Source organism: Bordetella genomosp. 10 (genome assembly GCF_002261225.1).
Classification (GTDB): Bacteria; Pseudomonadota; Gammaproteobacteria; order Burkholderiales; family Burkholderiaceae_B; genus Bordetella_C.
Window position 1 is genome coordinate 1,716,596 of record NZ_NEVM01000005.1, and the last position, 115,343, is coordinate 1,831,938.

The window sequence follows — 115,343 nt, forward strand, 5'->3', positions numbered from 1 at the left end:
GAAACGCCGCCTGGTTTCCCAGCTCATCGGGCTCGGCCTGCCGGTCGCCTCGAAGGTTTCCGAAGACCCCGAGCACGGGCTTGCGTACGATTTCCTCCGCAGCGAGCCCGGCAAGCCCCGCGTCATGACCGGCCATGCCAACGGGATCATCACCATCAACCTGGAAGAAGCGGATGACGCCGTGCGCGAGCGCACACGTGTCGAGATGGGCGAACCCTATCGCACGCTGCTTGGCCACTTCCGCCACGAAGTCGGACATTATTATTGGGAGAGGCTGGTCAAGGGCACGTCCTATGTGGAGCCGTACCGCGCCCTGTTCGGCGACGAGCGGGAAGACTACGCCGCGGCGCTCAAGAAAAACTATGAGGAAGGACCGCCGGCGGACTGGCCCATACGGTTCGTCAGCGCCTACGCCAGCGTCCATTCCTTCGAGGACTGGGCGGAAACCTGGGCGCATTATCTGCACCTGCGCGATACGCTCGATACGGCCGACAGCTACGGCATCGGCTTCGCGCCGGATGACGCGGAGGCGCCCTCCTTCGGGACCAGCGACTTGTGGCAGCCCGATGCGCCCAACGGGAAACCCTTCCTGGAAATGCTGGACCGGTGGATACGGGTCACCAGCGTGATGAATGAAATGTCGCGCGCGATGGGCTTGCCCGACTTCTATCCTTTCGTGCTGCCCCGCGCCGCGGTGGCGAAGCTGCACTTCATCCATTGCATCGTATCGGAATCGTCCAGCCCGGCGGTGGCGCCTGCATCGCAGCCAGGATGATGCGTTGACCCTGCGCTGACGCTGCCCGTCCCACGCGACCGCACGAGATTTCCATACAGGGCCCGCCGCCGGCGGCGCTGGGCCATGCCTTTCCCCGCCCAAACGACGCATCTGACCGCGCTTCTTTCAGCCACTTGACAGGTCTCGAAAATTGATGCTGATCAAGGCGCCATCGCGCCGGGCCTCCTAGCATCCGTCAATGACCGGTGACCTCAGTAACGCTTGAATGCCGACCGGCCGCAGTTGAATTCCAACATGGCCCGGGAAAGCAAGCAGCATGAAGAAAACCGCAATCGCAATCGGCCTGGTGTTTATCCTGGGCTGTGCAGGCTTCTGGATATTGACCGCCCCCTGGGCATGGACGCTGGTTCACCGCCCCTCGCGCGACATCCCCGACGAGGGTCCGGCGAACCTGGCCAATGGACATTTACTGTTCACGGCGGCCGCCTGTGCGATCTGTCATGCAACGCCCAACCAGCCCAACGAAAACCTGCTGGGCGGAGGCAAAACGCTGACCTCGGACTTCGGCGCCTTCCACATGCCGAATATTTCGCCCGACGTGGCGGACGGGATCGGGAGCTGGAGCACGGCGCAATTCATCCGCGCCATGCGCGAAGGCATCACGCCGCATGGGGAGAACGAATACCCGGCGTTTCCCTATCCCTCCTACCAGCGCATGACCGCCAATGACCTGCGGGATATCCTGGCCTACATCAAGACGCTGCCGCCGGTGCACGGAAAGGCGCCCGCGCACGACCTCAAGTTTCCCTTCACGATCCGGCGCGCGGTGGGCGCCTGGCGCATGCTCTTTCTGGACGGCAAGGCGCTTGCGCCGGGCACCCAACACGATGAGCGCTGGCTGCGCGGGCGCTACCTGGTCGAGGCCGTGGCCCACTGCGCGGAATGCCACTCCCCGCGCAATGCGCTCGGCGCGATACCGGCCGACCGGCGCTATGCCGGCGGGCCCAGTCCCGATGGCAGCGCCTATGTGCCGAATATCTCGCCCGACGAGACCGGCATCGGCTATTGGTCGGTCAACGAAATCGCGCGCTATCTCAAGGAAGGACTGACGCCGCTCAATATCCCCGCCGGCGGGGACATGCGTGAAATCGTCCACGCGACCGCCAAGCTGTCCGCCGACGACAGGCTGGCGATGGCCGCCTACCTGAAGACCCTGGCCCCGATAGACGCGCCGAACGCGGGCGTGCCGGAACCCAACCGTACCGCCGAAGTGAAGGTATTGCCCGCGCGCGCGAACGCCGGCGCCAGCCAACTGGCGACATTGGCCGCCAGCAGCCAGGCGCTGGAACGCGCCGACACCGCATACGTCGTCGTCACGCAGCCGTTCTATCTGTCCGCCGAGGACGCCGCGTCGGGCGCCAAGGCGCCCGATGGAAAATTCCTCGCGGCCAGTCCGCTCAAGATCGTGAGCCGCCGCAACGGCCTGCTCCAGGTCCGGCTGGACGGATGGCGGCAGCAAGGCTCGGACAATGCCATGTATGCCTTGCCGGGCCAGCGCATCCTCCAGTCCGTGCTCGCGCCTTCCGCGATTCCGATGGTCAGGACAGGGGAAAACCATAGCGACGTGGCCGGCCAGACATGGCGCGACGCCTCCCTGACCGCCTGGATCAAGCCCGCCGGATTGGCGACGGACATGAACGTCCTCTGGCAATACAACAGCAAGGTTTTCAATGCCACCTGTTCGGCGTGCCATGCCGTTCCCGAGACGCAGGGTTTCCTCGCGAACCAGTGGATAGGGACGTTGAAATCGATGAAGCTCTATACCAGCCTGTCGGACGACGAATACAGGCAGTTGCTGGTCTATCTCCAATTCCATGCCAAGGACACCCTTGCCGCCACGCAACGGAGCGCCCGGCAATGAGGGCCGGCGCCGCCCTGACGGACGCCGCGTTTCCGGCAGGAAACGGCCAGGCGGAACGCGACGCGGGTATTTTCGAGGCGTGCGCGCAATTGCTGACCTGGCTGGCGCGCTTCTTCCAGGGTCCCCCGCCGGCGCGCTTCATCGAAAGCCTGGGCGCGGCGCCGGGACGCAAGCTGGTCATGGATATCGCGTCGTCGATCGATGAGCCGGAAACAGGCGAGACGATGCTGGCGGCGTTGAGCGCCGAACACGCGGCCCTCGCCGCGGCGCGCGCCTACACGCAGCTTTTCGAAGGCGTCTCGGGACCGCGCGGTGTCTCCCTGTACGAAAGCGCCTATGTCGGAAGCGGCCGCCTGTTCGGCGAACCGTGCGCTGAAATGCAGCGCCTGCTCGGCGCGTGCGGGCGGTCGCTTGCCGCCGAATGCCGGGAACCGCCCGACCATCTCGGCGTGGAGATATTGCTCCTGGCCGATCGCCTGGCGCAGCGCGACTGGTCCGCCGCCGTGCAGCTTGCCGACCGATTGGCGCGTTGGGCGCCGGACGTGGCGCAAGCCTGCGCGCGGCGTGACGCCAGTCATCTATACGCGGCGGCCACCCGGCTGCTTCTCGGCGCCTTGCGGCATACGCGCGCGGCGCTCGAAATCTTCCTGAGGATCGAACATGAGCAAACACCATAACGGCGATCCGGCAAGCCGCTATACGCGGCGCGACTTCATCAAGGCTTCCATGGCGGCCGGCTTGCTCGCCAGCCCTGCCCCGGCATGGCTGAGTTCGGTCGCCATGGCCGCGGAAGAGCCGTCCCGCGAAGTCTTGACGGGATCGCACTGGGGCGTGTTCCGCGCGAGCGTCACGAACGGCCGGGCCGTCGCCATCAAGGCCTGGGAAAAAGATCCCCGGCCCTCCGCCCAGTTGCCCGGCGTCCTCGATTCCATTTATTCGCCGACCCGGATCAGGTATCCGATGGTGCGGCGCGCCTATCTCGAACAAGGTCCGGGCGCCGATCCCGCCGGCCGCGGCGAGGGGGATTTCGTCCGCATCGGTTGGGACCAGGCGCTGGACCTGGTCGCGCGGGAACTGCAGCGGGTACGGCAAGCGCACGGCCCTTCCGGCATCTACGCCGGCTCCTACGGCTGGCGCAGCCCGGGCAAGCTCCACAACTGCCTGACGCTGCTGCACCGCTTCATGAATCTCACCGGCGGCTATGTCGGTTATTCGGGCGACTACTCCGCCGGCGCGGCGCTCGTCATATTGCCCTACGTCGTGGGGTCCATCGAAGTCTACGAGCAATGCACCGCGTGGCCCGTCGTCGCCGAGCACACCCAGTTGATGGTGTTCTGGGGCTGCGACCCCATGAACAACAGCCAGATCGGCCACGTCGTGCCGGATCACGGCGCCTACCCGGGAATCGAAGGCCTGAAGGCGCGCGGGATCAAGACCCTGTGCATCGATCCCGCGAAGACACAGACCTGCGAATACCTGGGCGCCGAATGGATCGCGCCCAGGCCGCAAACCGACGTCGCCATGATGCTCGGCATCGCGCACACCTTGTATGCCGAGAAACTGCATGACCAGGCGTTCCTGGATCGCTACACGACCGGCTTCGACAAATTCCTGCCCTATCTTCTCGGGCAACAGGACGGCACGCCGAAAACCGCCGAGTGGGCGGCCGGCATCTGCGGCATCCCCGCCGACACCTTGCGCGACCTGGCAAGGCGTTTTTCCCGGCAGCGCACGATGCTGGCGCTGGGCTACTCGACACAGCGCCAGCACCACGGCGAACAGGTGCATTGGATGCTGATCACGCTCGCCAGCATGCTGGGCCAGATCGGCCTGCCGGGCGGCGGTTACGGGCTGAGTTACCACTACGCCAGCGGCGGCAGCCCCACCGCGGACAGTCCGTCCGTGCCGTCCATCGGCGATGCGGCCGACCGGCTTCCCGCCGACGCGTGGAAAGGCAAGCAGGCCATGCGGTCGATTCCGGTGTCGCGGATATCCGAGATGCTGCTGAACCCGGGCAAGACCTACGATTTCAACGGCACAAAAGGTATTTATCCCGACATCAAGCTGATCTACTGGGCGGGCGGCAATCCCTTCTCCCATCAACAGGACCGGAACGAGCTGGTGCGCGCATGGCGCAAACCCGAGACCATCATCGTCCAGGACTTCCAATGGACCGCTTCGGCGCGGCATGCGGACATCGTCCTGCCCGCCACCACATCCTATGAACGCAACGACATCGAGCAGGTCGGCGATTTCGGGCTGAATCACATCCTGGCGATGCACAAGGTCGTGGAGCCGGTCTTCGAGGCCCGTTCGGATTTCGACATTTTCTCCGCCCTGGCGCAGCGCCTGGGCCAGGGCGACGCCTTCACCGAGCAGAAATCGGAAATGGACTGGTTGCGCGCGTTCTATGAGGCGGCCCGCATCGGCGCGCGCGCGAAGGGGCTGGAAATGCCGATCTTCGACAGTTTCTGGAACAGCGCGCAGCCGCTTGCCTTTCCCCTCGGCAAGGGCAAGGACTTCGTCAGCCGGCAGGATTTCCGCGCCGATCCCCTGCTCAACGCATTGGGAACGCCGTCGGGCCGTATTGAAATCTATTCGGCGACCATCGAGAAAATGGGCTACGACGACTGCCCTCCCCATCCCACGTGGATGGAGCCCTTCGAACGTCTGGACGGCCCCACGGCCAAATATCCCCTACACGTCGATACGGTGCATCCGCGCTACCGGCTGCACTCCCAGCTATGCGGCACCGTGCTGCGGGAGAAATACGCCATCGCGGGGCGCGAGCCTTGCCTGATGCACCCCGAGGATGCCGCGCGGCGCGGCCTCAAGGACGGCGACGTCGTTCGGGTGTTCAACGACCGCGGCCAGATGCTGGCGGGGCTGGCGATTACCGATGCGATCCGGCCCGGGGTGGTCCGCATCAACGAAGGCGGCTGGTACGACCCCGTCGACCCGCGCACGCCCGGCAGCCTCTGCCGCTATGGCGACGTCAACACGCTCACCTCCGGCATTTCGACGTCGCGCCTCGCCCAGGCCAATTGCGGCCACAGCGTATTGGCGCAGGTCGAGAAATTCGAGGGCCCGATACCCGCCGTGCAGGTATTCGAATCGCCGCGCACCCACTGATACGGGGCGCGGCCGCAGGAACAGGCATGGCAATCCCTTCCCGTCGTTGTTCTTCACAGGAGCTGTAAATGTCAAAGTCCATTTCGTACGATCGGCGCTTCAACCCGGACGACGCCTGGCGCCAGGCGCTTGCAATCGGCGCCAGCGGCGGCCTGGCCGAAGTCGCGGTGGTGGCGCTGTACGGCGCGGCAACGGGCCATTCGGCGTCCGCGGTCGCGGCCGGCGTCAGCGAGGCGGTGGGCCTGCCCCATTCCGCCGTCGCCGGCTTCCTCGTGCACATGCTGCTCTCGTTCGGCCTGGGCGCGGTGCTGGCGCGCGTCCTGGCCCGGGTATTCAAGGGGGAAATGCGCCCCCTCGCCCTGTACGCCGGCCTGCCCGTCGTCCTGGCCGCCATCTGGGCGTTCAATTTCTTCGTATTGCTGCCTTGGCTGAGCCCGTCCTTCGTGCACATGCTGCCCTACGGCGTCAGCTTGTTCTCGAAGCTGATGTTCGGCCTGAGCGCCGCGATCGCCGTGCACCTCCAGTCCACCAGTGGGATGGGAACGGCTCGCCATCCGGGCCAGGCGCTTGCCTGAACGCGGCATGGACCGAAGGCCGCCGTCGTCGCGTCAATCGATGGCGGCGCCCGATTTCTTCACCAAGGGCACCCATTTGTCGATGTCGGCCTGGATGAACTCGCCGAACTGCGCGGGGGTGTCGTCCTGGAAGACCTCGTAGCCCTGGGCTTGCAGCTTTTGCCGCAACGCCGGATCCTTCATCACCGCGCGGGCGGCCTGGTTCAGGCGGGCGATTACGCCGTCCGGCGTGCCGGCCGGGGCCAGCAAGCCGAAATCGACCGAGATCACATAGCCCGGCACGCCCGCCTGGATCATCGTGGGCGCGTCCGGCAGCAGCGGCGAACGCGCCTCGCCGGTCGTCGCCAGGGCCTTGAGCCTGCCTTCCTTGACCAGGCCGGACACGCTGGGCGTGTTGTAGAAACCGAAATCCACCTCGCCCGCCATCACGGCGGTGACGCCCTGCGGCGCGCCGCGATACGGCACGTGCATGGCATGCGTGCCGGTCAGCGCCTTCAGGTACTCGGCCGACAGATGATGCGTGGTGCCGTTGCCGCCGGACGAGAAAGTGAGCCGGTTCGGCTGCGCCTTCAACGCCGCGACCAGCGACGCCAGGGTGTCGTACTTGCCGTCCGGCTTGACGATCAGCACGTTGGAGCCGCCGGCCAGGTAGGCGACCGGCTTGAAATCCTTCTGCGGATCGTAGGGCAGCGACTTGAACAGGCCCTTGTTGATGGCCCAGGTGGTGTTGGATCCCATGACCAGCGTATAGCCGTCCGGCGCCGACCGCTGCACGTACTGCATGGCGATCAGGCCGCTGCCGCCCGCCTTGTTTTCCACCACCACGCTCTGGCCCAGCAGCCTGGAAAGTTCCGGCTGTATGGCGCGCGCCAGGATATCGGCGGTGCTGCCCGCCGCCAGCGGCACTTCCAGCGTGATGGGATGAGATGGAAACGTATCGGCGTGGGCCGAGAACGCGCACCCGGCCAGCGCGGCCAGGCATACCCCTGATATTTTTTTCATGACGACTCCGACGGTCGATGCAAGTAACGATGCCTTGGCCGCGCCCGCGCTGGCCGGTTCGCCGCCGTGCAGCAGCGCGACAAGGCCATGCCAGCGTATCGGATGGCGCGCCCTGCCCCTAGGACATGCCCGCTATACCGTCATGACGTGACGTTATGCCCCCGGTGGTTATGCTCCCCGTGGTTATGTCCCCTGCGCCGCCCCGATCTCCCTGACCGTCGCGCGCACCACCGCCGCGAACGCCTGCGCCGCGGGCGACTGGGGATAGTTGGCCAGCCGCACGACGGATATCGGCCATTCCAGTTCCGGGTTGCACAAGGGAATTCCCTTGATGCCGCGCGGCATGTGGACGGCGGCGATACGCGGCATCATGGCCACGCCCATGCCGGCCTGGATCATCCCGACCGCCGTCGAGACCAGGATCACGCGCTGCTCCACCCTCGGGTAGATATTCGCGGCGATCAGCTTGCGGCTGATCGCCAGCCAGGCCGGCGCGTTGGGATTGAGCTGGATACAGGGAAGCTCCGCCAGCACGCGCGCGTCTATGCGGGCGCGCCGCGCCAGCGGATGGTCGTCGCGCATGAACAGGCAGACGCCGCAGTCCCACAGTTTCTCGATCAGGATCTTGGAATCGTCCGTGGCGGTCACCGCGCCCAGGCCGATGTCGGCCTCGTGCGAGAGCAGCTTGGCGCGGATCTGCTCGACCATGCAGTCGACCACGGTCAACTCGATCTCCGGATGCTTCTTCTGGAAGCGATGGAGGATCTGCGGCAGCAGCGTGGCGGCGCTGACATGGCCCACGGCGACGTTGACCGAGCCGGTCTTCAGCGACGTGTTGTCGCGGCATTCGCGCATGACGGCGTCTATCGCCAGGATGGCGCGGCGCGCCACGTCGGCGATGTTCCGGCCCTGGTCGGTCAGGCTGATCTCCCGGCCCCGCACCACCAGCGTCTGCCCGACCTCGGCCTCGAGACGGCGGATCAGGTGGCTGATCGAAGGCTGCGACATGCCCAGTTGCTCGGCGGCGCCGGTAAAACTGGCGCTGTCGGCCACGGAGACGAGGGCGCGCAATTGCCGCAGGGAAACGGCTTCGACGGGATCTTCCATAGCTTTACGTCATGGAGAAATAGCCTATATACCATAGGAACATGGGCCTGGCGCCGCTAGGATGAAGCGTCCCTACGCGTTTTTCCATCGTCCCGCGAGTCCGCCATGCCGCATTCCCAGTACGCACGCCACCAGATGGGCTCCGCCACCATCGATCCCGCCGGCGAGTTCGAGGCCGGCAGTTTCGGCTGTTTCACGCTGACCTATACCGCCGGCTACTTCGGCATCGACGACACCGGTTCGCTGAAGATCGTGCACCGCTTCGCCAGCGATATGGGCAAGCCGCAGTTCGACGATCCCCAGGGCTGGAACTACACCACGGTGGAAGCCAGCAACGGCGCGGTCCTGCAGGTCGAATACGACGGCAAGCGCAACATCCGGCCGTGGGACAAGACGCTGTTCATCCGCGTGGTGCGCGGCTACCTGGAGGAAGGCGACCGCATCGTCGTGCGCTTCGGCGACACCCGCCAGGGCTCGCCCGGCATGCGCGTGCAGACCTTCCATGAGCCCACCTTCGAGTTCCGCGTGCTGGTCGACGCCTTCGCCACCTACAACTACGTCGAACTGGAAAACTCGCCGACCATCTCCGTGATCGCCGGGCCGCCGGCCGGCTACAAGGCGGTGCTGCCCAGCCTGGCCGTATGCGGCGAGCCCCTGCGCCTGGGCTTCAAGGGCGAGGACAAATGGGGCAATCCGTCGCACCGCATGGGCGGCGCCTACGCCCTGCGCGCCAACCTGCCGCTGGCGGGACTGCCGGCCGGCTTCACGGTCGCGGCGGGCGACTACGCCACCGTCATCGGCGACCTGGTGCCCGAGCAGGCCGGCGACCTGGAAATCGAGGTCCTGCGCGACGGGCAGGTGCTGGCGCGCAGCAATCCCTGCCGCGTGGTGGCGCGCGCCGGGCGGCGCCATTTCTGGGGCGACCTGCACGGCCAGTCGGAAGAGACCATAGGCACCAATTCGGCCGAGGAACTGATCGTCTTCGCGCGCGACCGGGCCTTTCTGGACGTGATGAGCCACCAGGGCAACGATTTCCAGATCACCACGGACTTCTGGGAGCATCTCAACACCCTGACGGCCAAATACAACGAGGACGGCCGCTTCATCATCTTCCCCGGCTACGAGTGGTCGGGCAACACCGGCCTGGGCGGCGACCGCAACGTCATGTACCTGCGTGAAGGCCGGCCCATACACCGGTCTTCGCACGCGCTGGTCGACGACCTGTCCGATCTGGACAGCGACTGCAACAGCGCGGACCAATTGTTCGACGCCCTGAAGGACGAGGACGTCGTGGTCTTCGCCCACATCGGCGGGCGCTATGCCGACATCACGCTATCGCACGACGCGCGCATCGAGCGGTCCATAGAGATCCATTCCGACTGGGGCACCTTCGAGTGGCTGCTCGAGGACGCCTTCAAGCTGGGCTACCGCGTGGGCATCCTGGCCAACAGCGACGGCCACAAGGGCCGCCATGGCGCCAGCCATCCGGGCGCGTCGCTGTTCGGCGCCTATGGCGGCCTCAGTTGCCTGATCGCCGACGAACTGACCCGTCCCGCCATCGCCGAATGCCTGCGCCAGCGCCGCCACTACGCCACCACGGGCTGCCGCGCCTACCTGGACGTGCGCGCGCATTTCGCGCGGCCGGCCCGGCGCTGGTCCGACGATCCCAAGCTGGGCCTGCCGGTCACGCAAAGCGCCGTCGACAGCGCCGACATGGGCGCGGTGGTGGCCTATGACGACGACTTCGTCGAATTCGAGTTCGACGTCGCCACGCACGGGCCGATCGAGCGCGTGGAAGTGCGCAACCGCATGGACGTGGTGCATGTCCTGCGGCCCTATGCCGAGGCGGACCTGGGCAGCCGCATCCGCCTGGTCTGGGAGGGATCGGGTTATCGCGGCCGCGGCCGCCAGACGGTCTGGGATGGCGAGGCCGTGCTGGAGGGCAACGCCTTCGCCGATCCCCGGCCCATCAATTTCTGGAACCTGGACAAGACGCTGGACGCCGTCGCGCCCGGACATCTGCGCTGGCAGTCGCTGACCACGGGGGGCTTCAGCGGCGTCGACGTCCGCCTGGCGGACCCGCGCGCGGGCACGCTGAAAGTGCGCACGCCGCTCATCGACGTCGACGTGCCGGTGGCGGACATCGGCCTCGAACCCATCGTGCGCGAGAACGGCGGGATCCAACGGCGCCTGCAGATCTTCCGCCTGCCCGACGAGAACAAGGCGACCCGCATGCGGCAGCGGGTGCGCGTGCCGCTGCACGCCGGCGAGGACAATGCCATCTATGTCCGGGTGACGACCGAGGACGGCTATTTCATCTATTCGAGTCCGGTCTATATCGAAAAAGCAGGCCGGTGAACAAGCGGGCGCGCATGGCCGCGGACGCCCGGCGTCATTGGATAGACGCGCCCGTGCGCACCACCACCGCATAGAGGTCGGCGATGGTCGCCAGCGCGCCCTCGTGCAGCGCCTCGGCCGTCACGTCCACCGCTTCCGTGCGGATCGGCCGGGTCGCGCAGGCGTCGGCGGCCACGGTGGGCTGGTTGCCGCGCAGGAAGGCGCCCTCGGCGGTGAAGGTCACGCACATGTGGGTCATGAAGCCGATGACGATGACCTGCTTGTTGCCGGCCGCATCCACGCGCTCGCCCAGGTCGGTGCCGACGAAGGCGTTGGGCGCCGTCTTGACGACGACGGGCTCGTCCGCCAGCGGCGCGACGGCGGGATGGATCTGGCCGATGTCGGCGCCGAGATCGTAAGGCGAGCCCTTGCCACCGTCGTGGACGACGTGGATGATCTTCGCCCCCGCGGCGCGCGCCCGCGCCAGCAGATCGGCCGCCGAGGCCAGGGCCGCCTGCCAGCCGGCCAACTCCATGACGCCGCGCGTGTAGGTGTTCTGGTAGTCCACCAGGATCAGGGTGGCGGCGGCCAGCGTGGCGGGCGTGGGGTCCAGTCCGTTGAGCTGGCGCAGGGTGGTCGGGGTCGGGGTCGGGGTCGGGGCGTTCATGGCTGTGCTTCCTTCGGAGAGGCGAAATTGACGTGATGAAGTCGGGCCATCGGAAATGACCGTCTTGCCATGCTAAGAACGCCATGGAATGTCCGCAATGTCGCATAACATGCAGATTCCGACATTCCGGGATTCGCCTCCATCGTGGCAACCATAGAACGCCTCATCGTCATCGTCCTGTTCGAACACGTCGACCTGCTGGACGTCAGCGGTCCGGCGGAAGTGTTTGCGCTGCTCCAGCGCGAAATGGACGAACCGACGGGCTACCGGGTGGTGCTGGCGGCCGAGACGCTTGCGCCGGTCACGACCTCGGCCGGCGTGCGCGTGCTGCCCCACGCCACGTTTGCGGACCTGGCCCGCCACGGGATCGACACCCTGGTGGTGCCCGGCGCGGTGGAGGTCGACGCGCAACGCGGCGTGCGCGCCGTGGTGGCGCCCGCGGTGGTGGCGTGGGTGAAGGCGCTTGCGGCCAACACGCGGCGCATCGCCTCCGTCTGCGTGGGCGCCCACGTGCTGGCCGCGGCGGGCCTGCTGGACGGCCGCCGCGCCACCACGCACTGGTCCACCGCGCGGCAGCTCGCCGACGAGCATCCTGAAGTGAAAGTCGATGCCGACCCGATCTTCATCCGCGACCGCGACGTCTGGACCGGCGCCGGGCTGACCGCCTGCCTGGACCTGGCGCTGGCCCTGGTCGCCGACGACTTCGGCGAGCGGCAGGCCCTGCGCGTCGCCCGCCAGCTCGTCATGTTCCTCAAGCGCCCGAGCGGACAAAGCCAGTTCAGCGCCTCGCTGGAGCCGGCCTCGAAGACCCGGCGCATGGATGCGCTGCGCCACTACATCATGCGCCGCATCGCCGAGCCCATCACCATCGCCGAGCTGGCCGCGCAGGCCCACGTCAGCGACCGCCAACTGACCCGTATCTTCAAGACCGAACTGAACACGACGCCGGCCGCCTACATCGAATCGGTGCGCGTGGAAATGGCGCGCAACCGCCTGGAAACCACGGACGAACCGCTGGACCACATCGCCGCGGCCTGCGGCTTCAACACGACCGACACGCTCAACCGCGCATTCCGCCGGAAGCTGGACACCACGCCGGCCGAATACCGCGGCAGGTTCAGGACGGTTCCCGCGGGAAATCCGCTATGCTAGGACCGTTTTTCCTCTGCTTGCGCTGCGCCAGCGCAAGCAGGCACGATCCAACGTCTAAAACCCCATGCGATCCAAGCCCTGCCCTCCGTCGACCCCGGCCTCGAAACCTCTCTCCCCGGTCAATAGGCCGACCCTGGCGGACGTAGCAAAGGTAGCGGGCGTATCGAAAATCACCGCATCCCGTGCGCTGGGCAATCCGACGATCGTTTCCGAAGCCACGCGCCTGAAGGTCCAGGAAGCCGTAGCGAAAACCGGCTATGTGCCGAATCTTCTCGCGGGCGGCCTGAAATCCGCGCGCAGCCGGCTGGTTGCATGCCTGGTGCCGACAATATCCTCGGGTTCCGCGTTCATACTGGCGGTCCAGTCATTGACCGAGACGCTGGCGGCCAGCGGCTACCAGGTCATGCTGGGACAACGGGGTTATGGCGAACAGGGAGAAGATGCCCTGCTCGACGCGGTCATCGGGCGGCGCGTCGACGGCATCGTGTTGATCGGCGCCATGCAGACGTCATCCCTGCGCCAACGCCTGCGCGATACCGGGATTCCGGTCATCGAAGCATGGGACATGACACGTACTCCCATCGACATGCTGGTCGGCTTTTCCCATGAAAAAATAGGCGCGGCGGTCGCGAACTACGTACACAGCAAGGGCTATCGCAAGCCAACGATGATCGTCGCCAGGGAGCCGCGCAGCACGGCGCGCGGTCATGGATTCCTGAAAGAGGCGCGTCGACTGGGCTACGGCGACGTACCCGCCACCCGGATCGACGCGCCCACACGCATGCGTCACGGCCGGCAAGGCGCCGCGGAACTGCTCCGGCAACATCCGGATCTGGATGTCATCTTCTGCGCGACCGACCTGGTCGCCCTGGGGGCGATAACGGAACTACACACGCAAGGCAAGCGCGTGCCGGATGACATTGGCATCGTCGGGTTCGGCGATCTGGATTTCGCGGTCGATGCCGAACCGCCGCTTACCACCGTCCAGATCGACAGCATCGAGATCGGCCGACGCGCGGCCCGCATGCTGGTGGAAAGAATAGAAGGCGGCCCGATCGCCGATCCCGTCGTGGATCTCGGCTTCACCGTCATGGAACGCGCCAGCGGTTAACCCGCGCCCTGATCAGTCGAGACTGATGTTGGCGCTCTTCACCACCTGCGCCCAGCGCCTGGTCTCCGCTTCCTGCCAGGCGTCGGCATCCTTCCACGGCGACGCGACGACCTCGAAGCCCTGCTTTTCCAGGATATCCCTGGATTTTGGATCGGTGAGCGCGGCGCGCAATTTTTCGGAAAGCCACTCGACAACCGCGGTCGGCGTCCGCTTCGGCACCGCGATGTTTTGCCAGGAATACACGACCATCCCGGATATGCCGGCTTCCTGCATTGTTGGCACGTCGGGCAAGCCTGGATCCCGCCGCTCGCCGGTGCACGCCACCGCAATGAGTTTCCCGGCCTTGACGTAGGGCAGCACCGCGCCGAGATTCATGAACATCACGTTGACCTGGCCGCTCAGCGTATCGGTAATGGCCGCGCCGCCGCCACGATATGGCACGTCCACCCCTTCCGTGTGCGTGCGCTGGCGAAAGAGCACCGCGGAAAGATGGTCTGAAGATCCGCTTCCCGAATTGGCGTACGACATCCGGTCAGGATGACGCTTTGCATATTCAAGCAGCTCGGGCAGCGTACGCACCTTCAGATTTGGATTTACCACCAGCACGTTGGGTGTTCGAACCGCCTGTGTCAAATAGCGGAAATCCGTGGTGGGGTCGTAATTCAGTTTCTTATAGACGGAAGGATTGATCGCGAATGTGCCGATCGAGCCTATCAGCATCGTGTAGCCATCGGGGGCGGCACGCTTCAACTCCACCGCGCCGATGCTGCCGTTGGCCCCGGGCTTGTTGTCGATAACCACGGTTTGCCCGAGCACGCGCGTCAAGGCCGGCTGGATGGCGCGCGCGGTGATGTCCGAAGACCCGCCGGGCACGAAAGGGACAATCATGGTCAATGGATGGTCCGGGAAATCCGCGGCCTCGCCGGTCATGCTCCAGCAAGCCAATGCCGCCACGGCGATAAGCCGGGCAAGTCTGAATTTCATGCCTGTCTCCGTTCTTGAATGGTGGTACAGCAGCGGACCGGGCCGGATCGGCCCATGCCAGGTCCTATTCGACAACAGGGGCGGCGGCTGAAAAGCTGTCCAGGCCCAGCCGGCGCGCGCAGGCGTCCAAACGGGACAACAATTCGGCGCTCAGGTCCAGCCCATCCCGCAGTTGCCGCGCCTGCGCGCGCAATGCGGCCTCTCCAGGCAGGCGTACGCCGGCGCCCCCCGGGATCGGGCGGCTCGCCTCGCATTGGTCCACCAGCGCCGACATGGCGCGCAGGAAGGCGGCCTTGCCGTCTCCGAATCGCCCTGGATCGACGATCAGCAAAAACACGCCTTGCGCGCCGCGCTCACGGGCCTGGTCGCGGCCAAAGCCGGAAAGCGCGAGCGCAAAGGCCTCCACCATCAATCCAAAGCCGAAGCCTTTGTAGCCAAATTCCAAGCCCCCCACGGGCAGCAAGGTCCCGGGAGGATCGGTGTTGACCGCCGCGGGGTCGTCCGTGGCGCGCCCCTGGTTGTCGAGCAACCACGGCCCCGGCAAGGCCTTGCCCGCCGCCAGGGCCGCTACCACGGCGCCGTTGCTCAACATGGATGTGCTCTGGTCTATCAGCAAGGGAGCACGCTCGGTGGGGATGCAGAGCGCGACGGGATTGGATGTGATGACGGGGTCGATTCCGCCCGGCGGCGCCACCGAGGCCACGCCGGGATCGGTAACCATGAGCAGGCCCAGCAGTTCGCGCGAAACCAGATCGGCCAGGTAGGCTTGCAGCGCGCCTATGTGGGAGCAGCCGGCCACGGTCGCCGTCACCACGGCATGGCGCGCCGCGCGAGTCACGGCTTGCGCCAGCATCCTGTCCATGACCCATGCCCCGGGCAGGCGGTCGACCCGCCAACTGAAGCTGCCACCTTGATCGGACAAAGTCTCTATGCGCCCTTCCCTCGCAATCCGGCCGTCGGCAAGCCGTTCGAGGTAAGTGGGCAGCATCGCAAGGCCATGGGTATGGCGTCCCAACAACTGCCCCTGCACCAGCCTGCGGGCGACCGCGCCGGCCATGTCGGCGCCGAGTCCGCCGCGTTGCAGCAGCACCGTTGCCGCCGCCACGGCATGATTCGCATGGATAAACGACATCGAAACTTCCTCCCGCTATTGAAGCTTGATACCGGCGTCCTGGATCAACTTTCCCCATCGGGAGGTTTCCGAGGCCAGGAACTCACGCAGCGCCTCGGGCCCACGCACATCCGGGTCGGCGCCCAGGTCCTCGAACGCTTTCCGCATTGCGGGCTCGCGCATGATCTCGCCGATGGCCTGCGACAGCCGGGCCGTGACCTGTGAGGACGTATTCGCGGGCGCGAACACGGCAAACCAGCCAACGACATCGAAACCAGGAAGCCCCGATTCGATCGCCGTAGGCACCCCCGGCAACAAGGCGGAGCGCTTTGGGCCGGTGACGGCGATGGGCCGCAGCGTTCGCGCGCGAACCTGCTGCGCCAGAACTGCCACGTTGTCGATCGCGGCTTGCAAGCGGCCGGCCAGCAGGTCCGGCGTGAGCGCCCCCGTGCCGGCATAGGGAACGTAGAGAAGATCGACCCCGTTCATGCGTTTGAACATCTCCCACGCCAGATGTTGGCCGCCTCCGGGCGCCGACGCCGCATAGTTGATCTCGCCCGGATGAGCTTTTGCGTAGGCAATCAACTCGCTCACGGAATGCACTGGAAGCGAAGGATGCACGACAAGGAGATAGGGCGTCGTCGCTACCAGGGAGACAGGTTCGAAATCCTTGCTGGCATCGAAGGGCGTCGTGGGATACAGCGCCCGATAGGTGGCCAGCGTGCTGCTGGAAAAGAGCAGCGTGTAGCCGTCCGGGCGCGCCTTCGCCACCTCATTGGCGCCGATCATGCCGCTTGCGCCGGGTTTGTTCTCGACGATGAACTGGCGCCCCAGTTTTTGGGACAGGCCGTTCGCGACCATTCGCGCCAATACGTCGGTCGAACCTCCCGGCGGAAAACCCACGATCAGCCGCACGGGCTTGTCGGGGTAATCCGGCGCGGCCACGGCGGACGCCGCATGGAGCATCGCCAGGCCAAGGACAGCCGCCACAGCCCGGGATGACAGCCGTCCCATAAGGGTGCGACGGGACCGATAGATCTTCGCGCGGGCCGTCATGATGCGCGCTCCACCCGAGACACGGACCCGTTTCCAGGCAGGGAAAGGCGGCGAAGCGGACCGACGATGAAGATATAGCTGAGGGCTCCGACGAGCGCATGCGCGCCCACGAAGTACATGACGCCGGTGAAGGAATGGGTGATGCCGAGGATATAGCCGATGGTGATCGGCGCGACGATGCCCGCGAGGTTGCCGGCCACGCCGAACAGGCCCGTCGCGAAGCCGACGATTTCCTGCGGCGACGTGTCCACCACCACCGCCAGCCCGACCTGTGCGAGTCCTTTCCCGAACAAAGCCAGGGACATCAGCCCGACGATGACGTACGTCGAATCGGTGAAGTTGCAAAGCACCAGCAGGCTCGCCAGCAGCATCCCGGTGACGAAGGGAATCTTGCGAGCCAGGGTGACGCCGCCGCCGCGCTTGACGACCGCGTCGGATATCGCCCCGCCCAGCACGCTACCGATGAAGCCGCTTATGGCCGGCGCGGTGGCGGCGAAACCGACATGCAGGATGTCCATTCCGCGCCCCTTGACCAGATAGATCGGGAACCAGGTCAGGAAGAAATACTGCAAGGCGGTAATACAGTACTGGCCAATATAGATTCCGGCCATCATCCGGTTGCCTAGCAGCAGCTTCAGCGAACCGGCAGGCGCGGGCGCCTTGCTGGTCTTGTTGGCCTCGATGTCGATCATCGCGCCGTTTTGACGGATATAGGCGAGTTCTTCGGGAGTCACCTTGGAATGCTTGTCCGGCGGCTGCATGACCTTCACCCAGATCCCCGCCAGCACCATGCCCAGCCCACCCATGACCCAGAATACCCAATGCCAGCTCAGTTCATGGCTGAGCAAGCCCATGATGGGCACGAACAGGACCACCGCTACGTACTGCGCGGAACTGAAGATCGACGTGGCAAGGCCACGTTCGCGCAGCGGGAACCAGGCGGAAATAATGTAGTTGTTCGCCGGGTAGATAGGCGCTTCGACCAAGCCGACCAGGAAGCGCAACGCGAACAACAGGAAGATGGCCACGGCCGGCTGGAACCAGCCCACGTAACCTTGCAGGAATGTGAAAAACGACCACAGGAACAAGGTGGTCGCGTAGACCTTTATCGAATTGAACCGGTCGAGTATCCAGCCTCCTGGCAATTGACCGATGACATAGGCCCATGCAAACGCCGAGAAGACATAACCCATCGCCACGCTGCCGAGCCCCAGCTCCGTGGACATGGGCGCGCCAGCAATGGACAGATTGGCGCGATCGGCGAGATTGACCGCCGTGACCAGCAGAACCAAGGCCAATACGTAGTAGCGGATGTGCTGATGGCGCGCGCGCACAGCGCTAAGAACCACCCATGTGGACATTTGAGTCTCCTGTTCCCTGGTGGGTCCGGCCTCGCCCTCGATTGGGCGACGCCGGCGACCTGCCATGTTGCGGCCACGTGTTGGTGGCTCTATGTGGGTACTGCGAACGAATGACGGGACTGGCGTCAGCGTTTGCCCAACTCGTAGACGTGATGCTGCCTCGCATTCTTCTTTATGAAATCCCAGTCGTAGCTCACGCCCAGCCCCGGACCGGACGGAACCGGAACCGTACCGTTGCGGTCGATGCAGTCGATCTGGTCCGTATAGCCGCAGGTATAGACGGGCGGGGTGACATTGGGACAATCCGGCCCGACCAGCGCGACCTCGTAGTAATTGGAGTTGCGCACCGCGCCCATAACGTGACGGTGCGCGGGACCGACGGCATGGATCTCCACGTCCAACCCGAAACCTTCCGCCAGGCGAGCGGTCTTGATGGCCCCCGTGATTCCCATGTCGTATTCCGGGTCGACGCGCACGAAATCCGTCCCGCCGGCCATGATGAAGTCGGCCTTCGGCTCCAGGCTGCGGACATGCTCACCGATAAGCAAGGGCGTCTTCAACATCTCGCGCAGTTTCTTGTGAGAGAACGCCGACAGGCCCGTGTCGCGATAGGGGTCCTCGAACCAGAAATAGTTCGCCTCGTCGCAAGCCTTGCCCACGTAAAGCGCATCGGCGAAGGTCTTCAGGTCGCAGGCGCCGTCATACATGAGATCCATCTTGTCGCCGACCGCCTTGCGGGCGGCCAGAATGGCGGCGGCTTCACCATACTTGTCGCCGTCGAACCATCCGTGGATCTTGTAGCCTCGATAGCCCATTTCCTGGCACTGGATGGCGAACTCGCCATACTTCTCGGGACTGTCCAGGCCACCGGCATGGTCGCCGTGGAAGGTGCTGGCGTAAGCCTTGAGGCGCGTACGATATCCTCCCAGGAGCCGCTGGATGGACGCATTCAGCCGCTTCCCCTCCAGGTCCCATAACGCGATGTCGAGTGGGCCATAGCCCATGTGGTCGAAGTGGTGCAGCAGGCGCTTGCAGTCGTCGTAGATGTCCTCGCGCATGGCGGGATCGCGGCCGAGAACGTTATTGGCGAGCATCATGCTCTGGGCCAAGGCCGGGCGCGTGCCGCCCCACTGGGTAACGTATTCGCCCCGGGAGCCATCGTCGGCCTCGATGATGACGGCGTATTTGGCCATCTGCATCGTGGCGCCCTTGCGATAGGCGACGTGGTTGTGGGTGTGCTCGGTGGCGGCGGCAAGATTCTTGACGTCGTAGGTGAAGTCGATGATTTCGATGCGCGATATCTTGGTCATGAAGTCGGATCCAGAGTCGGTAACGGATGAGGCGTGGCACGCGGGCCCACGGATCAGGCGCGCTCGGCGACGGCGCGCTGCACACGCGTCACGAGCAGGTCGATTTCCTTCAGGTCGTCGGCGGTCAGCGCCGGCCCGGGCTTGCGCATCGCCGCATGGCGGATCGCGCCGCGGCGGCGCAGTATCTCCTTGCGCACGGCGACACCCCACTGGCTCTGGTTCTCATAGCTCAGCAGGGGCAGGTAGCAATCGAATACGTCGTGCGCGGCCTGGACTTGCCCTTCACGATGCAGCCGATATACGGTCGACAGCATTTCGGGATGGGAGAATCCGGCCATCGGGCCGTCGATACCGCGCCCGAGCTCCAGGGGCAGGAACATCGCGTTGTTGCCGGTCAGGATGGCGATCCTGCGGTCCTGCTGGGCGCGCAAGCGCGTGATCTTCGTGATGCTGGGGATGTCCTCTTCCTTCAGGACCTGGATTTGCGGATGGCGGCGGACCAGTTCGAGGATGAAGGGCACCGACATCCACGTCCCGGTGGAGAAGGGAAAATCCTGGAGCACGGTGGGCACATTGCCGATTTCGTCGAACACCCGCGCGAAATAGCCGAACAGCTCCTCCTCCGTGCGCGAGCCCGATGGCGGCGCGATCATGACCCCCGACGCGCCGGCATCCATGACCTTGCCGGTAAGTTCCCGTAGCTGGGCAATGCTGGGATTGCTTACGCCCACGATGACGGGTTTGCCTTGTGCGCGGGCAATGAAGCGGCGAGCCACGCCCAGGGCCTCATCGGCCGTCAGCTTCGCCGCTTCGCCAGCGACGCCCAGCACCGTGAAGCCATCCGCGCCATGCCGAAGGTAGAAATCGACCAAGGTGTCGATGCTGGCGTGGTCCACCCCGCCGTCTCCGTCGAAGGGAGTCTGGGTGACGATGTACACCCCTCTTGCTTGATGAAGCATGAAGCTTGTCTCCTGTGTTGCGAGGCCGAAGGCAGGCGTCGGCCCAAAAATGATATCGATGTCATTTTGAGTTGATGATATCGATGTCATCCATTATTAGCAAGTACCTTGAGGGTTAGGCGGAAGAGCTGTCGTACGCTTGACCCGGCCCCTGGGGCCGGCCCCATGCTGGCTGCACCTGGGTAATCTCAAGGACGGTGGACTTATGTGTTCTTCCAATTCATGCGTGAACGCTTCGGAAGCGGCCAGGCGGCTGGGCGTATCGGCCAAGGCCTTGCGGCTATACGAGCAGCAGGGCTTGATCCGTCCCGGCCGCTCGGCGGCGGGATATCGGGTGTACGGGCCTGGCGACATGGTCCGCGCCGCCGAGGTCGTGGCGCTGCGCGCGCTGGGACTCAGCCTGGCTCAGGTTGCGCGGGTGCTGGACGGCGATCCTGAAAGCCTGAAAGCGGCTTTGTCCGCCCACGAAACGGCGCTCGACCATGGAATCCATGCGCTCGTCGGTAAACTGGACAAGCTACGAGGCATCCAGGCCGACCTTGCTCGCGGGCAGATGCCATCCGATGGCGCCTTGACGGGATTGCTCGACCGATCGGCGGACATCGGAGCGGCCTTCGCGCTCCCCTGGCCCTGGGGCGGCGAATGGTTCGAAGTTCGCGATGTTCGTCCTTTGAACTACATCATCGGTTCGCTGGGCAGCGGCAAGACCCGGCTGGCCCGCCGTCTCGCGCAGGCGCTGCCCAATGCAGCCTTCGTGGGCCTGGACCGGCTCGACCACGGATGCGCCGGGGCGACGCGTTTGCTGGAAACCGATCCTGCGCTGAGGTCGCGCGTCGACCGGGCGCGGCAATGGCTCGTCGACGAGGGCGCCACGGCATCCCTGGCCCTGACGACACTGCTCGTCGCCCTGGAAGCCGAGGGGCCCGCCGTCCTGGTCATCGACATGGTGGAGCAGGACCTGGACCGCTCCACCCAGGAAGCCTTGATGGTCCACCTTCGTCAACGCGCGCAGGCGGGAGGACGGCCGCTCTTCCTGATGACGCGCTCCTCGGCCATCCTGGACCTCGCCGCGGTCGGACCGGACGAGGCCATCCTGCTTTGCCCCGCCAACCACAGCCCGCCCAGCCGCGTGGCGCCCTATCCCGGCGCGCCGGGATACGAAGCCGTCGCGACCTGCCTGGCCTCGCCCGAGGTGCGCGCGCGCATCGCGCGACGTCCATCGCTAACGGGCGGTTAGCCCCGGCTCGCAAGGCCGAAGGGTATAAATCTCTTCGATATCCGGTTCGAAAAACTGTATTTCATTTTATACGGGGGCATCGCTACGCTAGTTCGCTCTGGATGACGGAGGCGACAATATGCGGATATACAAGAAAATCGGCTTGACACTCTTCGGTTTGCTGGGCGGTCTGATGCTCGGCCCACTCTCGATGGCCGCGCAGCCATTTCCGGCGCAGTCGATCCGCTTGATCGTCCCGTTTCCGCCCGGCGGAAACATCGATGAGACAGCTCGCATCGTAGCGCCCGCGCTGACCGCCACGCTTCACCAAAGCATTGTGGTCGTCAACATGCCGGGAGCGAGCGGGCTGCTTGGCGCCAGCTACGTAGCCAGATCGAAGCCCGATGGCTACACGCTGCTGCTGGGGTCGACCGGATCCGTCGGCTCGTCGCCCGCGCTCAACCCCGCCGCCACGTTCAGTCCGATCGACGACCTGACAGGTATTGGCGGCATTCAATCCGTTCCTATCATCCTGACGGTGCGTGACGACTCGCCGATCAATAATCTGCATGACCTTGTGGCCGCGTCGAAGTCCCGGCACGTCACGATCGGCTCGTCAGGGTTCGGCTCTCCCGCACATCTGACGATCGAGTACCTGATCAAGAATGCCTCCCTGAACGCGACCTTTGTACCCTATCAGGGCAGCGGGCCGGCGATCACCGATCTTCTCGGCGGCCAGGTGTCGGCCATGGCGGACCAGGTGAACTCCTCCTTGCCATTCCTGAAAAGCAAGAAAATCAAGGCCATCGTCCAGTTTGGAGAGCAACGCTCCAGAATCCTGCCCGACGTTCCGACGCTGGCCGAGGAAGGCGTCGAAGGATTTACCGGTCTCAGTTGGACCGGCATCTTCGGTCCAGCCCATCTCCCCGCTGAAGTGACGCAGACGCTGGCGTCCGCGCTTCAGACCGCCCTATCCGACAAGACCGTCATCAAGCGTTTCCAGGACACGGGCGTGGACATGATGCACATATCGCGGCCCGCGTTCGAGCAACTGGTGGCGTCGGACTTCAAGAAAGCGCAGTCATTCGGCAAGAGCGAAAACCTGACTGAGCGTCCCTGACGATCCGACGCGCCCCACCTATCCTCTCCGACAGGAATCATCCAGCATGCCAACCCCCGACGCCCAAGGCGATATGCAGATAACGCCCATGCCCGAGCTGGCCAACTACATCGCGACCGCGCTAACCAATCCCTTGCCTGAAGAAGTCGTGGAAAAGGCCAAGCATCATCTGCTCGACACCTTGTCGTCGATGGTGTCGGGGTCCCGGATGTTGGCGGGCGAGCGCGCCATTGCTTTCGTGAAGGCGCAAGGACAGAGCGAACCGCAGGCCGCCCTGGCTGGCACGTCTCTGCGCACCACCGCGATCAATGCCGCCATGGCGAACGGCATGTTCGCGCATGCGGATGAGACCGACGACTCGCATGCACCGTCCCTGACCCATCCAGGCTGCGGAGTCGTTCCCGCTGTCCTTGCCTGCGCGGAATTATGGCATCGCGGCGGTACCGACATGCTGCGCGCGATGGTGCTGGGTTACGACGTTTGTGCCCGGTTGACCATGTCGCTCGACGCGTATGCATTCCGGGAGGCGGGCCATTCAAGCCATACTTTCGGCCCGAACTTCGGCGCCGCGGCAGCCGCGGGCGCGCTGGCGGGCGTGGAAGCGCGGCAAGCGAGATATCTGATGTCGTATGCGGCCCAGCAGGCCTCGGGCGTGGCATGCTGGATGCGCGACAAGGACCACGTGGAAAAGTCCTTCGACTTCGGAGGGATGGGCGCCCGCAACGGCGTGACCGCCGCGATCATGGTGCACAGCGGCTGCACCGGTGTCGACGACGTTTTCTCGGGACAAAGATGTTTCTACGATGCCTATGGCGACCAGCCGGACCGTGGTGCATTGGGACGCGAACTTGGCGTGCGCTATGAAATCCTCAATACCGCGATCAAGCGCTGGACCGTGGGCTCCCCCATCCAGGCGCCGCTCGACGCGCTCGATCACCTGATTCGCACGCATCGGTTCGGCGCGGACGACGTGTTGGCGGTTGAAGTCAGGATTCCTCATCAGATGGTCCTGACCGTCAATGACCGCGACATGCCGGAGATATGCCTGCAGCATGTCCTCGCCACCCTGATAGTCGACGGAACCATGGGATTCGCTTCCGCACATGACCGGCCGAGAATGAACGATCCCACCGTCCTGGCGGTGCGGGAGCGTATTGCCTTGGTGGGCGACGACGGCTTGTCGAGGCTTATGCCGAGCCGGCAAGGCATTGTCGAGGTGACGCTCAAGGACGGGCGGCGCTTGCGCGAACACACGCTGGCGGTGCGCGGAACGCCCGCCAATCCGATGACGCGCAAGGAGTTGAAGGAAAAGAGCATGGAATTGATCGCCCCTATCCTGGGCAAGGCTCAAGGCGAACGGCTCGTCGAACAGGTATGGACCTTGGAACGCATCGAAGACGCGAGGGAACTCGCCCGACTGTTGAGCCCCGCGTCATGACGGCCCCGGTATGCCTGCCTTTCGACCCCGCGCCCATGCAGCCTCGGTGGACACCTCCGGCTCGGGCCACGGATTGTCATTGCCATATATTCGAAGACTTCGCGCGTTATCCGCTGAGTCCGGAACGGTCCTACACGCCGGTTGCCGCGGGCCTTGAAGATTATCTCGGCATGTGCAAGACACTCGGCCTGAGCCGCACGGTGCAAGTGACGGCAAGCGTCTATGGAACGGACAACAGCCTGACGCTTGCGGTCATCTCCGAACTTGGCCAACATCGTGCGAGAGGCGTCGCGGGCATCGCGATCGATACATCGTGGTTGGAGCTCGAACGTCTGCATGCGGGCGGAATGCGCGGGGTACGGCTGTCCTCCCGGCGCAAGGGTTATGGAGGCGTCGAGGCGATCGCTCCCCTGGCCCGCCTTATCCACCCCTTTGGCTGGCACCTGCAACTCCATGTGGCGGACATTGCCGAATTCGTAGGAATGGAGCGGCTGCTGCTGCATGTCCCGGTACCCATCGTCTTCGATCACCTGGGTTGCGCGCGCGGCGGCGACCGCCTGGATGCCCCCGGTTTCCGCAGCCTGCTACGCGTCTTGCAACGGCGCGACGACGCCTGGTGCAAGCTGTCGAGCTGGTATCGCCGATCGAATGCGGGGCCGCCCGATTATCCGGATATGGAACCGTTTGTGCAGGCCCTGGCCGACGCACGCCCGGATCGCCTCGTGTTCGGCACCAACTGGCCTCATCCAGGCCTGTTCGAACCGGATACCGTTCCTAACGATGGAACGATCATGGACCAATTCTGCAAGTGGGTGCCGGACCCCGATGTCCGTACGCGTATCCTGGTAGACAACCCGGAACTGCTGTATGGGTTTCCGGCGTCCTGATACCATGCGCGAGGATCAATCGGCCGGGAACCAAAGTGGACCTACGACAGCTCCGGTACTTCGTCGCCATCGTCGAGCACGGCAGCCTCGTCGCGGCAGCCCAGCATGTGCACGTGGCGCAGCCGGCCCTCAGCCATCATGTTTCCAACCTGGAGGCGGAGCTGGGACAGAAGCTGTTCGAACGCACGGCTCGCGGGGTGTTGCCCACCAAGATCGGTTCGGAGTTCTACCATCGGGCGAAGCTGATTCTCCGGACAGCCGACCAGGCAGTGGAAACCGTGAAACGGGGCGGGGAGATGGCCGGCATCGTTTCGCTCGGCGTCACGCCCACCAGCGGCCTCGTCCTGGGATTGCCCATATTGATGCGGGCCACGGAGCAGTTTCCCAGCCTGAAGGTGAACGTCGTCGAACGTCTCAGCGGCCACTTATACGAGATGACCCGAACCGGCCTGCTGGACCTGTCCATCATGTTCGACAGCCGTCCCGCGGAAAACATGGACGTCGAAATGCTGGGCGCCGACGAAATGGTGTTGGTGGGGAATGCCGACATGTTCGAGAGGTTCGGCATCGGACCCACCGTCGACAAGGCCATGCTGGCCACGCTTCCCCTCTTTCTTTCCTCGGCCACGCACTTCACTCGTAGAAAGGTGGACAACGAATTCGCAAGGCTGGGGATACGGCCCACCGTCTCCAGCGAGATCGATTCGGTGACGCTGACCATGGACGCGGTTGAAAAGGGCCTGGGGTTCACCATCCGGTGCCGCGGCACGGCACGCGGTCCGCATGGAAAATTCCGCACCGCCAGAATCAGCGACGGCCTGTGGATCCATCGCTTTTACCTTCATGCGGGCCCGGTTTCCATTCGGTCGGTTGCGTGCAATTGCCTGGTCGAAATCATCAAATCGGTTGCCGCCGAACTGATCGCCGATGGGACGTTGACCGCGTCCTGACGCAGGCCGTCTCAAGCCTCATGCCTCATGCCTCATGCCTGTGCGAAGTTCTGCGGCATGTCGTAATCGAAGAATGGCAACTCGTCGAACACGTGACGCTGCGCCCCGTCAGGATCCTCCGCGACACGGCTCCTGTCATTGATGACCATCGCAAGCCCGGCCTGCTCGGTGTACGCCGCCCATGCGGGCAGCGTCGTGGATGCCGGCCTGCCGGTATGCGCGAAACTGGCCCAGGCGCTCATGACGGTGTGGGTAATCCGCGGGAGATCCGCGCCGTTGCCGACCATGCCGGCGGCCTGGGCCGTGGTGCCGAAGACAAACGGCACTTCGGAAGTGTGCGGCGAGAGCAGGATGCCGCCGAGGACCGGCGTCTTCCAGTCGAATACATAGGCGTAGACGGGACCTGCCTGCCTGGCCTTCAGGCAGGCGATGCGCATCGTGTTGCGGCGATACATATAGTCGGTCACGATCTGCGCCAGGACATGGAAGGCATTCCTGTCCGGAGGCAGCAGGGAACGGTAGACGTCGACGATATGCTGGCCATTCTCAGGCGTAATGTTCAGGAAACGGGCCACCCGAGCCGTCACCTCCGCCATTTCGATCGTGAAGTTATTGCGATCGGCTGCCAGGAAGAATGTACTTTCGGTCGTGGTATTGCCCACGAGCAAAGGTATCCGTGGCGAAACTGGCGTGGCCACGGGATCATAGGGATGGACCGTGAACGTCCGGCTGTCCAGCACCGGCCGATATGCGTTCGCCGACGATCGGGTTGCGGCGATCAGGGTGTTCATCGGCACCGATTGCCAGGCGCCCGCGTCCGCCTTGTCGATACCGAGTCTGGCCGCCAGCGCCGCGGTCGTGCGTGCCGCCTGCCCGGGCTCCACCAAGCGCAAGCCGCCCGAGCAGCTCTGGATGATGGCCTTATGGAACAATCCGCGCATGGCCGGGGCATTCATGAGCGCGGCGACCTTTGCGGCCCCGCCGGATTGGCCGAAGATGGTGACATTGTCCGGATCGCCGCCGAACGCGGCGATATTGTCCCGGACCCAGCACAGCGCCGCCCCCATGTCCAGCACGCCGGCATTGCCGGAATCGGCGAACTCCGGTCCCAACTCGGGCAACGCCAGATATCCGAATACATTCAGGCGGTGGTTCACGGTGACCACCACCACGTCGCCCAGGCACGCCAGATTCGTTCCGTCGAAACCGGGCGCGGTGCCGGCGCACGCGGCCCAGCTTCCACCGTGCAGCCAGACCATCACCGGGCGCGGCTTGCGGGAGCCAAGCGCAGCCGTGAAGACGTTCAGGAACAGGCAATCTTCGCTGACAGGCTCGATGTCGAAATACCAACTGCGCAGCGCATCCGGCGCAGTCGGAGCCTGAGGCGCGGACGGGCCGAAGACAGTCGCCGCACGGACGCCTGACCAGGCAGCCACAGGCTGCGGCGGCCGAAACCGATTGCCGCCACCAGTCGGGGCGCCATAGCGGATGCCCTTGAAAATGGCCACATCTCCGCGCCGGCTGCCTTGCAGGCTGCCGTGCGCCGTCTCCACGATCGGCATCCCTTCATGGCGGTCGTTGTCTCGCATGGCTACGGTGTCATGGTTACGGTGTTCATGTATCGAGGCAAGCTGCCTGTCCTGTAAACCGATTCGAAGAAACTGCACGGGTATCGGTCACGCAATGCCGACACTGCCGCCGTCGAACGCGGAACGTGCAGGGCGGACGGCCCGACTATTGTGTCGCACAAGTGTATGGGTATACCGACATGCGGGAAAATACTGATTTCTGATTCTGGTATCAACTGCCTTTATAGGCTTTATAGGTATAGGTGGCGTCGTCCATTCGCCGCCTGATGTTGCACCGCCGAACACACGCGTCCTCCGGACCAGCTTGCGCCCTCGCATCCACGCAGTCCATCGATGCCTTCCTGCCTTGCGCGGGCGCCCGATCCCGCGATGCGGCCGAGCCCGCACCCCGCCAGCCCCAAAACCGTGCATCCCCGCACGCAAACGCACCATGCTGTCGCACGACGGACGGCCATGGAGCGTCCTGCTTGGCCTTTTCCTAGGGAAATCCCGGCTCAAGCAAGAGTTGGCATGTACCTTGCTTGAAATTCAAGCGACTTGAATTTGAATACTTAACCTGGAAATTCATGGCGAGCCAGCGTAATCTGGCGGCCTGATTCCCTCCCCATCCTTTCAGCCAGGAGCAGAAATGCGCAGGAAAATCTCTCTCGCCGCGGGCGCGTTGGCCGGCATCGCCACGCTGATGGCATGCGTGACGCCGGCCGTCGCCAAGGACGTCGTGAAGATCGCCTTCATCGGGCCGCTCACCGGCGGCGTGTCCGCGATCGGCCTGGGCGGCCGCGATTCCGCCGAACTGGCCGTGCGCCTGCGCAACGCCGATCCCAAGTCCAAGTACACCTACGAGCTGGTCACGCAGGACGACGAATGCCGTCCCAATATCGGCGTGCAGGTGGCCACCAAGGTATCGACGGACCGCTCCATCGTGGCCGGCGTCACGCACTTCTGCTCGGCCGTGGCCATGGGCACGGTGGGCGTCTACCATCGCTTCGGCCTGCCCGTGGTGGTGTGGGGCGCGGTGCTGCCCGACGTGACCTACGGCAACGACTACAGCGAGATCCATCGCGTCAACGGCACGATGATCAACCAGAACGAAGTCGCGGCGAAGTTCATGACCGGCCAGGGCTACAAGACCTGGGCCATCATTCACGACACCACCGACTACGGCAAGGGCCACGACAAGTACTTCACGGACTTCGTCACGAAGGACGGCGGCAAGATCGTGGCGGACTTCGGCGTCACGGCCGACCAGCAGGACTTCACCACCGAGTTGACGAAGATCCGCGAACTCAAGCCCGACGTCATCTACTTCGGCGGCTTGACGCCGCTGGGCGTGCGCATCCGCACGCAGATGGACAAGCTGGGCATCAAGGCGCAATTCGAAGGCACCTCCGGCATCAAGTCCGACGCGTACATCGAGGGCGTGGGCCCGAAACTGGCCGAGGGTTCGCTGTCGTTCATCGAGGGCGCGCCGCTGGACAAGCTGCCTGGCGGCAAGTATTTCTCCGAGCAGTACGCCAAGCAGAATTTCAGCGAGCCGGCCGAAGCCTACGGTCCCTTCGCCTTCGCGGCCGCCAACCTGATCATGGACGCGGTGGAGAAGGTCGGTCCCGACCGCAAGAAGGTCCGCGGCGAGCTGAATGCCACCAAGGACGCCGACACCATCATCGGCAAGGTGACCTTCGACGACCACCGCCAGAACGTCGTTCCGCTGGTGACCAAGTACGTGGTCGACGACGGCAAATGGACGATCTGGGAAGACAGCAGCTACGCCAAGGGCGCCAAGAAGCTGACCGTGCAATAAGCACTCCGCCCGGGGCGGGCATACCCGCCGGCATCGCGTCCAGGAAGTCCGTATGCGCCTGGACGCGGCGCCTGGACATGGCGCCGGGCCGCCCGCCCCATGGGTTCCGCCGCCCGCCTGACGGCGGCGGGACAGCCCCTAGGAATACCGGAATCATCGATGAGCGAGCTGGGACAATACATTTTCAATGGGCTGATGCTGGGCGTCATCTACGCCATGGTCGCCGTCGGCTTCACCTTGTTCTTCGGCGTGCTGGACGTCATCCAGTTCTCGCACGGCGACGTGCTGATGGTGGGCGCCTTCGGCGGCCTGGCGGCATCGACGGGCGTGCTGAAGCTGGGCATCGGCTCGGACGCCGTGCAACTGGCGGCCGTCATCGTCGCCGCCCTGTGCGTGACGGGCCTGCTGGGCGCCCTGATCGCCCGCTTCCTGGTGCTGCCCCTGCGCAAGGCCCCGCCCCTGAACACCCTGCTCGCCACGCTGATGCTGGGCACGGTATTGCGCGAGGCCGTGCGCCTGTTCTACCCGGACGGCTCGAATCCCAAGCCCTTCCCCGCGCTGCTGCCGAACGCCACCCTGCACCTGGGCGGGCTGACGCTGCGCGTCGACAACCTGATCATTCTTTTCGCCGGCATCGCCGTGATCGCCGGCCTGCACGTCCTGATCACGCGCACGCGCCTGGGCATGGCCATCCGCGCGGTCGCGCAGGATGGCGAGACCGCCCGCCTGATGGGCATCAACTTCGACGCCGTGGTGCTGCTGACCTTCGCCCTGGGCTCGGGCATGGCCGCGCTCGCGGGCGTGATGAACGGCCTCTACTACAACGAGATCAACTTCAACATCGGCCTGCTCCTGGGCGTCATCGGCTTCGCGTCGGCCATCCTCGGCGGCCTCGGCAACCTGTACGGCGCCGTGCTCGGCGGCTTCCTGTTCGCCGGCCTGCAGGTGCTGGGCAGCGCCGCCCTGCCCGCCCTGATCCCGGACATTCCCAGCGCGTATCGCGACGTCTTCGCCTTCGCGGTGGTCATCATCCTCATGGCGTGGAAACCCACCGGCCTGATCGCCGAAAAATCCAGCGAGCGAGTCTGACCGACATGAAACCCGTGACCCACCTGGAAATACGCCATCCCGGCCTGCTGCTGACCGTGGCCGCCGCGCTGCTCACCCTGTACCTGTGGCTGTTCCTGCACGCCGAAAACCAGATCGGCGTCGCCGTGCTGCTGCTGGCGGCCCTGGCCGCCGGACTCGCCGCCGGCCGGCTGAACCTGGTGCGCAAGGTCGAACTGGCCGGCGCCGACCGTCCCGGCATCGCGCGCGGCCTGGCCATCGGCTGCGCCCTTCTCCTGATCGCGGTCTTTCATCAGTCGGACTTCGTGCTGCTGATGCTGTGCACGGTCCTGCTCTACGTCACGGCCTGCCTGGGGTTGACCGTGCAGTTCGGCTTCTCCGGCGTCGCCAATTTCGCCGGCGCCGCCTTCTTCGGCGTCGGCGCCTATGCCACCGCCACGCTGGCCCAGCACACGGGCCTGCCGCTGCTGCTGGACGTCGCGCTGGCCGGCGTCATCGCGGCGCTGGTGGGTTCGCTGCTCATCACGCCCGTGCTGCGGACGCGCGGCCACTACGCCGCGCTGGTGACCATCGCCTTCGGCATTCTTTTCCGCACCTTCATCGAGGTCAACGACGTGCTGGGCGGCCCGCAAGGCCTGCAAGCCCCCGGCATGAAGCTGTTCGGACACGACTTCAACGAGAGCTTCACCGTGTTCGGAGCCGACGTCTCCTTCTACGTGAGCTACGCCGTGCTCTGCCTGGCGCTTTGCGCCGGCGCCTTCGCCGTCGTCAAGGCCGTGGAGCGCTCGTGGGTCGGCCTGGCCATGGACGTGGTGCGCACCGACGAAACCTCGGCGGCGGCCTTCGGCCTGCACATCGCGCGCTGGAAAGTCGTCGCCTTCGTCATGGGCAACTTCTTCGCCGGCGCGGCCGGGGGCGTCTACGGCATGGTGACCGGCTTCATCGCGCCCAACAACTTCACGTTCTCCGATTCCCTCCTGATGCTTTCCATCGTGATCCTGGGCGGACTCGGCAACCCGGTGGGCCTGGTGCCCGCGGCGGTCATCGTCCTGATCCTGCCCGAGAAGCTGCAGTTCATCCAAGAATACCGCTTCCTGCTCTACGCCGCCCTGGTCATCGCCATCCTGCTGTTTCGCCCGGATGGCCTGCTGCCTCGGCGCACGCGCCTGTTCTTCGGCCGCGGCGCGCGGCGCGCCCCGGCGCCCACCGTGCGCGCGCCGGCCGCCGACGGGAGGGCCGCGCAATGAGCAGGCAGGCCATGATCCAGGTCCGCGGACTGACCATGCGTTTCGGCGGCCTCACGGCGCTGGACAACCTGGACCTTCACATCGAGGAAGGCGAAGTGCTGGGCCTGCTCGGCCCCAACGGTTCGGGCAAGACCACCTTCTTCAACGTGCTGACCGGCCTGTACAAGGCGTCCGGCGGCAGCATCTCCTTCGACGGCCGCGAAGTGGTGGGCCAGACCCCGCAATCCATCTACCGGTCCGGCGTGGCGCGCACCTTCCAGCGCTCGCGCCTGTCCCTGCCCCTGACGGTGTTCGACAACATCGTCATCGGCGACTACCAGCACATGCGGCACGGGCTGTTCTTCAACCTGTTCCGCCGCGCCGCGTTCCGCGCGGAGTACGACCGTTATGTGGAAAAGGTCGTCGAATTGCTGGGAATCTTCAGTCCGCCCCTGGTGGACCGGCTGTTCGAACCGGTGGAGACCTTCACCATGATCGACCGCCGCCGCATCGAGGTCTGCCGGGCGCTGATGAGCCGGCCGCGCCTGCTGCTGCTGGACGAGCCCTCCGCGGGGATGACCCACGAGGAAACCCACGAGCTGATGAGCGACATCCTGGACGTGCGCGGCAAGCTGCCCGGCCTGACCGTCGTGCTGATCGAGCATGAAATGAACGTCATCGAACGCATCACGGAACGCTGCATCGTGCTGAACTACGGCAAGAAGATCGCCGAAGGCAGCTACGCCGAGATCACCGCCGACCCGCAGGTCCAGACCGCATACCTGGGGGAGGACATCGAATGAGCATCCTGCAAGTCGAGAACCTGACCACCGGCTACGACCGCATCGACGTCCTGCATGGCGTGTCCATCGAGGTCCAGCCGGGCAAGATCACCTGCATTCTCGGCGCCAACGGCGCCGGCAAGACCACCCTCATCCGTTCCATCCTGGGCCTCACGCCGCCGCGCCAGGGGCGCATCATGTGGGACGGCAACGACCTGACGGGCCAGAAAACCCATCGCATCGTCGCCAGCGGCATTGCCTGCATCCCGGAAGGAAGAAAGATCTTCCCGCGCATGACGGTGGCGGAGAACCTGGCGCTCGGCGCCTACCTGGAGCCGGACCCGGCCCGCATCCGCGAGCGGCAGCAGAACGTCTACGACATCTTTCCGCGCCTGCGCGAACGCGCCGGCCAGCTCGCCGGCACCATGTCCGGCGGCGAGCAGGCCATGGTCTCCATCGGCCGCGGCCTGATGGCCGCCCCGCGGCTGCTGGTGATCGACGAGCCTTCGCTGGGCCTGTCCCCGCTCTACGTGAAGGAAAACTTCAACGTCATCAAGCGCATCAACGCGCTGGGGATGACCGTCCTGCTGGTCGAGCAGAACGCGCGCCAGACCCTGGCGATCTCCCATTACGGCTACGTCCTGTCGCAAGGCCGCGTGGTCGCCCAAGGCACGGCCGAGGACTTGCGCAACGACGACGGCGTGCGTTCGGCGTATTTCGGCTGAAGCCCCCCATCCAACATCACCGCAGCACAGGCACACCATGACGCAGCAACCCGATCATCCCAGCGCCCAATCGGCCCAGGACCACGTCGACCCCGAACGGCTGGAAACGGCCATCGCCGCCCTGGCGGCCTTCGGCGGCCGCGACGACGGCGGGGTCTCGCGGCAGACCCTGACCGACGTCGACCTGGCCGCGCGCCGCCACCTGGTGGAACGCGCCCGCGCGCTGGGCTGCGAAGTCGGCACGGACGATTGCGCCAATCTGTACTTCCGCCGTCCCGGCAAGGCGGACCTGCCGCCGGTGCTGACCGGCAGCCACGCGGACACCCAGCCCGTGGGCGGCAAGCTGGACGGCGCCTACGGCGTGCTCGCCGGCCTGGAGACCATCGCGGCGCTCAACGACGCCGGCATCGAAACGCTGCGTCCCATCGAAGTCGTCTCCTGGACCAACGAGGAAGGCAGCCGCTTCGGCCCGGGCACCATGGGATCCAGCGCCTTCGTGGAGCCGGCGCGGCTGGCCGGATATCGCGAGTCCCGCGACCTCGACGGCGTCCGCTTCGGCGACGCGCTGGACGCGGCGCTCGCGGCCATGCCCGACTTGCGCCGCCTGCCGATGCCGCGCCCGATGTCGGCCTGCGTGGAGCTGCACATCGAGCAAGGCCCCGTGCTGGAAAGCGCCGGACTGCCGCTGGGCGTGGTGGACGGCATCCAGAGCGTGCGCTGGTACCGGGTGACCTGCCAGGGCATGATGGCGCACGCCGGCACCACGCCCATGGAGAACCGCAGGGACGCCATGGCGATGGCCGTGGGCATCGCCGCGCAACTCTATGCGCGCGGCGCCCAACTGACCGCGCAAGGCTTGCGGCTTACCCTGGGACGCTGGCAGGTGGAGCCGAATTCGATCAACACGATTCCCGGCACGGTGGTGTTCACCGTGGACGCCCGTTGCGTGGACGAAACCGTGCTGGATACCTTCGAGGCCGCGCTCGACCGGGCGGTAGCCGAGGCGCCGCCGCGCGGCGCGGCCAGCCGCGAGAGCCTTTTCCGGCGCGCGCCGACGCGCTTCCCGCCGGCGATGCTGGCGCTGGTGGAGCGCGCCTGCGGCCGCGCCGCGGCCAGCGCCGGTTGCGGCGCCCCGATACGATTGACCTCGGGCGCGTTCCACGATGCCATGTACCTGGCCGACCACTGCCCCACGGGGATGATTTTCGTGCCCAGCAAGGATGGCATCAGCCATAACGCGGCAGAGCATACGGACGCGGCGGAGCTTTTCCTGGGCGTGAAGGCGCTTGCGTATACTGTGACGGCGCTGGCCCAGCAGGCGGACTGAGGCGTCGGGACGGCCCATTCACGGCCGCCGCCGCGCCAGGCCTTTCCTGGCCCGCAGCCGGCCGCGCCGCCGTCCATCCGTTTCCTACGCCATCCCAGAGCATGTCTCCCCGCAAAAAGGCCGTCCCCGCCCCTCCCCCTGCCCCCGTCCCGCCCCCCTTGCCCAACGTCGGCCGCCGGCTGCGGCACGCAAGACTGGTGGCGGGATACACGCTCCTGACGCTGGCGCGCAAGGCGGACTGTTCGGAGAGCCTGGTCTCCAAGATAGAACGCGGGCAAGCGTCGCCCTCGCTGGCGATGCTGCACCGGCTCGCCGTGGCCCTGGATACGAACATCGCGGCCCTGACCAGCGACGAGGCGCCCAACACGGGCCCCGTCCTGCCGGCCGGCGAACGGCCGGTGATCAGCTCCGGCGGCATCTCGCTGGAACGGCTGGTCCTGCCCAAGCCGGGCGGCCTGCTACAGGCGAACATACATATCGTGGCGCCCGGGGCGGAGAGCGACGGACAGATCGTGCACACCGGGGAAGAAATGGGCTATGTGCTGGCCGGCACCGTGGAATTGCTTTTGGGCGACCAGGCCTACGTGCTGCACGCGGGCGACGCCTTCACCTTCCCCAGCGATACGCCGCATGGATATCGCAATACGGGAGAGGTGGAGGCGCAGGTGCTGTGGGTGAATTCGCCGGCCACGTATTGAAGGCCGGCTCTGAAGCGCCGGCGCGATACGCGCCGGCCGGCGTCCCCGGGAACGGGCGGACTTAGGCTACATCCCCCATCCGCTAGTTGATGGTAATGCCGCTGTCCTTGATGACCTTGCTCCAGACCGTCGTCTCGTGCGCCAGCAGGGCCTGCAGTTCCTGGGCGCTACCGCTGCGCGTTTCGGCGCCGATGCCCGTCAAGGTATCCTGCACTTCCTTCGACGCCATGACCTTGCGCAAGGCATCGTTCAGGGTCGCCAGCTTTTCCGGCGCCACGCCCTTGGGCGTGAACAGGCCGAACCAGCCCAGGGCCTGGAAGCCCGGCATATTCGCGCTGGCCGCCACGGTGGGCAGGTCGGGAAGCAGCGCGGTTTTTTCCGGGCTGGTCACAGCGATGCCTCGCAACTGGCCGCTCTTGATATAAGGCGTGAGTATGGCGACGTTGTCGATGCCCGCCTTCAGGCGGCCGGCCAGCAAGTCGGGCATCAGCGCGGAAGTCCCCTTGTAGGGGATGTATTGCATCTGCACGCCGGCGTTGCGCTTGATGAGTTCCCAGGACAGGTGCTGCGCGGAACCCGGGGTGGACCCGGCATAGGACAGTTCGTTGGGATGCGCCTTGGCGTAAGCCAGGAGCCCGGGCAAGTCGTTCACCGGCAAGGACGGATGCACCACCATGACATAGGGCGATGTCGCCACCAGGCCGACAGGCGCAAGGTCTTTCTGCGGGTCGAACCGGGTGTGCGGATACAGCGCGCGATACGTGGAGAGCTGCGACGGCGCCATCAGCATGGTGTAGCCGTCGGCCGTCGACTTGGCAACGTCTTCCGCGGCGATGAGGCCGCTGGCGCCGGAATGGTTTTCGACCACGAAGGACTGGTGAAGCTGCTCGCCCATCTGTTGGCGATCAATCTGGCGACCACGTCGGTCGTCCCGCCCGCGGGCGTGCCGACCAGCAGCCGGATGGGCCTTTCCGGAAAGCCGGACGATTGCGCGTGCGCGCCGCCAAGCGCAAGGGTTGCCGCCAGGGCGGCCATGCAGCGGATGGCCGCGCGGCGATGGAACATGGGCATTTCTTGTCTCCTGTGTAATGTCTAATGCCTGAGGTCTGATGCCTGAGGCTGCCAAAACGCCGCCTTGAAAAACGCGATTTCCGCGGAACGATCAGGCGCGCTTGCCGATTTCCGCTTCCTGGGCCGTCCATCCGGCCACGCGATCGCTCAGCGTCAGTCCGAGTCCGGGACGCGTCGGCACGATCATGCGGCCGTCGCGCGTTTCCAATCTTTCGTTGAACAGGGGTTCGAGCCATTCGAAGTGTTCGACCCAGGGTTCGGTCGGATAGCAGGCCGCCAGGTGCACGTGCAATTCCATGGCGAAATGCGGGCCCAGCATCAGGCCGGCGTGCTCGGCCAGGCCGGCGATCTTCAGGAAAGGCGTGATGCCGCCGACGCGGGGGCCGTCCGGCATCAGGTAATCGGCGCCGCGCTGCCGGATGAATTCCCAGTGCTCGGCGACGCTGGTGAGCATCTCGCCCGTGGCGATGGGCGTGTCGAACTGCGCGGCAAGCGCGGCATGGCCTTCGGCGTCGTAGCAGTCCAGCGGCTCCTCGATCCAGACCAGGTTGAATTGCTCGAAGGTGCGGCACATGCGCTGCGCCGTGGGCCGGTCCCATTGCTGGTTCGCGTCGACCATCAAGGGGAAGGCGTCGCCCAGGTGCTCGCGCACCGTCTCGACGCGGTGGATGTCGAGAGCGCAGTCGGGCTGCCCCACCTTCAGCTTGATGCCGCCGATGCCCTTGGCGCGGGAGACGTCCGTGTTGGCCAGCAACTGATCGAGCGGGGTATGCAGAAAACCGCCCGACGTGTTGTAGCAGCGCACCGAATCGCGATGCGAGCCCAGCAATTTGGCGAGCGACAGGTTCGCCCGCTTGGCTTTCAGGTCCCACAGCGCCACGTCGAACGCGCCGATGGCCTGCACGGCCAGGCCGCTGCGGCCGACCGAGGCGCCCGCCCAGGCAAGCTTGCTCCAGAGCTTGGCTATGTCGCTGGGATCCTCGCCGATCAGGGTCGGCGCGATTTCCCTGGCGTGGGCGAACTGGCCGGGGCCGCCGGCCCGCTTGGAATAGCTGAAGCCCAGCCCGCGGTGGCCGTCGCCGGTCTCGATCTCGACGAACAGGATGGCGATTTCCGTCATCGGCTTCTGCCGGCCCGTCAGGACCTTGGCGTCGCTGATCGGATTGGCCAGCGGCAAGAAGACGGAGGCAAGGCGTATCCAGGCAATGGCGCCGGGCGCGGGCGGCGGGGACTGAACGTGAGACATGAGCAGGGTCCTTGGTCGGGCGTGGAACCGCCGGTTCGAGAAAAGTAGCCTCCAGCGCCGCTCGCTGCTCTCCTGGGGGATTCCCCCTGAAAGGCGGCCCGGCGGCAAAAGAGTCCGGCTTAATGATTGCGCAATCATACTGATTTAAATGACGGGATGCCAGTCTCAAATATCGTAGCCAGGAAAGGGGCGAAGCCGCATGAGGTCTTCATTGCGAGAAACCGGGCGCCGCATGCGAAAATCGGCGGCGGACATCGAACCAACAACCGCCGCGCCGTGGGAATCGGGCATTGAACAGGAGTCAGGGTGGCAAGGAAATCTGAGCGCAGCCAGTCCATCGAGGCCGCCAGGACGTCGAGCGTGACCTTGATCGACGTCGCCCGCGTGGCCGGCGTCGCTCCCATGACCGTGTCGCGCGCCTTGCACCGGCCCGAACTCGTGCGCGAGGATACCGCCAGGAAAGTGCGGGAGGCCGTGCGCGCGACGGGTTACGTGCCGAATATGCTGGCCGGCGGACTGGCCAGCAGCAAGAGCCGCTTGATCGCGATTCTGCTGCCGACGATCGCCAATTCCATCTTTGCCGATACCGTCCAGGCGCTGATGGATGGCCTGACGGCATCCGGCTATCAGACCCTGCTGGGCTTGACCGGCTACTCCACCGAGACGGAAGAACAGCTCGTGGAAGCCCTGCTGGGACGGCGCCCGGACGGCATCGTACTGGCGGGCACGAACCATACCCGGGCAACGATAGACCGGCTGAAAAAGGCGAAGATCCCCGTCGTCGAGATATGGGACCTGACCGAAAGGCCCATCGACATGGTGATCGGCTTTTCCCACGAGAAAGTCGGCGTGGCGGTCGCGCGCCATCTCCTGGCCAAGGGATATCAGCGCTTCGGCGTCATTTCCGTCGACGATCCGCGCGGACTGCGGCGCTGCCGCAGCCTGGTCAAGGAATTGGCGCGCCACGGCAAGACCGGCGTGCCGTTCGAAATACTGCCGGCGCCCGCCACCCTGCAACTCGGCCGGGAAGGAGCGAGCCGGCTGATGGCCGGGGAACGCCCCGAAGTCGTCGTTTGCAGTTCCGACACCCTGGCGCAAGGCGTGCTCGCCGAGGCCGCGAGCCGTGGACTGCACGTGCCCAGCGACCTCGCGGTCATGGGATTCGGCGACCTGAGCACCGCCGCGCATGTCTGCCCGGCCCTGTCCACGGTGCGCGTGGACGGAGCGACGATAGGACGAAACACCGCGGCGGCTTTGCTCGCCCGCTTCGCCGCCCCATCGGACAAGGATCGGGTGGCCGTGCGCATGGATACCGGCTTTTCCATCGTCGACCGGGAAAGCGCCTGAGGGCGCGGCCGGGGCGGGCCATCAGGCGCACACACCTTCAAGGATGGTTTCCGGCACAAGCCTTGCGATGCCCAAACGAATGATTGCGCTATCACCCGCCATTACTCGCTATCACCGTCGAGGACTATGCGCTCTTCCGCATCCTGGGTTTGCAGACGTCCTGCAGCGCTTCCAGCAAGGCATAGGAGAGATGCGCGCGCGGATTATCCCGGGGCATCAGGAGGCCGAGCCGGCGCATGAGGGGCGGATCGCCGAACGGCAAGGTGCGTATGGTGGCGGGGAATTCATTGGCGACGCCCCGGTTGGGGACGACGGAAACGCCCAGACCGTTGGCCACCATCGCGATGACGCCCTCCACCGAGTCGATTTCCATCGCCGATTGCACCTCGAGGCCCCGGCGATCCATCTCCGCGGTCACCATGCGTCCCACCCGCGCCATGCGATTGAAGCGCACGTAGGGGTTGTTCTCCAGCAATTCCTTGTCCGTCCGCCCGACCGCCGTCTTGTGCGCGATGACGACCATCGGCTCTTCGAAGAAGGCATGGAATTGCAGCTCGCCCCGCGTCATCTCCGGTTCGGTCACCAGGGCCACGTCGAGCTGCCCGTGGAAGACTTCCATTTCCAGCTCGTGGGTCAGGCCCGTGGTGAGGCGTATCTCGATGCCCTGCCCCTGCTTTTGCAGGCGCCGCAAGGCCAGCGGCAGCCAGCCGGAGACGGACGTGTGCACGGCGCCCAGCTTGAGCACGCCGCCGGACACGTCCCGCTTCAGGCTGTCGCTCAGGCTCTCCCAATGCGCGATCAGGTCGCGCGCGCCGTCGATCAGGCGCAGGCCGCTGGGCGTCAGCACGGGCGGACGGCGGGTGCGGTCGAACAGCACCGTGCCGAGTTCTTCCTCCAAGGCGCGCATCTGCATGCTGACGGCGGACAAGGTCAGCCCGATGGCTTTCCCGGCCTCGGCGAAGCTGCCCCGGTCGGCCACGGCCACGAGCGTATAGAGAGTCTTGACGTCCATCGGGATTCCCTGAAGGCGCGTCCCCGCGGGCCCGCGCCGGTTGATCGGGAATTGTAGACCGGCCGCCGGGCCGCCTTTGCCGAAGCCGCGAGCCGGGCCTCTTGGCGGCCCGCGGCGCCTACGCCTAAAGCCCTAGCAGGACGCGCGCGTTCTCCCGCATCACCTTCACGCGGTTTTCCTCGCGGATCGGCAGGCTCTCGAACCAATCCCTGTATCCCCGGACCGGGCAGAAGGGAAAGGAGCTGGCATAGAGCATGCGGTCCGCCAGAAAGCCGTCCGCCGCCTTCACGTATTCCTCCCATCCGGGCATCCGGGAAAAATACATGTCCGGCGAGAGATACAGGTTCGGCCGCCGGAACGCGACGTGCAGGATCTCGTTCACCCAAGGCCAGCCCCCATGCGCGACGACCACCTTCAGGTTCGGAAAATCCGCCAGCACCCTGTCGGTCCGTATCGGGTCGGAATAGCCGAGGTCGGGCCCCGCCGTGCCGCCCACCATCATGATGACGGGCACCAGCCGGTCCTCGCAATGCCCGTAGATCGGATACAGGCGGCGGTCGTCCGCGTACATCGGCACCGGATAGGCGCCGGGCTCGATGTTGATCAGCCTGAAGCCCTGCCCGATGGCCTGGTCGATGGTGTCGCACGCGCCGCGGCGGGAGGTGGGATCGATGGACGCCGCGCCGACGAAGCGCTTGCCGTACGACCGCATGATGTGCAGGACATCCTCGTTGGACACGCTGCCCAGCATCCCCGCGCGGCGCCCGACCACCACGCCGTACTCGACGTCCGCGCCGTCCATCTCTTCCAGCAGCAGGTCCATCGATTGCCGCTGGGCGGCCGCGGAGGGCTCGAATCCCACCGTGCGCGTGAAGCCGTCGCGCCGGTCGCCAGCGTTGTACATCAGGGTGTCGAGAAATCCTCGCAGCGGCGGGCGCAGGCGAAAGTCGATGATCCCCATCACATCACCTCCTTCTTCCGGTCGTCGGTCTCGCCGTAGCGATGCAGGGCGGGCGGCTTCAGGCCCGCGTACAGCGCGTCGATCCCGGCGTTGATTTCCTCCCCATGCTGCTGGAACAGCGAATTCCCCGCCGCGTCGCTCTCGACGATGAAAGGACCGAAGTCCTTGACGTCGAACAGCCACATGGCCTGGGCGATGCCCAGCTCGTCCAGCCAGTGCACCTCGCGCACGCGCACGATGCCGCGTCCCAGCAGCGCGCCGGTGCCGTAGCCCACGGTGGTCAGGTAGACGGCGCCGTTGGGCACCATGATCCGGGCATAGTCTTCGTGTGTCATCCCGCCCTTGCCGATGACGATGCGGGTGCCGGTCAGCTTGAGCCAGCGATCCATCCACTTGGAGAAGCGGAAGCTGGCCGTCGCGGTCACCGCGCCGACCTTGTAGCCGCCCTTGCCGTCGGGCGCGGCGGCGGGCGAGCAGTGGAAATTGACGTTGCTGAGCGCGCGCAGGTCCGCGGGCAAGGGCACGCCGTCGCCCAGCAGCTTCTGGTAGACGCCCTCCCGGGCCGTATAGACCGTCCCCGTCATGTACACGACCGAGCCGATCTCCAGGCGTTGGATATCCTCCTCGCGCGCCGGCAGGTCTATGCGGAATACTTTCAGATCGTCGCTGTCGTTTCGGTCGTCCATTCGACTGTCTCCCTGCGCATGTACGGCGTGAACCATTGCGGATCGGTGCGATACTCGATCCGCCCGTTGGCATGTATCCGGGCCGTGGCCCGCCGGGACGACAGGCAGAACGTGTGCATGCTGACCGGCATGCCGCCCGTGTGGGTGTAGCCCACTTCGATATGGCAATCCACGACCATGGACGAGCCGACGAAGCCCATGGCGCCCATGCCGATGGAGTTGCCGAGTTTCTTGAGCTCCAGCTCCAGCTCGGCGATGCGCGGATCCGGATTGCGGTCGCCGACCACGCGCAGGCACGCGGCCTGCTTGCCCAACTGCATACAGGTGTCCTTGGAGCCGCCGATGCCCACGCCCACGATGGCGGGCTGGCAGGCCAGGCCGCGCTTGCCGAACGCGATGAGGCCATCCAGCACGAAGCGCTTGATGCCGTCGATGCCGTCGCCGGGAAACAGCATCCGGTAGTCGGTGCCGAACAGGCCGCCCTTGTGCACCGTGGTGATGTCGATCCAATCGGCCTCCGGCTCGAAGGACCATTCAATCTCCGGCGCGTTTATCCCGACGTTGTTGTTGTGCTCCGTGCGCCACAGCGGATGGACGCGATTCGGACGCAGCGGCACGTCCAGGGTGGCCCGTGCCGTCGCCGAACGCAAGGCGCGCTCGACGCCGACGAAACCCGTTTCGACGCTCGCGTCGTTGCCCACCTTCACGTAGTAGCGAGGCAGTCCGGTATCGGCGCACATGGGCCGGCGGTCCTTGCCCGCCGCGTCCCAGTTCTCCACCATGGCATGCAGCACGAAGCGGGAAAGCTTGCCCTGCTCCGTCTTCTGCATCTGGCGGATGCCGTTCTCGTAGTCCTCCGGTATCTCGATGGCGGCGCGCGACATGATTTCGTACGCCGCCGCTTCTATCGTCCCTATTCCTATAGCCATAAGCCTGTCTCCCGATATCGCTGCTTTCCTATGCCGCCGTCGCCGCCCGCGCGACGGGCGGCGCGCCGGCCTCGTCGTCGATCAGGGATTCGCCCGGCTTGACGATGTCGAACGCCACCGGGACGAGTTCGAGCCCGAGCCGATCGCCGTCCCTGAAAACCTGGGTGTACCGGGTCCCCATCAAATCCGAGGTTTCCGGAAAATCCTCGCGGAAGTGCGCGCCGCGGCTGTCGTCCCGGGCCAGCGCCGCCGTCCCGATCACTTCCGAGATCGCCAGCAGGCTGTCCAGGTTCAGCCAGTCGTGCCAGCTCAGGTTGTAGCGGCGGTCTCCGTCCTTGACGCCGATTCCGCGCAATGCGTCCCGGTGCGCCGCGACCTCGGCCAGCCCGGCCTGGATGCCGTCATGCGTGCGCAGGATGCCGACCTTGTCCCACATGGTCCGCGACAAGGCTTCGCGCAGGGGCAGCGACGGCGCCGGCGTCCTGGAGAATGGCGCTTCCGCGCGCGCGATCCCCTGTTCGATGACGCCCTCGTCCGCCTCGCGCCACGCCGCGCCCTTGCGGATGAAGGCGGTCATCGAGTCGCCCGCGATGCCGCCGAACACGGTGGAGTTCGCCACGCCGTTGCCGCCCAGGCGATTGGCCCCGTGCACGCCCCCGCAATCCTCGCCGGCGGCGTACAGCCCCGGAGACGCGGTGGTGCAGTCGACGTTGAATTCGACCCCGCCCATCAGGTAATGGGCGGTCGGCACCACCTCCACGAGGCCGCCCGCGAGGTCGAAGCCGCAATCCGCGCAGCGCTTGACCATGCCGGGGAAAGCCCGTGCCACCTTCTCCGGCCCCAGGTGCCCCATCTGGATGTAGACGCCGCCCATCGGCGTGGTGTTGCCCGCCCGCATTTCCGCGTAGATGCCGCGGCTGACGATATCCCGCGTGGCGCGTTCGCCGCGCGGGTCGTATTTGCTCATGAAGCGTTCCCGCGCGCCGTTCAGCAGATAGCCGCCGGCGCCGCGCAGCCCTTCTTCCAGCACCGTCCCGGTCATGCGCGTATCGGGTCCGCCCAGCAGCCCCGTGGGATGGAACTGGACCATCTCCATATCCCGCAGCTTCAGGCCGTAGCGCAGCGCCATGGCCAGGCCGTCGCAGGTCTTCTCCCCGGACGGCGTGTGGTAGAGGTACATCGTCGGGCCGGCGCCGGTGGCCAGCAAGACCGCCTTGGCCTGCACGAAGCGATAGCCGCCGCTGCGCATATCGATGAACAGCACCCCGGCAATGCCGGAGCCGTCCCGCGCCGGGACCAGCTCGATGGCGCGGTGTTCCTCCATGCGCCGCACGCCGGCGCCGCGCACCTGTTCCATCAGGCGGTTGATGATCTCGATGCCCGTCAGGTCCGACTTGTGCACCGTGCGGTCGAAGCTCTGCCCCGCGAACGCCTTCTGGTGCAGGGTGCCGTCCGGATTGCGGTCGAAGAAACAGCCGATCTCGTTTTCCAGCTCCTGCACCCTTTCGATCGCCCCCACCACCAGCCGCCACGCCAGGTCCTGGCGCGGCAGCCACTTTCCGCCGGCGATGGTGTCCATGAAGTGCCGCTCGATGGAGTCGCCCTTGGCCAAGGCGACGTTGTAGCCCCCTTGGACCATGCGGGTGCATCCGCTCTTGCCCATCAAGCCCTTCACCGCCACCGTGACGTCCAGCGTGGGATCCGCCTGCCGGGCATGCAGCGCCGCGAACAGGCCGGCGCCGCCGGAACCCAATATGAGAATGTCGGTTTTTGTGCGTTCGATCTGCATGCTCAGAAAACCCTTATCAAGAACACCACGCCGACCAGCATCGCCAATCCGGTTCCCCATCCCACCCAGCCCAGGCGCGCATCGCGCGGCGCCTTCCATGGGAAGAACTCCATGACCAGCAGGCGCAGGCCGAACGCCAGATGCAGGCCCAGCAATATCACCAGCCCCCACTCCGCGATCTTCACCAGGGGCAGCTCGGCGAACTTCAGAAAGCCGTCGAGCCGCGCGGCGCCTTCCAGCGCCAGCCCCAGCGCCAGGAAATGAAAGGGCAGGAACAGCGCCAGCAACAGGCCGGAGACGCGATGGCCGATGAAGGCCCAATAGGCCTTGTGATTCCGCACGGCCTTCATGACATCCACCCTCCCACGGCGATGACGGCACGCGCGCCCAGGCACAGCAGCACGATGCCGAACAGGCCGCATACGGCGCCGGCCCAGCCGCGCGGCAGCCGGAACCACTCGATCAGGATGTTGCGCAGGCCGATCGGCGCGTGGATCGCGGCGGCCAGGACGAACAGTCCGTAGAACGCCAGCCAGAACCCGTTGCCCTGCGTCCGGTGCAGGATGTCCTCCGCGCGCAGGCCGCCGCGGACGGCGTAGAGGATGAGGCCGAGGTGCACGAGCACGAAGGGCCCCATCACCATGGCCGTCAGCCGCTGCAAGACGAAAAGCATGTTCTCCATCGCATCAATCCCCCTTGAAGAACTCCAGCAGCGCGCGCTTCTTGAGGCCCGCGATGCTGCCGGTGGGACTGAGGCTGACGGGACAGTGCGTCATGCAACTGCCCTGCGTGTGACAGGCGTTGCATCCGCCCTGCGCGGTCGCCTGCTTGATCACGCCCCGGATGTCGCCGTGCCGTTCGTCGTTGACCAGGGTCCATGCCCGATTCAACGCCGCCGGCCCGAGATAGTTCTTGTCCCAGCCGACCACGTCGCAGGCGGCATAGCAGACGCCGCAGTTGATGCACTCGATGGCCGCGTCGGCCAGCTTGCGCTTGCGGCTGGCGGGATCGACCCTGGCGGGAGGATCCTCGCGCGTCGCGGTGCCGACGAACCGGCCGCCCGCCTTCTGCCACTTGTCGAAGAACTCGGTCATGTCCACGACGAGATCCTTGATGCGGGGCATGTTGCGCAACGGCTCCAGTTCGATGACGCCGCCCTGCTGCACGTTGCTGACGTGGCTGCGACAGGTCCAGCGGGGCTTGCCGTTGACCGTCATCGCACAGGACCCGCACACGCCCACCCGGCATGAGAACCGGTAGGAGAGGTCCGGCTCGATACGCCGCTGTATCTCCGTCACCACGTCGAGCACCGTCTGGTTTTCGCGCCACGGCACCTGGTAGGTGGCGAAGCCCCCTTCCTCCGCGCCGCGCCAGATGCGCACCGTCAGCGTCCTTGCGGAAGCTTCGGGGTGAGCGCCGCCCTGCGCCCCGGCGGGCGCATACGCTTTGGTCTCCATCTCACTCTCTCCTGTTGGAGCAAGCCCTTCGTTATTCGATCGCCCGGCCCGGGCGCGGCGATGCGCACTCGTTCATGCCGGCGCCGATGCATGCCGCCCGGTCGCTGCGGACCGCCCCGTCAGGGCCGCGGGCAAGCGCCGGCGCGGCCGTTCCGAACGGGGAATATCGCCAGTTTATTAATCGTTCTTTTTTGAATCAAGCTTTTTTTGATTCAATCTTTCTGATTATAAATTTTGCCGCAACGCGGCCGGGCCGACGCGTTCGGCGGCTTGCCCGTGCTGTTCCGCGCCGCTCGCGGCCGCGGCGCCATGGGAGAAATAGGCTTTCACCGCGTCGGTGAAGCGCGTGCGCGCGTGATGCCGGCGCTCCAGCAGGCCCACGTCGCGGCAGACGCTGCCACAGGGCAGCGGGACGACCCGCAATGCCCGATCCGCGCCCCAGGAAACGTTGGCCAGGCGCGGAACGATGGACACGCCCAACCCCTGGCGCACCAGTTCGATGATGGCCTCGACCGAGTTGAGCTCCATCTCGACGCGCACCTGGACGTCACAGCACCGGATGGCGTCGTCCACCAGCGCGCCGGTCCACGTGCCGTGGTCGAAACGCAGGAACGGCGCGGTGCGCAGCGCATCCAGCGGCTGCGCCGGCAACTGGAAATGGGGCCGCCGGGGGACGATCAGGACCAGCGGTTCCGTGTAGAGCGGCGTCCAGACCATCGCGACCGGAAGCGGCCGCGGCGGCCGGGTGACGACCGCCGCGTCCAGCTCGCCCTGCTCCACCCGCATGGCGAAGTCCGATGACAAGCCGGCGAACAAGCGGACGTCCAGCGTGGGGTTTTCCCGCTCGATGCTCCACAGCGCGTCGGAGAAAGCGCCCATCAGCGCCGAGACCAGCGCGCCCATGACCACCGATCCCGCCAACGCGCCCGACCCGCTGTCCCCGGCGAGGTCTTCGTAGTCGACCACCAGTTGTTCGATGCGCGGCAAGAGCTTGCGCGCACAGGGATTGAGGACGACGGTGCGCGCGCCGCGGTCGAAGAGCCGGCAATGCAGGTCTTCTTCGAGCGCCCGTATCTGCAGGCCCACGGCCGCGGCGGTCAGCCCTACGTGTTTACCCGCGGCGGCGAAGGAGCCGTGGCGCGCCACCGCCAGAAACGTCTTGAGCGTACGGATCGAAGGCATCGTGAGTCTCCCCTTTCATGGCGGGTGCGGCGGCCGTCCGGCCGGCGGCGCGACGATGGCCGGCGCCCCGTCGCTTTTGGCGGAAGCCCCATCGATCGCGTCGGACCGTAAAGCGTTCCTTTATCTCACGGCGAAAAATACTCGCTTTGCAAAGGCGATTCAATCACCAATACTTTGCGAAAAATTCGCCGGCCGCGATCCTCGCGGCGCCGCATAAAAACATGGAGACAAGAAATGCCCCGACCCTCGGGCCGCGCGCCCTCCCGTGTTTCATCGCGTATTTCCGCCGCGTTTTCCAACGCCTTCCGGCCCGCGCATCCGCCGCTGTCCGTCCCGCGCGCCGTCACGCCGCGCGTCATGACCCGGCTGCTCGTCAGCGCAATGATTGCGTTCGCATCCTGTATGGCAAGCGCCGCCACGGCGGCGACGTCATGGCCCGACAAGCCGGTGCGGCTCATCGTTCCCTTCGTTGCGGGAGGCGCCACCGACAACATTGCCCGCGCGCTGGGCATGCGTCTGGGCACGATGTGGAAAGAGAGCGTGGTGGTGGAAAACAAACCCGGCGCCGGCGGCCTGGTCGGCGCGGAAGCGGTCGCCCGCTCGGACGCGGACGGCTACACGCTGCTGCTGGCTTCCGGTTCGATGTTCACCGTCAATCCCTACATCTACCAGAAGCTTCCGTATGCGCGTAAGGACTTCGCGTTGATCAGCAACGTCGCCACCGGCCCCATGATCGTCGCCGTCCGCACCACGCTTCCCGTCAAGACCTTGGCGGACCTGGTGCGCTATGCGAAGGAACGTCCCGGCAGGGTCAACTTCGGATCGGCAGGCGTCGGCAGCCAGGTCCACATGGCCGGCGAGAAACTGGCCGACGTGGCGGGCCTGGAAGTCGTGCACGTGCCTTACAAAGGCGAGGCCGCGGCCTATGCCGACCTGATGGCCGGACACATCGACTTCGTCGTCGGCAACATCGCCGGTCTCGCACCGCTCGTCAGCAGCGGGAAAATCCGCGCCCTGGCCGTCACCGACAAGACGCGCGCCAAGATGCTGCCCAACGTGCCGACCGCGGCCGAGGCCGGTTATCCCCAGCTCGAGATCCATGGCTGGTTCGCCCTGGTCGCGCCGGCGAAGACGCCGCGCGACGTCGTCCAGAAGATCCAGCGGGACGTCGCGGCCGCGCTCGCCAATGCCGACACCAGGGAAACGCTGGAGGCGCAAGGCTGCACGCCCACGCCCAGCACGCCCGAACAACTGGGCCAGCTTATCGATACGGAATCCGTCGCCTGGCGCGAGGTGGTCGGCAACCGCAAGCTCAAGGCCAACTGAGCCGACCCGCGCCAGGCGGGTCGGCGCGATGGATGCGCGCCGCCGGACATGCGCCGCGCCATCCACCGCCCAAGGACCAAGTACTTAGTCCTTGGGCATCAAGGGCACCAGCTTGCTCAGCCGCTCGGCGCTTTCCTTCATCGAGGCGGACCACTGGTCGCCGGGCAGGTAGGCCAGCACCGGCAGGTCGTTGACCGCCGCCTTGCGATAGTCCGGATCCTGCAACGCGGCGCTGATGGCCGTGTCGAGGCGGTCGATGATGTTCTTCGGCAGTCCCTTGGGGCCGGAGAATCCGCGCTCGGACGTCATCAGTACATTGAAGCCCTGCTCCTGCGCGGTGGGCACGTCGGGCAGCGCCTGGCTGCGCTGGCCGGACGGCGAGAACTGCGCCAGCACCTTCACCGGGTTCTGCTGCAGCATGGTCGCTTCCGACGCGCTCAGGATGACGTAGTCCACCTGCTTGCTGAGCAAGGCCGTGGAGGTTTCGCCGCTGCCCTTGAACGGCACGGCGATGCCGTCGACCCCGATGGCCTGTTGCAGCATCAACTGGGTCAGGTGGCCGTTGGTGCCGACGCCGTTATTGCCGAAGGAAACGCGTCCCGGCGCCTTGTGCATGGCCTGCACCACGTCGGCCAGGTTGTTCGCGGGATTATCCTTGCGCGTGATGAGGACGGCGGGATCGGCCACCATGCGCGCCACGATGCTCATGTCCGCAGGCTGGTAGTTGGTCTTCTGGTACATGGGCGTGAAGACGAACCCGGGCAGATTGATGGTGCCCAGGGTGTACCCGTCCGGCTTGGAATGCTGCACGAAGGCATTGGCGATGGCCCCCGTGGCGCCCGGCTTGTCGATCACGATGATCTGCGCATGGCCGCCCAGGTGGCGCGCGAGAAACGGCGCGAGGTTGCGCGCCATCAGGTCCGTGGCGCTGCCGGCGCTGTAGCCGACGACGATCTGGATAGGGTGGTCGTCCGGCCACTCGGCGTGCGCGGCGCCAGCCGCCGCGCAGAACAAGGCTCCCATGGCATAGGCGAGCCTCAATTGGAATTTCATCTGAATCTCCTGAATCTAGTAGATAAGCATCTACCCCTTGCTTGCGCCCGGTCTGGCGCGGGCGTAGCCCAAATTATTCCCGGTCGTCGTTGAACATCCCCTGACATGGCCTCGGCTCACCGGGACGTGTCCGTTTCCCTGCGCGACATGGCGGAGCTAATTCGGCCTCAATTAAAAATAATTCTCATTTATAATTAGCCGATCGTTCGTTCCGAGGAGGTCCGGGAATGCATGACAGACAACCTGCCCTTCACGCATCCGCCGCGGCCGGCGACGCTGGCGATACCATCGAGACCGTCGAAGCGCTGGAAGCCCTGATCGGCGCGCGCCCCGACATGGTCGACCTGAAAGTCATCGACCACCTGGACGCGCAGGCCCGGCGCTGGATCGCCGCGTCGCCGCTGGCCTTCGCCGGCTTCGGCGCCGCGGGGCAGACCGACGTCACGCTGGCCGGCGGCGCGCCGGGCTTTGCCTCGGTGCTCAGCGGCCAGCGGCTGCGCATGCCGCGCGCCCTGCTGGACGATCCGCGCCATGCGCGGCCGGGATGCGGCGTGGGCCTGCTGTTCCTGATCCCGGGGCTGGGCGAGACGCTGCGCGTCAACGGCACCGTCGAAACCGCCCCCGGCTCGCAGGTCCTCATCGCCGTCCAGGAGTGCTATGCGCATTGCGCGAAGGCGCTGTTGAGATCGGACTTCTGGCAGCCCACGACCGCCGCCGCGCCCGCGGACATGGCCAGCTTCCTGGCCGCCTGCCGCTTCATGGCGCTGGCCACGGCCGATGCCGGCCTGCGCACGGACGTCAGCCCCAAGGGCGATCCCGCCGGCCTGCTGGCGCGGGCCGATGGCGACGCCATCTGCTTCGCCGACCGCCCGGGCAACCGGCGCACCGACAGCTTCCGCAACCTGCTCGCGCGCCCGCACGCCGCCGCCGCGCTGGTCGTGCCGGGCTGCACGCAGGTCGTCATCGTGCGCGGCGACGCGCGGCTCACCGCCGACGCCCGCCTGCGGCAGGCCTTCGCCGTCCAGGACAAGACGCCGAAACTCGTGACCCGGCTGCTCCCTTCGTCCGTCACGATGTACGAAAGCATCGCGCTCGCGCGCGCCACGCCGTGGGCATCGCCGCCACCGCCTCCCGACATCGACCCCGCCGAAGTCTTCGCCGCCCACGTCAGGTTGAACAAGACCCGCGGCCTGCGCGCCGCCCTGGCCAAGGGCGCCGTCTCGATTCCGGGCCTGATGCGCAAGGGACTGAAGCAGGACTACAAGCGAAATATGTATTGACCGGATTGCGGCGCAATGCGTGGCTACGTAGAGATCCACCACTATGCGAGAGACGATCCGGAAGACGACCGCCCGCCCCGCCGGCTGTCGTCGGCCCTGACGCAACGGAATGACCGCCGCCATGCGCTTTGTTGCGAACCCGTCAGGTTTTGACGATAATTAAAAGTGATTCTTATTTATATCTATTTATACCCTTGATCTTCAGGCGTCCCAAGACAACAGGCCGACGCCACTGGAACATTCCATGCCCAGCGAGGCGGCATCATCCTCGAATCTGGAGTCCCTCTATTGCGACCATCATCGCTGGTTGCAGGGATGGCTGCGCCGGCGGCTGGGCGATTCCTTCGACGCGGCCGACCTGGCCCATGACGCCTTCCTGCGGCTGATCCAAGCGCCGCGCTACTTCGACAGCGAACGCGCGGCGCGCGCTTATCTGCGCACCACGGCCAGCAATCTGTGCGTCGACCTGTGGCGCCGCCGCCAGATCGAACAAGCCTGGCTCGAAGAGCTGGCCACCCGGCCCGAGGCCGTGGCGCCGTCCACGGAGCATCAGGCCATCGTGGTCCAGGCCTTGCTGGAAATCGACGCCATGCTGCGCAGCCTGCCGGTGAAGGCCGCCAATGCCTTCGTGATGGCGGTCGCCTGCGATATGACCGACCGCGAAGTGGCCGAACAGTTGGGCGTTTCCGAACGCATGGTGCGCAAGTACGTGGCGCAGGCCATGCTGCACTGCCTGCGGCTGGAAGCGAAGGCCACCGCGACGGAATTGCCGGGGCACGCGCCGCTGCTCGCCCCAGGCGCTGTCCGCCCGGCCTAGCCTGGCCGCGATTGCCCGGCCAGCCGCCCGCCATGAGCACAGCCGACGTACCGCTTTCATCCCAGCAGCCTGAACCTTCGCAGCAGACCTTGGAACAGGCCGCGGAATGGTTCGCGCTGCTGCGTTCCGGAAGGGCCACGGACCAAGAGCGGCTGCAATGGCAGGCATGGCTCGATAGCGCGCAGGAACATTGCAACGCATGGCGCTATGTCGAACGGATCAGCGGCCGCTTCGAGCCCGTGCAGGCCAGTCCCAACCGCGCTGCCGCCGCGGCGGGCTTCGGCGCCGCCAATACCCGCATGGCGCGCCGCCGCCAGGTGCTGCTGGGCCTGGGCGCGCTGGCCGGCGGCGGCCTGGCCGGCTGGGCAGCGTTCCGCCATACCGCCCTGCCCGGCATGATGATGGCCTGGACGGCCGACTACCGCACCGGCACGGGCGAAGTGCGCGACGTCGCCTTGCCGGACGGCACCCGGGTGTGGCTGAGCACGGCCAGCGCATTCAACAGGGACTACAGCGACAGCCTGCGCCGCCTGCGCCTGGTTGCCGGCGAAATCCTGATCCAGACCGCCGCCGACCCGGGCCGGCCCTTCGTGGTCGATACGCCCCAAGGGCGGCTGCGCGCCCTGGGCACGCGCTTCACGGTGCGGCTGGATGGCGACGCAACCATCGTCTCCGTCTTCCAGGGCGCGGTAGAGGCCCGCACGACGGATACGGGCGCCACGCGCATCGTGCAAGCCGGCCAGCAGACGCGCTTCGACCGCGAGACGGTGGCCGGCACCGAATCCGCCGATCCGGCGCGGGAAGCCTGGACGCGGGGCGTCCTGATTGCCGACAACACGCCGCTCGCCGACGTGCTGCGGGAGCTGCAACGCTACCGCGGCGGCCATCTGGGCGTGGCGCCCGAGGTGGCGCACTTGCCCGTTGTGGGCAGCTATCCCATTACCGATCCCGACCGCGCCCTGTCCATGCTGGAAGCCATCCTGCCCATCCGGGTGAAGCGCACCCTGTCGTGGTGGGTCAGCGTGGAGCCCAAGGACCGCGCTTCGCCCCGCGGCTGAAGCCGGACTGCACGACTCCCTTGCTCCGCATCCTCTTATCGCCATGCCGATCCAGGCATGGCATGGCCGTGGCCGTGTTCCGTCGCCGAGGGTTGCAATTGCAGCACGCTCGCCAGCGCCGGTTCCGCTTTTTCGTCCCTCGTTCGTTTGAACCTATGAGAGCGTCTTCCATCGTTTCCCGGCTGGCCCCGAAGCCGGCGCAGCGTATCGCCCCGGCCGGAGCAAGACTCCCGCTTGCGCGCGATGGATCGATCGTTCTCGAAGATCAACCGTGCCCGAGGAACACCGTCCGTCATGTCGCGCCACCCAGTTCGCATCGCCCGTCAAACGGCGTCCATCGCCTATTCGTCATCGTTCCGTCCTACATCGATGGCGCGCGCCGTCCAGATGGCTTTCATCGGCGGCATCCTGACGGTAGCCGCCTGGCAACCGCAAGCGCGCGCGCAGGCCGCCGCGCCTCAACCGGGCCAGGCCGCCGCCAAGACGCGCCACTACGACATTTCCGCGGGTCCGTTAAGCACCGTGCTGGCTCGCTTCGCCAGCGAATCCGGCATCCTGCTGGCCGCGGCGGGTCAATTGACGCAAGGCAAGAACAGTCCCGGCGTGCGCGGCACGCTGGATATCCAGGCCGCGCTGAATGCCCTGCTCGCGGACACGGGCCTGGAAGCCGTCCAGGATAAAGCGGGCACCTACGTTCTGCGTCCTCTTCCGGCCGACGCTACACGAGGCGCGGTGACCACCTTGCCTACCGTCTCGGTGACCGGCGCCGCGACGTCGAGCGAATTGCTCCCGGCCTATGCCGGCGGGCAGGTGGCGACGGGAGGGCAAGTGGGCATGCTGGGCGCGCGCAGCGTCATGGACACGCCGTTCAACGTCACGAACTACACGAGCAAGAGAATCGAGGACCAGCAGGCGCGCACCATCGCCGACGTCGTCGCGGACGATCCTTCCGTGCGCAGCACCGGCGTGGTCGGGCGCAATCTCGACAACTTCATGGTGAGAGGATTCTCTCTCTCGAACAGCGACATCTTCTATAACGGCCTGCCCGGCGTCCTGCCCCACGACATGGTCTCGGCCGACTACGCCGAGCGGGTGGAGATCCTGAAGGGCGCGAGCGCGCTGCTGTATGGCATCGAGAGCGACGGATCGATAGGCGGCGCGATCAACGTCGTCCCCAAGCACGCGACGGACGATCCCATTACCCGCATCACGGCAAGCTATGTCTCCAAGGCCGACTTCGGCACGCACCTGGACTATGGCCGCCGCTTCGGCGAAAACAAGGAGTGGGGCATCCGCTTCAACGGCACCATCATGGGCGGCGACACCGCCATCGACAACGGCTCCGAACACCACGGCAACGCGGTGCTGGGCGTCGATTACCGGGGCGATCGTTTCCGCTTTTCCCTGGATGGCGGCTACCAGGAAACCCGCGAGGCCGGCCAGGTCGGATTCATTTTCCCCGCGTACGGGTCCAGCTTCGACCTGCCGCGCCCGCCGAAAGGCGCGGACGCCACCTTCCCGGATTGGACGAGAGGCCGGAGCCGGGACACCTTCGGCATGGCGCGCGCAGAATATGACCTGACGGACAATTGGACCGCCTATGCCGCCGTCGGCGGACGCCACAACACAGGGTCCCGGCTCATTCCCTATGAACAGATCAACGACTCGGCGGGCTCGGTATCCGTCAATCCGGCGGCGGCGAGCTGGGCCTACGACACGTTTTCCTCGCAGGCCGGCATCAGGGGGGCCTTCGATACCGGCCCGGTCAAGCATGCCGTCTCGCTCGCGGCCAACTACGCGAACTATAGAGGCCATTTCGGCCAGACCGTCTTCCCGGCGCAGACGGGGAGCCTTTATGACCCGGACGCGATCTCGTCACCGGCCGGATACCAGTACAAGGCGCCGCTCAGCGCCGTCACGCATCACACCTCCGTCGCCTTGGCGGACACGCTGTCCATCCTGGACGGGCGCGCGCAGCTAACGCTGGGCGAACGCCACCAGCAAATCAGGACCACGAACTACAACACGACGACGGGCGCCGTTTCCGGCCGATACGACAAGGGCGTCTGGACGCCCGCGGTCGGCCTGGTCGTCAAGCCATGGGAGAACGTCTCCCTCTACGCGAATTACATCGAAGGCCTCCAGGCGGGGACCACGGTCGGGTCGACCTATGCAAACGCCGGCGAAGTCCTGCCGCCCTACGTTTCCAAGCAATACGAGACCGGAGTGAAGGTGGACTGGGGCCGGTTCACGACCACCGCCTCGGTTTTCCAGATCACGCAGCCGAGCGGATCGGTCTCTCCTACCACCAACATCTATTCCGCCAACGGCGAACAGCGCAATCGCGGCGTGGAGCTGAACGTGTTCGGCGAAGTCACGTCCGGCGTCCGTCTCCTGGGCGGCGTCGCGTTTACCGACGCCCGCCTGACGCGGACGACGTCATCGCTCACCCAGGGAAACAAGGCCGCCGGCGTGCCGGACGTGCAGGCGAACCTGAGCGGCGAGTGGGACCTGCCCTTCATTCGCGGACTGACCTTGACGGGACGCGTGGTCTACACCTCCTCGCAGTACGTCGATTCGACCAACCAGGAACAGCAGTCCATTCCCGCCTGGACCCGTTTCGATCTCGGCGCCCGCTATGTATGGGAACGGCCCGGCGGCAAGCCGATCACGTTCCGCGCCGACGTGATCAACGTGGCGAACAGGAACTATTGGGCGGCCTACACCTTCAACAGCAACCTGGTCACCGGGGCGCCCCGCACCATCATGTTGTCGGCGACGTATGAGTTCTAGGAATTCCAGGGACGGCCGATGCCGGCGCCAAGTATGATTGGGACCACGCCGCGCGCCGCGGTTTCCCTACGCCGCGTCGAGCGCCCGCCGTAGCCGGGCGCGCGGCCGCCGTGGGTATTCGCCTCCAACGCCGTCCATGACAACCTCCCCTTCCTCCAGGCACGGCCTTTTCCGTGAAATCATCCGCCTGCTGCGGCCGCTGCTGTGGGTGATGGCGCCCGCGACAGTCCTTGGAGCGGTCAGCGGACTGGCTACCGCCTGGCTGCTGGCGACGGTCAACAACGGGCTGCATGCGCCGGAAGGGTTGACGACGGGTCTGTTGCTGCGATTCGCCGGGCTTTGCGCGCTCAGCATCGGCGGCGACGCCGTCGCCGGGATCGGCAACAGCATCGTCGGCCAGAAGGTGATCGCCACGCTGCGCAAGGATATTTCCGCGCGCATCCTGCGGGCGCCGCTGGCGCTGGTCGAACAACGCCGCAATCACCGGCTGCTGACCGTGCTCACCAACGACGTGGATATGGTCAGCGCCTTCACTTTCAGTTTCTCGGGCTACGTGATCGCCCTGGCGATCACGATAGGCGGCTTTGCCTACCTGGCCCTGCTTTCGCCGGGCGTGTTCTTCGTGTCGGCGGCGGCCATCGCGATTGGCGTGGCGATCAACCTGTATTCCAAGCGCGGCTGGCTGCGCGACTACGAGGGCGTGCGCAACGCGCAGGACGACCTGCAAAAGCAGTACCGGGCGATCACCGAAGGCGCCAAGGAACTCCGGCTGAATCGCGAACGCAGCGAACAGGTGCACGCGGAATTGCTGTCCGGCGCGGCGAACCGCATCGCCGACCTGAAGATCCGCGCCATGCGGCGTTTCTGGAGCGCCAACGCCGCCAACGCGGGCCTCTTTTTCGTGGTGATCGGCATCCTGCTGGCCGCGCAACGGCCGATGGGCTTGTCCGCGACGGTGGTCAGCGGCGCGGTGCTGGTGCTGCTCTACGTCAAGGGCCCCATCGACCAGGCGGTTTCCGCCCTGCCCGCGCTCGGGCAGGCGCAGATCGCATTTCGCCGCATCGCCGCGCTGACGGCCGATTTCAGCGAACCCGACAGCGCGCCGCCAGCCGCCGGCCAAGCGGCGGACGAACCCATGCGGACGATAGAACTGCGGGCGGTGCGCTATGCCTTCCCCGCGGAAGATGGCGGAACCTCGTTCGAGCTGGGGCCGATCGACCTGACCCTGCGCGCCGGCGAGGCGCTGTTCATCGTCGGCGACAACGGTTCGGGCAAGACGACGCTGATCAAGCTGCTGCTGGGTCTCTATACGCCGACCTCGGGCGCGGTCCTCCTGAACGGCCAGCCCTTGCGGGACGCGGACCTGCAGGCCTACCGCCAACGCTTCTCGGCCGTCTTCGCCGACTATTACCTCTTCGACGATCTGCTGGCGGCCGACGCGCACCTGGTCGAACGGGCCCGCGACTATCTGCGCAAACTGGAACTGGGGCGCCGCGTGCAGATCCGCGACGGCGCCTTTACGACGACCGACCTTTCCACCGGCCAGCGCAAGCGGCTGGCCCTGGTCCACGCCTACCTGGAACAACGGCCCATCATGATGTTCGACGAATGGGCCGCCGACCAGGACCCGGCGTTTCGCCGCGTCTTCTACACCGAGCTGCTGCCCGACCTGAAGCGCCAGGGCAAGACGCTGATCGTCATTTCCCACGACGACCGCTACTTCGACGCCGCCGACCGCATCGTGCAGCTACGCGACGGCAAGATCGTCGAGACGCCGGTCGCGCAATACGCCCGGGCGTAAGCGCCACGAGCTTCCCCTCCCCGCCCTCAAAAATCGAAACTGGCGGAGAGCATGACGGTGCGCGGCGCGCCCATGTACATGGCGCCGTAGCTGGTGGCCGAGCCGGTCCAGTAGTCCTTGTTGAAGACGTTGAACACGTTCAGGCGAAACACCGTGGGCGTGCCGGATATCTTGGTAGCGTAGCGCGCGCCCAGGTCCACCCGCGTCCATGACGGCAGTTGCTGCGTGTTCGCCTGGTCCCGGTACTGCGTGCTGTTGTAGACCAGCATCGAGGTCAGCGTCAGGCCCGGCACCATCGGCAGATCCCATTCCGCGCCGATATTGGTTTGCACCCGCGGCACGTTGTTGGCGCGGTTGCCGTTGTTGACGCCGCCCGGGGTGTCGGTCAGCACGGCATCGTAATAGGTGGCCCCGCCCAGCAGGCGCACGCCGCGCGTGACGACGCCGAACATGTTCAGTTCCAGGCCGCGGTTGCGCTGTTCCCCGTTCACGCTGAATACGTTGTTGTATAGGTTGCCGCTGGGTTGCTTGATCTGGAACGCCGCCAGGGTGGCCGCGAAATCGCCGCTGTCGTACTTGACGCCGACCTCGTATTGCTTGGTCTTGTACGGCGCGAAGGCCTGGCCCGCGTTATCCGCGTTATCGGGCGCGACGGCCCCCGGGCTCAGGCCCTCGATGTAGTTCGCGTAGAACGAAACCTGCCGCCACGGGCGCACCACCAGCCCCACCATGGGCGTGAAGGCATGCTTGTCGTACAGCGAGGTGCGCTCGCCCGTCGCGGCGCTGTAGTTCTCGGTCTTCACCTGTTGGCGGCGCACGCCCAGCGTCAGTTGCACGAGGTCGTCGCGATACGCCAGGGTGTCCGCCAGCGCGATGCTGCTGAGCGTGGTGCGCGCCGTCCACGGCACGTCGCTGGGCATGGCGGAGCACGCCGGCTGCGGCACGTCGATGGGGTCGTAGATGTTCGAGATGACGGCCGACGAACAACGGCCGAAAGCGTTGCCGCTCTTGCGCAGCAGGGTGTCGCCGGCCAGGGTCAGCGTGTGGCCGATGGGGCCGGTATCGAACTTGCCGCGCAGACCCACCTGCGACGAGGTCGTATCCCAGTTGAATTTGGCCGGCGAATCGGTGGTCCGCGTGTCGCCGGCGCTGTCGAACACGGTCGGGTTGCCCATCAATGCGGTGAAGCGCCCGCGCGAATGGCCGATGGCCGCGAAACCGGTGATCGCATCGCTGAAATCGTATTCGGCCCGGCCGGCGACCACCGTGTTGCGGGTGGTGAAGTATTCCCACGATTGGCCCGGGTTGCGGCGCGCGTCGGGCGCGCTGGGAATGTCGAGCCCGGGCGACACCACCAGCCCGCGGGTATTGCCGCTGGTGTGCTGTTCCTGGCTGATCAGGTCGCCCGACAAGCGCAGGCGTTCGCCGCGATAGTCCAGCGCGACGGAGCCCAGGGTGGAACGGGTGTCCTGGTTGTCGACGCCGGTGCCGCCCTCGCGATGGGACGCATTCACCCGGATGCCGAATTTGTTGTCCGCGCCGAAGCGCCGGCCGATGTCCACGGCGCCGCCGTACCGAGACGTCATGCCGTAGTTGGCGGTCAGGCGCGTCAGGGGATCGTCTTCCGCGCGCTTGGACACGAGGTTGACGCTGCCGCCCACCGAGCCGGTGGGCGCCATGCCGTTCAACAGGGCGGACGGCCCCTTCAACACCTCGACGCGCTCGATGTAGTCGGTGGACGATTTGTAGATGGGCGCGATGCCCGCCAGGCCGTTCAGCGAGGTATCGGTCGCATCCAGGGGAAAGCCGCGGATGGCAAAGGTCTCGCTCTCGCCGCCGCGTTCGCCGCCGGACGCGCGCACGGACGGATCGTTGATCAGCACGTCCGCCACGCTGGAGGCCTGCTGGTCGCGAATCAACTGGCTGGTATAGCTGGTGTAGTTGAACGGCGTTTCCATGAAATCCATCTTGCCCAGCAGGCCCACCGAGCCGCCGGTCGCCACCTGTCCGCCCTCGTAGGCCGGCGGCAGCGCGTTCCCGACGCCCTGCCCCGTCACGTTGACCTGGGGCAACTGGGTGACCGGGCCGGCGGCGGGCCGCGACAGCGTGATGCTGTTGCCCTGGCGCGAGACCGCGATGCCCGTGCCTTGCAGCAGGCGGGCGAGCGCCTGGTCGGGCGTCATGGTGCCCGACACGGCGGGTGCGTTGATGCCCTGCACGGTCTCCGGCGTGTAGAAGAACTGGAGGGAAGTCTGGCGCCCCAGTTCGATCAAGGCGCTGCTCAAGGGCTGGGCCGCGATGTTCAAGGCGGTGGGCGCCTGCTGCGCCCGCGCGCCCGCGCCGCAGAACGCCGTGGCGATCAACAGGGCGGCAAGAGCGGGCCGCAGGGCGGTGCGCGCGCGGTCCGAGGCCGCGGTGACGATGACGAGTTTCACTATCCGGTTTCCCATCCATACGCGGCGCTGGCTGCGCCGGCTTCTCTGGATGGGTGACGCCTGGGCGCAAGCATTTCCTGAACAAGAATCAATGTTATTTTGTAAATATATTTATCCGCCGAAATCGCCGCCCGACGGCGGGTCCCGGGAATGGAAAGATATTTGGAAGAATGAGAACTATTAGTGATAATGGCGCCTTTCACGTGCCACCGGCCCCCCTTTCATGACCCGTTCCCCGCCAGCCTCGCCCAAGGATTGGCTCGCCCACTACAGTTGGCTGTGGGGCGCCGGCCGTCCGCGCGCCGTCCGGCGCGAGGACGCGGAGGACGCCATGCAGGACATCGCGGTCAACATGCTGGAGAAAGGCGCGGGCGCCATCGAGGAACCGCGCGCCTATCTGCTGCGCAGCGTCTACAACCGCATCGTCAGCCTGCATCGGGCCAGGACCCTGCGCGCCGCCGCGCCGCTGCACGAATTGCCGGACGAGCACTGTCCGCTGGCCGACAGCGCAGAAGACAGCTACGCGGCAAGCCGCCTGGCCGACGACCTGGTGGCGGCGCTGGGCGAACTGCCGGTCGCCTGCCAGGAGGCCTTCAAGCTGCATCGGCTGGAAGGCTGGCCTCACGAACGCATTGCCGCCCACCTCGGGGTGTCGCGCAATATGGTCGAGCGGCATATCATGCGAGCCATGCGCCAGTTGCAAGATAAGTTACACAATCATGGCCTCTGACCGTTCAGGTTTCCGTGCGTCCCGCGCGTCTCTGGAGTGAGTGGACGCAAAACCGCCAACGGCCAACCGCAATGAACGATCCGATCGATTCCGAACAGTTAAGCGATACGCGCGACCAGGCCGCCTATTGGTTCATGCGCCAGCAATCGGGCAGCATGACGGAGGACGAGCGCCAGGCCTGCGCGGCATGGCGGCGCGCGGACCCGGACCATGAACGGCAGTTCCGCCTGGCCATGGCCTTGTGGGACGCGGCGGGCAAGGTGCCGGCCGAACGGATGCGCGCGCTGGGGTATCCCGCGGGCGACCGGACCCGGGGCACGGATCAAGCCAAGCGCGATCCGGCAACGCCCGCCCGCAACGCCGCGCCCGTCATTTCGGCGGGCCGCCGCCGCTTCGCGTATGGCATCGGCGCCGCATTCGGCGTCGCCGCGGCGGCCGCCACCGGGCTGCACCTGTTGCGCGATGCGCCCCAATACCAGATGACCTTCGCCACCCGGCGCGGCGAGCGCCGCAGCGAGGAACTGCCCGACGGCTCGCGCCTGGACGTGAACGGCGACACCACGGCGCGGGTGCGCTTCTATCCCGATCGCCGGACCGTCGAGCTCCAGGCCGGCGAGATCCTGTGCCGGGTGGCGCCGGACCCCGCGCGGCCGTTCACCGTGGACACGGATACGGGCCTGGTTCGCGCCGTCGGCACCTGTTTCGACGTGCGCTACGAGGACGGCAGCGCGCGGGTGGCCGTGGCCGAAGGCGAGGTCGAGGTTCGCAGCGGCCCCTGGTGGCGCCACCGCAGCACGCGCCTGACGGCGGGCTATGAGGCGCGCCTGGACGAGGACGGCGAACCTTCGGTGCGCGGCGGCGTGGACGTCGCCGCCCGGACCGCGTGGCGCGACGGCCGCATCGTGTTCAACGCGACGCGCCTGGCGGATGCGATGGACGAACTGAATCGCTATCTGGCCGTGCCGGTCCGCGTGCCCGACTCGCGGGTGAGGGGCCTGCGCATTTCCGGCATTTTCCGCATCGACGAGCCGGGCGCGCTGCTGGCCGCCCTGCCCCGCATCATTCCCGTGCAGGTGCTGGCGCGCGCCGACGGCGGCAGCGAGATCGTGTCGCGATGACGGCAAGCCCGGACAGTCATGCCGCCAACCGTGCCGGCACGGCCATGGCGACACGCCATTTCGCGCGCTGGTACCGCATACACCGCTGGACCAGCCTGATCTGTACCCTGTCGCTGCTGCTGCTTTGCGTGACCGGCATGCCCTTGATCCTGAAGGACGAGATCGGCGACTGGACGGGCACGACCGTCGAGCCGCCGGACCTGCCCGGCGTGACCGGCCGGGCCAGCATCGACGGGATGATCGCCGACGCCCAGGCGCGGCGTCCCCACGACGCGGTCCGCTTCGTGTCGCAGAGCGACGATTCGCCGGCCTGGTACGTTTCCCTGGGCAAGACGGCCGACGCCATGGAGGCCACGGCCGTCTATAAATACGACGCCCGCACCGGCGAGATGATCCACGACATTCCGCAGAACAGCGGCTTCATGTCCATCGTCCGGCGCCTGCACGTGGATCTGTTCACCGGACTGCCGGGCACGCTCTTCATCGGCCTGATGGGCCTGCTGTTCGTGGCGTCGATGGTTTCGGGCATCGTGGTGTACGGGGTCTTCATGCGCGGGCTGCCGTTCGGCACCGTGCGCAAGGCGCGCGCGGCGCGCGTGAAATGGCTGGACCTGCACAACCTGCTCGGCATCGCGGCCGCGAGCTGGCTGCTGGTCGTCGGCGTTACCGGCGCCATCAACACGCTGGCCCTGCCGATGCTGTCGCATTGGCAATCGACCGAGCTGCCGGCCATGATGGGCCAGTTCCGCGGCGCGCCGCCCCTTACCGCCTTGGGTTCGGCCCAGCAGGCGATCGACACCGCGCGCGGCGCCGCGCCGGGCATGGAAGTCTCCTTCGTCGGATTTCCCGCCAGCCGCTTTTCGACGACGCGCCACTACATGGTGTTCATGCGCGGCGACTCCCCGCTGACATCGAGGCTGCTGGAGCCCGTCATGGTGGATGCGGGCTCGGGGCGACTGGTCGCGGCGCGGCCGCTGCCGTGGTACCTGACCACCATCCTGGTGTCCCAGCCGCTCCATTTCGGCGACTACGGCGGCATGCCGATGAAAATACTCTGGCTGATCTTCGACCTGGTCGCCATCGTGGTCCTGGTGAGCGGGTTGGCGCTCTGGTGGGCCAGGCGCGACGCCGTGTGGACGCGGCGGCAGAAACTGGCGCGGACGGCCGAACGGCTTTAAGGTTCCAACTGCCGGTTCCGTCTGCCGGTTCCAACCGCCGTTTCATCCGCCGCCCGGCCACACGCCAAGCCGGCGGCCGGAGAAGTCCACAGCACGGATAGTCCATGACCATGTCTCCAGGCTCGACCGCATCCCTTCCCGCCGAAACGCCCGCGAACGAATGCCCCTTGTCGGACGACGACTTGCAGCTATTGCGCCGTTATCGCCGCGGCAGCCCCTTCCAGGCCGTGTTCGGCACCTATCTGTTCCTGGCATTCCTCGGCAGCGGCGTGGCGATGCTGGTCATCGCGTTCGACCCCGGCAGCTACCGCAAGGCGGGACTACTGCTGCCGCTGATGGCCGCCGTCCTGCTGGGCCTGGCCATCTTCACGGGCATGCGCCTGGCGCGGATGCCGCGCAGTTGGCTGCGCGTCAATCGCGCGCTGGCGGGCGGCATACCCAAGCAGCTCGTCAGCGGCACGCTGCAAGAGATCGCGCCGGGCGCCAGGCCGGGCATCCGCTACGTCCTGGATACGAAACAGGTCGACGTGGCGCTGCCCTACTGGAACGAGATCATGACCGATACCAACCTGGGCATGCGCGCACAGTCGGCCCACGCCGTCACCGGCGGCAAGGTGACCCTGCACTTGCTGCCGCTGCTACCCGGCCATCAGCCCCTGCTGCTGCGCGCCGAGTACCACGACAGCCAGCCCGTCCGCGTCGCCACGGCGCCGCTGAGCGAACAGGATCACGAGACCTTCAGGAAATCGGCCTCGTTCGTGCGGGTGTTCGTCTGGAGCCTGGCGGGCATCTTCGTCATCGTGGGACTCGCCATGCCGCCCCTGCTGCTGGTGGCGGCCATTCTGGTGCTGATCGGCTTTATTCCGGCGCCGAACAGCCGGGCGATGAAGCAAGCCACCCACAAACGCACCGTCAGCGGCGTCGTGGACGAAGCGCTGACGTTTCGCCTTCTACAAGGCGCCGCCGGCACGCGCGGCTCCTCGGTCAGCATGGCCACCAAATACAGCTACCGGGTCGGCGGCACGCTCTACCAGGTTTCGGACGGGGACATCCAGGCCGAACCCGGGCAGCGCGTCACGCTGGAACTGCTGGACGGCGGCGCGTCCGGCCTGACGCCGCTGTCCTTCCGCATCGACGCCCCGCATTGATTCCGCGGGGGCCGACGCCGGCCCGCCCTAGTGCAGCAGATGCGGCAGCCACAGGGACACCGCCGGCACGTAGGTCACCAGCAGCAGGAAGCCTATCATCGCGATCAGCCAGGGCGCGACCGCCACGGTCAGCTCGGTGATCCCCATGCGCGTGATGCCGCTGGCCACGTACAGGTTCAGCCCCACCGGCGGGTGGCACATCCCCACTTCCATGTTGACGACGATCAGCACGCCGAAATGGATGGGATCGATGCCCAGCTTCTGCGCGACGGGGAACAGGATGGGCGCCATGATCAACACGATCGAGGACGGCTCCATCACGTTGCCCGCCAGCAGCAGCAACACGTTGACCACCAGCAGGAAGGAGATCGGCCCCAGGCCCTGCGCCAGCATCCACGCCGCCATCTGCTGCGGGATGTTCTCCGAGGTCATCAGGAAGGAGAACAGCACGGCGTTGGTGATGATGTACAGCAGCATGGCGCTCATGCTGGCCGAGTCCAGCAGCACGCGCGGGATGTTGCGCAGCCGCATGTCCCCGTACACGCAGGTGGATACGAAGAAGGCATACACCGCGCTCATCGCAGCGGCTTCCGTCGGCGTGAAAATGCCCGCGTAGATGCCGCCCATCACCACCACGATCAGCAGCAGGCCCCACACGCTCTCCCAATAGGTGGTCCAGACGCGCTGGGCCTCGTAGCGCAGCAGGCGAGGATGCCGGAAGCGGCGGCCGATACGATAGGCGGTGTAGAGCCAGACCAGCGAGATGACGACCGCGAACAGCCCGATGCCTTGCGCGACATCCGGCGCCGCCGCGCGCAGCACGCCGTACAGCGCCAGGCAGATCAGGGCCGGCGGCACGATGGTGAATGCCAGGCACATCAGCAGGCCCCACAGGGCGTTGCCGGTCGCCTGCAGCGAGGTGTGCTCCGGGAATTCCTGGTGGCGCGGATAGTTGTTGCGCCGCGCGATGAACCACGTCACGCCGCCCAGCAGGATCGCCAGCAGGATGCCCGGCACCACGCCGGCCATGAACAGGTCGCCCACGGAGGTGTTGGTCGACACCGAATACAGCACCATCACGATGGACGGCGGAATCAGGATGCCCAGCGAGCCGGAGGTGGTGATGATGCCGGCGCCGAAACGGGCCGGAAATCCCTGCTTCACCATGGCCGGCAGGATGATGGAGCCGATTGCCATGACGGTCGCCGGGCTGGAGCCCGAGATCGCGGCGAACATCGCGCAGGCCAGCACCCCGGCGATGCCCAGCCCGCCGTTCATGTGGCCGACGATGCTGCTGGCGAAATCGATCATGCGCCGCGCCACCCCGCCGTGCGTCAGGAAGGCGCCGGCCAGGATGAAGAACGGGATCGCCATGATCTCGAAGTTCTCGATGCCGGTGAACAGCTTCAGCGCCACCGAGTCGAGCGGCACGTCGGTCATCGTGAACAGATAGGTCAGCACCGTCAGGCCGAGGGCGATCGAGACCGGCATGCCGGTCAGCAGCAGCAGCACCAGCAGGCAGAAAATGAAGGCCGCCTTGCCGAAGGCCAGGATGGCGCCGGCCAGCACCAGCGCCAGTATCAGCATGAACAGCCGGGTATTGCGCGGGTTGCCCTGCGCGGGCAGGGCGATGGGGGAAGTCTGGCTCACGGGCGTGCTCCCGGCGCGAGGATATCGGGGGAATCGGTGAACCCGGCGACCTCCAGGCCCTCCACTTGCGAATGGTCGTGCTTGGGCAGTTCATGGGTGCGCAGGAAGCGGTAGCACACCTGGAGGAAGCGGAAGCACATCAGGTAGGAGCCCAAGGGCACGCAGAGGAAGATGATCCAGCGCGGCCATTCGAGGTCCGGCGACACCGAGTCCGTATGCGACAACGCCCAGACGAAGCGCGCGCCCAGGGTGCCGACCACGCCGGTGAAGAGCGCGCCCGCCAGCAGGCTCAGCACGATGCAGATCGTGCGGGACTTGGGCTCCAGGCGATTGACCAGCACGTCCACGCCCACGTGGATGCCGCTGCGCACGCCATAGGCGGCGCCGAACTTGGCCATCCACACGAACATATAGATGCACAGCTCCTGCGCCCAACTGACGTCCATCGACAGCAGCCAGTCCTGCAGGTAGGGAATCGGTACGCCGGAGGCGTAGCGGTGGAGAACGGCCAGGAAGATGACCAGCGTAGCGCCGGCGATCAGGAAGCTGATCAGCCATTCTTCCAGGTGGTCGAGTAATTTCATCATCGACGTAATCCCGGGACGGCGTGCCGACACGCGAGGCGCCGCCCAAAACGATAAAGTGCCGGCGTCGGCCGGCCTTGCGAAGCGGCGTCGCGGCGCATGCGGCGCCGCGACGCGCGATGGCCGGTTACAGGGGCTTGCCCGTGGCCTGGTAGACCTGCTGGATCAGGTCCTTGCCGATGCGGCCTTCCTGCTGGCGGTGCACCTTGGCCAGGGCCTTGCGCCAGTCGGACTTCTGTTCCGGCGTGAGCTCGATGATCTCGGTGGTGTGCGCGTCCTTGATCTTCTGCAACGCCTCGTCGTTTTCCTTCTTGGCGATGTCGTTGCCGTAGACCGTGGCGTCGTGCATGGCGCCTTCCAGCGTCGTGCGGATGTCGGCGGGCAGGCCGTCCCAGAACTTCTTGTTGGCGATCACGGCATAGCCGATGTAGCCGTGATTGGACAGCGTGAGGTACTTCTGCACCTCGTGCATGCGCTGCGTGTAGACGTTGGAGGGCGTGTTTTCCGAACCGTCCACCACGCCCGTCTGCATGGCCTGGTAGACCTCGGAGAAGGCCATCACCTGGGGAATCGCGCCGAGGGCGCGGAATTGCGCGTCGAGCACCTTGGAGGACTGGATGCGCATCTTGTGGCCGCGGAAATCGGCGGGCTCGCGCAGCGGCTTGTTGTCGGTCATGACCTTGAAGCCGTTGTCCCAGAACGCCAGGCCGACGATGCCCTTGGATTCCAGCTTGCCCATCAGCGACTTGCCGACCGGGCCTTCGGTGACCTTGTGCAAATCGTCGTAGTTATCGAAGATATAGGGCAGGTCGAAGACTTCGAATTCCTTCAGGCCCAGCGGACCGAACTTCGCCAGCGAGGGCGCGAGCATCTGGACCGAGCCGAGCTGCAAGGCTTCGAGTTCTTCCTTGTCCTTGTACAACTGGCTATTAGGGTAAACCTCTACCTTGACCTTGCCGTGGGTGCGTTCCTCGGCCAGCTTCTTGAAGTATTCGGCGGCCTTGCCCTTGGGCGTGTCGGTCGCCACGACGTGGCTGAACTTGATGACGATGGGCTCGTCCGCCCTGGCGGCGCCTCCCATACCCACGGTTGACAGGCACAGCGCAGCGATCAAATATCGCATTTTCATGGATTTTCTCCTCCGGGTTATTTTTCTGCGGGCGCTCAGGCCCCTTGTTGGAGTCGGATTATGTCGGGGCCGCCGAAACCGGACAATACGTATTCCCCACATTTTTCGGGATGGCGGGGCGCGGCGGCGGCGCAATGGCGCGTCGGTTTGCCCCTGGCGGTCATCCTGCTCATCGCCGCCGGCGCCATCGCCGCGCTGCTGGTGTCGCGCGGCATCGAACACGAGCGCCGCAACGAGCAGATGATCTCGGACACGCTGTGGGCCGAGCAATCGCTCGATTTCGAGACCAATCGCCTGGTCGAATCCATGCAGGTCCTGTACCGGGACGTGGAGCTGGACGAGGGACGCAACCCCGGCATCTTCGCGCGGCGCGCGGCCGAGCTCCAGCAGCGCAGCCCGGAAATGCGGTTGCTGTGCCGGCTGCCGCGCGGCGGTGCGCCGCAGCAATGCTTTCCGCAACAGCCGCCCGCGGGCCTGGAGACGGCGGCGCCGTGGGCGGACGTGGCCGACCGCGCCTTGCGCCTGAAGCATCCCTCGGCGGAATTCTGGCGCGGCGCCACGGAGCGCGGCATGGTGCTGCTGGCCGTGCCGGTCTACGACGGCGCGCTGGTGGCGCTGGTGTCCCTGCCCCAACTGCTCAACGACACCTTGCCGTGGTGGTTCGCGCACGACAACGAGGTCACGCTGACCGACCTCGACGGCAACGTCCTGGCCGTGCGCGACCCCGGCGTCAAGGGACGCGGCGTGTACCAGCACCACATGGAAACCGCGATCGCGGGCCAGGCCTTCTTCCTGAACGCCAACAGCACCCGGGACGTGCCGCGCGTCGTGCCCAACCTGATGGCGGGCGCGGTCATCGCGTTGGCGCTCCTGCTGGCCTGGTCGGTGTGGATGCTGGGCCAGGACCTGAAGCGCCGCACGGCGGCGGAGCGGGCGCTGCGCGAACAACAGGCCTTCCGGCAGGCGATGGAGAATTCGCTGATGTCCGGCCTGCGGGCGCGCGACCTGGACGGCGTGATCACCTACGTCAACCCCGCCTTCTGCGACATGGTGGGCTATACCGAGTCCGAACTCATCGGCTGTGTCCCGCCCATGCCGTATTGGGCCCCGGAAAATACGGAGCAATCCCTGCGGCGCCATGAACAACTGCTGGCGCGCACCCTGCGCTCCGATCCGTTCGAGTCCGTCTACCTGCGCCGCGACGGCACGCGGCTGTCGGTGCTGGTCAGCGAGGCGCCGCTGCTGGACGGCAACGGCAGGCAGACCGGCTGGATGGCGTCCATCATGGACATCACCGAACAGAAGAAGGCCGAGGACTTCCGCCGCCGGCACGACGAACGCATCAATCACCGCTCCCGCCTGATGACCCTGGGCGAGATGGCGTCCGCGCTGGCGCACGAGCTGAACCAGCCCCTGGCGGCGATCAACAGCTACTGCTCGGCGGCCGACAACCTGCTGCGCCATGCCGACCGGGACGCGGCCGCCTCCCGCGACGTGCACGGCGATATCGTGGCCATGGTCTCCAAGGCCCGTGCCCAGGCCGAGCGCGCCGGGCACATCATCAGCCGCGTCCATAGTTTCGTGCGCAAGGCCGAGCTGACGCTGGCCCCGGTCTCGCTGGGCGAAGTCATCAACGGCCTGCTGCCGCTGATCCGCCTGCAGACCACGCGCGCCGGCGAGTCGATACAGGTGCAGGTGCCGGCGGGGCTGCCGCGGGCCCTGGTCGACCGGGTGCTGCTCGAACAGGTCATCCTCAACCTGACGCGCAATGCGTTCGAGGCGATGGAGGGCCTGGCGCCGGCGGCGCGCCGCATCCTGATTTCGGTGCAGGAAATGAACCGGGACGGCCGCGGCCCCTTGCGCGTGTCGGTGCGGGATTGGGGCCACGGCCTGGCCGGCGACCTGGAGCAGGCGCTGGAGTCGCCATTTTTCACCACCAAGCCGGAGGGCATGGGTATGGGATTGTCGGTGTGCCGTTCGGCGCTGGAATTGATGCGCTCGCACTTGCGCTACGAAGCGGCCGACGTCGGCGCCCGCTTCTATTTCGACCTGCCGGCCGCCGTCGGCGCGGACGCGCTGCAGGAGTCCGAATGAGCCGCGAAGCCAATATCCATCTGGTCGACGACGACGAAGTGGTGCGCGACGCGCTGGAGGCCTTGTTCCGCTCGCGCGGGCTGGCGCTGCGGACGTACGCCAACGCGGACCAGTTCCTGCGCGCCTGGCGCGACGAGGGACTGGCCGCCACGCCGTCCTGCCTGCTGCTGGACGTGCGCATGCCGGGCATGAGCGGCCTGGAGCTCTTCGAACAGTTGAAGGCCTGCGGCCTGGCGCCGCGGCATGCGGTGATTTTCCTGACCGGCCATGGCGATATCCCCATGGCGGTCGAGGCGCTGCGGGGCGGCGCCTACTATTTCTTCGAAAAGCCCCACTCGGGCAACCAGCTCGTCGACCGGGTGGAGGAAAGCCTGGAGCACGTCTGCCGCGTGGCCGAAAGCGCGGCGCGCGGGCCCGGCGCGGTGCTGGAGACGCTGAGCCCGCGCGAACGGGAAATCGCCCAGCAGATCGTGGAAGACCGCACCAACCGGCAGATCGCCGACGCGCTGTGCATCAGCGTGCGCACGGTGGAAGTCCACCGCGCGCGGATCTTCGCCAAGCTGGAGGTCAAGAGCGCGGTGGGGCTGGCGCAACTGCTGGCGAACTGAGGGGCTGCGCTATTCGGGCCGGCGCACCGCGCGGATCTTGCCCGAATCGCCGCCGCCGCAATAGAACAGGCCGGCGCCGTCGGATTCGAGGCCGGAGACGCTGACGCCCTCGGGCATGTCCAGGCTGGCCTGCACCGCGCCGGTCTGGGGGTCGATGCGCCGTATCTCGCTATGGCCGTCCTCCCAGGTGCCGTGCCACAGTTGCCCGTCGACCCAGCTCACGCCCGTGACGTGGCGATCGCAGGCGAGCGTGCGCAGGACCCTGCCGTCGGCGGGATCGACCTGGAGGATGCGGCGTTTCTGGTACTGGCCGACCCACAGCATGCCGTCGGCCCACGCCATGCCCGAGGCGGCGCCGTCGGGCGTGGGTATCGTGCCCAGGATCTTCCCGGATTCCGGATCCACCTTGCGGATGTGTTCGCCGGCGATCTGGTAGAGGCAGCGGCCGTCGAAGGCCATGCCCGCGGAGGCCGGCACGTCCAGCTTGCGCACGGCCTGCCCGCTGGCGGGATCGAGGGCATGCAGGTGTTCGCCCGACGCGAACCAGACATGGCGGCCGTCATAGGTCAGGCCGTGCACGGCGGTGACGCCCGGCAGGGGGCCGTATTCACGGACAATTTCAGCGTTGGATCGTTTCATCGTCTCGTTCCTCGATGGTATGCCTGACAACGGAAGCAGGTGGGACGCGGGGCGCTCGTGCGTCGGCTCTTGCGTCGGCGCGGGAGCGACCGCTCCAAGGTTCGAGTTCATGCTACGCGGCGGCCAGCGTACCCGTGAGTAAAAAGTTTGTCGCGATATCGGCGTGCGCGGGCGCCGTCCAGCGCCGCGCCCGGCCGCGTCCCAGCGGGCGTGCCTGGCCCCGCGCCGCCAGCGCATCGAGCGCCCGTTGCAGGGTGCGCTGGCTGACGCCCAAGGCCAGCGCGAGCGCGGAACTGGACCACGCCTCGCCGTCCGCCAGCAGCGCGAGCAGGTCGGCGTGGGGCTGCTCGACGGGAGGCGTCAATACCGCGACGGTTTGCGGCGGGGGGCGTAGGGCGTCATCCAGGATCAGCGCATACCCCGCCGCGGTCGCGCGAACGCCGGCGAGCGGCCGCAGCGCAGCGCGCAGCCTGCCGATTTCCACGCGCAGGCGGGCGCGGTAGGACTCGTCCGCGGCCTTCCCGCGAAAGACCCGCCGCACCAGCGCGGCGCGCGACACATCGCCCGGCCACGCCTCCCCCAATGCACGGACCAGCGCGAAAAGCGTGGGGCTGCGCGCCAGGGCGATCGTGACGGCGCCGGATTGCACGGCGTGGCGGCAGCCGTCGATGACCAGCGCCGGGCTGTCCAGCAAGGCCTCCACGTCGTCCAGCCGCAACGGCCGCTGCGCACCGTCCGCCAGCAGACAGGCGGCCGGCGCGGCCAGGACGCGGCGCATGGCCTCCACTTCCGCGGCCAGGCCGGCGATGCCGGGTTTTTGAGCGGCAGGAGCATCCCCGGCCGCTTCAGGCGAACGCCATCCCTCTGTGCTCCAGTCACGCTGCGACAGGAGGACGCACCAATATTCCGCACGCTCCAGGGCCTGCCGCGCGGCCCTGGCCTGCCGTTTCCGCAGCGCGATGCCGGCGAGCAGCAAGGCGTGGAGGGCCCGCATGGCGGGCGGCGCGGCGGCGGGATCGAGCGTCGACAGGCCGGCCTGCGCCTGGTCGACGTCCCCGGTCAGCAAGCGGCGGCGCGCCTGGAGCAGGCGGGCATAAACGGCGTTGGCGCGGTCGCCATGGGTATCGAAAACGGCTTGCGCGCCATCGAGGGCCTGCTCCAGGCCGGCCAGTTGCCGCGTGGCCAGCGCGATCTCCGCCTCGGCCAGGCGGCAGCGCGCCTGCGCGACGGGCGCCCGTGCGCCGAAGGCCCGCGCGGCGCGGCGCACCAGCGCGCGCGCCCGCGCCATGTCGCCGATCTGGGCCATGGCGACGCCGCGCAGCGCCAGGGCGGGCGCATCGTCGCGCAAGGCGACGCGGTTCAGCGCGTCCAGGGGATCGCCCGCGGCCAGGGCGCGGGCGGCGGCCTCGATGCCGGGATCCCTGCCGCCTCCGCACGCATCACTGCGCGGTGATGTGCGCCTCCTTGATGATGGTCTCATAGTGCTCGGAGTCCTTGCGCATCAATTCGCCGAATTCCGCCGGCGTGCCCCCGGCGGGCATCAAGCCCTGGTCCATCAGCTTGCGGCGCACGTCGGGATCGTTCTTGGCGATGGCGGTGATCTCGCTGGCCATGCGGTCGACGATGGCCTGCGGCGTGCCCTTGGGCGCGAGCAGGCCGACCCACGACTCGGTGGTGAAGCCGGGGAAGCCGGACTCCTCCATGGTGGGAATGCCGGGCTCGGTGGGCCAGCGGCTGGTATGGCTCAGGGCCAGGGCCTTGAGCTTGCCCTGCTTGACGTACTGCATGGGCACCAGGATGGGGTCGAAGACCATCGAGACCTGGCCGCCGAGCAGGTCGGTGAGGATGGGCGCGCTGCCCTTGTAGGGCACGTGGGTCATGGCCATATTGGCGCGCAGCGCGAAATCGGCGCCCACCATGTGCGCGCTGGACCCCGTGCCGCTGGACGCGAAGGTGAGCTTGTCGGGATGGGCGCGGCCGTATTCCACCAGCTCCTTCACGTTGTTGGCCGGCACGGCGTTGCTGACGAACAGGAAGAGCGGCAGGTCGGCCATGTGCACCACCGGGATCAGGTTGGCCGGATCGTAGGAGATCTTGTACAGATGGCTGTTGATGACGTAGGCCGGCAGGATGCTCAGGAAGGTGTAGCCGTCCGGCTCGGCCTTGGCGACATAGGCGGCGCTCAACTGGCTGTTGGCGCCGGGCTTGTTCTCGACGATGATGGTCTGCTTCAGGCGCGCGCCCAGCTTCTCCATGATGATGCGGGTCACGATGTCGGTCGCGCCGCCCGGCGTGTAGCCCACCACGACGTGGATGGGGCGGCTGGGCCAGGCGGCATCGGCCGCCTGCGCCTGCCCACCGAAGCCGGCCGCGCCGGCGGCCAGCGCCAGGGACAGCAATAGGGTTTTCAGGCGCGCGCGGCGCGGATGTCGGGTTTGCTTCATGTCGTCGTCTCCTGTGCTGCCGGATCGAGCCGGCTGTTCTTGGTCGCATTCGCGCCGGATGGCGCATTTTGGATTGCCGCTGGAAAATACTCAGGCCGCCAGCAGCCTGGCCTTCGCCGCCTCGTATTGTGCCGCGATGCGGTCCACCAGGGCGGCGGCCGGCACCACCGCGTCGATGACGCCCACCCCCTGTCCGCAGCCCCAGATGTCCTTCCAGGCCTTGGGCGCGCCGGACACGTAGCCGCGCTCCGGCGTGGGCAGGTTGTCCGGGTCCAGCCCCGCGTTGCGGATGGACGCGGCCAGGTAGTTCCCGTGCACGCCGGTAAACAGGTTGCTGTAGACGATGTCGTCGGAACTGGCCTCCACCACCGCCCGCTTGTAGCCTTCCGAGGCATTGGCCTCCGCGGTGGCGATGAAGGGCGAACCGATGTAGGCGAAATCGGCCCCCAGCGCCTGGGCCGCCAGGACGGCGTCGCCGGTGGCGATCGCCCCCGACAGCGCCAGCGGCCCGTCGAACCACTGGCGGATTTCCTGCACCAGGGCAAACGGATGGCGCGTCCCCGCATGGCCGCCCGCGCCGGCCGCGACCGCGATCAAGCCGTCGGCTCCCTTGTCGATCGCCTTGTGCGCGTAGGTGTTGTGAATCACGTCGTGCAGGGTCACGCCGCCCCAGGCATGGACCGCCTGGTTGATTTCCTCGCGCGCGCCCAGGCTGGTGATGACGAGCGGCACCTTATATTTCTCGCACAGGGCCAGGTCCTCGTCGAGGCGGGTATTGGTCTTGTGCGCGATGAGATTGATGGCGAAAGGCGCGGCCGGCCGCGCCGGATTGGCCGCGTTCCAGGCGGCCAGGGTCTCGGTGATCTCCGCCAGCCACTCGTCGAGTTGCGCGCTGGGCCGCGCATTGAGGGCGGGCATGCTGCCCACGATGCCGGACTGGCATTGGGCGACCAGCAGCGCGGGCGTGCTGACGATGAACATCGGCGATGCGATCACCGGCAGCCGGAGTTTCTGCAATACGGCGGGAATCCTGGACATACACGTCAACCTTTAAAAGAACCGATCGGGGAATCGCACCGACTTCAGGCAACCTCGCCGGGCAGCGTCAGCACGCCCTTGTCGCGCAAGGCGGCCAATTCGTCGTCCGGCAGGCTAAGCAGGCGCTGCAGCACTTCGCGGGTGTCCTGGCCCAGGCCGGGCGGCGCCTTGCGTATGGGCAGGCGCCGGCCGTCGAAGCGATACGGCGGCGCGAAGGTGTGCGTCTTTCCCGCCACGGGATGTGGCATCTCGCGCAGCATGCCCGCCTGCCGGGTGCGTTCGCAGGTCAGCGCCTCGTGCAGGCCCGCCACCTTGCCGCAGGGAATGCCGCAGGCCGCCAGCCGCTCCAGCAGCGCGTCGCGCGGGAAGGAACGGATCAACTCCACCATCATCGGCAGCAGGACCAGGCGGTGCTTGCTGCGCTCGACGTTGGTCGAGAAGCGCGGATCGTCGGCGATGTCCGGCCGCATCACCACCTGGCGGCAGAACTTGTCGAACTGCGCGTTGTTGCCAACGGTGATGATGAGCGGTCCATCGGCCGCCTCGAACATGCCGTAGGGCACGATGGAGGGATGGGCGTTGCCGTAGCGCTGGGGGTCGTGCCCCAGCAGCATCGCGTCCAGGCCGTAGTAGCTGGTGGTCAGGATGCCGCAGTCGTACAGCGACATCTCGATGTGCCCGCCCCTGCCCGTGCGCTCGCGCCGCCACAGCGCCGCCAGCACGGCCTGCGCCGCGCACATGCCGGTCATCATGTCGACGACGGCGACGCCGAACTTCAAGGGCGGCCGGCCGGCCTCGCCATTGATGGCCATGAGGCCGCTCTCGCCCTGGATCACCAGGTCGTAGCCGGGCCGCCCCGCCTCGGGCGAATAGCTGCCGTAGCCGGCGATGGCGCAATAGACCAGGTCCGGCTTGATGGCCTTGAGCCGTTCATAGCCCAGACCCAGCTTCTCGGCGCCGCCATGCTTGAAATTGTGGATCACCACGTCGAACCGCGGCAGCAGTTCGTGAACGATGCGCACGCCCTCCTCGCTTTGCAGGTCCAGCGTGACGGACTGCTTGTTGCGGTTCATGGCCGAGTAGTACGTGGATTCGGTCTCGCCGATGCGCAGGCCCCAATCGCGCGTGTCGTCGCCCCGGCCCGGATGCTCGACCTTGACCACCTCGGCGCCGAAGTCCGCCAGCACCTGGCCGCACAAGGGGCCGGCGAAGACCCGGGACAGGTCCAGGACCTTCACGCCCTCCAGCGGCAAATCCATGCCCTCATCGGCCTGGGGCGCCGCCTGCGTCTGCTTCATCTTCGTCTCCTCTTTATCTTTTTTGCGAAGCGCTCAACCTGGCCGGCGCAGGCCGGCGTAGTCCGGCGGACGCTTCTCCAGGAAGGCGCCTATCCCCTCGCGCGACTCCTCGGTCTCCTGCGAAAGCACCATGAAGCGCGCCTCCTGCTCCAGTTGTTCCTCCAGGGTGTTGGCATGGGCCACGCGGCACAGCGACTTGATGCGCGCCATGGCCAGCGCCGGCCCCTCGGCCACGCCATGGGCCAATGCCAGGGCCTCGGCCAGGGCTTGCCCCGGCGCGGCCAGGCGGTTGACCGCGCCCAGGGCGTGCATCCGCTCGCCGTCGACGCGATTTCCCGTCAGGCACAATTCGGTCAGCAACTGCCGCGACATGAACTCCGCCAGGAAGGCCGTGGCGCCGCCGTCCGGCGTCAGCCCCACCTTGACGTAGGCCACCGAAAACACGGCGTCACGCGCCGCCACGAGCATATCGCAAGCCAGGGCCAGCGACAGGCCGGCGCCCGCCGCGGCGCCCTCCACCGCGGCGATCAGGGGCTTTGGGAAAGTCGCGCAGGCTGCGCACCATGCCGTGCAGCCCTTCGAGCAGGACGCGGCGTTCCTCGACGGGCAGTTCGCGCCGCCTGGCCAACTGGCGCAAGTCGCCGCCGGAGCAGAAATGCCCGCCCTCGCCGGTCAGCACCACCGCGCCCACCTCGGGATCGGCGGCCGCGGCGGCCAGCGCTTCCGTCAGGGCGGCATAGAACCCGGGCGACAAGGCGTTGCGCGCCGCCGGGTTGTTGTTGCTCAACACCAGTACGGCGCCCTCGCGCCGGCTGAGCAGGACCGGCCCGGTCATGGATGGCTCCCCTGCCCGTCCTGCTGCTGTCCCAGTTCGATGAAGCGGGCCAGGTGATGGTCTTCGTCGCCGAACTGGTGGTCGATCATGACCAGCCGCTTGGCGTAGTGGGCCAGGGGCAGCTCCCAGGTCATGCCGATGCCGCCGTGCAACTGGATGCTTTCCTCCGCCACCAGCGTGCCGACATAGCCGGTGCTGTACTTGGCCGCCGACAGGACGCGCTCGCGCGCCACGCGGTCGTCTTCGTCGATCGCCGCGGCCGCGTTGATGACGGCCGAGCGCGCCTGCTCCACTTCCAGCAGGAGGTCGGCCATGCGGTGCTGCAAGGCCTGGAAACTGCCGATGGGCACGCCGAACTGCTTGCGGATGCGCAGGTACTCCAGCGTCTGGTCCTTGGCCACGTCCATGGCGCCCAGCGCCTCGGCGCACAAGGCCAGCACGGCGTAGCCGCTGATGCGTTCCAGCACCTCGAACCCCGCGCCCTCGCGCCCCAGCAGCCCGTCGGCGCCGACCTTCACGCCGTCGAACGTCAGCTCGGCCGCGCGGCCGCCTTCGAAGCGGGGGTAGCCGCGCTTGGACAGGCCCGCGGCGTCGCCCGGCACCAGGAACAGGCTGATGCCGGCCGCGTCGCCCGGCTGGCCCGAGGTGCGCGCCGAGACCAGCAGCAGGCCGGCCTGCTCGCCAAACCCCACCACGCCCTTGGCGCCGTCGATCACCCAGCCGTCGCCGTCCCGGCGCGCCGTGGCGGCGACGTTTTCCAGCTCGTAGTGGCTGCCCGGTTCGTCATGGGCCAGCGCGGCGATGCAGTTGCCGGCGATGATGTCGTCCAGCCAGGCCTGCTGCGCCGGGCTGCCGGCGTGGACCAGCGCCTGGCCGACCGCCAGCGCGCCCAGCATGGGCTCGGCCACCAGGCCGCGGCCCAGGCACTCGAACACCACGCTGATGTCGAAGCCCTGCCCGCCGAAACCGCCCGACGTCTCCGGGAACAGCGCGCCGATGGCGCCCAGTTCGGCGAACTTCGCGTACAGGGCCGGGCTGTGGCCCTCCTCGCCATAGGCGATGCGGTTGCGCGCCTCGATGCCGTATCGTTCGGAGATGAAGCGGTTCAGCGTATCCGCCAGCATGCGGCGGTCTTCGGTATGTTCGAAATTCATGTCGCCACCTGTGTCCTACAGTCCCAGGATCGTCTTGGAGATGATGTTCTTCTGGATTTCGTTGGAGCCGCCGAAGATGGACAGCTTGCGATAGTTGAAATAGGCCTTGGCGGCGGACTGCGCCTCGGGCGGGCCGACCGGCGTTTCGTCATAGCCGTAGTGCAGCGCCGCCTCGATGTACGGCGCCGCGTAGGGGCCCATCGCGCGGCGGATCAGCGACAGCAGCTCCTGGCGGATCACCGTGCCCTTGATCTTCAGCATGGAGCTTTCCGCGCCCGGCACGCCGCCGCCGGCCACGGCGGCCAGCACGCGCAGGTTGGTGGTCTTCATGTTTTCCAGGTCGATCTCGACGCGCGCCACCCGGGCCGCGAAGAGCGGGTCTTGCAACAGCGGACGGCCCTTGTACGCCAGCCGCGCGGCCGCGGTCTTGAGCTTCTCCAGCAAGGCCATCGAGAAACCCACCCCCGCGATATTGGTGCGCTCGTAGGTCAGCAGGTACTTGGCGTAGGTCCAGCCCTTGTTTTCCTCGCCGACCAGGTTCTCGACCGGCACCTTGACGTTGGTGAAGAACACCTCGTTGACTTCATGCTCGCCATCGAGCGTGATGATGGGGCGCACCTCGATGCCCGGCGTCTTCATGTCGATCAGCAGGAAGCTGATGCCCTGCTGGGCCTTCACCGACTTGTCGGTGCGCACCAGGCAGAAAATCATGTTGGCGTACTGGCCCAGGGTGGTCCAGGTCTTCTGGCCATTGACGAGGTAGTAGTCGCCCGCCGGGTCGGCGACGCGCACGGCGGAAGTCTTCAGCGAGGCCAGGTCGGAACCCGACCCCGGCTCGGAATAGCCCTGGCACCACCAGTCGGCGCCGTTGAGGATGCGCGGCAGCCAATGCTTTTTCTGCGCCTCGTTGCCGTACTTGATCAGCACCGGCCCCAGCATGGTCAGGCCGAAGGACAGCAGGCGCGGCGCGCCGGCAACGGCGCACTCGGTCTCGAAAATGAATTTCTCGAAGGCGTTCCAGCCGGTGCCGCCGTATTCCCGGGGCCAGTGGCTGGCCAGCCAGCCGCGCGCGTTGACGCGCGCCTGCCAGTCCTCCATGTCCTCGCGGGACAGGTGCAGGTTGTTCCTTACCTTGGCCGCCGTCGCCTCGGGCAGTTGGTCCTTCAGGAAGCCCCGCACCTCGTCGCGAAAGGCCAGTTCTTCGGGCGTGAATTGCAGATCCATCAGTCTCCATCCTTGAATAAGTTCCGGGGCGGCCCGGCCGGCCACGCGACGGCGGCGGAAACCAGCCGCGTCCCCCCACCGCATGGAAGCCAGAGATTCTGGCATCGACAAAATCCCTTTACAATTCAACAAGACATTGACAATCCGTTCAATTTTTTTTGACACTGACCCATGGATCTCGCCTCGCTGACCATGCTTGTCGAGATCATCGACAGCGGCAATCTCAGCCAAGCCGCGCGCAAGCTCAAGGTGACGCGGGCCAACGTCAGCTATCACCTGGCGCAGCTCGAAAAAGCCGCCGGCGTGCAGCTCCTGCACCGCACCACGCGGCGGGTGGAACCCACGGAGGTAGGGGCCCGCCTGTACCAACACGGCCTGTCCATCCGCAATGAGATGCGCGCCGCGCAGGAAACCATCGCCAACCTCAGCCAGGGCCTGGTGGGCCGCGTCGGCATCAGCGTGCCCAGCGGCTATGGCCAGTTGGTGATGAGCCACTGGCTGATCGAGTTCAAGCGCCTCTACCCCGGCATCGTGCTCGACGTGCTTTTCGAGAATCGCGCGGACAACCTGCGCGACGACGTGGACATCGCCATCCGCGTCCTGCCCGAGCCGCCGCCCTCGCTGGTGGCGCGGCCGCTGGGCGACGTGCATTACGTGGCCTGCGCCTCGCGCGAATACGTGCGCGAGCACGGCCTGCCGGGCACGCTGCAGGCGCTGCGCGATTCGCCGCTGATCACCTCCAGCGTGATGGGCAAGCACCTGCGCCTGTCAGCCTACCGGGACGGAGAGCGCCACGAGATCATGCTGGAGCCGACGTTGATCTCCGAGCACTTTCCGTTCTTGCGCCAGGGCATCCTGGCGGGCCTGGGCGTGGGTCTGGTGCCGGACTACGTGGTGCGGGACCAGCTTGCGGCGGGCGAGATCCTGAGCACGCTGGACGAATACCGGCTCAGCATCTTCGGCACGCATATGTACCTGCTCTACCTGTCCAATCGCCATCAGACGCGCGCGGTGCGCACGTGCATCGCCTTCCTGCTGGAGAAGGCGGGCGCCGCGGGGGCATAGCGCGGGGATTGCGGGCGGCGGCGCCTCAGGCGGGCAGGCCGGCGAAGGGCGCGCGGCCGAGGGTGCCGAGCAGGTCGGTCTGGGAGATGATGCCGGCGACGCAGCCGGCGGCGTCGGTGACGATCACCGCATGCGTGCGGCCGTCGGTGAGCACCGGCAGCAGCGCGGCGGCGGGCTGGTCGGCGTCCGTGGTCTGGGCCGACGCCAGCACGTCGGCCACGCTGGCGGCCGGACGGACCAGGTCGCGCAGGCCGACCGTGCCGAGCAGATGCCCGTGCTCGTCCAGCACCGGCAGCGTGCGGATATCGTGCCGCAGCAACAGTTCCTGCGCCTGGGCCGGCGTGGCGTCCGGCCGCACGGAAATGACGTCGCGCGACATGATATCCGCGCAAAGCAGGTCGGCATGCGTGCGCACCAGCGCCTGGACTTCGATTTCATGCAGAAGCTGCTGCAAATCTTCCGGGTCGATGTCGAAGGTGGTGCCCAGCTTGGCGAGCGCCGCCTCGACGTCCTCCTGGCGCGGCCCCACCCGGTCGACGGGCGACGGATCGGCGGTCCCATGCGGATTGGCGGCGGGCGCGGGCTTGTGCGGATAGGCCCGGCGCGTCAGCTTGTGGAAGAAGATGCCCAGCAGCACCAGCATGCAGGAGTTCAGGCCCACCGGCACCAGCGGAAACAGCGCGCCCCATTTGGCGACGGCGGGACCGCCCAGCGCCACGGTCAGCGCGGCGGCGCCGCCCGGCGGATGCAGGCAGCGCGCGATCGACATGGCGCCGATGGCGAAGGCCACCGCGGCGCCGGCGGCCATGACGGGATTGGGCACGATCTGGCCGATGAGATAGCCGGCGAACGCCGACAAGGTGTTGCCGCCGATGATGGACCAGGGCTGGGCCAGCGGGCTGGAGGGCACGGCGAACAACAGCACCGCCGACGCGCCCATGGGAGCGACCAGCAAGGGCAGTTGCGGGCCGTTGCCCAGCATCACGGCGCAGATCAGGCCGGTCAGGCCGATGCAGGCCAGCGCGCCGATACAGGCGATGAAGCGTTCCCGCCCGGTCGCGCCCGCGAGCATGGGCCGGAAAAAACGCAGTCGCCCGGCCGGCGACGTCTTGGGGGAAGAAGGGAGCAGCGGATTCATGGCGTCATGAACTGCCTGCGCAGGCGGGGAATGAAGCCTGCTTCGCAGTCCTGCCCGAAAAGGGGCCGCCGGATTATTCTGGATTAATGCGCCATAAGCAAATAACCGTCCGGTCCGTGACCGGGCGAGGGAAGGAGGTAGCGGCCCGATGACGATGGCGGCCCCATGACATAATCCGATGCACCATGAATGCGCAAAGCGACCAGGCCATGGGTTCTTCCGCTGCCCTTCCGCCGCCCGCCTCCGGCCCGGACGCGCACCTGTACCGGCAGATCTACGAACGCATCCGCGGCGCCATCGGCGCGGGCACCCTGAACCCGGGCGACCGCGTCCCGTCGGCACGCGCCCTGGCCAAGGAGCTGGGCGTCGCGCGCGGCACCGTGGAGCTGGCTTACGCCCTGCTGGCCGCCGAAGGCTACGTCCAGGCGCGCGGGCAGGCCGGCACGATCGTCACGCCGGGTTTGCAAAGGCGGCCGGCGCCGCCCCACCCCGCGCCACTCGCCGAGCGGCGGGGACCTGTAGACCACGCAGCGGAAGACGCGGGCCTTGCAATGCAGGCCCATGTACCTGCTCATATCTCTACTCCGATCTCTGCCCCCGCCCTCGCCCCGCCGGTATCGCCGGCCACCCGCCGCGCGCCGGACATGCCGGCCATCCTCCCCTTCCAGATGGGCCTGCCCGCGCTGGACGCCTTCCCCCGCAAGATCTGGGCGCGCCTGGGCGCCCGCCACCTGCGCGCCGCCGGACCGTCCGACCTGTCCTATCCCGCGCCCGGCGGGCTCGCCAGCCTGCGCCAGGCCATCGCCGCCTACCTGCACATGGCGCGCGGCATCGCCTGCGGACCGGCGCAGGTCTTCGTCACCTCCGGCTATGCCGCCAGCATGCAACTGGCCGTGCATGCCCTGTTGCGGCCCGGCGACCGCGCCTGGGTGGAAGACCCGGGCTATCCGCCCACCCGCTCGCTGCTGGCGCAATTGAACATAGCGGCCGTGCCGGTCCCGGTCGACAAGGAAGGCCTGGCGGTGACACGCGGCGTCGCGCTGGCGGACGACGCGCGCCTGGCGGTGGTGACGCCGGCGCACCAGAGCCCCCTGGGCGTATCGCTGTCCCTGCCGCGGCGGCAGGCCCTGCTCGACTGGGCGGAACGGCGGTCCGCGTGGATATTCGAAGACGACTACGACGGCGAGTATCGCTACGCCAGCCGCCCGCTGCCGGCGCTCAAGAGCCTGGATCGCGGAGGCCGCGTGCTGTATGCCGGCACCTTCAGCAAGGTGATGTTTCCCGGCATCCGCCTGGCCTACCTGGTCGTCCCGGAAGATTTATGCCGACGCGTCGAAGCCGTGGCGCGCGTCATCGGCGGCGGCACGCCCTGGCTGACGCAGGCGGTGACGCAGGCCTTCATGGCCGAAGGCCACTTCGTGCGGCATATCCAGCGCATGCGGCGGCTCTATGCCCAGCGGCGCGCGGCCTGCGCGCGCGGCCTGGCGCAGGTCCTCGGCGACCGCATGCACGTGGAGCCGCAACCCGGCGGCATGCATCTGGTATTGCGGCTGCACGCCGGCCAGCGGGACCGGGACCTGGCGGCGCGCATGCACGCCGAGGGCATGTACGCGGGAACGCTTTCGAGCTGGTACGGCAGCCCGCCGCCCGACGGACAGGCGCTGCTGCTGAGCTTCACGAACGTGGAAAGCGAGGAGCAGGCGGCGGCGCTGGGGCGGCGGATACGGGCGTTGATGGATTGATGGCTTGATGACGTGACCAAGCGCCTTGGCGTCCTCATTCGTCTTGGCGCTTTTCCGCGGGCACGGCCCCGTGCCATGCCCGCCACCGCGTCCTGCTTAACGAATGACGCTCCATCGCAAGGCCGACCTGGCCAGGTACGGACCCGCATTGCGCCGGGAAGAAGAAACCGCGAAAGCGGCATTCCCACCCGCCCCGCCGTCATCGCCATGCCGTCTTTCCGCATCGGCCGCCGTGTCCGCATCGTGCATGAGCAGCATCCCGGCCAGCCCCTCCTCCGAATGGCGCACGCTCCTTACCTCGCGGCGGACGGCCTTCAGGACGAAGCCCAGCATCTCGCTCTCGTAGCCATTGGTCTTGCCGGCGCCGCACATGGCCTCGACCATCTTGTGCGGCGTGATCGCGTACTTGGTCAGCTTGCGGTCGATTTCCTTGAGGTCGGCCGCATCCCATTTAAGCGCCGTCTCCAGGAAGGTCAGCACCGGCACGGGATTGTCGAGCACCTTGACGATGCGGCCCTCGCGGACGTCCAGGTCGTACACGCCGATCAAGCGCCGGCCCAGCGCCAGCCGCTTCTCCTTGTCGTTTGCGAGCAGGGCCGCGAAGAATTCGTGGACCAGCGTCGTATTCTCGCGGAGGAAGCGGTCGAACTCGATCAACTGCTGCATGTAGTTCGAGGACATGATGGGAGAGAACAGCCGGGCGTCCAGCTTGCCGGACATCCTCGCCAAATCGTCGGCGCTGACGAAGGGATTGCGCCACCATTCACGCAGCCTGAAGGCCGCGCGCCGCAGGGCGTTCGCGGGCAAGGCGATGCGCGCGGGCCGCAAGTCCGGCGTTGCCGCGCCATGCCCGGCCCACTTTTCGTGCGCCTCGTAGACCGCCGCCGCGCCCGGTCCGCTCAATTGCGCGACCGCCATCTTCATCTCGAAGCAAAGCTTGACCTCGGGATCGGATCCCTTGCCATGCCTGCGTTCGTCCTCGATGCACCACCAGAGGAAGGCGCGCAGACTATCGTTCCTGGCCGCTTCGATTTGCCGCTCCGTCGACCGCGGATCGAGGCGCATGTAGGCCGCGATGGACTGCTGGAGCCGCCACTCGCAGTGTGCGTGGCGCCATGCGGCCTTGGCGCGCGCGTTCCGGAACGGGTAGGCAAGGAAGGCAAGGCGGTGCATGAGCCGCTTCTTCCAACCGACGCGATCGAACACGGCCGGACCGCGCATTTCCCTGATTGCCTGGACGACCGGAGCCCCGCCGATATCCGGGTCCGGCGCCTGGGCAACGGCGGCGGGCGGCGTCGTGCCCGCGCGTCGGCACAGCGCCTCGACTTTTTCATGCCCCAGCTTGCCGATCAGCCATTCGCGCCAGACCGTCAGAAGCCGGGCAAGCGCCTGCTGTACGGCGACGCCCTCGACCTTCCTGTGCGGCTCGCCGTCGACGTCGATGTTCACCTGTTTTTTTCCTTCCTCCAGGAAAACGAATAGCGCTTCGTTGAAAGCCGGGTCGTGCTGCCCGATTTTCTCGAAAACCTCGCTGTACGAGTTGTTCCCGCGCAGATCGTGAAGCACGTAGATGCCGCGCAGCACCCGCAGGAACACGTCGTTGATGTGCGCGTGGGTCAGGGCGCGCACCGTCTGGCGCGGCCCTTCGTCGGATCCCAGCCCGATATGCCTGCGTGCCTCGTTGAAGGAGCTCCGAAGACTCGCCGCGCCCGACCTGCCCGTCTGCGCATCCAGGCTTTGCTTCAGCGTATCGAAGACGGGTTTCAGGAAAGGCTCGGCCCTGTCGAGCCTTTTTTCCAAGGCGTCGGCATCCCCTTTCCGGGCGAGATCCAGCACTTCGAACAATGCGCTCAACTCGCGCGCGGGCGTTCCGCTGTAGCGGGCGTTGTATTCGTCCCAGACCACCTTTTTCAGCAATCCGAGCATTTCCTGCCACTTGCCTATATCGAAAGCGGGGTCCGTCCCGCCCGACTTCGACGCCAGCCGCGTCCCCGCATCGGCATCATGCTCCGCATGGGCAACCTTGTCCTCCAGCGCGGCAAGGTTACGGCGCTCGATCTGCGACATCAAATAATGCAGTTCAATGTGGTCAAGGGCTTTGACGGCTTTCAGGAGTATGGGCAGCAAAGGCGGCGCCGCCAGGCGGCGCTCCCGGACCGGCGCCTGATGGGACGGCCCGCAGCCACGATGCAACCTGGCTTGGGCATCGAGTTGGGGCGCGATGTCGGCGTTCGCCGTGGCGATCCGGTGCATTTCAAGCGCCATTTGCTCATGGGCGCGGCACAAGGCCCGGACCGCCCTGTTCGTCGCCTTATAGGGATCGGGCGCGATGAGCGTCCTGAAATAGCGCAGCCCGGCGGCGCCGTGGGCCCGCCACTGGGACACGAAGCCGCGGCCCTTGGGAAGCTCGCCCTGCATCTGCGCGGCATGCGCGTCGCACTCGATGCTCACCAGGCAGCGCAACAGCGCTTCCGCGTAGGCCTCTACCTCGTGCTCCAGGGCCACCAAGGACTGCCCGTCGACCTGGAACGACGCGGCCTCGGCACGCGCCGCCGTGCGCGCGGCCGCGACAGGCTCAGGAACCGGCGTAGCGGGAGGCGACGGCGGCAGGCGGCGGGTCTCGGCGTCGCCGCCCAACACGCTTCCTTCTACATAGTCCTCGAACTTGAAATGCCCGTCCGGCGCATGCATTTTCCCGGGCGCCGCCGCGAGACTTTCAGGAGGGGTATCCGCCAGGAGGGGAAACGCCGCGCGCAGGTCGGCGGCATTGCGGTATGGCCGCAGCGAAATAACCTTCCCCTCGGCGGCCGATCTCGGGGCATGGGCCGACACAGCGCCGGTCATCGCGATCATTTTGCCTTTCACCCACGTCAGGCCGCTCTCCAGGTTCCTGGCCAGTTGGGCGCGGCGGACATTGGGAGGAGGCGTGACGACGATGGGGCGGTAAATCGGGCCGTCGCCGAAAAGCGCCATGTCTTCGTCGAACGCAGCCGGGTCCATGTGAGCGGAAATGGGCGGCGCGGCGCTCGGACCTTGATTCTCGCGTGTCATGTCGTACTCCTTGAAAAGCCCAACGAATGACAGCTTGGTTGCGCGTACCGCGAAGAGTGGTTCCCGGCCTTTCGGCGAGCGGCGCCGGCCGTGGTGAAGCCGTTATTTGCCTCCGCGCGATTCGCTTTTCAGCGTGATTCGGCTTCCTGCAACAGGAAGTCCACCAACGCCGGCAGCGCCGCGTCGATAGGCCGATTCGGCCGGACACGCATCACGTATCCCCATGATCCGCTCAAGCGCAAACCTGGCGTCAAAGCGACCAGGCGGCCGCTATCGAGGGCCTCGTCGACCAGGGGCGCGCGGCCCAGCGCGATGCCGACGCCGGCGCTGGCCGCCGAGACGATGGTGGCCATGCCGCTCAACACCAGCGGCGGCTGGGCCCGCGCGTCGCTCAGTCCCAGGCGCTCGCGCCAGGTCTCCCAGCCGGTCTCGGGGCTGTCGACGTGACGCTCCTCCAGCCAGCGGTGCTCCAGGAATACGCTGGGATCGTCGCGGCGCGCGGGTGGCACCAGGTCCGGATGGCAGACCGGCACCACGGTCTCGGTCATCAGCAGGATGTCGCCCGGCTGGGACTCGCGCGGCCCGCGCGGCTGCACGTGCAGCAAGGCCATGTCGATGTCCTGGGCGTGCCAGGCGGGATCCTGGCTGGCGTGCAGGTGCACCTGGATGTCGATGTCCGGATGCAGTTCGGCGAAGCGGCCGATGCGCGGCGCCAGCCACAAGGCGGCGAGCGAGGGGTTGGCGGACAGGTTCAGGCGATGCAGGCGGCGACCGCGCGAACGCATGCGCACGTCGCGGCACGCCGTCTGCAAAAGGGTCAAGGCTTGTTGCACGGATGCCAGCAGCGCGGCGCCCGCCTCGGTCGGCTCGGCGCGCCGGACCGTGCCGCCCCGGTGCAACAAGGGCGTGCCCAGCTCCGCCTCCAGGCCGCGCAGTTGGTGGCTGACGGCGCTCTTGGTGACGTTCAACTCCACCGCCGCGCGGCTGAGGCTGCCGAGGCGCGCGACGGCCTCGAAGGCGCGCAAGGCGGCCAGCGGCGGCGTACGGGCGACGGGATCGTCGGCGGCGGGCATTCTGGGCACTCAAGGGAGGAAGGGTTTAGTTTATCTCAACCCTCGATTGAAAAACTATCGCTTTCTGCTTGGCGATTGTTAAGCGAAGATGCCAGGCATAGAGGGAGCAAACCATGTATTTCGACTCGAGACTGTGGCGCCTGACCGCCGGCCTGCGCGCCGGCATGGCCGGCGGCATCCTGCTGGGCCTGCTGGCCCTGGCGGCGGGCATTGCCCGGTACATCTTCCTGGGCCAGATCCTGGCCCGCGTGTTCGCCGGCGCGCCGGCCGCGGAGTGGGCCACGCCGGCCATCGCCGCGGTGGCCATGATCGTCCTGCGTGCCCTGCTCGACCACCTGCGCACGCTGCAAGCCAACCGCAGCGCGGCGCAGGTGCAGCAGGTCCTGCGCGCGCGCCTGTTCGACCGCATCGCCGACCTGGGCCCCGCCTGGCTGGGCAGCCAGCGCACCGGCGGCGTCATGCTGACGGTGATCGACGGCGTGGAGCAGTTGCAGACCTTCTTCGGCCAATACCTGCCCCAGTTGGCGATCTCCATCGCCGCGCCCTTCGCCATCTTCGCCGCCATCGCCTGGTGGGACGCGCCGACCGCGGCGGTGCTGCTGCTGGCGGCCCTGCTGTCGCTGTTCGGCCCGATGGCCGTGCACATGCTGGACCGCCGCGCCAGCCTGGCGCGCACCCGCGCCCTCAATGCCTTCGGCGAGGATTTCCTCGACGCCGTCCAGGGCCTGCCCACCTTGAAGGCCTTCGGCCAGGGCAAGACCTGGGGCAAGCGGCTGGCCGACAAGGCGCGCGAACTGTCCAACCATACCTTCTGGGTGTTGTCCGTCAGCCTGCTGACGCGCGGCATCAGCGACCTGGGCGTGACGCTGGGCGCGGCGCTGGCGCTCACCCTGGGCGCCTGGCGCGTCGGCCACGGCGCCATGAGCGTGGAAGCGCTGCTGATCGTCCTGATGGCCGGCACCGAAATCTTCCGTCCCTTGCGCGACCTGCGCAGCGTCCTGCATCGCGGCATGCTGGGGCAATCAGCCGCGGCCGGCATCCATGCGCTGATGGACGCCCGGCCGGCCGATTCGGCCGCGCCCGTCCAGGGCGGCCAGAAGCCCGCCACGATCTCGCCGACCATCGAATTCGACGCGGTCGAGTTTTCCTATACCCCGCAGCGGCGCGCCCACCACGGCCTGAGCTTCCGCATCGAGGCCGGCGAGCGCGTCGGCGTGGTCGGGCCCAGCGGCGTGGGCAAGTCCACTATCGTGCGCCTGCTGCTGCGCGAGCATCTGCCGCAGGCCGGCGCCATCCGCATCGGGGGCTACGACATCGCCACGCTGGACGGCGAAACGCTGCGCTCGCAGATCGCTCTGGTCAGCCAGGACATCACGCTGTTCCATGGCACCATCGCCGAGAACCTGCGCCTGGGCCGGCCCGACGCCAGCGACGAACAACTGCGCGCCGCCGCGCGCGCGGCCAACATCGACGACTTCATCCTGTCGATGCCCGACGGCTACGCCACGCGCCTCGGCGAGCGCGGCCTGCAACTGTCGGGCGGACAGCGCCAACGCATCGCCATCGCCCGCGCCTTGCTGCGCGACGCGCCCATCCTCATCCTCGACGAAGCCCTCTCCGCCGTCGACGTCGAGAACGAGGCCATCATCCAGGAAGCGCTGGACAGGCTGATGGCGGGCCGCACCACGATCATCCTGGCGCACCGTCTGGCCAGCGTCATCGGCGCGGACCGCTGCCTGGTGCTGGACGCCGGACGCGTCGTCGAGGAAGGCAAGCACGATGCGCTGATGCGTAACGGCGGCCTCTACCATGCGCTGATGCATGAACAGGCGGCCGCGCATGGGGCCGGCAACGCAGGCGTGCAGGCATCGGATGGCGGCGCACGCCAAGGCGGGACGGGTCTTGCCGGCGCTGCGGGCCAGGCTGCCGCTGTCGACGATGCCGCGGCCGGCGGCCGGCGCGCTACGGCCGTCACCCTGAACAACACCGATGCGGACGCCGGCAGCCTCGCCGTGGCCGACGACGACGCGGACAAGGCCAACGGCGACACGCCCTCAGCGCCGCGCCTGCGCGCCTTGAGCGACGATGCCTCGCAGGTCGGCTGGCGCGCCGTCATCGCCACCCTCATGTCCGTGGTGCGTCCCTGGCGCGGCACCCTGATCGCCACCATCCTGCTGGGCGTGGCGCGGGTGGCGGCCTATATCGGCGTGGGCGTGGCCAGCGCGCTGGTGGTCTCGGCGGTCCGCGACGGCCGCCCCACCGGCACGCTCGTCACCGCCCTGCTGGTGGTCGCGCCGCTGGCCGCCCTGTTCCACTGGCTGGAGTCCTGGCTGGCACACGCCATGGCCTATCAGTTGCTGGCCGACATGCGCGTGAAGCTCTACGACAAGCTGGAACGCCTGGCGCCGGCCTATCTGCTGCGCCGGCGCTCCGGCGACCTGGTGGCCCTGGCCACGCAGGACGTCGAAATGATCGAGTATTTCTACGCCCACACCATCGCGCCGGCCATCGTTTCCGTGCTGGTGCCCTTGAGCGTGCTGGGTTTCCTCGCGGTGTATAGCTGGCCGGTGGCCCTGGCGCTGCTGCCCTTCCTGGGCTACGCCCTGCTGTCGCCGGTGCGCGGCCGGCGCCGCGTCGATGCGTTGGGCGCCAGCGCGCGCCAGGCGCTGGGCGAGATGAGCGCCCACGTCACGGACACCATCCAGGGCCTGGGCGAGCTCCAGGCCTTCCAGGCCACGGGCCGGCGCCGCGCGTCTTTCCTGGAAGTGGCGCAGGCCTATGGCCAGCGCAGGCTGGCCATCCTGGCGGACCTGTCGGCGCAGACCGCGTGGTTCGAACTGGCGATGGGCCTGGGCGGCGTGGCCGTGGCGGTGGTCGGCGCCTTGCAGGTGGCGGCCGGCAGCCTGCCGGCCGGGATGCTGCCGCTGCTGGTGCTGATCGCGGTCGCGACCTTCCTGCCGGTCTCCGAGATCTCGCAGGTGTCGCGGCAACTGGCGGACACGATCGCCGCGGCGCGGCGCCTGCACGTCGTGCACGGCGAGCCGGAGCCGGTGACCGACGGTCCGCTGCCGGCGCCGGCCTCACCCCAGGGCTTGCCCATCGCCTTCGACCACGTCACCTTCACCTATCCCGAGGCCGCCGCGCCGACCCTGCGCGACCTGAGTTTCGCGGTGCCCGCGGGCGCGACGGTGGCGCTGGTCGGCGCGTCGGGCGCCGGCAAGAGCACGGTGGCGAACCTGATGCTGCGTTTCTGGGACCCGCAGGCGGGCAGCGTCAAGCTGGGTGGCGTGGACCTGCGCCAGCTCAACCTGGACGCGCTGCGCGAACGGGTGGCGCTGGTGTCGCAGGACACCTATCTGTTCAACGACACCCTGGCCGCCAACATCCGCCTGGCCCATCCCGGCGCCACCGATGCGGAACTGGCCGAGGCGCTGCACCAAGCCGCGCTGAGCGACTTCGTGCGCCGGCTGCCCGAAGGGCTGGACACGCGCGTCGGCGAGCGCGGCATGCAGTTGTCGGGCGGACAACGCCAGCGCATCGCCATCGCGCGCGCCTTCCTGAAGAACGCGCCGGTGCTGATCCTGGACGAAGCCACCTCGCACCTGGATACGCTGAGCGAAACGCACGTGCGGCAGGCGCTGGACGCGCTGATGCGGCATCGCACGACGCTGGTCATCGCGCACCGCCTGTCGACGGTAAGGGGCGCGGACCTGGTGTTCGTGCTGGGACGCGGCGGACTGCTGGCGAGCGGGCGGCCGGAAGATGTGCTGAAACGGGAGAATCTGTACGCGGGGTCCGGGATAAGCTGATGCATGGCCATGCCGGGATCGATGCATGGCGTCGCCGCGCAAAAGCCGGATCGAGGCTCACGACCCGCTCTTTCCCTATTTGTATCGGCATAAAGCCATTCGCTGGTTCCTGACGAAAGGGATTCATTACAATTCCCTTCTCTCCGCGGGGCGCCTTCCCTTTGCGCCCCGCCGGAAAACGGGTTCATGACCCATTTCAGGAGCAAGGCGTGGCGCAGTGGGCAATCGGCATCGACATCGGCGGAACATTCACGGACCTGGTCGCCCAGGATCATGACAGCGGCGGGCAGCACAGCCTGAAGGTATTGACCACCCACGCCGACCCCACGCGCGCCGTCATCGACGGCGTGGGCCGCCTGATGCAAAGCGCGGCCATCGCGCCGGCCGACGTCAAGCGCGTGGTGCACGCCACCACCCTGTTCACCAACGCCCTGATCGAACGGCGCGGCGCGCGCACCGGCATGCTGCTCACGCGCGGCTTCATGGACATCATCGAGATGGGCAACGAGCGCAAGTACGATCTGTACGACTTGCAGCTCGACCGCGCCGCGCCGCTGGCGCCGCGCGACCTGCGCGGCGAGGTGGGCGGCCGCCTGGACGCCGCCGGCGCCGAACTCGAAGCGCTGGACATCGACGATGCGCTGCGCACGGTGGACCGCCTGGTCGCCGCCGGCGTCGAATCGCTGGCCATCTGCCTGCTGCATGCCTACGTGAACGACAGCCACGAACGCCGCCTGGCCGAGGCCATCGCGCAAAGGCATCCGGGCCTGGCGCTGACGCTGTCCTCCGAAACCGCGCCGGTGATCCGCGAATACGAACGCATGTCGACCACCCTCGCCAATGCCTATATCAAGCCGATGGCGCAGCAATACCTGCGCACGCTCGCGACCGGACTGGGCGGCCTGGGCCTGGACACCGACGTGCTGATGATGCTGTCCAACGGCGGCCTGGCGCACCTGGACGAGGCCCGCGCCCACCCCATCGCCCTGCTGGAATCGGGCCCGGCGGCCGGCGCGATTTCCGCCGCCCACTATTGCCTGCGCGAGGGCCAGCGCGACCTGCTGGCCTTCGACATGGGCGGCACCACGGCCAAGCTGTGCCTGGTGGAAGACGCCCGCCCCTCCATCGCCTTCGGTTTCGAGGCGGCGCGCCGCAAGCGTTTCGCGGAAGGCAGCGGCATGCCGATCAACATCACCACGGTGGACCTGATCGAGATCGGCGCCGGCGGCGGCAGCATCGCGCATCGCGACGAACTGGGCCTGCTCAAGGCGGGCCCGCGCAGCGCGGGTTCGGAGCCCGGTCCCATGTGCTACGGCCGCGGCGGCGACGCGCCCACCGTGACGGACGCCAACTTGACGCTGGGCTATCTGAACGCGGGATATTTCGCCGGCGGCACGCTGGCCATCGACGCGGCGCTGGCCGCGCAAGGCTATGACGCGCTGGCGCGCGAACTGGAACGCGACCGCACCGCCGTGGCCTGGGGCGTGCACGACATCGTGGCCGAGAACATGGCCGCGGCCGCGCGCGTCCACGTGGCCGAACGGGGCCGCGACCCGCGCCATTTCATCCTGGTGGCGACGGGCGGCGGCGGTCCGCTGCATGCCTATTACGTGGCGCGCAAGATCGGCGTGCGCACCATCATCTGCCCGCCCGAGGCGGGCGTGGCGTCGGCCTTCGGCCTGCTGGTGGCGCCCGCGCGCGCCGACCGTTCGCGCACGGTCAGCTTCAAGCCCGCCAGCGATCCCATCGAAAAAATCGAGCAGGCCTACGCGGCGCTGGAAGACAGCGCCCGCGCATCGCTGCAATCGCTGGCGGACACCTTCGGCCCCATCGCGCTGAAGCGCCGCGCCGATGGCCGCTTCATCGGCCAGGGCTTCAACCTGACGGTGGACCTGCCCGCCGGCCCTTATCGCCATGACGACGCCACCGGCGAGGACGCCTGGCGCGCCGCGCTGGACCAGGCCTTCCGCAGCGAATACCAACGCAAGTTCGGCCGCACGCCGCCGGACGTGCCGATCGAACTGGTCAACCTGCGCGCCACCGCCGAAGCGCCGCCCCGCCAGCCTTTCGAACCCGCGCCGCTGCCGGCGGGCGCCGCGCCGGCGCCGCATGCGCGCCGCCAGGTGTATTTCCATGAAGAGCGCCGCTACTTCGACACGCCGGTCTACCGGCGCGAACAGCTCTCGCCCGGCTTCACCGCACAGGGCCCGCTACTGATCGAAGAGCCCAGCACCACGCTGGTGGTGGGACCACTGGCGCGGGTCGCGATGAGCGTCAACGGCAACCTGGTCGTCACCATCGAGGAGACGCCCGCGGGCGGCCATCGGAAGACGGCGGACCAGGGCGCCGCGCCGGTGGCTGGTTCATCGGCCGCGGGCGAACCGGCCAAGGTCGACCCGGCCTCCGATCCTATCTTCCTGGAAGTCTTCTGGACCCGCATGCGCTCCGTGGTCAGCGAGGCCGCCAAGCTGATCGTGCGCACCTCGTTCTCGACGCTGTCCTCCGAGGCCAACGACTTCGCCGTGGTGATGACCGACTCGCGCGGCCAGACGCTGGCGGAGAATGCCGGCGCCATCCCGTCCTTCATCGGCACCCTGGGCAAGACGGTGCGCGCCACGATCGCGCGCTTCCCGCTGGCCGGCATGCGCGACGGCGACGTCTACGTCACCAACAATCCCTGGATCGGCACCGGCCACCTGAACGACGTCTGCCTGGTCAAGCCCATCTTCCATGACGGGCGGGTCATCGGCTTCGCGGCCACGGCGGGCCACGTGCCCGATATCGGCGGCAAGATCCGCTCGGTCGACGCGCGCGAGCTGTACGAGGAAGGCTTTCACATGCCGCTGATGCACTTCCTGCGCGCCGGCGAGCCCGACGAGACCTTGTTGACCCTGCTGCGCACCAACGTGCGCACGCCGGAGCAGACCACCGGCGACATCTGGTGCCACGTGGGGGCCACCGAACTGATCGCCGGCCGCGTCGCCACGCTGCTGGCCGAATACGGCCTGGAAGGCGTCGACGACCTCGCCGATGCGCTGTTCGACCGCAGCGAGCAGGCCATGGGCAAGGCGATCGCGGCGGTGCCCGACGGCGTCTATGAATACGGCATGAAGACCGACGGCTTCGCCGAGCCCTTCCACTTCCAGGTGGCGGTGCGCGTGGCCGGCGGCGAGATCGAATGCGACTTCGCCGGTTCCTCGCCGCAGCAGCCGCGCGCCATCAACTGCGTGCTGGCGTACACGGAGGCCATGACCCAGTACGCCATCAAGAGCCTGCTGGTGCCGGACCTGCCCAACAACCACGGCCTGTTCCGTCCCGTCCGCATCACGGCGCCGGCCGGCTCCATCCTCAACCCGGTCGCGCCGGCGCCGGTGGGCGGCCGCTCCTGCACCGGCCACTATGTGCCCACCGCGATCTTCGGCGCGCTCTACGCGGCCTTGCCCGGCCGCGTCATGGCCGGCGTCGGTTCGCCGGTGTGGATCACCAACATGAGCGGCGTGCGCGCCAATGGCAAGCCCTTCGCCACCGTGCTGTTCTACAACGGCGGCATGGGCGCCACGGCCGGCAAGGACGGCGCCAACGTGATGTCCTGGCCCAGCAATATCTCGCCCACGCCCATCGAGGTGGCCGAACGCGATTCGCCCCTGTTGTTCCGCTACAAGAAGCTGGTTCCGGGATCGGGCGGCGACGGCGCCTGGCGCGGCGGCCTGGGCGAGGAGGTCTGCTACGTCAACCGCCACCCGACGCCGCTGGGCGTGGTCTTCCTGACCGAACGCATCCGCATCGCCGCGCCCGGCTTGGCCGGCGGCGGCGACGGCGCGCCGGGCGCGGTGCTGATCAACGGGGTGGCCATCGACTCGCGCACGCCGCAGGTCCTGCAACCGGGGGACGAGGTGACGCTGCGCACGCCGGGGGGCGGCGGTTACGGCGCGCCCGTCGAGCGCGACGGCGAGGCGCGGGCGAGGGATGCCCGGCTGGGTTATGTCGAGGGGTGATCGGGAGGCCCGGCGGGTTGTGGACGGCCCAAGCACGGCAGCCGGCGGGGGATAGCCGGCTACCTGACCACCAACCGCATATTTCATATGCTTATAACGGTTCGCAATGAAATAATTAATTACTATATGCGGCAGTGCATCAACGCATATGTTTATCGTCCCCGGCCTGACCGGCGCGGGGGCGCAACTGCCATAACCGGATAAATCTCCGGGGGATCCCGACCATGACGATCATCCGCAAACTCCTGGGCGCCGCTGCCGCCGCGGCCACCCTCGCCTTCAGCGCCGCCGCCGGCGCCGCCTTTCCCGAGAAACCCCTGACCCTGGTGGTGGGCTTCTCCGCCGGCAGCAGCATCGACATGGTGGCGCGCACTGTCGCCAGCAAGCTCTCGCAGAAGATCGGCCAGTCCATCATCGTGGAAAACCGCGCCGGCGCGGGCGGCAACCTGGCCGCCGACTACGTGTCGCGCAGCAAGCCGGACGGCTACACCCTGCTGGTGGTGGCCAACAGCATCGCCATCGCCCCGGCCCTGTATCCCGACCTGAAATTCGACACGCAAAAGGACCTGCGCGCCGTGGCGTACGTCGGCATCGGGCCGGTCATTCTCAAGGTCAACAAGCAGCGCGGCTTCAAGACGCTGGCCGACCTGGTGAGCTACGCCAAGGCCCATCCCGGCGTGCTGAACTACGGCTCGTCGGGCATCGGCGGCACGCCCCACATGGCGACCGTCCTGTTCGACGAAGTCACCGGCATCTCGATGACGCACATCCCCTACAAGGGCGGCGCCGACGCCTTGAGCGCCCTGCTCGGCGGCCAGGTCGACGTCCTGATCAACCCCCTGCTGGGCGACGCCGCGTCCGACCGCGTGGTGCCGCTGGCCATCTCCGGCGAAAAGCGTTCGCCGCTGTCGCCCGACGTGCCCACCTTCGGCGAGCTGGGCTATCCCAAATACAACCTGGGCGTGTACTACGGCCTGATGGCGCCGTCCGACGTGCCGGCCGACGTCGTCGCCAAGATCAACGCCGCCGTCAATGAAACCCTGGCCGATCCCGGCATCGTCGAAACGCTGACCGACCGCAGCGGCATCGTGCTCAAGCGCGAAACGCCGCAGGAATTCCAGCAGTTCATCGACAAGGACATCGCGCTGTGGAAGGACGTGGTCCAGCGCAACCGCGCGGCCATCGAGAAGTAGACGTAGACGCAGTAGGCGCCATTTTCATGTTTTGATGGCCCGGCGCGCGACAAACCAAAAAATCTGTGTATAATCTCTTTCTCGCCGCTTTTCGAAGCGGCGAACTTATCGAAGCGAGACATTGCTTATGCAGTCATCGCTGACGATAGAAACGCGGGAATAGCTCAGTTGGTAGAGCGCAACCTTGCCAAGGTTGAGGTCGCGAGTTCGAGACTCGTTTCCCGCTCCAGGATTTTTGTCCATGGACATCCAGCAACGTCCATGGGTGATTGAGAAAGGCCGAAAACTTTGTTTTCGGCCTTTTTTTCGTTCAGCGACGTTCATTGACGTCCGCGTACAGCCCACGCGATTCAAGGCCATTTTTTAGCCCATTTTCTGAGTCGCACTCGCGGCTGATGGACTGGCTCCCAAGCGCCCGATCCGCGCAAACGTTTCAATCCAGGCCTTTTGCTCTGGATGGCCGCATATCCAGGTCAACTTCCTACGGAAAAACGATTTGATTGATTCGGCTTAGGGCTGGCTCACCGCTCGGTTGTGCACGAATGTTGAAATCGCTTCGACAACATGGTCTGCCAGAGGTAGGGCTGGGTCCGAGTAAGCGGCGAGATTTTCATTCCGGTCTGCTGTGTGAACGGACTTGAGAACGTGGTTTGCATTGGCGATCAGAACAAGTTCGGCTCGGGGATATGCCTGCTTGAGTCGTTGCGCATCGCGGGGGCTGACTTGCAGATCCCGCAGCCCCTGAATAATGAGCGCTGGTTTGGCGTAATCGGCCAGAAGGGTTGCTGGATCAAGTGTCAATTCACTCATGAGAAAGCGCTGCACCTGCGGCCGGAACAACGGCATAAGGCGCGGATCGATCTTTGTCGCGTCCACGGTTTTCCCGGCCTCGAGGGCGTCGAGTACCGACATGGCATTGTCCAGGATGGGGGCGTTCGCAGAATTAGAGCGCAGTTGTTCTCTCAATACTTCTCCGAGCGGGCGTCCTGCCGTGGATAACAAAATCAAGCCGCAAATGTCGGGCGTACGCTGTGCGGCTATCAGCGCCACCAATCCGCCTTCGCTATGGCCCAAGAGCCATACACAGGAAACGCCTGTGTGTTTTCGTATACTCGCCACCCACGAGTGAACATCCGCCGCGTAGTCGTCCAGCGTGACGTCATCCGCGTCAGGTATCGCCGACGCGCTACCGTACATGCCCCTCTTGTCGATTCGAACCGACGCGATGCCGTGACTTAGAAGCCCCTCGGCGAGCAGCCGGTACGTCGAAGCCCGAAGGCCGTCTGGGCTGTTGCCGTTCCGGTCGGTTGGGCCCGAACCCGGAATGATCAGGACCACCGGGACGCCTTGGTTGGCAGGCGAAGATAGCGTGCCTTGCAAGGGCCCCGCGGGACCGGGTGCGGCGATGTCCGCCTGCACTGTCTGCGATGGAGTTCCTGACTGGATAGCAGCAGTCATTGCGATAGCGGCGAGAATAGCCATTCGAGTCCCCGACGTCCGTGTAGAGCGTGCATAAAGCGGCGATCATTGTCGACGATGTAGATTGCCTCGTCGAGTGCCGAGTGACTCTGCCCGCGCCTCCCATACCAGCGTACAGTCGCGATTCTGCTGATGCCCCCTCGCGCGTCGTGATCATTTTTTTGCTCTCCCGGTTTCGGCCTTTAGTGTCGTCGCGGTAGATAAGTCGGCGGCGCCTCTAGATTTTCGATCGGATCCGAGCGACACCCCGCTGCACGTGGGTATAGAAGATCATTTGGGCTAGCCCTTACTAAACCCAGCGGTTTCAATTCACCTTCAGCCTTGAGTAGTCAGGAAGCGTGATCGCTTTGTATGCGCTCATCTTTTCCTCCGGCGACGGATCGTATTTGTAGGCGAGCGCCTGATTGGCCTCGGCGAATGGCCGCATGATATTTTCGTAATTTGCGAACGCGGTGGCGCGGTCCTCGTTGGACGCGATCTCGCCGGCTAGGATGTACGCTCCGATCATCGCGAGGCTCGACCCTTGGCCGCTTCGGAATGTAGGCGCATGGGCCGCATCACCAGCCACCACCACCCGTCCGGTAGACCAACAAGGCATGCGCACCTGACTCATCGTGTCGAGGAACAAGTCATCGGACTCCCTCATCATTTCAATCATGCGGGGCACCTCCCAGCCCCAACCCGCAAAACGTTCGGCGACAATCTCTCGCCGATCTTTGGCCGTCAGCAGTTCCTGCACCTTGTGTTCGTCATATTTGAATGCCAGGAGCGCATGCAGAACGTCGCTCTGCCCAGCGGGGTAGAGCGCTGCCATCTTCTCTTCATTCATCGAAATGAGCCCCTCGTGGGAGAGATCGATGTAGTTGGGAATGGAGAACACGGCATAGCAGCGGCCGATATAACGCTCGAACGAATGCTCGGTGCCGAACGCCAAGCCTCGCGTATTGGAGTGCAGGCCGTCCGTGCCGATAACGATGTCGAACTTCCGTTGCTTTCCGCTCCGGAAGGCTACGTCCACGCCGCCCTCATGCGAGGATAGTGAGACGATTGACTCCCCGAAGAGATATTCGACATCGTTGCGTGTCTTGTCGAACAGCAACGACGTAAGATCGGTACGACGAACCTCCAGGTCACGCGCCTGTTCATCGTTACGCCCCCCGGTTTCCACGACCCGCACCTTCTCGCCAGTCGGATCGAAGATGATGATGCGTCGTGTATCAACGTGCGCGGCCTTAAGTGCTTCAAGCAATTCCATACGTTCAACAACGTCGACTGCGGGGCCCCGCAGATCGATCGGATATCCCCCGCTACGCACGGCAGGCGCAATTTCAATGAGGGTTACATCAAAGCCGTAACGAGCCAACCAGAACGCAACTGATGGGCCGGCAATACTCGCCCCAGAAACAAGGACGGTTTTGATTGATTTATTCCGCAAGTCAGGCTCCTCGAAGCAGTCGTACAGATCGTGGAGGCGCTAGGGGCTCCGCTCATAATGCCGATAACGTAACCGGGACTTGTTTTGGCGTCATTCCGAAGTTTGGCCAAAATGTTATGCTATCTCGCCATTGCAAGTTTGCTGTTATAGCGAGCCATGCCCATCCTGAGTGCCATCCCCGAAGAGTCCCAGTGGATCGATCCTGATGCGGTGCCTCGCCCCATCGTGGCCTTGGGTGTCGTAATGGCAGAAGTGGGAAGGCTCGAGATCGACCTTCACAGCCATAGGAAGGGGCAGATCCTGATCGTGCAGCGAGGTGCGCTCAGTTGCGAGGTGGAGGGCGGACTCTGGATCGTGCCGCCGCGCAGCGCCCTTTGGATACCCGGTGGGGCGCTGCATGCCGTCAAGGCAACGGGTGCGCTTGAGGGCTATAACGCGTTTGTCGATCCGTACGTCGACGCCCGCTTGCCCCAGGTATGCTGCGCCGTTTCGGTGACACCGTTGCTGCGTGAACTCGTCACCCGCGCCGCGCAGCTACCTTACCTTTATGAAGAGGAAGGCGCTAACTCGCGCTTGGTGAACGTACTTCTTGACGAATTGGCGGCGGCGCAGGTCGAAGACCTTCATCTGCCGATGCCGGTCGATATCCGCTTACGCAGGATCGTCGACGAGATGATGGCCTCGCCGGCGGATCGGGGAACGTTGGGCATCTGGGCGAAGCGAGCAGGTATCAGCGAGCGGACCCTGATCCGACTAATCAGCCGGGAGACCGGCATGAGCTTCGGCCGCTGGCGCCAGCAGCTCGGCGTTGTGCTGGCCGTGAAGTGGCTGGCCGGCGGCGCTTCGATCCAGAAGGTTGCTGCCGACCTCGGTTACGAGAACGTGCCTAGTTTCGTGACTATGTTTCGAAAGGCGCTAGGCACCTCGCCAGGCCGTTATATGGCGGAGCGGCATTCGGGACGACACTGAGATGTAAGGCGGAGGGGGGCTGCCGCAATTGGCAGAACACAGGCCCTTCAAGCCCGATATAGCTGGGCCGGCCGGCCTTACAAGATCCACTGGTGTGACGCCATCAAACCGGCTTGCGCAGCCTTGTTCATATTGTCGGCGACTACGATGGCGTCCGGGTTCAGTTTGGGGTAGAAGGCTTCCAGGCAGGGCACGTAGAGATTAGTGGGCGCCTTCAGACTTTGGCATCCACAGCAATTCGTTTGCCGTGGCTAGGTTTTCCGCACCGCTGGGCGCGTAGCGGACGTCTGCCTCGCCCGTTGCTCCGACCACACGCTGTCCGCCGGGCCATGTTTCACGCGCCGTGCCGTGGCCCGCGCTATCCAGGCGAAGCACCAAGCGCCGATGAAGGCCACCACGTCCACGCCTATGGTCGCGGCGCTTCCATGCGCCCATATACCCAGCGAAGGGAGCAGCAGCGCACCCAGCGTGGTCAGCGGGATCGCCACCGTCGCGGCCGCGCATAGCCACAGCAATTCCACCGACGCCTGAGCAGCACCGCGCGCGAACGCCCAGCCGATGCAGGCGAAGAACACCGCGTAGTAGACGACTTCGTGCCAGCGGTTGAGATCACCCACATGCCCGTGCAGCCACTTGGCCGCCACGATGGTGGCCGATAGCCCGGCTACGCAGCCCAGGCACACGCCTACGGTGCCGGCGGCAAGCCAGTAGGTGTCGCGGCGTTGCTGCGGCGTTTCACCATCCTTGCGCGCCCGCTTGCGGCGCGTTTCCACCCATAGCAGGTTGCCGCTATAGAACAGCCAAGCTCCCGCGAGGCCGAGGAAAAAATAGGCCCACTTGATCGTTGTGCCGCCATATTGGCCGAAGTGCAGGCCATCTATCACCATATCGATTCGCCACCACGGCTCCTGCCGTGAAGGACTGAAATCGCCGAGCATGTCGCCGCTCACGGCGCTGAGGGTGACGCTTGTGAGAAAAGTGTCCCCTACGTAGCCAGGCTCGGCGCCCGAAAATTTGACGGCCGCAGATATGTCGCCGGTATTGTAAAAGGTCATCGCATCGGGGGCGTATCCCGGCGCCTGCGCTTGCAGGCGCTTCAGCAATTGCGCGGGCGGCAGCATGGGGGCCATCTCACCCGTGGGCTTGGGCGGCCTCGTCGGCGCCCAGAATTTCTGGATCACGGACCACTGTTTGCCACCGTAGATCACGCTGTCCTGCGCCGACCAGAGCACTGCGCCGAATCCGAACGACGTGGCGGTGACGGCCATGACGATGTGGAATGGCAGGCTCGTGATGCCGACGATGGTATGCGCATCCTGCCACATGCGCTTGAGGTTCTTGCCCACGCGCAGCGCGAAGAAATCCGCCACCAGCGTCGGCAACAGCATGATCACGCCGGCGATCAGCGCCACCCCGTAGAGCAACGAGACCATGCCCATGAAATACGACCCCCATGGATCCGGAATCCCGACCTGCCTGTGAACCTCATCGACGAACTCGGCCAATTCGGACGGCTCCTCCTGCTTCGTCAGCAGCGTGCCGTCGGACTTGAGCGTCCCCCACCAGTGGACATGCCCATGCGGCTGGCCGGGCGCGTGCGGCGTATCTTCCACCCAGGTCACCCGTGCAGGCTCGTTCTCGTGACCGCGCAGATGCAGGGTGATGCCTTCCTCCCGTGCCTCGGGGTGCTCGGCCGCCACCCGCTCGATGAGTTCGGCTGAATCGTCCAGCGGCACGGCCGCCGCGCCCACGGCGGGCGGCGAGGCCCAGCGTGCGATCGGCTCCCGGAACATGGTCAGCGCGCCGGCATAGAAGGCAATGAACAGCGCAAAGCCACAGGTGATGCCCGTCCAGGTGTGGACGGTCTTGTAGATGCGGAGGATGTCAGAACGGATCATGCGGCGCCCCTTATGCAAAGAACCAGAAGCGGCAGGCGAACAGCGCCGCGAAGCTGACCAGGTTCGCCACGCCTAACCAAAGCCAAGCCGTCGAGCCGCTGCGGAACAGGAAGCACAGGCCGAACACGAGAATCCAGATAAACGCCACCATATGCCGCAACAGGCCGTAATGGCCGGCCGGCGTGGCCGCGGGATTGCCTATCGCCAAATAGACGAACAGACCGGCCAACGAGAGCCCTAGGCCGAAACCCAGGATAGCGCCGGCGCTGGTCTTGGCCCACCAGTCGGGGCGGATCTTTGCAGCCATGTCAGGACCTCCTTGCGCGGCGCAGCGCGACGGCATAGGGAAAGGCGAACAGGCAGACCATTGCTACATGCAGCATCACGAACAGGCCGGACAGCGGCCGCAAGGCCGCGACCCATGAAGCAAGTCCCGCCGCCAGCAGCAGACAGGCGGCCGCCAGCAAGAGACGATTGGACGATTCGCGTTCAAACCATTTCTGATTCGGGCTGGCAAGGTAGAGGCAGGCGCAGCCCAGGATAGTGAACGCCAAGGCGGAAAGGACAAGCATGGTTCGGGTCGACTCCTTGCTCTCGGACACAATGGCGGCCAGCGCTTGCCAGCCAAGCGCTGACGCACGATTCGATCAAAAATCGATGGAGGCTGACAGCCAGAAGGTGCGTGGTGCGCCGACGATGGCGCCGCCGTTGGCGTAGACGCCCCAGTAGTGCTTGTCGAAAACGTTGTTCACGTTGGCACGGAACACGACATCCTTGCCGCCCAGCTTGGTTGCATAACGCGCACCCAAGTCCAGCACCGTCCACGGCGGCAGCTTGACCGAGTTGGCGTTGTCCAGATATTGCGCACTGGTGTAGATCACCCGGCTATTCAGCGCCAGGCCCGACACCCCGGGCACGTCCCAATCCAGGCCCAGGTTGGCGGACCAAGGCGGGGAGCCGGGCGCCTGGTTGCCGTCGTACAGGCCATCCTGCGTTTTGGTCAATCGACCTTGTAAATAGGTCACCCCACCCAGCACACGCAGGCCGGTCGTCAGCTCGCCGAAGATTGCCCATTCGATGCCGCGGTTGCGCTGCTCGCCGTCCAGGCGCAGCGTGGGCAGCGGCGAAGTGCTGTTGTCAGTTGTCGTGCTGGGCTGTTTGATCTGGAACACGCTCAGCGTGTTGGTGAAGCTTCCCGTTTGCAGCTTGGCTCCCACCTCGACCTGCTTGGTCTTGTAGGGTGGAAAGACCTCGCCGGCATTCTGGTAAGTACTGCCAACCGTCGTGCCTTGCGACAAGCCCTGGATGACGTTGGCGTAGAGCGACAGATCGTCGGCCGGCTTGACCACCAGGCCGGCCATCGGTGTCCAGGCGCTGGCGTCGTAGCGCGATGTCACTGCGCCGCTGTTGGCATCGAAATTGTCGACCTTCACGTGCTGTCGGCGCTCGCCCAGCGTCAGCAGCACGCGGTCGTCGATGAAGCCCAGCGTGTCGGCCAAGGCCACCCCACTGAGCGTGTTCTCCGACGCCTTCGGAATGTCGGTCGGCGAGACGGGCCAGGAGAGGATGGGCGCCGGCGCATAGATGTTGGTCGATTGGGTGGCGCCGGTTGCTCTGGCCACCCAGCTATCCCGGTTCATATACGACGCGCTCAAAGACACTGAATGGCTGACCGGGCCGGTCTGGAATCGGCCGCGTAAACCCGTCTCGGCGCTTTGTGTCCTGGTCTTGGTAGGCCAGGCATAGGCATACACGTCGGCATCGCCATTGGCTTGCAGATTAGAAATCCATCCTGGCATGACTCCCTTCATCGTGCCATGCTGCATGCCAAACTTGGCGTAGCCGGTCCAGCGGTCGTTGAAGTCGTATTCGCCGCCAAGGATCGCCGCTTCCGTCGTCTCCGTGCTTCCGGGGCTACCCGGAAGGATGTCCGTCCGGCCGCTGGGCGCGGCGGGCATCGAAGTCATCCCGTTGCCGACCCAGACCAAGGGGGGCGAAGCACCGTGCATTCTCTGCTGCACGCGATAGGCGTCCAGCGTCAGGCGCAGTTGCTCACCCCGGTAGTCCAACGCCAGCGCGCCGGTGCTGCCCTCTTTCTTCTGATCGTGGATATAGCCCTCACCGTTGCTGTAGCTGCCGTTGAAGCGCAGGCCCCATTCGCCGTTGGCGCCGAAGCGGCGGCCCATGTCCACATGGCCTTTCCACAGCGAATCCGACCCGACACCCAGCGTGAGGCGCGTCAGCGGGTCATCGCCCGCTCGCTTGGGGACGATATTCACGGAACCGCCCACCACGCCATAGGGCGACATACCATACAGCAGTGCGCTCGGGCCTTTCAGCACTTCCACCCTTTCCGCGAAGTCCGTCGGAAGATCGCCCCAATATGGCGTCATTCCATACAGCCCGTCGAACGTCGCATCCCGGGTGGCGACCGAGAAACCCCGAATCTTGATGGCCGATGAGCTGACAGCGCCGCCCGGCAACGATTCACGAATTGAGGGCTCGTTGCGCAACACATCGAGCACCGAACCAGCCTGCTGGTCCTCCATCAACTGCGAAGTGTAGTTTGTGATGTTGAAGGGCGCCTCCATCACGTCCACATTGCCCAGCATGCCCAGCCGCCCGCGGCGCGCGACCTGCCCGCCCGCGTAAGTCTCGGGCGGCGTGGTATTGCCGGTCACCGTCACGAGCGGCAGCGTCGCCATGTCGCCACCGGTAGACGGAGCAGCCTTGATGACGACGGCAGCCCCCTCCCGCGCGGCGATCAATCCACTGCCGGCCAGCAGCCGGTCCAGCGCTTGGCCCGGCGTCAATGTGCCCGACACGGCCGGGGCGGTTTTGCCGGCCACCAGGGCGGGCTGCACGATCAGTTGCACGCCAGTTTGCAGCGCCCAGTTGCTCAGCGCCTGGCTTAGCGGCTGCGCAGCAAGGTTGAAAACTGCCGGTTCGCCCGGCAGGCCGGCGGCCATGCCCTGGGCATGGGCAGAGACGGCGGCAATGCCCAAAGCGACGGCAAGCGCAAGCGGCACCGGGTGGCGCAGCGAGGAAAAGGGCATGGGTTTCTCCAGATCCAGAAACAAAAACGAATGATTCTTATTTAAGAAGACGAACCATCCGCTGGATACCCTAGCCCCTATATGTCACAATTTATTTCCGATCTTGATAGGTTGACGTTTCCCGGCAATTTCATAAAAAAGCGCCGTGCTGCGAGTGCCCTGCCTTGCCCGGCGCCGCGGACGCTATCGCGCCAGCACAACTTCTACCGCGCCGCCGCCAGCCACTTTCAACTGTACCGGCAGCGAGGCGGGCAGCACGCGCCGGAAGGTGGCCATGTCAAGCGGGTCGAAGACGCCGGTGATGGGCAGGGCGGCGACGGCGGGGTCGCGGATAAGCAGTTGCGGGTCGCCGTAGCGGGCGAGTTCGGCCAGCGCATAGTCCAGCCGCTGGTTGTCGAACCGCACGCGATGGTCGCGCCAGGGAGCGATGCCGCCCGCGTCGACGACAGACACGGCGGAGAGTACGCCCGCCTCGTCGCTCGACACTTGCTGCCCCGCCGACAGGATGATGGCTTGCCCTCCGCCACCGACCGGCGATGCACCCGTGGGCGCGTCGATGCGCTCCACTCGCACGGCGCCTTTCTCCACGGCGACGTGGACGCCCCCGCCGCCGGGAATCTGCGGCGTGTGCCGGACGGAAAAGCGAGTGCCGACGACAGTGATACGCATGGGACCGGCCAGTACGTGGAAAGGCCGCCCGGCATCGCTCTGGACGGCGAACACCGCCTGGCCGTCGAGCAGCTCCACCTCACGGCGCTGGCGGTAGTAGGCAACCTCCAGCCGCGTGTCGGTGTCGAGCCGCAGGCGGGTGCCGTCGGACAGCGAGACTTCTGACTGCTGGCCGCGCCGAGTGTGGAAGGATTGGCTGTACAGGGGCCGGGCCTGCCAGTAGTTCCAAACGAGCAGACCCGAGCCGCCGGTAACGGTGGCCACGCCGGCAACGGCCAGCCCTGACGCCAGGATGCGGCGGCGCAAAGGCATGGGCTGCTGCACGGGCCGCTGTCGGTCAGGGGCCACGGCCTGCGGATCGGCCTGCCCGGCGCCGGTATCGGCATCCAGGGCCTGGTCATGTGCCAGATTGCGCTGCAACAGGCTACGCATGTCCGGTGCAATGTCGTCGAACGCTTGCCATTCGCGCTGCCAGTGGTCGAAGGCTTGCCGATGCGCCGGATCGGCGAGGAGCCAGGTCTGGAAGGCGCGCTCCCCCTCCGCACCGAAGTTCTCGTTGCGGCGCCGGACGAACCAGTCCAGCGCTTCCTCGCGTGCGCGGGAATCGTCGGCTGGCAAGATGGGATGGGTGCTCATGGGATCGTGCTTTTTATCCAGGTAGACGTGCGAGCCGCCATATACCCTAGCCTGTTATCAATCATGTCGGGATCGGCTCAGTTTTCTGCGCACGACGGCGGGCGCCTGTCTCGCGCCGGCCGCCTGCGCCCGGCGGCGTTCGCAGGCGTCCAGCGCGTGCTTGATGTGCTGCTCCACCGCCTTGACCGAGACGCCCATGTGTCGCGCGACCTGGGCATAGGTCATGCCGTCGAAGCGGTTGAGCATGAACGCCTCGCGGCAGCGCGGCGGCAAGCTGTCGATGGCGGCAGCCAGCGCCGCCACCCCTTGCTGCGCCGACACCGCAGTCTCGGGCTCCGAGTTGCGGCTGGCGTACGCCGCGTCGGCCTCGGCCTGCGCGTCGGGCACTTCCACGCTGGCGCGCACGTCGGCGTGCCGCTGGTGATCGATTACGAGGTTGCGGGCGATCTGATACAGCAGCGCGCGCGAGTTCTGCACGAGCTGGCCGCCCTGGCGCGCCGCCAGCACACGGGCGTAACTTTCCTGCGCCAGATCAGCCGCGGTGTCGCGGTCTTTCACGGCGCGGGCAAGAAAACCCAACAATTCTCGATAGTAGCGCTCAAGCACGGATCAGCGATTGCCAAAGGAAAATAAGGCATTCCCTTCAGCAGACGAGTATCGAGCCAAGGACTAGCCCGGTGCAGGCAGAAAATGGGAATTATTATTATTATTATCACAGAGGTTGCGGAAATCAGACAGCACGGCTGCTGTTGCTGCGCCCTCCCCGAACGATGTCGTGACCTTCAAGCTCATCGTCCATTGTGCATAGGCGCCTTTAACGGGCAGGGATCATGCTTATGACTAGCAGGCATATATACCTATTGGGCCGCGGCGTCCCCCTCCTCAATTGACGGTTATCCCGCGCGCCTTTACCAGTGCCTGCCATTGTTCGCTTTCATGGCGCGCGAAAACGGCGAACTCAGCGGGTGAATTGCCGACCGGGTCCATGCCGGTACCACGCAGACGTTGCGCCACCGCCGCATCGGCGACGGCATTGCGCACAGCCTCGGACAGCTTGCCGACAATATCGGGCGGGGTCTTGGCCGGTACGAAGACGCCGTTCCACTCCAGGATCCCCAGGCCAGGGAATCCGCTTTCGGCAAGGGTCGGGACATCCGCAACTCGGCCATGCGCGCCCTGGCGGCGGCGACGAGATCCGCCAGGGTGCGGATCGGCGAGCCTTCCTTCACCACCAGCAGCATGGGCGTGGTCACGCCGAATGCCGACGCACCGCGCATAATGGTGTAGCCGTCCGGCGCCGCCTTGGCCACGTAGTCGGCGCCGATGACGCCGCCCTTTCTCGACGATGACCGACTGGCCCAGCGTGAGGGTCAATTTCTGGGCGAGGACGCGACCGGTGTTGTCCCCGGCGCGGCGGTAATCGTCGAGTTCGAAACCAGATGACGCGGCATGGCCGTCAAATCACTCCCGGTTGGATATCCGGCGCTGCGATGCAGCCGGACGTTCGGGGCCGCGTCACGACGGGCGGGTGGATTATTGCTCGACGATATGCTGTTGCGCCGCCAGCTCGCGCAGGCGCTTGATTTCACTGGCGATCAACGCGGCGAATCGCGCCGGCGTACCGCCCATGGGTTCGGCGCCCTGCTTCAGCAACTGCGTCTTGATTTCCGGATCAGCCACGACCTCGTTCAATGCAGCATTCACTCTCTCGACGATGGGAGCGGGCGTCCCGGCGGGAGCGAGCACGCCCCACCACGTCTCGTATTCGTAACCGGGCAGCGCCGACGCAATCGTGGGCAAACCGGGCGCGACCGGGCTGGGCGCCAGGCTGGTAATGCCTATGCCCTTGATCTTCCCATCATTCACCATGGGCAGCACCACAGGCGCGCTAGCGATATAAACCTGCACCCGATCGCCGATGAGATCGCTGACCAGCGACCCGACGCCCTTGTAGGGGACATGTGCGATCTGCAAGTCGCCGCCCCGCACTTTCAGCAACTCCGCGCTGAATTGGTTGAGGCTGCCTATCCCGCTCGAGGCGTAGTTGTACTTACCAGGATGCTCGCGGATGCGTGCGATCAGCTCCTGCGGCGAGGACGCCGGGAATTCGTTGTTCACCGCCACGATCAACGGACTGTGCGCGAGCGAGCCTATGGGCGCGAAGCTCTTGATCGGATCGAACGGCAGGTTGTGGCGGATGGCCGCATTCGATGCGAAGGTCGAAGAGGTGATCAGAAGCGTGTAGCCGTCGGGCTTCTGCCGCGCTACATAGGCAGCGCCCAGGTCACCGCCGGCGCCGCCGCGATTGTCGATGATGATGGGCTGGCCCAGCGCCTTGGCCAGATCGCGCGAGATGATGCGGGCGACGATGTCATTGGAGCCGCCCGGCGGAAAAGGCACCACTAAGGTAACGGGTTTGTCGGGCCAGCCGGCCCGGGCCGGCAAGGCCGCGGCCGCGAGCGGAACAGCCAGCGCCAGGCCTCGAATGAGCGATCGAATCACTGGGGTCTCCTACCTAATTTTTATCATCGTTGAGGCCTGGGGCGCCGGCCGGCCCGCTCCTCATCAGGCGGACGCGGCGCACGGCTGGCCTTCAGATCGCGCCGGGCTGCGTATGCAGCACCGATACGCGGTCTACCACCTTGTATTCCTGGATCAGCCCTGGCTTGGGATTCAGCCCCAGCCCGGGTTCCTGCGATACGGTGAGCCAGCCGTCCTCCGGCTGCGGGACGTGCTCGAAGATGGCGTTGTAGGCCATCCACTTGTGGAAGTGGTATTCGACCAGCGCACCGTTGGCCAAGCCCGCCTGCAAGGCAATGTTGTGCGGGCCGCTGCCGTTGCCGTGGCTCAGGGGCCGGCTGAACGCCTGCGCCAGCATGCCGATGCGCAGGCCCGCCGTATAGCCGCCGTCATTGGTGACGTTGGGTTGCAGGATATCCACGGCCTCGTTGACGAGCAGGTCGCGCGCGGAATACTTGTGGTTCTCCGCGGCTGCGATGGGGATGGTCGTTCTTCCCCGCAACTCCCGCAGTTGGATTGGATCGTTTTCCAAGATGGGCTCTTCCAGGAAGCTGATATCCAGTTCCTTGGTCATTTCGCACAGGCGCGAGGCCTGCGCCAGCGTCATGCGCGCATTGCCGTCCATGCCGAGCTTGATGTCCGGCCCCACGGCCTCGCGCATGGCTTTCATGCGGATATAGTCGTCGGCGGGGTCGGGAACGCCCTGGCGGCCCACGGTGTTTTTGAGATGGCGATTGCCCAGCTTGACCAGGTGGGCGGCCTCGGCCGCGAGCTCCTCGGCGCTATACGGTTCAGAACTTCCGTAGGCCGCGCCATGCGTGACATAGACCTCGACCTTGTCGCGGGCGCCGCCCAGGAGCTGGTGCACCGGGACGCCCAGCGCCTTGCCCTTGATGTCCCACAGCGCGATATCCACCAGCGCCAGGGCGGAAAGATAGGCGCGCCCCATGAAGCGTATGACGGAGTGGCGGTGAAAGCGCGCAGTTACGCGCTCGATATTGCGCGGGTCCTCTCCGACCAGCAGAGGCGCGGCATGGCGATTGATGAAGTCGACGATGACCGGATGCGTATAGCCTCCCATCGAATAGCCAACCAGGCCGTTGTCGGTTTCGATTTCGACGATCAGCGCGTGCTCCACGTCGGGCTGCTTGCGGAATGGGGGAGGCTGTATGGGTATATTGGCCAGGTGATGCGCCTCGATGCGTGCGATCTTCATATTGCTCCGTCCTGTTTGGTCGCGGTCTTGACCGGACGAAGAATGAAGCAAGACCGGGGTAAAGAGAATCGCGATTTCCGCGACGATTCTTTAGGTTTTTGAATGAATGAGGCGCCGGCCGCCCGGGTCTTCAATCGTGTATGCGTTCCCGGATCAATTGCGCCAGGCGCGCGGCAGCCGGCAGCAATCGCCGGCCATGCGCGGTGACGATGGCGATCTGCCGGAATATCTCGGGCTCGACGATGCGTACGGCGCGCGTGGCGGGTGTGCGATTCCCCTTGATGACCGAGCGCGGCAGTATCGCCGTGCCCAGCCCCGCCTCGGCCATCGCGACAAGCGTCTGGCCCTGCGTGCATTCGTATTTGCTGTTCAGCCGCGCGTTGCTCCCCTGCAGCGCCTCCTCCAGCAAAAAGCGCGATGTCGTTCCCGATTTGTGCAGCAGCAAAGGCATCCCGGCAAGCTCCCGCATCGAAATGCCGCCGCGGCGGCGTGTGGCGGCATCGCGGTGCATCAAGGCCATGAGCGGGTCGTTGAGGATGACTTCGAACAACACGCCCGCTTGGGCATTGCCGACCTTGGGGCCGATGCCGAAGTCGACGTCGCCCTGCCGCACGGCCTCGCACAGCTCGTCGGAATGCAACTCGGTCAGATGGACCCGCACGGCCGGGTAGTCCTGCTCGAAAGACGCCAGGATGCGCGGCAACTGCGCTGCGGCGACGGTGGGCGAGCAGGCCAACCGGACGCGCCCCTGCTTCGGATCGGTGCATTCCTGGATATTGCGCAGGCCTTCGCCGATCTCAAGCATGGCGCTGCGGATGCCTGTGTACAGCTCCGCGCCCGCTGCAGTCAGATTCACGGACCGCGTCGTGCGGTGCAACAAGGGGGTGCCGAGTTGGGCTTCCAGTTGCTTGATCTGCGTGCTCACCGCTGACTGGGACCGATGCGTCTGCTCCGCAGCCTCGCGAAAGCTCAGGTTTTCCGCGACGAGCATGAAGGTTTGCAACAAGCGCAGGTTCAGATTCAGTACAGGAACGGAGGCTTCAGCGCGCATGGGTATACCTTTCATGGGGCGGCGGAGTGCGCGCGAAATACCTACGGCATCCGGCTCGCCGCGCACCTCGCGTCAGGGGACGTTATAGGCGGCATTGTGCCAGGAAGGGCCCAGGCTTTCGGCGCACGGCTGCCGACCCTCCGGTCCCAGCCGTCGAACAGGTCGGCCGCCACGATCTCGAAATCGTTGTACGCCGTGTGGGTGAAAGCGCCTCGCCCATTGCAGTCGCCCAGCGCCCAAATGCCCGGGACGTTTATCGCCACGCGCATCCCGGCGGCGTCCAGCCTGGCCGCGAGCGACGGTCCGGCCAGGCCGGCGCCGATGATGATAGCGTCGAACTTGCCAGGCATCCTGGATCGGGGCTAGGGACAAGGAATCGTTCGGCATTTAGGTTTCTCCTTGGGCCGTCTCGCCGCGGCGAGGCCTATGGATGAGGCATCGGGTACGGGCTCGCGCGCAATCAAGGGGCCTGTGAGTTCCCGTCTGAACTCGAAACTCGGATAGTCTTCTCCTTCGCGGTGCTACCAGCAGTACCCGGCGAATTGGGGGGGGTTCGGTGTCGAGGAACACTACGCATTGACTTGGGGCGCGGAGCCTGATTCCGCTGAACTAACCCCGGACAATCTTCCCGATGCAGTATTCACAACGTGACAGCTTTCCCATGTACATTCAACCGGTCGTTGCAACACACTAGAGGCTGCGCAAGCAGAAGGGGTGTTGAAAATGAAGCAGAGACCTCGAATCTACTACACGGAAAGTCAGAAGTGTATTGACCCAATGAAAACCTGCTCACGTCATAATCGAGGAAATTGACGATGAGCATGAAGATGGAAGACGACATCAAACGCTGGACAGCCAAGCGCAAGAGCGCGCTGGTGGTGGACATCATCCAGGGCAAGACCACGGTGGCCGAGGCGAGCCGTCAGTACGACCTGTCGCCGTCTGAGGACGAGAAGTGATCGAGATGATCCGCCAGGGACTGCAAGCCGACGGCATTACCGTCTCGATTGCCAAGCTGTGCCGCTGATTCGGAGTGCCGCGCCGCACGGTGTACTACAAGCCAGTGAAGTCAGCGCGGAAGATCGATCCGAAGTTCGTCGTGCCGATCAAGGCGATGATCGAGGAGTCGCCGTCGTTTGGGTACCGGACGGTTGCATACCTATTGGGATTCAATAAGAACACGGTGCAGCGCGTGTTCCAGTTGATGGGCTGGCAGGTTCGCAAGCGGCCGATTGGCTTGAGGCCTCGCATCCAAGCGTTGCCCTCGGTGGCAACGATGCACAATGAGCGCTGGTCCACGGATCTGTGCCGGGTGTGGGCGGGTCAGGACAGTTGGGCCACGCTGGCGTTGGTGATCGACTGCCACACGCACGAATTGCTAGGCTGGCACCTGTCGCGCAGCGGCAAGGCCCGCACTGTGGGCAGTGCCCTGGAGCATGCCCTGATAGCCCGCTTTGGAACATTGGGCCGCGTGCCGACGCCGTTCCTGCTGCGATCCGACAATGGCTTGGTTTTCACTTCGCGCAGCTATACAGCGCTCGTGCGTAGCTACGGTCTGCGACAGGAGTTCATCACACCGCATTGCCCCCAGCAGAACGGCATGGTCGAACAGGTGATCCGCACGCTCAAGGAGTAATGCGTGCATCGACACCGCTTCGAGACCATCCAGCATGCCAGCCGTGTGATCGGCGACTGGATACGCTTTTACAACGATAGGCGCCTCCACCAGGCGCTGGGAATGAAGACCCCGGCTGAAGCATTCGTATTAGTCGCTTAACCTGAGCAGGTTCTGATGGGTCAATAGAGGAACTCGAAGTGGCGCTCTCTGATTTAGGCGGCGGCTAAACCCAAGCACCCCAGCCCCCAACTCTCACCTACATCTGCCCGAATTGCCTGAGTTCCGTCAGAGACTCCGGCTCTACCCTCCCCCGACTGGCAGACCCAGCTTGGCGTCCGGCTACCGTTCCTGAGCAGAGTGCATACCGGCAAGCCGCGGCTGGCTGAAACCGGATACTTCGACCTCGATCGGAGCCTGTGGATCATCCCGCCACAGGTCGTCAAGCGGCCTCAGAACGAGCGGCACAAGTCCCGCAAACCGCTTGGAAAATACGTGTTCACTGTGGCGTAACCAGAAGCCAATGCGCTGAACCTCATCGGCGGCATGACGCCTTGATTATTGCAAACTATGCAATGCCGCGACGCCCGGATGAATAGGTATCGACACATGACGCGATGCTAGATTCCCTCCCATGTCGGATGGATGTATTCCATCCTCTAACAAAGGAGAGACTGATGGCATTTCAACTCCGTAAGATCGATAAACCTTTGGGCCACGAGATTCTTGGCGTGGACCTGCGCAATCTTAGTGACGAAGACTTTGAAAAAATCGACGCTGCATACCGCGAGTATGGGGTTGTCGTCATCCGCGACCAAAAGCTGACCCCTCAAGACCAGCTCAACTTCAGCCGCCGTTTCGGGGCCCTGGATCGTTTCGTCTTCGATCGATTCAACATGCCGGAAAACCCCGAGATATTCATCGTGTCGAACGTCATCGAAGAGGGACGCCCCATCGGCATGGAGGATGCCGGCCGGTACTGGCACAGCGACATGTGGTACGTCGCCAAGCCGCCGCGCGGGTCATTCCTCTACGCCCTGGAGGTCCCGCACGACGGCAGCCGTCCGCTGGGCGACACCTGCTTCGCCAGCACGCGATACGCCTATGAAACGTTGCCGGAAGATCTTCGCCAGCAAGTGGATTCCCTGCAAGCCGTGTTCAGCTCCAAGAAATACGGTGAATACGTCGGCCATACCGAAGAGAAGGCCAAGGACAATATTTACCTGAAGGATGTCGTGAAGGCCCGGGAGAAAATAAAGGACAACACGATCACGCATCCTCTCGTGCGCATCCATCCGATCACCGGCAAGAAATGCCTGCACGTCGTGCAAGGCGTCATCAGCGAAATCGTCGGCCTGCCGCCCGCCGAATCCGAAGCGCTGGTCGAAAAACTGGTCAACCACGCGATACGTCCGGAAGCCATCTACCGGCACCAGTGGCGTGTCGGCGACATCGTCATGTGGGACAACTATTCCGCCCTGCATCAGGCCAACGGCGACTTCAAGCTGCCGCAAAGGCGCCTGATGCATCGCACGACGCTGAGCGCGCCGCTGGCCGCCTGATGCGAAACCGCAGCCGTCGCCACGGCTGCGGAGCACGCGATAACCAAGAACGACGGAGACACCCAAATGAAGAGCTCGCTCGCGACCTTGAGCGGCTGGCTGCTCGGCATGGCATGCGCCTGTCTGATGCCAGCCGCGAATGCCGAAAATTCCACATTTCCCGATAAACCGGTCACGATGGTCGTGCCTTTTCCCGCCGGCGGTTCCGCGGACACAATCGCGCGCATGCTGGCGCGGCGCATGTCGCAGCGCTGGAACCAACCGGTCATTGTGATGAACCGGGCCGGCGCCGGCACCATTATCGGTCTGCAGACCATTGCCAAAGCGCCGCCGGATGGCTACACGATAGGCATGGACTCGATTTCGCACGTCGTGCAACCGGCCGTCCGGACGAACCTTCCCTACGATGCACTGAAGAGCTTTACGTTCATCTCGAAACTGGTCGACGCGCCGTTCGTCCTTACGATCAACTCGAAACTACCGATCCATTCCCTGCCGGAACTGGTCGACTACCTGCATCAAAAACCGGGCAAGTTGAATTACGCGTCGTTCGGCGTCGGATCGGCTGGCCATATCTTTTTTGAAATGTTGCTCCAGAGCGCGGGAGTCAAGGCGACTCATGTTCCCTACAAGGGAACCGGCGAAGCCACCATTGCACAGCTCAACGGCGACGCGCCGCTGATGTTCGACATGATCGTCTCCTCCCTGCCACACATCCACAACGGCGAATTGCGGCCGCTGCTGGTCACAACACCCGAACGCTCGCCCATGTTGCCGGATACGCCGACCGGCAAAGAGCTGGGGCTGAAGAATATGGACATGCCGACCTGGTTCGGCCTGATCGGACCGCAAGGGCTGCCGGTGGACGTGGTGAAGGAACTCAATGCAGCCGCCGCGCAAGCGCTCCAGGACCCGGCCATCGTCAAGGCCATCGACGAGCAGGGTCTAACTCCGAGGCCGACGACGCCCGAAGCATTCCGGGCCTTCGCGAAAAGTTCCATCGAAACCCTCAGCCACGCCACCGAAGTCGCGCACATCCCGAAACTGGACGCGTCCGGGGAATAGCAGCTTCGCAACACGCTCCTTCAGACACTCAACCTCAGGACATACCATGCGCCTAGTATCCTATCTCCACGTAGGCCGACCCGGTTTCGGCGTCGTTCAAGACGACCGAATCAAAGTTCTCTCCGATGGAGACACCACGCTGATGGACTTTCTGCGCGAGCCGGCGCTCCTGCGAACACTGGAAAGCTGCAAGCGCGAATTGCCGTTGGCCGACGTTACGCTGCTTCCGCCGATTCCGAATCCGGGAAAAATAATCTGTATCGGCCTGAACTATCACGAGCATGTCGCCGAGTCCGGCCGCACGGTGACACGGCATCCCTCGCTGTTCGCGCGCTATCCAGAGAGCCAGGTCGGCCACCTGTCGCCCATGGTGTCTCCGTTGGAATCGGACAAGCTGGACTATGAAGGGGAATTGGCTGTCATCATCGGCAAGGGCGGACGCCGCATCAAGGCCGAGCAGGCCATGGCGCATATCGCAGGCTACGCCTGCTACAACGACGGCAGCGTACGGGATTGGCAACACCACACCAGCCAATTCCTGGCCGGCAAGAGTTTTGTCGGCACAGGCGCGTTCGGCCCCTGGATGGTCACCGCCGACGAAATCGAAGATCCACGCCCGCTGCGCCTGCAAACGCGGCTCAATG

At 66.1% G+C, this 115,343-nt stretch carries 95 protein-coding genes, 1 tRNA gene and 3 pseudogenes (2 of these 99 running past the window's edge); 48 read left to right on the plus strand and 51 right to left on the minus strand.

Annotated elements, in window-relative coordinates:
• The 5 genes from CAL29_RS23775 to CAL29_RS23795 form a co-directional block, all read left to right on the plus strand.
• Positions 1–775, plus strand: the 3' portion of a protein-coding gene (locus CAL29_RS23775) for a zinc-binding metallopeptidase family protein (RefSeq protein ID WP_094855414.1). Its footprint begins 395 nt before the window's first position; 775 of the gene's 1,170 nt are visible here — the last part of the coding sequence; the start codon falls outside the window, past its left edge; the stop codon is at positions 773–775.
• Between the two features lie 277 nt (positions 776–1,052).
• Positions 1,053–2,657, plus strand: coding sequence for a c-type cytochrome (locus CAL29_RS23780; protein ID WP_094855415.1), 1,605 nt, complete (start codon positions 1,053–1,055; stop codon positions 2,655–2,657).
• Complete coding sequence (locus CAL29_RS23785; protein WP_094855416.1) at positions 2,654–3,334, plus strand: TorD/DmsD family molecular chaperone; 681 nt, start codon at positions 2,654–2,656, stop codon at positions 3,332–3,334. The genes CAL29_RS23780 and CAL29_RS23785 overlap by 4 nt, the downstream gene beginning before the upstream one ends.
• Positions 3,318–5,789 carry a trimethylamine-N-oxide reductase TorA gene (gene torA / locus CAL29_RS23790; protein WP_094855417.1) on the plus strand — a complete coding sequence of 824 codons (2,472 nt, stop codon included), beginning with the start codon at positions 3,318–3,320 and terminating at the stop codon, positions 5,787–5,789. The genes CAL29_RS23785 and torA overlap by 17 nt, the downstream gene beginning before the upstream one ends.
• 68 nt (positions 5,790–5,857) lie before the next feature.
• The gene (locus tag CAL29_RS23795; RefSeq protein ID WP_094855418.1) at positions 5,858–6,364 is read left to right on the plus strand and encodes a hypothetical protein; all 507 of its coding nucleotides are present in this window, start codon (positions 5,858–5,860) and stop codon (positions 6,362–6,364) included.
• Positions 6,365–6,397: 33 nt separating this feature from the next.
• Here the strand turns inward: CAL29_RS23795 and CAL29_RS23800 are convergent, their stop codons facing one another.
• Positions 6,398–7,366 carry a Bug family tripartite tricarboxylate transporter substrate binding protein gene (locus tag CAL29_RS23800; protein ID WP_094855419.1) on the minus strand — a complete coding sequence of 323 codons (969 nt, stop codon included), beginning with the start codon at positions 7,364–7,366 and terminating at the stop codon, positions 6,398–6,400.
• Between the two features lie 183 nt (positions 7,367–7,549).
• Positions 7,550–8,473, minus strand: a complete 924-nt coding sequence (locus CAL29_RS23805; protein ID WP_094855420.1) for a LysR family transcriptional regulator — start codon at positions 8,471–8,473, stop codon at positions 7,550–7,552.
• A gap of 105 nt (positions 8,474–8,578) precedes the next feature.
• Here CAL29_RS23805 and CAL29_RS23810 point away from each other — a divergent pair, with 105 nt between their 5' ends.
• Positions 8,579–10,831 carry a DUF3604 domain-containing protein gene (locus CAL29_RS23810; protein WP_094855421.1) on the plus strand — a complete coding sequence of 751 codons (2,253 nt, stop codon included), beginning with the start codon at positions 8,579–8,581 and terminating at the stop codon, positions 10,829–10,831.
• Positions 10,832–10,865: 34 nt separating this feature from the next.
• Here CAL29_RS23810 and CAL29_RS23815 read toward each other — a convergent pair whose 3' ends face one another.
• A complete protein-coding gene (locus CAL29_RS23815) occupies positions 10,866–11,477 on the minus strand; it encodes an isochorismatase family protein (RefSeq protein ID WP_094855422.1) in 612 nt (203 codons plus the stop codon).
• A 144-nt stretch (positions 11,478–11,621) separates the two neighbouring features.
• On the opposite strand from CAL29_RS23815, the gene CAL29_RS23820 reads away from it, so the two are divergent.
• Entirely contained in the window at positions 11,622–12,629 is a 1,008-nt protein-coding gene (locus tag CAL29_RS23820) for a GlxA family transcriptional regulator (RefSeq protein WP_094855423.1), read from the plus strand.
• A 64-nt stretch (positions 12,630–12,693) separates the two neighbouring features.
• The gene (locus CAL29_RS23825) at positions 12,694–13,740 is read left to right on the plus strand and encodes a LacI family DNA-binding transcriptional regulator (RefSeq protein ID WP_094855424.1); all 1,047 of its coding nucleotides are present in this window, start codon (positions 12,694–12,696) and stop codon (positions 13,738–13,740) included.
• Between the two features lie 12 nt (positions 13,741–13,752).
• On the opposite strand, the gene CAL29_RS23830 is transcribed toward CAL29_RS23825, so the two are convergent.
• From CAL29_RS23830 to CAL29_RS23855, 6 genes are all read right to left on the minus strand, one after another.
• Positions 13,753–14,724 (minus strand): Bug family tripartite tricarboxylate transporter substrate binding protein, encoded by a 972-nt coding sequence (locus tag CAL29_RS23830; RefSeq protein ID WP_094855425.1) that lies wholly within the window; start codon positions 14,722–14,724, stop codon positions 13,753–13,755.
• 64 nt (positions 14,725–14,788) lie between these two features.
• Positions 14,789–15,856, minus strand: coding sequence for an Ldh family oxidoreductase (locus tag CAL29_RS23835; protein ID WP_094855426.1), 1,068 nt, complete (start codon positions 15,854–15,856; stop codon positions 14,789–14,791).
• Between the two features lie 15 nt (positions 15,857–15,871).
• Entirely contained in the window at positions 15,872–16,891 is a 1,020-nt protein-coding gene (locus CAL29_RS23840) for a Bug family tripartite tricarboxylate transporter substrate binding protein (protein WP_094855427.1), read from the minus strand.
• Complete coding sequence (locus tag CAL29_RS23845; protein ID WP_444979153.1) at positions 16,888–18,183, minus strand: MFS transporter; 1,296 nt, start codon at positions 18,181–18,183, stop codon at positions 16,888–16,890. Before CAL29_RS23845 ends, CAL29_RS23840 begins: the two co-directional genes overlap by 4 nt.
• Positions 18,184–18,377: 194 nt before the next feature.
• Positions 18,378–19,562, minus strand: coding sequence for an enolase C-terminal domain-like protein (locus CAL29_RS23850; protein WP_094855429.1), 1,185 nt, complete (start codon positions 19,560–19,562; stop codon positions 18,378–18,380).
• A gap of 53 nt (positions 19,563–19,615) precedes the next feature.
• Positions 19,616–20,521: a dihydrodipicolinate synthase family protein gene (locus CAL29_RS23855; protein WP_094855430.1), complete on the minus strand. Its 906-nt coding sequence runs from the start codon at positions 20,519–20,521 to the stop codon at positions 19,616–19,618.
• A gap of 205 nt (positions 20,522–20,726) precedes the next feature.
• Between CAL29_RS23855 and CAL29_RS23860 the strand changes: the two genes are divergently transcribed.
• The 5 genes from CAL29_RS23860 (at position 20,727) to CAL29_RS23880 (ending at position 26,132) form a co-directional block, all read left to right on the plus strand.
• Positions 20,727–21,758 carry a MerR family transcriptional regulator gene (locus CAL29_RS23860; protein WP_094855431.1) on the plus strand — a complete coding sequence of 344 codons (1,032 nt, stop codon included), beginning with the start codon at positions 20,727–20,729 and terminating at the stop codon, positions 21,756–21,758.
• A 118-nt stretch (positions 21,759–21,876) separates the two neighbouring features.
• Complete coding sequence (locus tag CAL29_RS23865; protein ID WP_094855432.1) at positions 21,877–22,857, plus strand: Bug family tripartite tricarboxylate transporter substrate binding protein; 981 nt, start codon at positions 21,877–21,879, stop codon at positions 22,855–22,857.
• Between the two features lie 46 nt (positions 22,858–22,903).
• The gene (locus CAL29_RS23870) at positions 22,904–24,295 is read left to right on the plus strand and encodes an MmgE/PrpD family protein (RefSeq protein WP_094855433.1); all 1,392 of its coding nucleotides are present in this window, start codon (positions 22,904–22,906) and stop codon (positions 24,293–24,295) included.
• A complete protein-coding gene (locus CAL29_RS23875) occupies positions 24,292–25,182 on the plus strand; it encodes an amidohydrolase family protein (RefSeq protein ID WP_179284158.1) in 891 nt (296 codons plus the stop codon). Before CAL29_RS23870 ends, CAL29_RS23875 begins: the two co-directional genes overlap by 4 nt.
• 35 nt (positions 25,183–25,217) lie before the next feature.
• Positions 25,218–26,132 carry a LysR substrate-binding domain-containing protein gene (locus CAL29_RS23880; RefSeq protein ID WP_143277734.1) on the plus strand — a complete coding sequence of 305 codons (915 nt, stop codon included), beginning with the start codon at positions 25,218–25,220 and terminating at the stop codon, positions 26,130–26,132.
• A 32-nt stretch (positions 26,133–26,164) separates the two neighbouring features.
• Here the strand turns inward: CAL29_RS23880 and CAL29_RS23885 are convergent, their stop codons facing one another.
• On the minus strand, positions 26,165–27,721 hold the full coding sequence (locus CAL29_RS23885; protein ID WP_094855435.1) for a carboxylesterase/lipase family protein: 1,557 nt from the start codon (positions 27,719–27,721) through the stop codon (positions 26,165–26,167).
• Between the two features lie 628 nt (positions 27,722–28,349).
• Here CAL29_RS23885 and CAL29_RS23890 point away from each other — a divergent pair.
• The 7 genes from CAL29_RS23890 to CAL29_RS23920 all read left to right on the plus strand — a co-directional run bounded on the left by CAL29_RS23890 (position 28,350) and on the right by CAL29_RS23920 (position 35,348).
• On the plus strand, positions 28,350–29,522 hold the full coding sequence (locus CAL29_RS23890; protein WP_094855436.1) for a branched-chain amino acid ABC transporter substrate-binding protein: 1,173 nt from the start codon (positions 28,350–28,352) through the stop codon (positions 29,520–29,522).
• A 159-nt stretch (positions 29,523–29,681) separates the two neighbouring features.
• The gene (locus CAL29_RS23895) at positions 29,682–30,611 is read left to right on the plus strand and encodes a branched-chain amino acid ABC transporter permease (protein ID WP_094855437.1); all 930 of its coding nucleotides are present in this window, start codon (positions 29,682–29,684) and stop codon (positions 30,609–30,611) included.
• Positions 30,612–30,616: 5 nt separating this feature from the next.
• A complete protein-coding gene (locus CAL29_RS23900; protein WP_179284159.1) occupies positions 30,617–31,837 on the plus strand; it encodes a branched-chain amino acid ABC transporter permease in 1,221 nt (406 codons plus the stop codon).
• Positions 31,834–32,619 (plus strand): ABC transporter ATP-binding protein, encoded by a 786-nt coding sequence (locus CAL29_RS23905; protein WP_094855438.1) that lies wholly within the window; start codon positions 31,834–31,836, stop codon positions 32,617–32,619. The genes CAL29_RS23900 and CAL29_RS23905 overlap by 4 nt, the downstream gene beginning before the upstream one ends.
• Positions 32,616–33,323, plus strand: a complete 708-nt coding sequence (locus CAL29_RS23910; RefSeq protein ID WP_094855439.1) for an ABC transporter ATP-binding protein — start codon at positions 32,616–32,618, stop codon at positions 33,321–33,323. The genes CAL29_RS23905 and CAL29_RS23910 overlap by 4 nt, the downstream gene beginning before the upstream one ends.
• 37 nt (positions 33,324–33,360) lie before the next feature.
• Entirely contained in the window at positions 33,361–34,650 is a 1,290-nt protein-coding gene (locus tag CAL29_RS23915; protein ID WP_094855440.1) for a M20 family metallo-hydrolase, read from the plus strand.
• Between the two features lie 101 nt (positions 34,651–34,751).
• Positions 34,752–35,348 carry a helix-turn-helix domain-containing protein gene (locus tag CAL29_RS23920; RefSeq protein WP_094855441.1) on the plus strand — a complete coding sequence of 199 codons (597 nt, stop codon included), beginning with the start codon at positions 34,752–34,754 and terminating at the stop codon, positions 35,346–35,348.
• 82 nt (positions 35,349–35,430) lie between these two features.
• Here the strand turns inward: CAL29_RS23920 and CAL29_RS23925 are convergent, their stop codons facing one another.
• Positions 35,431–36,243 carry a Bug family tripartite tricarboxylate transporter substrate binding protein gene (locus CAL29_RS23925; protein WP_094855442.1) on the minus strand — a complete coding sequence of 271 codons (813 nt, stop codon included), beginning with the start codon at positions 36,241–36,243 and terminating at the stop codon, positions 35,431–35,433.
• Here CAL29_RS23925 and CAL29_RS31410 point away from each other — a divergent pair.
• On the plus strand, positions 36,226–36,444 hold the full coding sequence (locus CAL29_RS31410) for a hypothetical protein (RefSeq protein WP_143277735.1): 219 nt from the start codon (positions 36,226–36,228) through the stop codon (positions 36,442–36,444). The two genes, CAL29_RS23925 and CAL29_RS31410, sit on opposite strands and share 18 nt — an antisense overlap.
• A gap of 66 nt (positions 36,445–36,510) precedes the next feature.
• On the opposite strand, the gene CAL29_RS23930 is transcribed toward CAL29_RS31410, so the two are convergent.
• Positions 36,511–37,665, minus strand: a complete 1,155-nt coding sequence (locus CAL29_RS23930; protein WP_094855443.1) for an L-talarate/galactarate dehydratase — start codon at positions 37,663–37,665, stop codon at positions 36,511–36,513.
• Between the two features lie 306 nt (positions 37,666–37,971).
• On the opposite strand from CAL29_RS23930, the gene CAL29_RS23935 reads away from it, so the two are divergent.
• Positions 37,972–39,012, plus strand: coding sequence for a LacI family DNA-binding transcriptional regulator (locus CAL29_RS23935; RefSeq protein WP_094855444.1), 1,041 nt, complete (start codon positions 37,972–37,974; stop codon positions 39,010–39,012).
• Positions 39,013–39,136: 124 nt separating this feature from the next.
• Here the strand turns inward: CAL29_RS23935 and CAL29_RS23940 are convergent, their stop codons facing one another.
• The 10 genes from CAL29_RS23940 to CAL29_RS31695 form a co-directional block, all read right to left on the minus strand.
• On the minus strand, positions 39,137–40,024 hold the full coding sequence (locus CAL29_RS23940; protein ID WP_094855445.1) for a LysR family transcriptional regulator: 888 nt from the start codon (positions 40,022–40,024) through the stop codon (positions 39,137–39,139).
• A gap of 124 nt (positions 40,025–40,148) precedes the next feature.
• Positions 40,149–40,985 carry an amidohydrolase family protein gene (locus tag CAL29_RS23945; protein ID WP_094855446.1) on the minus strand — a complete coding sequence of 279 codons (837 nt, stop codon included), beginning with the start codon at positions 40,983–40,985 and terminating at the stop codon, positions 40,149–40,151.
• Entirely contained in the window at positions 40,985–41,671 is a 687-nt protein-coding gene (locus CAL29_RS23950; protein ID WP_094855447.1) for a fumarate hydratase C-terminal domain-containing protein, read from the minus strand. The genes CAL29_RS23945 and CAL29_RS23950 overlap by 1 nt, the downstream gene beginning before the upstream one ends.
• Positions 41,641–42,600 (minus strand): fumarate hydratase, encoded by a 960-nt coding sequence (locus CAL29_RS23955; protein ID WP_094855448.1) that lies wholly within the window; start codon positions 42,598–42,600, stop codon positions 41,641–41,643. The genes CAL29_RS23950 and CAL29_RS23955 overlap by 31 nt, the downstream gene beginning before the upstream one ends.
• 28 nt (positions 42,601–42,628) lie before the next feature.
• Positions 42,629–44,389 carry an L-aspartate oxidase gene (locus CAL29_RS23960; protein WP_094855449.1) on the minus strand — a complete coding sequence of 587 codons (1,761 nt, stop codon included), beginning with the start codon at positions 44,387–44,389 and terminating at the stop codon, positions 42,629–42,631.
• Between the two features lie 2 nt (positions 44,390–44,391).
• Positions 44,392–44,739, minus strand: coding sequence for a succinate dehydrogenase, cytochrome b556 subunit (sdhC, locus tag CAL29_RS23965; protein ID WP_256977698.1), 348 nt, complete (start codon positions 44,737–44,739; stop codon positions 44,392–44,394).
• The gene (locus tag CAL29_RS23970) at positions 44,736–45,062 is read right to left on the minus strand and encodes a succinate dehydrogenase (protein WP_306430699.1); all 327 of its coding nucleotides are present in this window, start codon (positions 45,060–45,062) and stop codon (positions 44,736–44,738) included. The genes sdhC and CAL29_RS23970 overlap by 4 nt, the downstream gene beginning before the upstream one ends.
• 13 nt (positions 45,063–45,075) lie before the next feature.
• A complete protein-coding gene (locus tag CAL29_RS23975; RefSeq protein ID WP_094855452.1) occupies positions 45,076–45,846 on the minus strand; it encodes a succinate dehydrogenase/fumarate reductase iron-sulfur subunit in 771 nt (256 codons plus the stop codon).
• A 225-nt stretch (positions 45,847–46,071) separates the two neighbouring features.
• Positions 46,072–47,028 carry a LysR family transcriptional regulator gene (locus CAL29_RS23980; RefSeq protein ID WP_094855453.1) on the minus strand — a complete coding sequence of 319 codons (957 nt, stop codon included), beginning with the start codon at positions 47,026–47,028 and terminating at the stop codon, positions 46,072–46,074.
• 125 nt (positions 47,029–47,153) lie between these two features.
• A complete protein-coding gene (locus tag CAL29_RS31695; RefSeq protein ID WP_179284078.1) occupies positions 47,154–47,486 on the minus strand; it encodes a hypothetical protein in 333 nt (110 codons plus the stop codon).
• Here CAL29_RS31695 and CAL29_RS23985 point away from each other — a divergent pair.
• The gene (locus CAL29_RS23985) at positions 47,476–48,354 is read left to right on the plus strand and encodes a tripartite tricarboxylate transporter substrate binding protein (RefSeq protein ID WP_256977699.1); all 879 of its coding nucleotides are present in this window, start codon (positions 47,476–47,478) and stop codon (positions 48,352–48,354) included. The genes CAL29_RS31695 and CAL29_RS23985 overlap by 11 nt on opposite strands.
• 84 nt (positions 48,355–48,438) lie before the next feature.
• Here the strand turns inward: CAL29_RS23985 and CAL29_RS23990 are convergent, their stop codons facing one another.
• On the minus strand, positions 48,439–49,407 hold the full coding sequence (locus CAL29_RS23990) for a tripartite tricarboxylate transporter substrate binding protein (RefSeq protein WP_094855454.1): 969 nt from the start codon (positions 49,405–49,407) through the stop codon (positions 48,439–48,441).
• 227 nt (positions 49,408–49,634) lie between these two features.
• Between CAL29_RS23990 and CAL29_RS23995 the strand changes: the two genes are divergently transcribed.
• From CAL29_RS23995 to CAL29_RS24015, 5 genes are all read left to right on the plus strand, one after another.
• Positions 49,635–50,687, plus strand: coding sequence for a pyridoxamine 5'-phosphate oxidase family protein (locus tag CAL29_RS23995; protein ID WP_094855455.1), 1,053 nt, complete (start codon positions 49,635–49,637; stop codon positions 50,685–50,687).
• Between the two features lie 244 nt (positions 50,688–50,931).
• Positions 50,932–51,504, plus strand: coding sequence for a sigma-70 family RNA polymerase sigma factor (locus CAL29_RS24000; RefSeq protein ID WP_094855456.1), 573 nt, complete (start codon positions 50,932–50,934; stop codon positions 51,502–51,504).
• Between the two features lie 32 nt (positions 51,505–51,536).
• Positions 51,537–52,562: a FecR family protein gene (locus CAL29_RS24005; protein WP_094856877.1), complete on the plus strand. Its 1,026-nt coding sequence runs from the start codon at positions 51,537–51,539 to the stop codon at positions 52,560–52,562.
• A 294-nt stretch (positions 52,563–52,856) separates the two neighbouring features.
• The gene (locus tag CAL29_RS24010) at positions 52,857–55,355 is read left to right on the plus strand and encodes a TonB-dependent receptor (protein ID WP_179284160.1); all 2,499 of its coding nucleotides are present in this window, start codon (positions 52,857–52,859) and stop codon (positions 55,353–55,355) included.
• 136 nt (positions 55,356–55,491) lie between these two features.
• Positions 55,492–57,156 (plus strand): cyclic peptide export ABC transporter, encoded by a 1,665-nt coding sequence (locus tag CAL29_RS24015; RefSeq protein ID WP_094855458.1) that lies wholly within the window; start codon positions 55,492–55,494, stop codon positions 57,154–57,156.
• Between the two features lie 26 nt (positions 57,157–57,182).
• On the opposite strand, the gene CAL29_RS24020 is transcribed toward CAL29_RS24015, so the two are convergent.
• Complete coding sequence (locus tag CAL29_RS24020) at positions 57,183–59,591, minus strand: TonB-dependent receptor (RefSeq protein ID WP_179284161.1); 2,409 nt, start codon at positions 59,589–59,591, stop codon at positions 57,183–57,185.
• 223 nt (positions 59,592–59,814) lie between these two features.
• Between CAL29_RS24020 and CAL29_RS24025 the strand changes: the two genes are divergently transcribed.
• The 4 genes from CAL29_RS24025 to CAL29_RS24040 all read left to right on the plus strand — a co-directional run bounded on the left by CAL29_RS24025 (position 59,815) and on the right by CAL29_RS24040 (position 63,765).
• Positions 59,815–60,321, plus strand: a complete 507-nt coding sequence (locus CAL29_RS24025) for an RNA polymerase sigma factor (protein ID WP_094855460.1) — start codon at positions 59,815–59,817, stop codon at positions 60,319–60,321.
• 71 nt (positions 60,322–60,392) lie between these two features.
• On the plus strand, positions 60,393–61,439 hold the full coding sequence (locus tag CAL29_RS24030; RefSeq protein ID WP_094855461.1) for a FecR family protein: 1,047 nt from the start codon (positions 60,393–60,395) through the stop codon (positions 61,437–61,439).
• A gap of 44 nt (positions 61,440–61,483) precedes the next feature.
• Entirely contained in the window at positions 61,484–62,617 is a 1,134-nt protein-coding gene (locus tag CAL29_RS24035; RefSeq protein WP_094855462.1) for a PepSY-associated TM helix domain-containing protein, read from the plus strand.
• A 104-nt stretch (positions 62,618–62,721) separates the two neighbouring features.
• Positions 62,722–63,765: a hypothetical protein gene (locus CAL29_RS24040; protein ID WP_143277736.1), complete on the plus strand. Its 1,044-nt coding sequence runs from the start codon at positions 62,722–62,724 to the stop codon at positions 63,763–63,765.
• Between the two features lie 27 nt (positions 63,766–63,792).
• Here the strand turns inward: CAL29_RS24040 and CAL29_RS24045 are convergent, their stop codons facing one another.
• The 3 genes from CAL29_RS24045 to CAL29_RS24055 form a co-directional block, all read right to left on the minus strand.
• A complete protein-coding gene (locus CAL29_RS24045) occupies positions 63,793–65,352 on the minus strand; it encodes a TRAP transporter large permease (protein ID WP_094856878.1) in 1,560 nt (519 codons plus the stop codon).
• Between the two features lie 59 nt (positions 65,353–65,411).
• Positions 65,412–65,999, minus strand: coding sequence for a TRAP transporter small permease (locus CAL29_RS24050; protein ID WP_094856879.1), 588 nt, complete (start codon positions 65,997–65,999; stop codon positions 65,412–65,414).
• Positions 66,000–66,126: 127 nt separating this feature from the next.
• Complete coding sequence (locus tag CAL29_RS24055; RefSeq protein ID WP_094855464.1) at positions 66,127–67,128, minus strand: TRAP transporter substrate-binding protein; 1,002 nt, start codon at positions 67,126–67,128, stop codon at positions 66,127–66,129.
• Positions 67,129–67,275: 147 nt separating this feature from the next.
• Here CAL29_RS24055 and CAL29_RS24060 point away from each other — a divergent pair, with 147 nt between their 5' ends.
• Together CAL29_RS24060 and CAL29_RS24065 are read left to right on the plus strand one after the other, a co-directional pair.
• Entirely contained in the window at positions 67,276–69,222 is a 1,947-nt protein-coding gene (locus tag CAL29_RS24060; RefSeq protein ID WP_256977701.1) for a sensor histidine kinase, read from the plus strand.
• Positions 69,219–69,830: a response regulator transcription factor gene (locus CAL29_RS24065; RefSeq protein ID WP_094855466.1), complete on the plus strand. Its 612-nt coding sequence runs from the start codon at positions 69,219–69,221 to the stop codon at positions 69,828–69,830. Before CAL29_RS24060 ends, CAL29_RS24065 begins: the two co-directional genes overlap by 4 nt.
• A gap of 9 nt (positions 69,831–69,839) precedes the next feature.
• On the opposite strand, the gene CAL29_RS24070 is transcribed toward CAL29_RS24065, so the two are convergent.
• From CAL29_RS24070 to CAL29_RS24105, 8 genes and pseudogenes are all read right to left on the minus strand, one after another.
• Positions 69,840–70,469, minus strand: coding sequence for a Vgb family protein (locus CAL29_RS24070; RefSeq protein WP_094855467.1), 630 nt, complete (start codon positions 70,467–70,469; stop codon positions 69,840–69,842).
• A gap of 112 nt (positions 70,470–70,581) precedes the next feature.
• A complete protein-coding gene (locus CAL29_RS24075) occupies positions 70,582–71,949 on the minus strand; it encodes a helix-turn-helix domain-containing protein (RefSeq protein ID WP_256977702.1) in 1,368 nt (455 codons plus the stop codon).
• Positions 71,909–72,913 carry a Bug family tripartite tricarboxylate transporter substrate binding protein gene (locus tag CAL29_RS24080; protein ID WP_094855468.1) on the minus strand — a complete coding sequence of 335 codons (1,005 nt, stop codon included), beginning with the start codon at positions 72,911–72,913 and terminating at the stop codon, positions 71,909–71,911. The genes CAL29_RS24075 and CAL29_RS24080 overlap by 41 nt, the downstream gene beginning before the upstream one ends.
• A gap of 90 nt (positions 72,914–73,003) precedes the next feature.
• Complete coding sequence (locus CAL29_RS24085; RefSeq protein WP_094855469.1) at positions 73,004–73,951, minus strand: NAD(P)H-dependent flavin oxidoreductase; 948 nt, start codon at positions 73,949–73,951, stop codon at positions 73,004–73,006.
• Between the two features lie 44 nt (positions 73,952–73,995).
• Positions 73,996–75,249, minus strand: coding sequence for a CaiB/BaiF CoA transferase family protein (locus tag CAL29_RS24090; RefSeq protein ID WP_256977704.1), 1,254 nt, complete (start codon positions 75,247–75,249; stop codon positions 73,996–73,998).
• Positions 75,250–75,282: 33 nt separating this feature from the next.
• Positions 75,283–76,084, minus strand: a pseudogene (locus CAL29_RS24095) (oxepin-CoA hydrolase, alternative type).
• Complete coding sequence (locus CAL29_RS24100; RefSeq protein ID WP_094855470.1) at positions 76,081–77,238, minus strand: acyl-CoA dehydrogenase family protein; 1,158 nt, start codon at positions 77,236–77,238, stop codon at positions 76,081–76,083. Before CAL29_RS24100 ends, CAL29_RS24095 begins: the two are co-directional and overlap by 4 nt.
• 15 nt (positions 77,239–77,253) lie before the next feature.
• Positions 77,254–78,462 carry an acyl-CoA dehydrogenase family protein gene (locus CAL29_RS24105; protein WP_094855471.1) on the minus strand — a complete coding sequence of 403 codons (1,209 nt, stop codon included), beginning with the start codon at positions 78,460–78,462 and terminating at the stop codon, positions 77,254–77,256.
• Between the two features lie 171 nt (positions 78,463–78,633).
• On the opposite strand from CAL29_RS24105, the gene CAL29_RS24110 reads away from it, so the two are divergent.
• Entirely contained in the window at positions 78,634–79,527 is an 894-nt protein-coding gene (locus CAL29_RS24110; protein ID WP_094855472.1) for a LysR family transcriptional regulator, read from the plus strand.
• A 25-nt stretch (positions 79,528–79,552) separates the two neighbouring features.
• Here the strand turns inward: CAL29_RS24110 and CAL29_RS24115 are convergent, their stop codons facing one another.
• Complete coding sequence (locus CAL29_RS24115; protein ID WP_094855473.1) at positions 79,553–80,665, minus strand: HPP family protein; 1,113 nt, start codon at positions 80,663–80,665, stop codon at positions 79,553–79,555.
• A 185-nt stretch (positions 80,666–80,850) separates the two neighbouring features.
• On the opposite strand from CAL29_RS24115, the gene pdxR reads away from it, so the two are divergent.
• Entirely contained in the window at positions 80,851–82,407 is a 1,557-nt protein-coding gene (gene pdxR, locus CAL29_RS24120) for a MocR-like pyridoxine biosynthesis transcription factor PdxR (RefSeq protein WP_373559806.1), read from the plus strand.
• Positions 82,408–82,503: 96 nt separating this feature from the next.
• On the opposite strand, the gene CAL29_RS24125 is transcribed toward pdxR, so the two are convergent.
• Positions 82,504–85,458: a hypothetical protein gene (locus CAL29_RS24125; RefSeq protein ID WP_094855474.1), complete on the minus strand. Its 2,955-nt coding sequence runs from the start codon at positions 85,456–85,458 to the stop codon at positions 82,504–82,506.
• Positions 85,459–85,586: 128 nt separating this feature from the next.
• Entirely contained in the window at positions 85,587–86,531 is a 945-nt protein-coding gene (locus CAL29_RS24130) for a LysR substrate-binding domain-containing protein (protein ID WP_094855475.1), read from the minus strand.
• 113 nt (positions 86,532–86,644) lie between these two features.
• Here CAL29_RS24130 and CAL29_RS24135 point away from each other — a divergent pair, with 113 nt between their 5' ends.
• The 4 genes from CAL29_RS24135 (at position 86,645) to CAL29_RS24150 (ending at position 95,757) form a co-directional block, all read left to right on the plus strand.
• Positions 86,645–90,340 carry an ABC transporter ATP-binding protein/permease gene (locus CAL29_RS24135; RefSeq protein ID WP_094855476.1) on the plus strand — a complete coding sequence of 1,232 codons (3,696 nt, stop codon included), beginning with the start codon at positions 86,645–86,647 and terminating at the stop codon, positions 90,338–90,340.
• Positions 90,341–90,549: 209 nt separating this feature from the next.
• Complete coding sequence (locus tag CAL29_RS32110; RefSeq protein WP_143277737.1) at positions 90,550–94,335, plus strand: hydantoinase B/oxoprolinase family protein; 3,786 nt, start codon at positions 90,550–90,552, stop codon at positions 94,333–94,335.
• 224 nt (positions 94,336–94,559) lie between these two features.
• Complete coding sequence (locus tag CAL29_RS24145; RefSeq protein WP_094855478.1) at positions 94,560–95,528, plus strand: tripartite tricarboxylate transporter substrate binding protein; 969 nt, start codon at positions 94,560–94,562, stop codon at positions 95,526–95,528.
• Positions 95,529–95,681: 153 nt separating this feature from the next.
• Positions 95,682–95,757: transfer RNA gene (locus CAL29_RS24150), tRNA-Gly, on the plus strand.
• Between the two features lie 281 nt (positions 95,758–96,038).
• On the opposite strand, the gene CAL29_RS24155 is transcribed toward CAL29_RS24150, so the two are convergent.
• Together CAL29_RS24155 and CAL29_RS24160 are read right to left on the minus strand one after the other, a co-directional pair.
• On the minus strand, positions 96,039–96,986 hold the full coding sequence (locus CAL29_RS24155) for an alpha/beta hydrolase (protein WP_094856883.1): 948 nt from the start codon (positions 96,984–96,986) through the stop codon (positions 96,039–96,041).
• A gap of 325 nt (positions 96,987–97,311) precedes the next feature.
• Positions 97,312–98,442, minus strand: coding sequence for an FAD-dependent monooxygenase (locus tag CAL29_RS24160; RefSeq protein ID WP_218831893.1), 1,131 nt, complete (start codon positions 98,440–98,442; stop codon positions 97,312–97,314).
• 156 nt (positions 98,443–98,598) lie between these two features.
• Here CAL29_RS24160 and CAL29_RS24165 point away from each other — a divergent pair, with 156 nt between their 5' ends.
• A complete protein-coding gene (locus CAL29_RS24165; protein WP_094855479.1) occupies positions 98,599–99,411 on the plus strand; it encodes an AraC family transcriptional regulator in 813 nt (270 codons plus the stop codon).
• A 251-nt stretch (positions 99,412–99,662) separates the two neighbouring features.
• On the opposite strand, the gene CAL29_RS24170 is transcribed toward CAL29_RS24165, so the two are convergent.
• The 11 genes from CAL29_RS24170 to CAL29_RS32315 form a co-directional block, all read right to left on the minus strand.
• Complete coding sequence (locus CAL29_RS24170) at positions 99,663–101,309, minus strand: PepSY-associated TM helix domain-containing protein (RefSeq protein WP_256977706.1); 1,647 nt, start codon at positions 101,307–101,309, stop codon at positions 99,663–99,665.
• A 10-nt stretch (positions 101,310–101,319) separates the two neighbouring features.
• On the minus strand, positions 101,320–101,616 hold the full coding sequence (locus CAL29_RS24175) for a hypothetical protein (RefSeq protein ID WP_094855480.1): 297 nt from the start codon (positions 101,614–101,616) through the stop codon (positions 101,320–101,322).
• Position 101,617: 1 nt separating this feature from the next.
• Entirely contained in the window at positions 101,618–101,881 is a 264-nt protein-coding gene (locus tag CAL29_RS24180; RefSeq protein WP_094855481.1) for a hypothetical protein, read from the minus strand.
• 75 nt (positions 101,882–101,956) lie between these two features.
• The gene (locus tag CAL29_RS24185) at positions 101,957–104,365 is read right to left on the minus strand and encodes a TonB-dependent receptor (protein WP_094855482.1); all 2,409 of its coding nucleotides are present in this window, start codon (positions 104,363–104,365) and stop codon (positions 101,957–101,959) included.
• A gap of 183 nt (positions 104,366–104,548) precedes the next feature.
• Positions 104,549–105,670 carry a FecR family protein gene (locus tag CAL29_RS24190; protein ID WP_094855483.1) on the minus strand — a complete coding sequence of 374 codons (1,122 nt, stop codon included), beginning with the start codon at positions 105,668–105,670 and terminating at the stop codon, positions 104,549–104,551.
• Positions 105,671–105,727: 57 nt separating this feature from the next.
• Positions 105,728–106,276: an RNA polymerase sigma factor gene (locus tag CAL29_RS24195; protein ID WP_094855484.1), complete on the minus strand. Its 549-nt coding sequence runs from the start codon at positions 106,274–106,276 to the stop codon at positions 105,728–105,730.
• Positions 106,277–106,552: 276 nt separating this feature from the next.
• Complete coding sequence (locus tag CAL29_RS24200; protein ID WP_094855485.1) at positions 106,553–107,044, minus strand: tripartite tricarboxylate transporter substrate-binding protein; 492 nt, start codon at positions 107,042–107,044, stop codon at positions 106,553–106,555.
• Between the two features lie 159 nt (positions 107,045–107,203).
• On the minus strand, positions 107,204–108,172 hold the full coding sequence (locus tag CAL29_RS24205; protein ID WP_094855486.1) for a tripartite tricarboxylate transporter substrate binding protein: 969 nt from the start codon (positions 108,170–108,172) through the stop codon (positions 107,204–107,206).
• Positions 108,173–108,263: 91 nt separating this feature from the next.
• Positions 108,264–109,406, minus strand: a complete 1,143-nt coding sequence (locus tag CAL29_RS24210) for a mandelate racemase/muconate lactonizing enzyme family protein (protein WP_094855487.1) — start codon at positions 109,404–109,406, stop codon at positions 108,264–108,266.
• A 130-nt stretch (positions 109,407–109,536) separates the two neighbouring features.
• Positions 109,537–110,457 carry a LysR family transcriptional regulator gene (locus CAL29_RS24215; RefSeq protein WP_179284162.1) on the minus strand — a complete coding sequence of 307 codons (921 nt, stop codon included), beginning with the start codon at positions 110,455–110,457 and terminating at the stop codon, positions 109,537–109,539.
• Between the two features lie 41 nt (positions 110,458–110,498).
• Positions 110,499–110,807 carry a hypothetical protein gene (locus CAL29_RS32315; RefSeq protein WP_094855489.1) on the minus strand — a complete coding sequence of 103 codons (309 nt, stop codon included), beginning with the start codon at positions 110,805–110,807 and terminating at the stop codon, positions 110,499–110,501.
• A gap of 465 nt (positions 110,808–111,272) precedes the next feature.
• On the opposite strand from CAL29_RS32315, the pseudogene CAL29_RS24225 reads away from it, so the two are divergent.
• The 7 genes and pseudogenes from CAL29_RS24225 to CAL29_RS24245 all read left to right on the plus strand — a co-directional run.
• A pseudogene (locus tag CAL29_RS24225) lies at positions 111,273–111,413 on the plus strand (DUF1153 domain-containing protein); the annotation flags it as partial.
• A 77-nt stretch (positions 111,414–111,490) separates the two neighbouring features.
• Positions 111,491–112,093 (plus strand): DDE-type integrase/transposase/recombinase, encoded by a 603-nt coding sequence (locus tag CAL29_RS32320; protein WP_256977707.1) that lies wholly within the window; start codon positions 111,491–111,493, stop codon positions 112,091–112,093.
• A gap of 3 nt (positions 112,094–112,096) precedes the next feature.
• Positions 112,097–112,234, plus strand: a complete 138-nt coding sequence (locus tag CAL29_RS31895) for an integrase core domain-containing protein (RefSeq protein ID WP_218831894.1) — start codon at positions 112,097–112,099, stop codon at positions 112,232–112,234.
• A gap of 88 nt (positions 112,235–112,322) precedes the next feature.
• Positions 112,323–112,552, plus strand: a pseudogene (locus CAL29_RS32120) (tyrosine-type recombinase/integrase); the annotation flags it as partial.
• A 137-nt stretch (positions 112,553–112,689) separates the two neighbouring features.
• Positions 112,690–113,634, plus strand: a complete 945-nt coding sequence (locus tag CAL29_RS24235) for a TauD/TfdA dioxygenase family protein (protein WP_094855490.1) — start codon at positions 112,690–112,692, stop codon at positions 113,632–113,634.
• Between the two features lie 66 nt (positions 113,635–113,700).
• A complete protein-coding gene (locus CAL29_RS24240; protein ID WP_094855491.1) occupies positions 113,701–114,699 on the plus strand; it encodes a Bug family tripartite tricarboxylate transporter substrate binding protein in 999 nt (332 codons plus the stop codon).
• Positions 114,700–114,745: 46 nt separating this feature from the next.
• Positions 114,746–115,343 carry the 5' portion of a fumarylacetoacetate hydrolase family protein gene (locus CAL29_RS24245; protein WP_094855492.1) on the plus strand. 248 nt of this gene lie beyond the right edge of the window, so the window shows 598 of its 846 coding nt (coding positions 1–598); the start codon lies at positions 114,746–114,748; its stop codon lies beyond the right edge, outside the window.

Excerpts from the sequence above, each read along its gene's own strand:
- CAL29_RS23885 (WP_094855435.1), bottom strand. The coding sequence starts at position 27,721 with ATGCGAGACAACGACCGCCATGAAGGGATGCCGATCGTGGAGACGGCG.
- CAL29_RS24010 (WP_179284160.1), top strand. The coding sequence starts at position 52,857 with ATGTCGCGCCACCCAGTTCGCATCGCCCGTCAAACGGCGTCCATCGCC.
- CAL29_RS24185 (WP_094855482.1), bottom strand. The coding sequence starts at position 104,365 with ATGCCCTTTTCCTCGCTGCGCCACCCGGTGCCGCTTGCGCTTGCCGTC.
- CAL29_RS24090 (WP_256977704.1), bottom strand. The coding sequence starts at position 75,249 with ATGAAGCAGACGCAGGCGGCGCCCCAGGCCGATGAGGGCATGGATTTG.
- torA (WP_094855417.1), top strand. The coding sequence starts at position 3,318 with ATGAGCAAACACCATAACGGCGATCCGGCAAGCCGCTATACGCGGCGC.
- CAL29_RS23890 (WP_094855436.1), top strand. The coding sequence starts at position 28,350 with ATGCGCAGGAAAATCTCTCTCGCCGCGGGCGCGTTGGCCGGCATCGCC.
- CAL29_RS24045 (WP_094856878.1), bottom strand. The coding sequence starts at position 65,352 with ATGCTGATACTGGCGCTGGTGCTGGCCGGCGCCATCCTGGCCTTCGGC.
- CAL29_RS23910 (WP_094855439.1), top strand. The coding sequence starts at position 32,616 with ATGAGCATCCTGCAAGTCGAGAACCTGACCACCGGCTACGACCGCATC.
- CAL29_RS23785 (WP_094855416.1), top strand. The coding sequence starts at position 2,654 with ATGAGGGCCGGCGCCGCCCTGACGGACGCCGCGTTTCCGGCAGGAAAC.
- CAL29_RS24075 (WP_256977702.1), bottom strand. The coding sequence starts at position 71,949 with ATGAGACCATCATCAAGGAGGCGCACATCACCGCGCAGTGATGCGTGC.
- CAL29_RS24240 (WP_094855491.1), top strand. The coding sequence starts at position 113,701 with ATGAAGAGCTCGCTCGCGACCTTGAGCGGCTGGCTGCTCGGCATGGCA.
- CAL29_RS23945 (WP_094855446.1), bottom strand. The coding sequence starts at position 40,985 with ATGGGGATCATCGACTTTCGCCTGCGCCCGCCGCTGCGAGGATTTCTC.
- CAL29_RS23920 (WP_094855441.1), top strand. The coding sequence starts at position 34,752 with ATGTCTCCCCGCAAAAAGGCCGTCCCCGCCCCTCCCCCTGCCCCCGTC.
- CAL29_RS24130 (WP_094855475.1), bottom strand. The coding sequence starts at position 86,531 with ATGCCCGCCGCCGACGATCCCGTCGCCCGTACGCCGCCGCTGGCCGCC.
- CAL29_RS24165 (WP_094855479.1), top strand. The coding sequence starts at position 98,599 with ATGCCCATCCTGAGTGCCATCCCCGAAGAGTCCCAGTGGATCGATCCT.
- CAL29_RS24105 (WP_094855471.1), bottom strand. The coding sequence starts at position 78,462 with ATGGATCTGCAATTCACGCCCGAAGAACTGGCCTTTCGCGACGAGGTG.
- CAL29_RS24040 (WP_143277736.1), top strand. The coding sequence starts at position 62,722 with ATGACCATGTCTCCAGGCTCGACCGCATCCCTTCCCGCCGAAACGCCC.
- CAL29_RS24115 (WP_094855473.1), bottom strand. The coding sequence starts at position 80,665 with ATGAATCCGCTGCTCCCTTCTTCCCCCAAGACGTCGCCGGCCGGGCGA.
- CAL29_RS24235 (WP_094855490.1), top strand. The coding sequence starts at position 112,690 with ATGCTAGATTCCCTCCCATGTCGGATGGATGTATTCCATCCTCTAACA.
- CAL29_RS24215 (WP_179284162.1), bottom strand. The coding sequence starts at position 110,457 with ATGCGCGCTGAAGCCTCCGTTCCTGTACTGAATCTGAACCTGCGCTTG.
- CAL29_RS23960 (WP_094855449.1), bottom strand. The coding sequence starts at position 44,389 with ATGCAGATCGAACGCACAAAAACCGACATTCTCATATTGGGTTCCGGC.
- CAL29_RS24005 (WP_094856877.1), top strand. The coding sequence starts at position 51,537 with ATGAGCACAGCCGACGTACCGCTTTCATCCCAGCAGCCTGAACCTTCG.
- CAL29_RS24210 (WP_094855487.1), bottom strand. The coding sequence starts at position 109,406 with ATGAAGATCGCACGCATCGAGGCGCATCACCTGGCCAATATACCCATA.
- pdxR (WP_373559806.1), top strand. The coding sequence starts at position 80,851 with ATGAATGCGCAAAGCGACCAGGCCATGGGTTCTTCCGCTGCCCTTCCG.
- CAL29_RS23975 (WP_094855452.1), bottom strand. The coding sequence starts at position 45,846 with ATGGAGACCAAAGCGTATGCGCCCGCCGGGGCGCAGGGCGGCGCTCAC.
- CAL29_RS23865 (WP_094855432.1), top strand. The coding sequence starts at position 21,877 with ATGCGGATATACAAGAAAATCGGCTTGACACTCTTCGGTTTGCTGGGC.
- CAL29_RS24015 (WP_094855458.1), top strand. The coding sequence starts at position 55,492 with ATGACAACCTCCCCTTCCTCCAGGCACGGCCTTTTCCGTGAAATCATC.
- CAL29_RS23930 (WP_094855443.1), bottom strand. The coding sequence starts at position 37,665 with ATGTCTCACGTTCAGTCCCCGCCGCCCGCGCCCGGCGCCATTGCCTGG.
- CAL29_RS24080 (WP_094855468.1), bottom strand. The coding sequence starts at position 72,913 with ATGAAGCAAACCCGACATCCGCGCCGCGCGCGCCTGAAAACCCTATTG.
- CAL29_RS24025 (WP_094855460.1), top strand. The coding sequence starts at position 59,815 with ATGACCCGTTCCCCGCCAGCCTCGCCCAAGGATTGGCTCGCCCACTAC.
- CAL29_RS24180 (WP_094855481.1), bottom strand. The coding sequence starts at position 101,881 with ATGCTTGTCCTTTCCGCCTTGGCGTTCACTATCCTGGGCTGCGCCTGC.
- CAL29_RS24085 (WP_094855469.1), bottom strand. The coding sequence starts at position 73,951 with ATGTCCAGGATTCCCGCCGTATTGCAGAAACTCCGGCTGCCGGTGATC.
- CAL29_RS23870 (WP_094855433.1), top strand. The coding sequence starts at position 22,904 with ATGCCAACCCCCGACGCCCAAGGCGATATGCAGATAACGCCCATGCCC.
- CAL29_RS24170 (WP_256977706.1), bottom strand. The coding sequence starts at position 101,309 with ATGATCCGTTCTGACATCCTCCGCATCTACAAGACCGTCCACACCTGG.
- CAL29_RS23805 (WP_094855420.1), bottom strand. The coding sequence starts at position 8,473 with ATGGAAGATCCCGTCGAAGCCGTTTCCCTGCGGCAATTGCGCGCCCTC.
- CAL29_RS24145 (WP_094855478.1), top strand. The coding sequence starts at position 94,560 with ATGACGATCATCCGCAAACTCCTGGGCGCCGCTGCCGCCGCGGCCACC.
- CAL29_RS24155 (WP_094856883.1), bottom strand. The coding sequence starts at position 96,986 with ATGACTGCTGCTATCCAGTCAGGAACTCCATCGCAGACAGTGCAGGCG.
- CAL29_RS24070 (WP_094855467.1), bottom strand. The coding sequence starts at position 70,469 with ATGAAACGATCCAACGCTGAAATTGTCCGTGAATACGGCCCCCTGCCG.
- CAL29_RS23815 (WP_094855422.1), bottom strand. The coding sequence starts at position 11,477 with ATGAACGCCCCGACCCCGACCCCGACCCCGACCACCCTGCGCCAGCTC.
- CAL29_RS23795 (WP_094855418.1), top strand. The coding sequence starts at position 5,858 with ATGTCAAAGTCCATTTCGTACGATCGGCGCTTCAACCCGGACGACGCC.
- CAL29_RS23955 (WP_094855448.1), bottom strand. The coding sequence starts at position 42,600 with ATGGCTATAGGAATAGGGACGATAGAAGCGGCGGCGTACGAAATCATG.
- CAL29_RS23810 (WP_094855421.1), top strand. The coding sequence starts at position 8,579 with ATGCCGCATTCCCAGTACGCACGCCACCAGATGGGCTCCGCCACCATC.
- CAL29_RS31695 (WP_179284078.1), bottom strand. The coding sequence starts at position 47,486 with ATGAGCCGCACCGGCTTGTCGGGCCATGACGTCGCCGCCGTGGCGGCG.
- CAL29_RS23835 (WP_094855426.1), bottom strand. The coding sequence starts at position 15,856 with ATGTCGTTTATCCATGCGAATCATGCCGTGGCGGCGGCAACGGTGCTG.
- CAL29_RS24050 (WP_094856879.1), bottom strand. The coding sequence starts at position 65,999 with ATGAAATTACTCGACCACCTGGAAGAATGGCTGATCAGCTTCCTGATC.
- CAL29_RS24175 (WP_094855480.1), bottom strand. The coding sequence starts at position 101,616 with ATGGCTGCAAAGATCCGCCCCGACTGGTGGGCCAAGACCAGCGCCGGC.
- CAL29_RS23875 (WP_179284158.1), top strand. The coding sequence starts at position 24,292 with ATGACGGCCCCGGTATGCCTGCCTTTCGACCCCGCGCCCATGCAGCCT.
- CAL29_RS24110 (WP_094855472.1), top strand. The coding sequence starts at position 78,634 with ATGGATCTCGCCTCGCTGACCATGCTTGTCGAGATCATCGACAGCGGC.
- CAL29_RS23940 (WP_094855445.1), bottom strand. The coding sequence starts at position 40,024 with ATGGACGTCAAGACTCTCTATACGCTCGTGGCCGTGGCCGACCGGGGC.
- CAL29_RS23780 (WP_094855415.1), top strand. The coding sequence starts at position 1,053 with ATGAAGAAAACCGCAATCGCAATCGGCCTGGTGTTTATCCTGGGCTGT.
- CAL29_RS23990 (WP_094855454.1), bottom strand. The coding sequence starts at position 49,407 with ATGAAATTCCAATTGAGGCTCGCCTATGCCATGGGAGCCTTGTTCTGC.
- CAL29_RS24125 (WP_094855474.1), bottom strand. The coding sequence starts at position 85,458 with ATGACACGCGAGAATCAAGGTCCGAGCGCCGCGCCGCCCATTTCCGCT.
- CAL29_RS24000 (WP_094855456.1), top strand. The coding sequence starts at position 50,932 with ATGCCCAGCGAGGCGGCATCATCCTCGAATCTGGAGTCCCTCTATTGC.
- CAL29_RS23860 (WP_094855431.1), top strand. The coding sequence starts at position 20,727 with ATGTGTTCTTCCAATTCATGCGTGAACGCTTCGGAAGCGGCCAGGCGG.
- CAL29_RS23900 (WP_179284159.1), top strand. The coding sequence starts at position 30,617 with ATGAAACCCGTGACCCACCTGGAAATACGCCATCCCGGCCTGCTGCTG.
- CAL29_RS23850 (WP_094855429.1), bottom strand. The coding sequence starts at position 19,562 with ATGACCAAGATATCGCGCATCGAAATCATCGACTTCACCTACGACGTC.
- CAL29_RS23855 (WP_094855430.1), bottom strand. The coding sequence starts at position 20,521 with ATGCTTCATCAAGCAAGAGGGGTGTACATCGTCACCCAGACTCCCTTC.
- CAL29_RS23905 (WP_094855438.1), top strand. The coding sequence starts at position 31,834 with ATGAGCAGGCAGGCCATGATCCAGGTCCGCGGACTGACCATGCGTTTC.
- CAL29_RS24055 (WP_094855464.1), bottom strand. The coding sequence starts at position 67,128 with ATGAAAATGCGATATTTGATCGCTGCGCTGTGCCTGTCAACCGTGGGT.
- CAL29_RS23840 (WP_094855427.1), bottom strand. The coding sequence starts at position 16,891 with ATGACGGCCCGCGCGAAGATCTATCGGTCCCGTCGCACCCTTATGGGA.
- CAL29_RS23925 (WP_094855442.1), bottom strand. The coding sequence starts at position 36,243 with ATGGGCGAGCAGCTTCACCAGTCCTTCGTGGTCGAAAACCATTCCGGC.
- sdhC (WP_256977698.1), bottom strand. The coding sequence starts at position 44,739 with ATGAAGGCCGTGCGGAATCACAAGGCCTATTGGGCCTTCATCGGCCAT.
- CAL29_RS24030 (WP_094855461.1), top strand. The coding sequence starts at position 60,393 with ATGAACGATCCGATCGATTCCGAACAGTTAAGCGATACGCGCGACCAG.
- CAL29_RS23830 (WP_094855425.1), bottom strand. The coding sequence starts at position 14,724 with ATGAAATTCAGACTTGCCCGGCTTATCGCCGTGGCGGCATTGGCTTGC.
- CAL29_RS23980 (WP_094855453.1), bottom strand. The coding sequence starts at position 47,028 with ATGCCTTCGATCCGTACGCTCAAGACGTTTCTGGCGGTGGCGCGCCAC.
- CAL29_RS32315 (WP_094855489.1), bottom strand. The coding sequence starts at position 110,807 with ATGCCTGGCAAGTTCGACGCTATCATCATCGGCGCCGGCCTGGCCGGA.
- CAL29_RS23970 (WP_306430699.1), bottom strand. The coding sequence starts at position 45,062 with ATGCTTTTCGTCTTGCAGCGGCTGACGGCCATGGTGATGGGGCCCTTC.
- CAL29_RS23915 (WP_094855440.1), top strand. The coding sequence starts at position 33,361 with ATGACGCAGCAACCCGATCATCCCAGCGCCCAATCGGCCCAGGACCAC.
- CAL29_RS24190 (WP_094855483.1), bottom strand. The coding sequence starts at position 105,670 with ATGAGCACCCATCCCATCTTGCCAGCCGACGATTCCCGCGCACGCGAG.
- CAL29_RS24135 (WP_094855476.1), top strand. The coding sequence starts at position 86,645 with ATGTATTTCGACTCGAGACTGTGGCGCCTGACCGCCGGCCTGCGCGCC.
- CAL29_RS23950 (WP_094855447.1), bottom strand. The coding sequence starts at position 41,671 with ATGGACGACCGAAACGACAGCGACGATCTGAAAGTATTCCGCATAGAC.
- CAL29_RS23895 (WP_094855437.1), top strand. The coding sequence starts at position 29,682 with ATGAGCGAGCTGGGACAATACATTTTCAATGGGCTGATGCTGGGCGTC.
- CAL29_RS24100 (WP_094855470.1), bottom strand. The coding sequence starts at position 77,238 with ATGAATTTCGAACATACCGAAGACCGCCGCATGCTGGCGGATACGCTG.
- CAL29_RS24035 (WP_094855462.1), top strand. The coding sequence starts at position 61,484 with ATGGCGACACGCCATTTCGCGCGCTGGTACCGCATACACCGCTGGACC.
- CAL29_RS24065 (WP_094855466.1), top strand. The coding sequence starts at position 69,219 with ATGAGCCGCGAAGCCAATATCCATCTGGTCGACGACGACGAAGTGGTG.
- CAL29_RS23995 (WP_094855455.1), top strand. The coding sequence starts at position 49,635 with ATGCATGACAGACAACCTGCCCTTCACGCATCCGCCGCGGCCGGCGAC.
- CAL29_RS23800 (WP_094855419.1), bottom strand. The coding sequence starts at position 7,366 with ATGAAAAAAATATCAGGGGTATGCCTGGCCGCGCTGGCCGGGTGCGCG.
- CAL29_RS23825 (WP_094855424.1), top strand. The coding sequence starts at position 12,694 with ATGCGATCCAAGCCCTGCCCTCCGTCGACCCCGGCCTCGAAACCTCTC.